We start from the raw sequence: 115,343 nt of genomic DNA on the forward strand, positions 1-115,343 counted from the left end.
CATCATACTTCATCTGCTGATTCCAGAACTTCAGCGCCTCAATATCGATTGGGAAGCTGACGGTCTGAGTTTCGCCCGGTTTCAGGGTGATTTTCTCAAAACCTTTCAGCTGCTTCACCGGACGACTCATGGAAGCCGTCACATCCTGCAGGTACATCTGAATCACCGTTGCCCCTTCGCGTTTTCCGGTGTTCGTCACCTGCACGCTGGCGGTCACTTTACCGTCACGCTTCATGGTCGGCGCAGAAAGTTTCACATCAGAGACGGTAAAAGTGGTGTAGCTCAGACCATAGCCGAACGGATAAAGCGCCCCGTTAGCTTCATCAAAATAGCGCGAAGTGTATTTGTTCGGCTTGTCGGCATTATACGGACGACCGGTATTCAGATGGCTGTAGTAAACCGGGATCTGCCCGACAGAACGCGGGAAGGACATCGGCAGCTTACCGGACGGGTTGTAATCACCAAACAACACATCGGCAATCGCATTACCCCCTTCCGTACCCGCAAACCAGGTTTCCAGAATCGCGTCGGCCTGCTGATCTTCTTTCACCAACGCCAGCGGGCGACCGTTCATCAGCACCAGCACCAGCGGTTTTCCGGTGGCTTTCAGCGCCGCAATCAAATCGCGCTGGCTTTGCGGAATAGTGATATCGGTCCGGCTGGAGGCTTCGTGCGCCATCCCTTGGGCTTCACCGACCACAGCCACTACCACATCAGATTGTTTCGCCGTCTGCACCGCTTCATCAATCATCTCTTGCGGTGAGCGCGGATCGACTTTGACTGCTTCTTCATACTGATTCAGGAAATCGATAATACCTTTGTCACTGGTGACGTTCGCCCCTTTGGCATACAGCACCTTGCCGTTTTCCCCGACGGCATTTTTAATCCCGGTGAGTACAGTCACGGATTGATCGGCAACACCAGCTGCGGACCAACTGCCCATCACGTCACGTTTGCTGTCCGCCAGTGGACCAACCACCGCAATGGTTGCCGACTTTTTCAGCGGCAGGGTTTCAAGGCGGTTTTTCAGCAACACCAGGCTTTCGCGCGCTACTTCACGTGCTTCTTTGCGGTGCAGGCGGCTTTCGGCATTGGTATCAACCGGGTCAGACTCTTTCGGACCAAGATGGCTGTATGGGTCGTTAAATAACCCCATATCATATTTAACGTTCAGTACATGGCGGGCAGCGTCGTCCAGCTCTTCCATCGTCACTTTGCCGGACTTGATCAACCCAGGCAGATACTTCGAGTAATACTCGTCACTCATGCTCATGTTGATCCCGGACTTAAGCGCCACGCGCACCGCATCTTCCGGGTCTGCCGCCGTGCCATGTTTAATCAGCTCTTTGATTGCACCGTGATCGGAAACCGTGATGCCTTTAAAGCCCCACTGGTCGCGCAGAACATCTTTCAGCAGCCAGGAATCAGAAGTTGCAGGCGTGCCGTTGAGTGAGTTCAGCGCCACCATCACCGCGCCGCTGCCTGCGTCCAGCCCCGCTTTGTACGGCGGCATATAGTCATTAAACAGGCGCTGCGGGCTCATATCGACGGTGTTGTACTCTTTACCGCCTTCAACCGCACCGTAAGCAGCAAAGTGTTTGACGCTGGTCATCACCGAGTAGCGATCTGCCGGGCTTTTACCCTGCATCGCTTCAACCATGGTTTTACCCATAATTGAGGTGAGATACGTATCTTCACCAAAACCTTCGGAAGCGCGACCCCAGCGAGGATCGCGCGAGACATCGACCATCGGCGCCCAGGTCATGTTCAGGCCATCGTCCGCCGCTTCATAAGCTGAAACGCGCCCGACGGTTTTCACTGCGTCGAGGTTAAAAGAGGACGCCAGACCGAGGCTAATCGGGAAAACTGTGCGCTGACCGTGCAGCACGTCGTAGGCAAAGAAGAGAGGAATTTTCAGGCGGCTCAGTTCCATCACTTGATCCTGCATGGCGCGGATATCCTGACGTGTTACGGTATTAAAAATCGCTCCCACCTGCCCGTCTTTGATCATCTCGCGGATCGCCTCTTTCGGGTTATCCGGGCCGACGCTGATTAGGCGCAGCTGACCAATTTTCTCATCAACCGTCATTTTCTTGAGCAGCTCGGTGACGAACGCATCCCGCGCTTCGGGCGTTAATGGATGGTTGCCGAATAAATCATCCGCCAGTGCTGGCTGTAGGGCCAGACTCACCGCGATACCTACTGAACATAGCCATTTCATGTGGATTATTCTTCCTCTGTTGCCCGACGTGGCAGCGAAAATGGTGCAAAAGCGGTAGTTTGCCATAACCCTGATAGAGAGAGAAAAAGAAAGCTCAGTTTATTGTCTGAATTTTCAAAATATTCACTCGCTGAATTGTCATACAAGGCGCTATTCTAGTTTGTGATGTTTTTTCGCCACCACAAGGAGTGGAAAATGTCTTCCATGACAACAACTGATAATAAAACCTTTTTGAATGAACTTGCCCGTCTGGTCGGTTCTTCATACCTGCTCACCGATCCCGCAAAAACGGCCCGCTATCGCAAGGGCTTCCGCTCCGGTCAGGGTGACGCGCTGGCCGTTGTTCTTCCAGGCTCGCTACTGGAATTGTGGCGAGTACTGAAAGCCTGCGTCACCGCCGACAAAATTATTCTGATGCAGGCCGCCAATACCGGTCTGACCGAAGGCTCGACACCAAATGGTAACGACTATGATCGCGATATTGTGATCATCAGCACCCTACGCCTCGACAAACTGCACGTTCTCGGCAAGGGCGAACAGGTGCTGGCGTATCCTGGCACTACGCTCTATTCGCTGGAAAAAGCCCTCAAACCATTAGGCCGTGAACCGCACTCGGTGATTGGTTCGTCGTGTATAGGCGCATCGGTCATCGGCGGTATCTGTAACAACTCCGGCGGCTCACTGGTGCAGCGTGGTCCGGCGTATACCGAAATGTCGTTGTTTGCACGCATTGATGAAAACGGCAAACTGACGCTGGTCAACCATCTGGGGATTGATCTGGGCGAAACGCCGGAGCAGATCCTCAGCAGGCTGGATGACGATCGCATCAAAGAGGATGATGTGCACCACGATGGTCGCCACGCCCACGATTATGACTATGTTCATCGCGTGCGTGATATCGAAGCCGACACACCTGCACGTTATAACGCCGATCCGGATCGCCTGTTTGAATCCTCCGGTTGCGCCGGAAAACTGGCCGTCTTCGCCGTGCGTCTCGACACCTTTGCAGCGGAAAAAAATCAGCAGGTGTTTTATATCGGCACCAACCAGCCGGACGTGCTGACCGAAATCCGCCGCCATATTCTGGCTAATTTCGAAAATCTGCCGGTTGCCGGCGAATATATGCATCGGGATATCTACGATATCGCGGAAAAATACGGCAAAGATACCTTCCTGATGATCGACAAGCTAGGCACCGACAAGATGCCGTTATTCTTTAATCTCAAGGGACGTACCGATGCGATGCTGGAGAAGGTGAAGTTCTTCCGCCCACACTTTACCGATCTCGCAATGCAGAAATTCAGTCATTTGTTCCCCAGTCATTTGCCACCGCGCATGAAAAGCTGGCGCGATAAATATGAACATCATCTGCTGTTAAAAATGGCGGGCGATGGCGTGGGCGAAGCCAAATCCTGGCTGGTAGATTTTTTCAAACAGGCCGAAGGCGATTTCTTTGTCTGTACGCCGGAAGAAGGCAGTAAAGCGTTTTTACACCGTTTCGCGGCGGCAGGCGCAGCGATACGTTATCAGGCCGTGCATTCCGATGAAGTCGAAGACATTCTGGCGCTGGATATTGCTCTGCGGCGTAATGACACCGAGTGGTATGAACATCTGCCGCCAGAAATCGACAGCCAGCTGGTGCATAAGCTCTATTACGGGCATTTTATGTGCTACGTCTTCCACCAGGATTACATCGTTAAGAAAGGCGTGGATGTGCATGCGCTGAAGGAACAGATGCTGGAATTGTTACGCCAGCGCGGCGCGCAATATCCTGCCGAGCATAACGTCGGTCATTTGTATAAAGCACCGGAGACGCTGCAAAAGTTTTATCGTGAAAACGATCCGACTAACAGTATGAATCCAGGGATCGGTAAAACCAGTAAGCGGAAAAACTGGCAAGAAGTGGAGTAAATACGGCTGGATGCCTGATACGCAAGCACCGTATCAGGCATGGGCATCGAATGCCGGATGCGGCGTAAACGCCTTCTCCAGCCTACGGGCGCGTCTCGTTTGTAGGCCTGATAAGATGCGCAAGCATCGCATCAGGCACTGCACAATCGAATGCCGGATGCGGCGTAAACGCCTTATCCGGCCTACGGGCGCGTCACATTTGTAGGACTGATAAGATGCGCAAGCATCGCATCAGGCACTGCACAATCGAATGCCGGATGCGGCGTGAACGCCTTCTCCGGCCTACGGGCAAGCAAACTTAATCGTTCTGTGCCGTCTGCCCTGCCGCCGCCATCTGGGCGGCTTTTTGTTTTTTATAACTCAACGCCGCTGCCGGAACGGGCATCACTTTGCCGGTTTCAATCCATGTTCGCAGGCGGCTGGCATCGGCAAAATGGGTATATTTGCCAAACGCATCCATCACCACCAGCGCCACTGGTTTATTATTGAAAACCGTGCGCATCACCAGGCAATGCCCTGCGGCATTGGTAAAGCCCGTTTTGGTTAGCTGGATATTCCAGTTATCGCGATACACCAGATGGTTAGTATTGCGGAATGGCAGCGTATACGACGGATTAGAGAAGGTCGCCATATCTTCACGGGTGGTACTTAACTGACCGATCAACGGATATTGTTTGGTAGCAATCAACAATTTGGTCAGATCACGGGCAGTCGAAACGTTATGCACTGATAGCCCGGTCGGTTCAACGAAGCGCGTGTTATTCATCCCGAGAGCTTTTGCTTTCGCATTCATTGCTTTAATAAATGCGTTATAACCGCCAGGATAATGATGTGCCAGGCTCGCCGCCGCGCGGTTTTCCGAAGACATCAACGCCAGCAGCAGCATATCTTTACGGCTGATTTCACTGTTCAGTCGTACGCGCGAATAGACCCCTTTCATCTCCGGCGTCTGGCTGATGTCTACTTTTAGTTTCTCATCCAGCGGCAGTCGTGCATCCAGCACAACCATCGCAGTCATTAATTTGGTGATTGAGGCAATCGGACGCACCAGATCCGGGTGGTTCGAATAGATCACTTTGTTGGTATTAAGATCAACAATCATCGCACTACCGGAAGCAATTTCCGGCTGCGAAGCGGTGGTAGCGGCTGCCGTTTTCGCAGCGGCCTGCGGTGCAAAAGGCACAGCCAGCATCAGGGCCAGGCTAAATAAAGAAACTCGAAATTTCGGCATGATGAGCATTCAAATAGTGGTTCACGCGCACGGGTTGCGCACCGCCGGAGTAAGGATTTACTGAGGCTAGCGAAGCCATCATAACGAGCAAAAAGTGCGGTCGTCAAAGGAGAATCGTGAGGAAATGCTGCATTGCTGACATTTACGCCAGCAATGCAACGCAAAAGAACTTTCTAGAACAGACGATAACCGTACCCCCAAAGTATGACGGTAAGGGCGAGCAGGACTTCCAGTACCAGCACACCAATCGCCAGTGTCGAACTGGAGAAGCTAAGACCTTCCTCTTTGTTGATATTCAGGAAGCTTGGAATACCGAGATAAAGCAGATACCCCGTGTAAAACAGCGCCACCGTGCCAACCAGAGCACACAGCCAGACCAGCGGGTAAAGCGCTACCAGACCGCTGAGAAACAGCGGCGTCGCGACGTATCCCGCGAAGACCATACAGTGCGCAAGCGACGGGCGCTGTGGGTAATTGCGCGCCATCCACCAAATGACCCGCCCCATCACCGCGACCCCAGCCAGCATCACGCCATAAAACAAGACAGCCAACGCCAGTCCGGTAAACCAGGATAACTTCAGGATAGTGCCATCGCCAAAATTCCAGCCGATTTGCGTGGTGCCAATGAAGGCGCAAATCACCGGAATCGCCGCCATCAGCAAAACGTGGTGGGTGTAGTGGTGAGAAATCGTTTCGTTTTCACGATTAATTACCTGCATTTCACGATCGGGATGGGAAAACAGTCCCCAGACATGGCTCATACCGCCCCCTTGTTGTGAGTTCTTGAACCTGACAGTTCAAGTATAAGTCAGCTTGTGATTATTTTTTGCGCGATCACTAAATTAGTGCACTGCCCTGCGGGGCTTTTTCTGCATGAATGATTTACTGGGTGTATGCTTACAGGCAACCAAAGGGAGACAGACTGACCTATGGATATTAATACGCTTATTTCACAATATGGTTATGCCGCGCTGGTACTTGGCAGTCTGGCTGAAGGTGAAACCGTCACCTTGCTCGGTGGTGTTGCCGCGCATCAGGGGCTGCTGAAATTCCCGTTGGTGGTACTTTCCGTAGCACTTGGCGGCATGATTGGCGACCAGGCGCTTTATCTGTGTGGACGGCGGTTTGGCGGCAAGCTGTTACGACGTTTATCAAAACATCAGGACAAAATTGAACGGGCGCAGAAGCTGATCCAACGTCATCCGTATTTGTTTGTTATTGGTACACGTTTTATGTATGGCTTTCGGGTGATTGGTCCGACGCTGATTGGCGCTAGTCAGCTACCGCCGAAAATATTTCTACCGCTGAATATTCTCGGCGCATTTGCCTGGGCGCTGATTTTTACCACCATTGGCTACGCAGGTGGCCAGGTGATTGCGCCGTGGTTGCACGAACTTGACCAACATTTGAAGCACTGGGTTTGGTTGATTCTGGTTGTGGCTCTGGTGGTTGGTGTTCGCTGGTGGCTGAAACGGTGCGGGAAATGAAACGCCGGTGAGGTCCAACGTTTCTCTGCTTAATACTTGATAAATGAGACATCAACCGCGTTTATAGCCCCCGCCCAGCGCACTGGTGAGTTGAATGGAGGCATCCAGCCATTGCCCTTGCAAAAGCAGGCCGTTGGCTCGTTCGCGAAGCGCCGGAATTCTGGCTTCACTGACGCGGGAACCCGCAATGATGCCCGCGTTAAATCGCGCCTGTGCCAGCCCCACCACTCGCATGGCATCGCGCTCAATTTGTGCCTGATGCTGGTTTTTCTCTGCCAGTATCTGCACCTGACTCGCCGCCCGCGCCACATCGTTCACCGCCTCGACCACTGCTTTGTTGTAGTTGGCAATCGACAAGTTGCTTTCGGCTTTCGCAATATCAAGATTGGCATTAAGTCTGCCGCTGTCGAATATTGGCAATGTCAGCCCCGCCGTGACGCCCATCTGTTGGGCGGAACTACGAAAAAGATCGCTTAAATGCAAGGCATCCTGTTGCAGGAAGGCCATCAGATTGATGTCGGGATAAAATGCCGCTTTTGCTGCGTCGATGGTACTTAACGACGACTCGACATACCAATGCGCCGCCTGCAAATCTGCCCGCCGGGCCAGCAAGGAATATCCCAGTTCATCAGGAAGCTGGCTTGCCACTTTCGGCAACGTGACCGGATGCAGCTTCAATGCGCTTTTCTGATGGTTGGTGAGCGCACTTAATCGCGCCTCGATAATTTTCATTTTACCCGCGACATCGTTGAGCTGTTGCTGGGTTTTACTGGCATTAATATCGGTTTCCACACCTTCAACCGAAGAGGTAATTCCACGCTGATAGAGCTGGCGATCGGTCGCAATAATGGTGTTCTGCTCTTTTTCGATTTGCAGCAAAACCGTGTTCAACGCCGCCTGAGTTTGCCAATCCCAGTACAAACGGGCCACGCTGCCAGCCAGCAATTGCCGGGTCTGCTCACGTTCAGCCGCCCGTGCTTTAACATTCCCCAGGCGAGCAGTAACTTCCGCCCGATTCTTTCCCCAAATATCAAGATGCCAGCCCGCCGTTAAACCAAAAGTACCGTTGGTATACCACGGCCCCGTGGTACCGGCAGCAGGATCGTTCAGGGCAAACGGTCCCATTAAACCTTCAGCCGACATTTTTTGCCGTTGCATATCCGCAGAAAAATCTACCTGCGGGCCATCCTGGGTCGCTGCTGCTTTCGCCTGCGCTTCAGCCAGTTGAATGCGCTGTTCAGCCACCTGCATATCCGGCGCGTTCTGTATTGCATTATTAATTAAGGAAGTGAGTTGATTATCGTGGTATTCCAGCCACCACTGGCTGTCTGGCCAACCGTTTTTCAATGCCGCAGGTAACGCAGTGTCCACTTGCGTGGCAGGCGTTTGCAGGTTTAACGCCTGACGAGTTTCGTGCACAGGCGCACACCCAGCCAACAAAATTAAAAGCGGAAAACAGAAGCTTGCTGCATTAAATGAATCACGATTCATGGGGAATAATCAGGTAAGCAACGGTGCGCGGAGATTACCGTGTGCGGCGAAATATTTTTTAGTTTCACGTGGCAATACATCAGCGGAAATAAAACGACATATCCAGAAAAATATACAATAAGTGAATGATATCCTCTGATTTATCTTAATCGTTTATGAATGACGGCAAAGAGTTTCATTTTTTCCTATACTTATTCAGCACTCACAAATAAAGGAACGCCAATGAAAATTATACTCTGGGCAGTATTGATTATTTTCCTGATTGGGCTACTGGTGGTGACTGGCGTATTTAAGATGATATTTTAAAATTAATTAATGTCATCAGATTCGAAAATAACGAGAATATTTCAGTCTCTCATCCTGTTGCGCTCCTGTCATGTGCATTGCTTCATATAATCACTGGCGCAAGGAGCGCGCAAGGGGCGGCCAATCGCCGCCGCCCCCTGCACCCCCGGGCTCTGGCGAACAAAATCGCCGCTGCGCGGTGCCCTCGGCTTATCCCTTACGGCTACCGGGTCGGGCGCGAGGTAACATCCCTGTAAGACGCGCCCTCAGCCCACATCCATGTGGGCTGCCCCGGCCTTCAGGGAACGCCTCGGCGATTTTGACGCCACCAAACAACCGTGCGGCCTATTGATAAAGAGCTAACACATTGTCAAAAAAACATCACTATAGTTTTTTAGAGTTTCTCGATATCAATTGCCTGAATAGCCCTTGCAATATCAGGGGAATTATTCAACACCCGCACATGCTGAAATAATCCCGTTGCTTCATCATATTCTTTACGTAAATAACTCAACCACTGCTTGATCCGCGCGACGTGATATAACCCGGTATCCCCCTGTTTCTCCAGACGGGTATACTTTTGCAGCAATGCAACGACCTCCGGCCATGGCATTCGCGGTTCGTTATATTTCACCACCCGACTCAGGTTGGGAATATTGAGCGCCCCGCGCCCAATCATCACCGCGTCGCAGCCGCTGATAGCCATGCATTGCTGCGCACTCTGCCAGTCCCAGATTTCACCATTGGCAATTACCGGAATATTCAGCCGCTGGCGAATCTCGCCAATCGCCCGCCAGTCAATATGCTCCGCGCGGTACCCCTGCTCTTTTGTCCGCCCATGCACCACCAGCTCCGTAGCGCCAGCCTGTTGAACAGCATCGGCAATTTCAAATTTTTTCTCGCCACTGTCCCAGCCCAAACGCACTTTCACGCTGACGGGCAAATGCGCCGGTACGGCTTCGCGCATCGCTTTCGCGCCCTGGTAGATGAGTTCGGGATCTTTCAGTAACGTTGCCCCACCACCGCTGCCGTTAACCGTTTTCGACGGGCAGCCGCAGTTAAGATCCACGCCCCAGGAACCTAATTCCACCGCACGGGCGGCGTTCTCTGCCAGCCATTGCGGGAACTGCCCCAGCAACTGTATGCGCACCAGCGTACCTGAAGGAGTACGGCTGGCGTTTTGTAGCTCAGGACAAATGCGATGAAAAACTTTTACCGGCAGCAGTTGATCCACCACGCGAACAAACTCAGTGATGCACAGATCGTAGTCGTTAACTTCGGTCAGCAATTCGCGCACCAGAGAGTCAAGTACCCCCTCCATTGGCGCCAGTAACACACGCATATCATCACCCGCAAAAAAATGAGGCGCTATGTTAGCGCCTCCGGTCAGCGGATTAAAGGTCTGCCGAGTGAGATTGCTGCAAAGCTGCAATCCCTCTCTATGCTTGATCTATGACAAGCACGCTTTCTGTTGCAAAAAAGCAGATTTGCCTGAGTTCGCTGCTCACATCGTCATACCCAGGCGCGAAAAATAGCGATGAATTCTTAATGTGATCTGTAGCACATTTTATGAATTAATTGTATGATGAATCCATCTCATCTGGGGTGTTGATTATGAGTAAGACACTGAACATTATCTGGCAATATTTACGCGCTTTCGTCCTGATTTATGCCTGCCTGTATGCAGGCATTTTCATTGCATCCCTGCTACCGGTAACCATTCCGGGCAGCATTATCGGGATGCTGATCCTGTTTGTCCTGCTGGCCTTGCAAATTCTTCCGGCGAAGTGGGTCAATCCGGGGTGTTACGTTTTAATTCGCTATATGGCGCTATTGTTTGTGCCGATTGGCGTAGGCGTAATGCAATATTTTGATTTACTACGCGCGCAGTTTGGCCCAGTAGTGGTTTCCTGTGCAGTCAGTACGCTGGTGGTTTTTCTGGTGGTGAGCTGGAGTTCTCAACTGGTGCACGGTGAACGTAAAGTCGTAGGTCAGAAAGGATCAGAAGAATGATGGCAAATATCTGGTGGTCATTACCGCTGACGTTGATTGTCTTTTTTGCCGCCCGCAAGCTGGCGGCGCGGTATAAGTTTCCCTTGCTTAACCCGTTGCTGGTGGCAATGGTGGTGATCATTCCTTTTTTAATGCTAACCGGCATCTCTTACGACAGCTACTTTAAAGGTAGCGAAGTGCTAAACGATCTGCTGCAACCGGCGGTCGTCGCACTGGCCTATCCTTTATATGAACAGTTGCATCAGATCCGCGCACGCTGGAAATCAATCATCACCATCTGTTTTATCGGCAGCGTGGTAGCGATGGTGACTGGGACTTGCGTGGCATTGTTGATGGGGGCTTCACCGGAAATTGCTGCGTCAATATTACCGAAATCGGTCACTACGCCAATTGCGATGGCTGTCGGCGGCAGTATTGGCGGTATTCCGGCAATCAGCGCAGTTTGTGTCATTTTCGTCGGGATCCTCGGCGCGGTCTTTGGTCATACGTTACTTAATGCGATGCGTATTCGTACCAAAGCGGCGCGCGGTCTGGCGATGGGGACAGCTTCCCATGCCCTCGGTACGGCGCGCTGCGCCGAGCTGGATTATCAGGAAGGCGCATTTAGTTCGCTGGCGCTGGTGTTATGCGGGATTATTACTTCGCTGATCGCGCCGTTCCTTTTCCCAATTATTCTGGCAGTAATGGGCTAAAATTTGCGATGCGTCGCGCATTTTTGATGTACGTTTCACTTGTTGCATAATTAATGAGATTCAGATCACATATAAAGCCATAGCAGGTTCGTAAACTGTTATCCCATTACATGATTATGAGGCAACGCCATGCATCCACGTTTTCAAACTGCTTTTGCCCAACTTGCGGATAACTTGCAATCTGCGCTGGAACCTATTCTGGCAGACAAGTACTTCCCCGCTTTGTTGACCGGGGAGCAAGTCTCTTCGCTTAAGAGCGCAACCGGGCTGGACGAAGACGCGCTGGCTTTCGCACTGCTACCGCTGGCTGCGGCCTGTGCGCGTACGCCATTGTCGAATTTTAACGTTGGCGCTATTGCACGCGGCGTGAGTGGTACATGGTATTTCGGTGCCAATATGGAATTTATTGGTGCAACAATGCAGCAAACTGTTCATGCCGAACAAAGTGCTATCAGCCACGCCTGGTTAAGCGGTGAGAAAGCTCTCGCGGCCATCACCGTTAACTACACGCCTTGTGGTCACTGCCGTCAGTTTATGAATGAACTGAACAGCGGTCTGGATCTGCGTATTCATCTGCCGGGTCGCGAAGCGCACGCACTGCGTGACTATCTGCCGGATGCCTTTGGGCCAAAAGATCTGGAGATAAAAACGCTGCTGATGGACGAGCAGGATCACGGCTTTACGCTCACTGGTGATGCGCTTTCTCAGGCAGCGATTGCCGCGGCAAACCGTTCGCACATGCCTTACAGTAAGTCACCAAGCGGTGTAGCGCTGGAATGCAAAGACGGTCGTATTTTCAGCGGCAGCTACGCTGAAAACGCCGCATTCAACCCGACTCTGCCGCCGTTGCAGGGTGCGTTAATTCTGTTGAATCTCAAGGGTTATGATTACCCGGATATCCAGCGCGCGGTTCTGGCAGAAAAAGCCGATGCGCCGTTGATTCAGTGGGATGCAACCTCAGCAACGCTGAAAGCTCTCGGTTGTCACAGTATCGACCGCGTTCTTCTCGCTTAAGCCTGGTGCCGGATGTGGCGTGAACGCCTTGTCCGGCCTACAGGTCTGGCACGCTGATAAGCGTTGCCTCAGGCTTGTCAGTGCTCTCCTGATGTCGAAAATCCCGGCAAACAGTTTACCGTTTCTTGCGCAAAAGCAGCGGGTAAAGTAGCCTGATAAAAATTTCCCGAGATCGAGTCTTCTGCATGTTAAAGCGTCTGTTCTACAGCCTGTTAGTCATGATCGGCTTGCTGCTGTTGACTGTGCTCGGCCTCGATCGCTGGATGAGCTGGAAAACCGCGCCTTATATCTACGACGAGTTGCAGGATCTCCCCTACCGTCAGGTCGGCGTGGTGCTTGGCACAGCAAAGTATTATCGCACCGGAGTCATTAATCAGTATTACCGCTACCGTATTCAGGGAGCGATTAATGCCTATAACAGCGGTAAGGTGAACTATCTATTACTTAGCGGCGATAACGCGTTGCAAAGTTATAACGAGCCGATGACCATGCGCAAAGATTTAATAGCCGCTGGCGTCGACCCCTCTGATATTGTTCTCGATTACGCGGGCTTCCGAACACTGGATTCCATCGTACGCACGCGCAAAGTGTTCGATACTAACGATTTCATTATTATCACCCAGCGTTTTCACTGTGAACGGGCATTATTTATCGCTTTACATATGGGTATTCAGGCCCAGTGTTATGCCGTACCATCGCCAAAAGATATGTGGTCTGTCCGTATTCGCGAATTTGCCGCCCGTTTCGGCGCGCTGGCTGACCTTTATATTTTTAAACGTGAGCCGCGCTTTTTAGGTCCATTGGTCCCTATTCCGGCAATGCATCAAGTGCCGGAAGATGCGCAGGGCTATCCCGCCGTCACGCCCGAGCAGTTACTTGAATTACAAAAGAAACAAGGAAAGTAGTTATGGATGTACAGCAGTTTTTTGTCGTTGCCGTTTTTTTCCTAATCCCTGTATTTTGTTTTCGCGAAGCGTGGAAAGGCTGGCGTGCTGGCGCGATTGATAAACGGGTTAAAAATTCGCCGGAACCGGTGTATGTCTGGCGCGAAAAAAATCCGGGACTCTTCTTTGCTTATATGGTGGCGTATTGCGGTTTCGGAATTTTATCTATTGGCATGATTATTTATCTTATTTTCTATCGTTAATATTTCCCTCTCCAGATAATTATTGAGAATAATTATTACTTCGCCTGATAAGCTGCGGATATCACATTCTTAACCGCGGCTATTTGTGAATCCTTTCACAGTTTAAATTTCCCCGCACGCTTAGCCTTAATATCAATACATTATTATTCACTAAACGCTCGCCTTAATTACCTATAGCATTAAGGAAGATCACATGCCGCAACAAAATTATCTGGATGAACTCACTCCGGCTTTTACGCCTTTACTGGCGATTAAAGAAGCCTCTCGCTGTTTATTATGTCACGACGCGCCCTGTAGTCAGGCTTGCCCGGCGCAAACCGATCCGGGAAAATTTATTCGCTCAATTTATTTTCGTAATTTTAAAGGTGCTGCCGAGACAATTCGCGAAAATAACGCGCTCGGTGCCGTTTGCGCCAGAGTATGCCCGACGGAAAAATTATGCCAGCGCGGTTGTACACGAGCCGGTGTCGACGACCCAATTGATATTGGCCGCTTACAGCGTTTTGTTACTGATTTCGAACAGCAAACCGGAATGGAGATTTATCAGCCCGGTAGTAAAACACTCGGCAAAGTGGCGATTATTGGTGCAGGCCCTGCCGGGCTACAAGCGAGTGTGACACTGACCAACCGGGGATACGACGTCACGATTTATGAAAAAGAAGCACAGCCAGGTGGTTGGCTGCGTAATGGCATTCCGCAATTTCGTTTGCCGCAATCGGTGCTGGATGCAGAAATCGCCCGTATCGAAAAAATAGGCGTGACCATTAAGTGCAATTGCGAGATTGGTAAAACACTCCCCCTGGAGCAACTTAAAGCGGAAAACCGAGCGGTACTGGTGACTGTTGGTTTATCGCGCGGGGCCACCCTGCCGCTGTTTGAGCATAGCGATGTTGAGATCGCCGTCGATTTCCTGCAACGCGCACGCCAGGCACAAGGCGATATCAGCGTCCCGCAGAACGCATTAATTATTGGTGGCGGCGATGTCGCAATGGACGTTGCCAGCACGCTGAAAGTTCTTGGTTGCCAGGCGGTGACCTGCGTTGCGCGTGAAGAGTTAGATGAGTTTCCGGCAAGCAAGAAAGAGTTCACCAACGCTCAAAAATTGGGTGTATCGATTATCGATGGCTTTACGCCAGTGGCTGTAGACGGCAATAAAGTGACGTTTAAACATGTTCGTTTACCGGGCGAACTGACGATGGCTGCGGACAAAATTATTCTCGCTGTAGGTCAACATGCCGAACTTGCCGCTTTTTCCGCACTGGAACCACAGCGCAACACCATCGAAACGCAAAATTACCAGACCCGCGACCCGCAACTGTTTGCCGCTGGCGATATTGTTGAGGGTGACAAAACCGTGGTTTATGCAGTGAAAACCGGGAAAGAAGCCGCCGAGGCGATTCATCATTATTTAGAGGGAGCTTGCTCATGTTAACGAAAGATCTTTCTATTACCTTTTGCGGCGTGAAGTTTCCCAACCCGTTCTGCCTCTCTTCTTCGCCGGTTGGCAATTGCTACGAGATGTGCGCCAAAGCCTACGACACCGGCTGGGGGGGCGTGGTGTTCAAAACGATCGGCTTTTTTATCGCTAATGAAGTCTCACCGCGTTTTGATCATCTGGTGAAAGAAGATACCGGTTTTATCGGCTTCAAAAATATGGAGCAGATTGCTGAACATCCGTTGGAAGAGAATCTGGCCGCCCTGCGTCGGCTGAAAGAAGATTACCCGGACAAAGTATTGATCGCCTCGATCATGGGGGAAAATGAGCAGCAGTGGGAAGAGCTGGCGCGTCTGGTACAAGAAGCTGGCGCGGATATGATCGAGTGTAACTTCTCCTGTCCGCAGATGACCTCCCATGCGATGGGTAGCGATGTCGGGCAAAGCCCGGAGCTGGTAGAAAAATATTGTCGGGCAGTGAAACGTGGTTCCACGCTGCCAATGCTGGCGAAGATGACGCCGAATATCGGTGATATGTGCGAAGTGGCGCTGGCGGCAAAACGCGGCGGCGCAGATGGCATTGCAGCGATTAACACCGTCAAATCCATCACCAATATCGATCTTAATCAGAAAATCGGTATGCCGATCGTCAACGGTAAATCGAGTATTTCCGGTTATTCCGGTAAAGCAGTGAAACCGATCGCCCTGCGCTTTATTCAGCAAATGCGCACGCATCCAGAGCTGCGCGATTTCCCGATCAGTGGTATCGGCGGTATTGAAACCTGGGAAGATGCGGCGGAGTTTTTATTGCTCGGCGCGGCAACCTTGCAGGTGACCACCGGCATTATGCAGTACGGTTATCGCATTGTGGAGGATATGACGAGCGGGTTGTCGCATTACCTTGCCGATCAGGGATTTGATTCGTTGCAAGAGATGGTAGGTCTGGCGAATCACAATATTGTCCCGGCGGAAGATTTAGACCGCAGTTATATCGTTTATCCCCATATCAATCTTGATAAATGTGTTGGCTGTGGACGCTGTTACATTTCCTGTTATGACGGCGGTCATCAGGCGATGGAATGGAACGAGAAAACGCGCACGCCGCATTGTAATACCGAAAAATGCGTTGGTTGTTTGCTTTGCGGTCATGTTTGCCCGGTGGGTTGTATCGATCTCGGGGAAGTGAAGTTTAAGAAGGGAGAGAAAGAACACCCGGTAACGTTGTAAAACCAGCATTTGGCACCGATTGCCGGATGCGGCGCATCCGGCAATACCCACATTCATATCACTTCTTACGCGCGTACTTCAGTGAATCCAGCGCCACGGCGAAGATAATAATCGCCCCTTTGATGATGTACTGCCAGTACGGGTTTACGCCGATGTACGTCAGGCCATAGTTAATGACCGTAAAGATAATTACCCCGGTCACTACACCAATGACCGTCCCCACACCGCCGCTGAACGATACGCCGCCCACCACGCACGCCGCGATAGCATCCAGCTCATACATGAAGCCGAGGTTGTTGGTGGCAGAGCCGATACGTCCGGCTTCTAACATCCCGCCGAAGGCATAGAACACGCCAGACAATGCGTAGATCATCAGCAGGTTCAGGCCAACGTTGACACCAGAAACTTTCGCCGCTTCCGGGTTACCGCCAATGGCAAAAATGTTCTTACCGAAACGGGTTTTGTTCCACAGCACCCAGACGAAGGCCACCGCAATCAGGGCGTAGAAGGTGATGTAAGAGAGACGGAAGCTCCCCAGCGCAATAAAGCCCTGGGCAAAAGTGGAGAAACCACTGTCAAAACCAGAAATAGGCGACGCACCAACAAAGTCGTAATAGAGCGAGTTAATGCCATAAACGATGATCATCGTACCGAGAGTGGTTATGAACGGCGTTACGTTGAGATAGGCGATAATCAGCCCGTTGATCAAACCGATAACCGCGCCAATAGCACAGACAATCAGAATAACCAGCGCAATCGGCATCGTCGCCATTTCCGGGAACACTTTGTTGGCGTTATCCATGGACTGCAATAACGTCGCCGCTACAACTGCCGCCAACCCCACCTGACGACCAGCGGAAAGGTCAGTCCCCTGGGTGACAATTAACCCTGCAACGCCGAGCGCAATAATAATACGCACCGATGACTGGGTGAGAATATTACTTAAGTTCAACAGACTTAAAAATGTTGGGTCCTGGAAAATAATAATCGCCAGCAAAACTAAAAGAACGACGTAAATACCGCCCTCTTTCAGGTAAGTAAGAAAACTTTTCTTATTTAACGCACTCATGGGAAGCCCCTAATCTTAAAGGTGCAAAGACGCAAGACGCAGAATTTCGTTTTGCGTTGTTGTTTTTGTATCGACAATTCCGGAAACGAGGCCATTGCTCATAACCAGAATACGGTCTGTTATCCCTAACAACTCTGGCATTTCAGAGGAGATAATAATAATCCCCTTGCCTTTCTTCGCCAGTTCGGCAATTAACTGATAAATTTCAAACTTCGCCCCAACATCAATACCGCGCGTTGGTTCGTCGAGCATTAATATTTCCGGTTGCGTCAGTAACCAACGACCAATAATCACCTTTTGCTGATTACCACCTGAGAGCGAACCAATTTGCGTCCGATGACCTGGCGTTTTTACCCGCATCGAATCAATCACCCACTGGGTATCGCTTTTCATCCGCGAGTTATCCAACAAGCCCACTTTATTTTTGTAGTTGCGAATATTGGAAATTAATGAGTTAAAGCCAATATCCAGATAGGCATAAATTCCCGTTGAACGGCGTTCTTCAGTTACTAGTGCAAATCCGTGGTTAATGGCTTCGTTGGCATTATGGTTATTGATCTTTTTGCCATGCAACGTAATGGTGCCAGCAGATTTCTCGCGAATGCCAAATAATGTCTCAACAATATCGGTACGTTTCGCCCCCACCAGCCCGGCAATACCGAGGATCTCCCCTTTATGCAGGTCAAACGAGACATCGCGAATCGATGGCTGGCGTAGTGACGTCAGGTTACGCACTTCGAGGATCACTTCGCCCGGCTTGTTTTCTTTATCCGGGAAACGCTGGTTAAGAGAACGACCAACCATCATGGCGATGATCTTGTCCATCGTCAGCCCTTCCAGCGGTTCGGTAGCGATCCACTGACCGTCGCGCAATACGGTGACTTCATCACATAACTGGAAAATCTCTTCCATTTTATGCGAGATATAGACAATACCGCAGCCGCGTTCTTTTAATTTACGAATAATAGTAAACAGATGATTGACCTCTTTTTCGGTTAACGAAGAAGTCGGTTCATCCATAATCACAATTTTCGCGTTATAGGAAAACGCTTTAGCAATTTCGATCATCTGCATTTGCGAAACGGATAATGTGCCGACGCGCGCACGCGGATCGATATCAATATCCAGTTCATCAAAAATCGCTTTAGTTTCGCGGTACATTTTGTCCTGATCAACAAACATGCCTTTGGTGGGATATCGCCCCAGCCACATGTTGTCCATCACCGAACGTTGTAATACCAGGTTTAACTCCTGGTGTACCATCGAAATACCATTTTCCAGTGCTTCTTTGGCAGAATGAAAATCGATCTCTTTACCCTGGAATAAAATGGTGCCGGCATCTTTTTGATAAATACCAAACAGGCATTTTAATAATGTTGATTTTCCCGCGCCGTTTTCCCCCATTAATGCATGGATAGAATGTGGCCGGACATTTAAATTAACGTTATCAAGTGCCTTAACACCGGGAAAGGACTTGTTGATACCGCTCATTTCCAACAAGTATTCACCTGATGACGGAGTCGTTGAGCTGACCATATAATTTTACCTTGTTGGTCATACAATAAGGGCGCAATAAACTATTGCGCCCGTTCAGTCTTATTTCTTGCTGAATTCAGCCAGGTTATCTTTGTCTACGCCAACATAAGGTACGCGAACCACTTTGTTGTCGATTTTCCAGTTGGTGCCGTCAGCGGCGCCCTTGCCATCGGCCAGGTTTTTCGCCAGATCAAAAGTCGCTTTCGCTTGGTTGTTGGCATCATTCAGTACGGTACCCGCCAGCGCACCGGATTTCACCAGCGCCAGAGCTTCTGGCAGCGCATCGACGCCAAACACCGGAATGCTGGACTTGTTGTGTGCTTTCAGCGCTTCAACCGCACCCATTGCCATCGCATCGTTGTTAGCAATAACCACTTCGATTTTGTTGGCGTTCGGGCCAGACAGCCAGGCGTCCATCTTATCTTTCGCCTGAGCAGTGTCCCACATAGCGGTATCTAACTGTAACTGTTCAGTTTTGATGCCTTTGTCGTTCAGTTCTTTAATCACGTAAGTGGTGCGTGCTTCTGCGTCCGGATGGCCCGGCTCGCCTTTCAGCAGTACGAACTGAATCTGACCGTCTTTGTTCAGATCCCACCCCTGATTCGCCGCCCAGTGTTTAGCAATCAGATCGCCCTGGATAATGCCGGACTCTTTGGAGTCAGTACCAACGTAGTAGGCTTTGTCGTAGCTATCCAGTGCCTTACGGGAAGGTTCTTTGTTGAAGAAAACCACCGGCACGTTTTGCCCGCGCGCTTTCTCAATCACCGTACCCGCAGCTGCCGGGTCAACCAGGTTGATTGCCAGCGCCTTCACCCCTTTCGCCAACAGCACGTCAATCTGATCGTTCTGCTTGGACTGGTCATTCTGTGAATCATTCATCAGCAACTGGACGTCTGGTGCTGCTTTCGCATCCTGTTCGATAGCCTTACGCACAACAGACATAAAGTTATCGTCATATTTATAAATCGTCACACCAATACGGGTATCAGCAGCGTGTGCAGCGGCGCCGAATAACATGCTGGCCATCACAGCAGACAGGGTTAACACCTTCTTATTCATGGTATCTCCGGTTTTTCTTATGCAGGGTAGTGCTTGAGATAAATGCTCGGCGGGCCAGTATGGTTAATGAAGTGTTACTGAACGCCGAAGCTCATTTTTAAAAATCCGTTCGTCCATGCCCGGTAACGCTCCATAAAACGGCTCTAATTGTTGTTATGACGCCATAACCTCGATAAAAGCGATTATTCGCTGTTACATACAAGTTACAACGTTAAAACGGTGCAATCATAGCTACCACATTGTTAACATACTGTGAAATCACTCACAAATTGAAAGCGGTTACATCCCCTGATTTGCTCAGTTAGTGATCGCCGCCGCATTCTGGCGTATTGCGACAGAATGGCGGCGCACTAACGTCGGCATAAAACAGTGGCTGGCACGCGGATCAATGTTGCCTGCTGCCCCCTGCAAGGCCAGTTCCGTGGCTAATTTTGCCATCGAAGCAATGGGGTAACGCACGGTCGTTAATTGCGGGTCGGTGTAACGAGCAATGGGGATATCATCGAAACCGATGATTGAGAGATGTAACGGAATCGCAATGCCATTATCTTTTAATGCCGTCAGAGCGCCAGCGGCCATATTGTCGTTATAGGCAAATACAGCGGTAAGTTGTAGATTGCGCCCGAGTAGTTCAACCATCGCCGCCTCGCCGCCTGGCATATCCGGCGTCCCCGTGCCAATCCAGCTTTCCGGCGGAACAATATCCTGCTCTTTCAGCGCGCTTATCCAGCCCGCTTTACGCATTGCGTCATCTTCAATGCTGTGGCTGGAAGAGAGATAACCGATACGTTGATGGCCGTTGTTCAGCAACATGCGCGTCGCCATTCTGGCACCGCTGATATTATCCAGACAAACACAGCGATGGGCATAGCCTGGCACAACCCGATTGATGAGCACCATGCCGGGAATGTTGTCCATAAATTGCGCCAGCTCGTCGTCACTTAACGCCTTTGAATGAACAATCAATGCGTTACAACGCTGGCGGATTAGCACTTCGATGGCGTGACGCTCTTTTTCCGCTTCATGATAGCTATTGCCAATCAACACATATTTCTGATGTTGCTGGGCAACGAGATCGACAGCTTTAACCAATGCGCCGAAAAATGCATCTGAAACATCCATGACCACCACACCGATGGTATCGCTCACCTGAGTTGCCAGCGCCTGTGCATTGGCATTTGGCCGATAATCCAACTCACTCACCGCTTTCATAACTGCTTCACGCGTGTCGGCACTTACCAGCGTGCTGTTATTGAGCACCCGGGAAACCGTTGCCACAGAGACGCCAGCCTGACGCGCTACATCACGAATGGTGATCATATTCACTACCTGTTATGAGATTGCAGTAGGTTACTGCTTGCTGGCGGCTATTTTGTCAGCACTGAATACAGGACTTCGTGAATCGAGTCACAGCAATGGAAACGGTTACAGCCGTTTTGTTAATGAATGTGATCCAGATCGTTATCTGGATGTTTTAGATAATGCAGGTCCGGCAGCGCGCAAGGTTAACTGACGCCAGAGCCATTCCACCGGCCCCTGACGGAAGTAACGCAGCCAGATAACAGAGAAAAGCAGGTTCGCCAGCCATACCGGAACGACAAACGCCAGCAACTCCAGGCGGTCAAACTGCATAAACAAACCGAGGTGGTAAAACAGCGTGGTACAAATCAGCGTTTGCAGTAGATAATTGGTTAGCGCCATCCGTCCGACGCAGGCGATTGCCAGCACCAGCCTGAAGCGGCTTAATTGCGGCCAAAAGCCATAAAACAGCGACGCATAGCCAATTGCCTGAAACGGCGCGCTAAGTTCACGCGGCATTTGAAGTAAGAAGGCACACCAGCGATACGCCCAGTCCAGCCGCCATTGCAGTGCGATAGCAGGAAGGTTAATCAGCACACCAATTGCTACCAGCACAAAACCGGTACGACGATAGTGACGTAAGCTGAACTGCCCTTTCAGCCAGCCGCTGCGCATCAGCGCCGCGCCAATTAACATCATCCCCGCCAGTTGCCAGCCATACTGCGCGCCCAGTGCCAGTAAACTGTTGCCTACGCCATCGGCACGGTTACTGATCGCTTCGACGCCGCCATGAAGTTTCCAGTATTTTTCATACAAAATGGCCGATGCATCTGGCGTCCAGGCGCGGCTGGTCTGGCTGTCAGAAATCAACCCCAGCAACAGCAAAACGCCAATCCCCACCAGATACAGCATCACGCCAGTATTAAATAAACTTTTTACCGATGGCGCATCGCGCACCAGTCGCCAACTGATTAAGCCCACCAACCCGTAAGCCAGCAGGATATCGCCGTCCCAGAACAATAAACCGTGAATAAAGCCCAGCAAGACTAACAGTGTTAACCGCGACTGAATCCAGCGTCTGCCGCGCGGCAGCAACATTTGTAGGCCCGCGCCAAACAGCAGCGCAAAAAGCGTGAGGAATTTTACCTGACCGATGAGATCCAAAAACGCCCAAGTCCAGGCGTCGGACGGGGTAATAGTGCCATACCAGGCGGGATTGAGATAAGCCGCCTTTGGTAAACCAAAGGCGCTGATGTTTAATAGCAGGATCCCCAGAATGGCGACGCCGCGAACAAAATCGAGCGTGACGTTGCGCTCCATGGTTCCTGCCTTTTAATCAGTTGTGATGACGCACAGCGCGCAGAAACTCGTGCCGCGTATTCTGACTGGATTTGAACAAACCACCGAGGGAGGTCGTTGTCGTGGCGCTGGTTGCATCGCGGATGCCACGCGCTTTCACGCAGTAATGCACTGCGTCGATGGAGACAGCCACGTTATTGGTGCCCAGCAGCGTTTGCAGCGCAATGAGGATTTGCTGAGTCAGACGTTCCTGCACCTGCGGGCGCTGGGCAAAGAACTGCACGATGCGGTTAATTTTCGACAGGCCGATCACCGAATCTTTCGGGATATAGGCTACCGTCGCTTTGCCATCGATAGTGACAAAATGGTGCTCGCAGGTGCTGGTCAGGGTGATATCGCGCACGGTGACCATTTCATCGACCTTCATTTTGTTTTCAATGAGGGTGATTTTCGGGAAATTGGCGTAATCCAGACCGGAGAAAATTTCATCGACATACATTTTAGCGATGCGATGCGGCGTTTCCATCAAACTGTCATCAGCGAGGTCGAGATTCAATAGCTGCATGATTTCAGTCATATGACCGGCGATAAGGCTTTTGCGCGTTTCGTTATCCATTTCATGCACGGGCGGGCGCAGCGGTGTTTCCAGTCCTCGCGCAACTAACGCTTCATGAACCAGGGCCGCTTCTTTACTGAGTGATGGCATTTATGTTTTCTCCTGCAGGTGTGACGCCTCCGCCCTGCGTGGGGGCAAAGTTATTAAGCTGATTAGCAGCCCGATTATTGTGCGTGAGGTGGCGCACATAATCCAGTATTCACAGCGATAATTATTGTAATTGCCGCTGCCTTTCAGCGTTAGATGTTAAAACATCGTTATGCATATGCGGAAGTGAAAGTTACTCACAGCGCATTGAATAAACGGTATGATGACTAAAATGCAAACAACACAACAAGGAGCCACGCATGGAAATGCTCGAAGAGCACCGCTGTTTTGAAGGCTGGCAGCAACGCTGGCGGCACGACTCCAGTACCTTAAATTGCCCGATGACGTTCAGCATCTTTCTCCCACCGCCCCGCGACAACGCCTCTCCGCCTGTGCTGTACTGGCTTTCAGGTTTAACCTGCAATGACGAGAACTTCACCACCAAAGCAGGCGCTCAGCGCGTAGCGGCAGAACTGGGGATTGTGCTGGTGATGCCAGACACCAGCCCGCGCGGCGAACAGGTTGCCAACGATGATGGCTACGATTTAGGCCAGGGTGCAGGGTTTTATCTCAACGCCACGCAACCACCGTGGGCGACGCATTACCGGATGTATGATTATCTGCGCGATGAATTACCGATGCTGATTCAATCGCAATTTAACGTCAGCGATCGCTGTGCTATTAGCGGTCATTCGATGGGGGGTCATGGCGCATTGATTATGGCGCTGAAAAATCCGGGCAAATACACCAGCGTTTCGGCCTTTGCGCCGATTGTGAATCCGTGCAGCGTCCCGTGGGGAATCAAAGCATTTAGCGCCTATTTAGGTGAGGACAAAAATGCATGGCTGGAATGGGACAGTTGCGCGCTGATGTACGCCAGCAATGCGCAAGATGTGATTCCGACGCTTATCGATCAGGGTGATAACGATCAGTTTCTTGCCGACCAGCTTCAACCCGCGGTACTGGCAGAAGCTGCGCGCCAGAAAGCGTGGCCGATGACGCTACGTATTCAACCTGGTTATGATCACAGTTATTACTTCATTGCTTCTTTTATAGAGGATCATCTGCGCTTCCATGCGCAGTATTTACTGAAGTGAAAGTTCGCCCGGTTCGCCGGGCATCTCCTCATCAGAAGCGATAATCCACTGCCATAAAGTAACGACGTCCGTCTTCGTTATAGCTGTAGTCATCACGACTCAGATCTTTGTCGCCCAGGTTCAGCACGCCTGCGCGCAGTTTGACGTCTTTGGTCACCTGCCAGGCCGCGCCGGTATTCCAGATGGTATAACCGCCCGGTGTTTTAGCGGTATCGCTGTCGGCACGTTTCTGACCGGTGTAGTGACCAGAAACATAGAACGACCAGTCTTCCAGCGCCAGCGGTTTCCAGTCCAGCGTACCGTTAGCGGTATGGAACGGCAGATCGGATAGCGGTTTGTTTTCACCGTTGCTGACATCGCGTCCATCGTTGTAGGTGTAGTTGAGTGACAGCTTCCATTCATCGTTGAACGGGATTTTCAACTCAGTTTCCACACCCTGGATACGTGCTTTATTGACGTTGTAGTAACTGAACACAGGTATACGTCGACCGTTTGCCCCCGTTTCAAAACCAACAAAGTTTTGGTAACCCGGCGCAGCATTGACGTCAGATGTACGGCTGATGCTAATACGATCTTTCACATCATTGCGGAAGACGGTCACACTGGATTCAACGCCTTCCAACCAACCTTCTTCGCCCATGTAGTAAAGCCCCAGCTCCCAACTTTCGCTGGTTTCTGGTTTCAGGTCCGGGCTACCAATAATCTTGCATGCGCCACGGCAGGAGTTGGTCGTCCAGTCGGGGCTAAGTTGTAATAACGAAGGTGCTTTAAAAGCCGTCGCCCAGCCGCCTTTTACTGTTACGGTATCGGTGGCGTTATAGACCAGATAGGCACGCGGGCTCCAGTGTTCGCCGTAGGTTTCGTGATCGTCCATACGCACGCCGGTCGTCAGCGCCAGCGGCTCGAAGATCCGCCATTCATCTTCCACAAACAGCGCGTACTGACTGGCGGACGTTTTAGTGCTAGTGCCACCGGTCAGGTTCACCGCATCGCTAAGTTTGTCGTGGCGCCATTCACCACCCACCGTGACAAACTGATTGATAGCCGTCAGCGGCAGCGTGTATTTACCATCGACCGTGTTACTTTCGGAAGTAATCGGGCTACTGTTGCCAGGGTTTTTGTTCTCGACTTTCTCACCATAATATTTCAGTTCGCTGGTGCCGTAATCCCAGCGCCCATTATGGCTTACGGAGTAGTTCTGGCGTTCGAGGCGGTTTTTGTCCAGCGAGTCAGAATCGCGATCCTGGCGGTCGAAACCGTAACCAGCGGTAAAATCGTGATTTTGATTCGGCGTCCAGGCAAATTCGACATTGCCGTCGCGGCTGGAGAATCCTTCAATACGCGGCGTTTCTCCCGTGTCGGTAGTAGAGGAACTCTGCGGGTCATCCTTTTCACGTTTTGCCAGGCTGCCGTAAGCTTTCATTCCCAGCACGCCGTCAATCAGCGGTCCACTCGTGAAGAACTGGCCGTTGTAGGTGTCACCGCGATCGCGATGTTCCTGAATGGTGGTATCTACCGTTACCGTACCTGACCATTTCTGGCCGATTTTTTTAGTGATGATGTTCACCACGCCGCCGAGCGCATCGGAACCATACAGTGAAGACATCGGGCCACGTACCACTTCGATACGTTCGATAGAATCGACCGGGATCCAGTTCAGGTCAAAGTCATTATGGCGGAAGACGGCATTGCGCGAGTTAACACGTTTACCATCGACAAGAATCAGGGTGTAGCTGCTATCCAGACCACGAATACTGACGCCCTTACGGTTGTCCCCTTCGTTAGTCAGTTGTACGCCCGGCACTTCTTTGAGGACATCCTTCAAATTTTGCACTGGTTTACGTTGCAAATCTTGCTGGGTAATGACACTGATACTGGCGGGCGCATCTTTGAGGTTTTGTTCAACGGAAGATGCCGTGACTACCATCGTTTCGCCATCATCATCAACCGCTAACACAGGCCATGCACATGAAACTGCGGACAAACACAGCCCGACCCGTACGAAAGGGTTCAACCTAAACATTCCATATCTCCATGAGGTAACTACGAAAATAAAATGGGTTATCGCTCACATCTTCTTCATGTCCCCTTGCGTACGGCAGCATCGCGGTAGACTTTTTTGTATGCAGGTGATCATCCCAAAAGCCTGAACAGCCTCTGATTTGTCAGCCTTTTTTGATTTCTGCGTAACGATAATGCAAACGATAACAATTATCAATCCAAATGTTAAATTTTATATCCGTATGAATACTAAGGAAAAGAAAAAGCCCTCTCGGTTGAGAGGGCTTTATTAAGGAAGGGGTAAAACTTATTTCTTATCGTTCTGCGGGAACTTCATTTCGCTGTAGCGTACGAAGTGGGTTCCTTTAATCAACTTATAGCCAAACCAGATCATAAGGAACAGCGGGATGCCAATATAGGTTGCCGCTACGCCACCCCAGTCGATAGTGTCTTTCAGGAACGCTTCGTAGTTCTGGCCCAGAGTGATAATCAGGCACAGCACAAAAGCGAAGATCGGTCCCAGCGGGAAGAAGCCTGAACGGTACGGCAGATCGTTAATATCATGCCCCTGCAGCACATAACCGCGACGGAAACGATAATGGCTGATCGCAATTCCCAGCCAGGCGATAAAGCCTGTCATACCGGAGGTGTTCAGCAACCACAGGTATACCGTCTGGTTACCAAACATGGAGGTCAGGAAGCACAGACCTGCAATTACCGTGGTCGCATACAGTGCGTTACGCGGTACGCCGCCACGCGACAATTTAGCGAAAATGCGCGGTGCTTTACCGTCACACGCCAGGGTGTACAGCATACGAGTAGACGCATACATACCGGAGTTACCCGCTGACAGCACCGCCGTCAGAATAACTGCGTTCATCACCGCCGCCGCAGAGAGCAGACCCGCATGCTGGAACACCAGGGTGAACGGGCTGACGCTGATGTCTTTAACATCATTACGCAGCAGGCTCGGATCGGTGTATGGAATGATCAGGCTGATGATCAGGATTGCGAACACATAGAACAGCAGGATTCGCCAGAACACCTGACGTACCGCGCGTGGAATGTTTTTCGCCGGTTCTTCGGACTCGCCTGCAGCAATACCGATCAGCTCGGTTCCCTGGAAAGAGAAGCCGACAATCATTGCCACACCGATCATCGCCGCAAAACCACCAGCAAATGGTGCTTCGCCAATCGTCCAGTTGCTCCAGCCCGCAGGCTGTGCGCCTTTGAAGATGCCGATAATCATCATCACGCCGACGATGATAAAGACAATGACCGTGGTGACTTTGATCAGTGAGAACCAGTATTCCGCCTCGCCAAAGCCACGAACTGAAATGTAGTTCAGGAGGAAGATAACGCCGAGGAACAGCGCACTCCAGATCCAACCCGGGGTGTCCGGGAACCACCAGCTCATGACCAACTGAGCGGCCACCAGGTCAACGGCGATAGTTACCGCCCAGTTGTACCAGTAGTTCCAGCCCAGCGCGAAGCCAAAGCCTTCTTCAACATAGTTCTGACCGTAAGTGGCAAAGGAACCAGAAACCGGCATATATGCCGCCAGTTCACCAAGACTGGTCATCAGGAAGTAAACCATCAGGCCGATCAGAATATACGAGAGCAGCGCCCCACCTGGACCTGCCTGAGAGATCGTTGCGCCAGAGGCAACAAAAAGACCCGTACCGATGGAACCGCCAATGGCAATCATCGTCAGGTGACGCGCCTTTAATTCACGGCGTAAGCCCGGCGCTTCTGTGGTTTTAGTTTCGGAAACCATACGAAAATGCTATCCATCTTAAAAATGAGGCGCGATTGTAGCAGACGATTTGCAATCCTTCCGGTAGAAATACGCTTTTATAAGACACCTTCATGATCGTCCAAGGATTATAAGTAAAGCAACCAATCTCTTTTCTGGCGAATGTATACCGGTGGTGCTGCGTCGCGAAATCGACACAGCCCCCGTAGGTTTCTGTACAACAGATTAACGCGGCAAAGTGGAGGAATCGCAGTACTCCAGAAAGCGCCGTAACGCGTTGGAAAGGTGTTTCTGCCGATGATGTATACGCCACAACGTACGCATCAGGCGCGGCAGAGGGACAGCAACTTCACTTAATGTGCCAGCCTGCAATTGATCTTCAATGACCCTTCGCGACAGGCAACTAATTCCCAACCCATGACGCACCGCATGTTTGATTGCCTCGGAGTTACCTAATTCCATCGCCATCTCAAACTTCGGTAAATGCGACAGTAACAGATAATCGACAATCTCCCGCGTGCCGGAACCGCGTTCACGCAGGATCCACGGCGCAGCGGCCAGCTGTTCTAAAGTGACCGGACCACGAGCCAGCGGCGAAGTCGGCGCGGCGAAAACCACCAGCTCGTCTTCCAGCCACGGTTCAGAAATGATTTCAGTGCTGTGGCACGGTCCTTCAATAAAGCCAATATCAACGCGGAAATCCAGCACCGCTTGCATCACGTCCTGGCTGTTCCCAACGCTCAGTTCAATCGGCAACTGCGGATAATCATGGCGATAACGGGCGATGACTGCAGGCAGAATGTAGTTACCGATGGTACTACTGGCATAGACACGAATCGCGCCGTTGTCTTCGCGAAACAGTTGTTCGATTTCAATCGCCTGTTCAAGCAGTGCCAACGCACGCGGATAGAGCAGCCGCCCGTGTTCATTAACAACCAGTCTTTTACCCACGCGATCAAACAGTTGCACGCCAAGCTGCCCTTCCAGGTCGGTCAAGGCTGCGCTCACTGCTGATTGCGACAACGCCAGCATCACCGACGCCTGGGTGGTTGATCCACTTTTCAATACTTCTGCAAAAACTTCCAACTGCCGGAGGGTGATGTGCATAGTCGCTTACCACTTATAAAGATTAATTATAAATATATAATCAATTTTATTTTTAAACCAGTTAGTCGTAACCTTATGCCCGGTTAAAGGAGAGGGTTATGACGAATATCACCTTACAGAAACAACATCGTACACTGTGGCATTTTATTCCGGGGTTAGCCCTGAGTGCAGTTATCACCGGGGTCGCCCTGTGGGGTGGTTCCATTCCCGCGATTGCGGGTGCCGGGTTTAGTGCCCTCACTCTCGCAATCTTGTTGGGGATGGTTTTAGGCAACACCATCTATCCGCACATCTGGAAAAGCTGTGACGGTGGCGTGCTGTTTGCCAAGCAATATTTATTACGTCTGGGTATCATTCTTTATGGCTTCCGTCTGACGTTCTCACAAATTGCCGATGTCGGTATCAGTGGGATCATCATTGACGTGCTGACGCTGTCCAGTACCTTCCTGCTGGCTTGCTTCCTGGGGCAGAAAGTGTTTGGTCTGGATAAGCACACCAGCTGGTTGATCGGTGCCGGTAGCAGTATCTGTGGTGCTGCAGCGGTACTGGCGACTGAGCCGGTAGTGAAAGCGGAAGCCAGTAAAGTAACCGTGGCTGTTGCAACCGTTGTTATCTTCGGGACCGTCGCGATTTTCCTCTACCCGGCGATATATCCGCTGATGTCTCAATGGTTTAGCCCGGAAACTTTCGGTATCTACATTGGTTCTACTGTGCACGAAGTGGCGCAGGTGGTGGCGGCAGGTCATGCCATCAGCCCGGATGCAGAAAACGCAGCAGTTATTTCCAAAATGCTGCGCGTGATGATGCTGGCCCCGTTCCTCATCCTGCTGGCGGCACGTGTTAAACAGCTGTCTGGGGCGAACAGCGGCGAGAAAAGCAAAATCACTATTCCGTGGTTTGCCATCTTGTTCATCGTAGTTGCCATCTTTAACTCGTTCCACCTGTTACCACAGAGCGTGGTGAACATGCTGGTAACGCTGGATACCTTCCTGCTGGCAATGGCGATGGCGGCGCTGGGTCTGACCACTCACGTCAGCGCGCTGAAAAAAGCCGGGGCGAAACCTCTGCTGATGGCACTGGTACTGTTTGCCTGGCTGATTGTTGGTGGTGGTGCAATTAACTATGTGATTCAAAGCGTCATCGCATAAACCACTACATCTTGCTCCTGTTAACCCGCTATCATTACCGTTTTCCTCCAGCGGGTTTAACAGGAGTCCTCGCATGAAATACATTGGAGCGCACGTTAGTGCTGCTGGCGGTCTGGCAAATGCCGCAATTCGCGCCGCCGAAATCGACGCAACCGCGTTTGCCTTGTTCACCAAAAACCAACGTCAGTGGCGTGCCGCACCGCTCACGACGCAAACCATCGATGAATTCAAAGCCGTCTGTGAAAAATATCACTACACATCGGCGCAAATTCTTCCCCACGACAGTTATCTGATTAACCTCGGACATCCGGTCGCTGAAGCCCTGGAAAAATCGCGCGATGCCTTTATAGATGAAATGCAGCGTTGCGAACAACTGGGACTTTCTTTGCTCAACTTCCACCCTGGCAGCCATCTGATGCAGATTTCAGAAGAGGATTGCCTTGCGCGTATTGCCGAATCCATCAACATTGCACTGGATAAAACACAAGGTGTGACCGCGGTGATTGAAAATACCGCCGGTCAGGGCAGCAACCTTGGATTTAAATTCGAACATCTCGCGGCGATTATCGACGGTGTGGAAGATAAATCCCGCGTCGGCGTCTGCATTGATACCTGCCATGCTTTCGCTGCCGGGTATGATTTGCGTACTCCAGCCGAATGCGAGAAAACGTTCGCTGATTTTGCTCGTATTGTTGGCTTTAAGTATCTGCGCGGGATGCACCTCAACGATGCGAAAAGTACCTTTGGCAGCCGCGTTGACCGCCATCATAGCCTTGGTGAAGGCAATATCGGTCATGATGCGTTCCGCTGGATCATGCAGGACGACCGCTTCGACGGCATTCCGCTGATCCTCGAAACCATCAACCCGGATATCTGGGCAGAAGAGATCGCCTGGCTGAAAGCGCAACAAACTGAAAAAGCGGTAGCCTGAAAATGAACAACCGGGAGAAGGAAATCCTTGCAATTTTACGGCGTAACCCGCTGATTCAGCAGAATGAAATTGCGGATATGCTGCAAATTAGCCGTTCGCGCGTAGCGGCGCATATTATGGATTTAATGCGCAAAGGGCGGATTAAAGGCAAAGGTTACATTCTCACCGAGCAGGAATATTGCGTGGTGGTGGGAACAATCAATATGGATATTCGCGGGATGGCGGATATCCGTTATCCGCAAGCGGCCTCTAATCCCGGTACGATTCATTGCTCGGCGGGCGGCGTTGGGCGCAACATTGCCCACAATCTGGCGCTGTTAGGCCGCGACGTCCATTTACTCTCGGTGATTGGCGATGACTTTTATGGCGAAATGCTCCTGGAAGAGACGCGCCGCGCCGGAGTGAATGTCTCCGGCTGTGTTCGTTTACACGGCCAAAGCACATCGACGTATCTGGCAATTGCCAATCGAGACGATGAAACCGTGCTGGCGATTAACGATACCCATCTGCTGGAACAGTTGACACCGCAACTACTGAACGGGTCGCGCGATTTACTTCATCATGCGGGCGTGGTGCTGGCAGATTGTAACCTGACTGCCGAGGCGCTGGAGTGGGTCTTCACCCTTGCCGATGAAATCCCGGTGTTTGTCGATACCGTTTCAGAATTTAAAGCGGGCAAAATCAAACACTGGCTGGCGCATATTCACACTCTGAAACCCACTTTGCCAGAGCTGGAAATTTTATGGGGCCAGCCGATAACCAGCGATGCTGATCGTAATGCCGCAGTGAATGCGTTGCATCAGCAAGGTGTTCAGCATCTGTTTGTTTATTTGCCCGATGAGTCAGTTTATTGCAGCGAAAAGGATGGTGAACAATTTTTGCTGACTCCGCCAGCACATACGACGGTAGACAGTTTTGGTGCTGACGATGGTTTTATGGCGGGCCTGGTGTATAGCTTTCTGGAAGGAAGCAGTTTCCGTGATAGCGCCCATTTTGCGATGGCCTGCGCGGCAATTTCGCGCGCCAGCGGCAGCTTAAACAACCCTACCCTGTCTGCCGATAACGCGCTTTCATTAGTGCCAATGGTGTAACAATGTTGCCGGATGCGACGCTTAACGCGTCTTATCCGGCTCATAAATCGCGCACTACGCTAAACCAATAAAGAACCCGGCAATGGTCGCACTCATCAGGTTGGAAAGCGTCGCCGCCGCCAGCGCCCGTAAACCAAGCTGGGCGATTTCCGGCGCACGGTGTGGCGCAACCGCAGAAAATGCCCCAACCACTACCCCGATAGAACCAAAGTTAGCGAAACCGCACAGCGCAAAAGAAATAATCGCCACGGTTTTAGCATCCAGAGAGCCACCCGTTTGCAGATATGGCGAGAAATTGAGATAAGCAACAAATTCATTGATCGCCAGCTTCTGCCCAATCAAACTCCCGGCAAGATTTGCATCACTCCAGTCAACACCCATCACCCACGCCAGCGGGGCCAGCAGATAACCTAAAATGGACTCCAGCGAGGCTCGCTCAAAACCAAACCAGCCGCCAACGCCGCCGATAATACCGTTAATTAACGCAATGATGGCAACAAATGCCATGACTACTGTTGCCACACCCGCAGCGATTTTCAGCCCGGTCATTGCCCCTGTAGCAGCGGCCTCAATAATGCTTTTTGGCGGTGTTTCGGTGAAAGAGAGGTTATTAAAGGAAACCTGCGAAGATTCCGTAGCCGGGCTTAACAGGCGGGCAAACAAGATCCCACCGGGGATCGCCATTAACGATGCCGCCAGCAAATATTCCACAGGCACGCCCAGTGCAGCGTAACCAATCATCGTCGAACCGGCAATTGAGGCCATACCGCTGCAAATAGCTGTAAACAGCTCATTGCGATTCAGACGATCGATAAAGGGCTTCACGATCGCCGGAATTTCGTTTTGCCCAAGGAAAATGGTAGTGACCGCGACGAATGACTCAATCTTGCTGATATTTAACGCTTTCTGGAAGATACCGCCAAGAATGCGAATTAAGATCCCCATCACGCCGATGTAGTAGAGAATACTCACCAGTGCTGTAACGAAGATAATTGCCGGTAATACCCTGAAACCAAAGATAAATCCTGCGCCATCAAATAAGGTATCCATTTTCGGTCCGACCAGAGAACCGAAGATAAATGCGCTACCCGCGTCGCTGTACGCCATCACTTTATGGACGCCAAAAGCGACTTTTTCAGCGAGCCAACGCCCTGGCGGTAACCACAGCATTATGCCGCCAATCACGATCTGTAACACTAACGCCGCGCCAACGGTACGCAGGCTGATCTTCTTCTTGTTTACTGACAGTAAAAACGCAATCGTCAGCAATACCACCATTCCCAGAACACTTCTCATGACATCCATAGTTATTATCTCTTCATGTCATTTTGGGCGACGGCTTTCTGCCCATCAGAAATAGCCGGGCCTGCATCTTGCGATACTGACCCGGCTTGTTATCAACATTTAATGGGTTTTGATGTAGCCGCGAACGCACTCTTCGACTAAGCCCCAGAACCAGTCGGTATCAATAGTGATGCCGACTTTGGTATTAGCGGGCTTGCCAAGAACGCCCAACTCGTCGCAGACGGTACGCCCGTAGCAAGGGCCGCTATTAACGTCCACTTCGACGTACATATCCTGGGTTTTAATGCCATTCGGGTTAATCAGATAACCGATGCAGGTGGCGTCGTGCACCGGGCCGCCAGCCAGACCGTAGTTTTCGAACTGCGTTTTGAGAGTGAAGTTCATGATGTCGCTGAACAGCTCCCCGGCAGGGCCGCCTGCCCTTTCCATCCGTGCAATCACGTCCGGGGTGCAAACGGTCTGGTTGGTGAGATCGAGGCCCATCATCACCAACGGAACGCCGGAGGTGAACACCACGCGTGCGGCTTCCGGGTCAGCAAAGATGTTGAACTCGGCAGACGGCGTGAAGTTACCTGTACCGTAAGCGCCGCCCATCAGTACAATTTCACGGATTTTGGGCAAGATTGCGGGTTGCATGCGCATTGCCACCGCGATGTTTGACAATGGACCAACCGGCACCAGAGTGATATCGCCATCGCTTGCCATCAGGGTATCGATGATGTATTTCACCGCATGAGTGTTTTCTGCCTGGCGGGTCAACGGCTCGAATACCGGGCCATCCAGTCCGGTTTCACCGTGAATATTATCGGCAACAATTTGTTGACGCATAATGGGCTGCGGCATCCCCGCATAAACCGGAACATTAATCTCCAGTTTCTGGCAAACATTCAGGCCATTAATTAATGTTTTATCAAGCGTCTGATTACCCGCCACAATAGTGATACCTAATAAATCAATCGCCGGATGTTTCGCAGCCATCATTATGGCAATAGCATCATCATGACCCGGATCACAATCCAGAATAATTTTTCTCTTTTCCATTGTTTATTTCCTCTGTTTCCAGTTGCGTTATTTTTTTTACAGCAAAGAAAATTCGACCGGGTCGATGATTGAATCTTAACAACAGCGTACGTATGCTAAATATGAGAAATCTCATAGCGGATAAACATCGTGAAAGAAATCCACAATAATGAATTGAAGCAACAACTGATTAACGAATCCGCATTTAAGGATTGCTTTTCAACGGATGTTTCAGCCGATACGCGGCTGTTTCATTTTTTAGCGCGTGACTACATTGTGCAGGAAGGGCAACAGCCGTCCTGGCTGTTTTACCTGACGCGAGGCCGTGCCAGGCTTTACGCCACGCTGGCCAATGGTCGCGTGTCGCTGATCGATTTCTTTGCCGCGCCCTGTTTTATTGGCGAGATTGAGTTAATCGATAAAGATCATGAACCGCGTGCGGTACAGGCTATTGAAGAGTGTTGGTGTATTGCGCTCCCCATGAAACATTACCGTCCGCTGTTATTAAACGACACGCTATTTTTACGAAAACTCTGCGTCACCTTAAGTCATAAAAATTATCGCAATATTGTTTCTTTAACTCAGAACCAATCATTTCCGTTAGTGAATCGCCTGGCAGCATTTATATTACTCTCGCAGGAAAGTGATCTTTATCACGAAAAGCACACGCAAGCCGCAGAGTATTTGGGCGTTTCTTATCGACATCTTTTATATGTTCTCGCGCAATTCATTCACGACGGTTTATTAATTAAAAACAAGAAAGGGTATCTAATTAAAAACAGAAAGCAGTTGTCAGGACTGGCGCTGGAGATGGACCCGGAGAATAAATTCTCCGGGATGATGCAGTAAAAATTATTTGCAATAGCGCGATTGCCGGATACGTCTTATCCGGACTACAAATCGAGCATTACGCCAACCCAAGAAAGAACCCGGCAATAGTCGCACTCATCAGGTTGGAAAGCGTCGCTGCTGCCAGCGCCCGTAAACCAAGCTGGGCGATTTCCGGAGCACGTTTTGGCGAAATAGCCGAAAACGCCCCAACGACAACGCCGATAGAACCAAAGTTAGCAAAACCACACAGCGCAAAGGAGATAATTGCCACGGTTTTCACTTCCAGCGTGCCACCCGTTTGCAGATACGGTGAGAAACTCAGGTAAGCAACAAATTCGTTTATCGCCAGTTTCTGCCCAATCAGACTACCCGCAAGGTTAGCATCGCTCCAGTCTACCCCCATGATCCACGCCAGTGGCGCCAGCACATAGCCAAAAATACTTTCCAGAGAAGCATTGGCGAAACCAAACCAGCCGCCAATTCCGCCGATAATGCCGTTGATCAGCGCAATAATTGCGACAAACGCCATTACCACCGTCGCCACACCGGCGGCGATTTTCAGCCCGGTCATCGCACCGCTCGCCGCCGCTTCGATAAAGCTTTTTGGCGGCGTTTCGCTGAATGACAGGTTTTCAAATGTCACCTGCGAAGGCTCGGTTGCCGGGCTAAGAATACGCGCAAACAAAATACCGCCGGGGATAGCCATCAGCGATGCCGCTAACAGGTAGTCAATCGGCACGCCCATTCCGGCATAACCAATCATCATCGAACCAGCAATGGACGCCATCCCGCTACAAATTGCGGTAAACAACTCGTTGCGATTCATGCGATCGATAAACGGTTTTACGATCGCCGGGATCTCGTTTTGCCCGAGGAAAATAGTGGTAACCGCAACAAAAGATTCAATTTTGCTGATGTTGAGGGCTTTCTGGAAAATACTGCCAAGAATACGAATCAGCAGTCCCATTACGCCAATGTAATACAGTAGGCTGATAAGCGCAGTGACGAAGATAATCGCCGGGAGTACGCGAAAGGCGAAGATAAAGCCCGCGCCATCAAAGAGAACATCCATTTTCGGCCCAACCAGCGAACCAAAAATGAAGGCGCTACCGGCATCACTGTAAGACATCACTTTATGAACGCCTAATGCCGCCTGTTCTACTGCCCATTTTCCCGGCGGAAAATAGAGCATGATGCCTCCAATGGCGATTTGCAGCAGCAGCGCGGCCCCAACAGTGCGCAAACTGATGCCCTTTTTATTCACCGACAACACAAACGCAATTGCCAGCAATACCACCATACCCACCAAACTTCTCATTATATCCATAATGATTTTCCCTTTATGCCAGTAAACCCGGCGCCAGCGCCAGGTTTCGGTATGTATGATCAGTACGGGCGACGGCTTTCTGCCCGTCGGAAATTAACCCGCGAGACGCTGGTATTCTTTGGCAATTTCACTCGCCAGAATGGCGTTGTTGAACACCAGCTGGATGTTGGATTTCAGGCTGTCACCGCCGGTCAGTTCAGCAACGCGCGCCAGCAAGAACGGCGTACTTTCTTTACCAATAACACCCTGCGCTTCAGCTTCAGCTACCGCCTGATCGATCGCCGCATTGATAGTGTGTTTCGGCATAGCAAACTGTTCCGGGATCGGGTTCGCTACCACGAGGCCACCGTTCAGCCCGCTTTGCCATTTCACCGCCATCGCGCGGGCAATTTCTGTGGCACTGTCGAGACGAATGCTGACGTCAAACGGGCTGGTCCGGCAGAAAAACGCAGGCAGCGCTTTGGTCTGATAGCCAATTAGCGGTACACCGAAAGTTTCTAAATATTCGGTAGTTAAGCCTAAATCGAGAATAGATTTCGCCCCGGCACAAACTACGGTGACATTAGTGTGCGCCAGTTCCTGCAAATCGGCAGAAATATCGAAGGTATGTTCCGCCCCGCGATGTACACCACCAATTCCCCCGGTGGCAAATACTTTAATTCCGGCAAGCGCCGCAATAATCATCGTTGAAGCAACGGTGGTTGCACCATTTTTTCCGGCGGCAACAACAAAAGGTAAATCGCGACGGCTAACTTTGGTTACGTTATGTCCTTCACGACCCAGCAATTCAATTTCTTCTTTGCTTAAGCCCACTTTCATGACGCCACCAATAATGGCGATAGTGGCAGGTACAGCGCCCTGTTTACGAATAGTTTCTTCTACTTCAATTGCCGTCTGGGCATTTTGTGGAAACGGCATACCGTGAGAGATAATGGTCGATTCCAGCGCAACTACTGGTTTTTTGCTTTTTAAAGCATCCTGAACTTCCGGGGAAATTTGTAATAATTCAGGGGAAATGTTTAATTCAGACATTCTGCGTTCTCCACTAACGATATAACGTTGGCAATCGATAAATTGGGGTTATTGGTGTATTCACAGGAGAGCGCCATTGACGAACATCCCTGTGCAAAACGAACAGATTCGGCAAACGGCATTCCGTCGACCCAACACGAAGCAAGACCTGCCATCATGGCATCGCCCGCTCCGGTAACATTAATGACATTGGTTTTAATCGGTGCAGACCAGCCGTTTTCACTGCCTATTTCACTGTAGTAAACGCCGTCGCCGCCCATACTCAGTACCAGGCGGTTCAGGCCATGTTGATGGAACCAGGCGGCAACTTTTGCGACATCTTCACGCCCTGACAACGCAATCCCGCTCAGGGTTTCTGCTTCAAGGCGGTTTGGCTTCAGGGTGTGGATCTGACTTAGACGGTCGCGCACTTTGACACATTTCCATGCCGAAACTGGATCGACAAATACAGGTACGTCGGCGGCATTATCCAGAATCCAGACCAACGCCTCTTCACTGATATTACAGTCAGCGACAATGACCTTTGCTCCCTGGATAAATTCACGGTGCTGTGCGAGATATTCCGCAGAAATACAGTTACTAATATTCATGTCATTTATAGCAACCAACATTTCACCGGTATTATCGAGCAATGATAAATAGCTCGACGTATTTTCCCCTGGCACAATCAGGCATTTCTCGACATAAACACCGGATTGATTGGTTTGCGTCAGGAGCGATTGACCATAAAAATCACTACCTACAGCGCTAAGTAGCCAGACTTTGTTCCCCAGCAATGCCAGATTTTGCGCGATATTGCGCCCTACTCCACCAGGTGTAAATTTTATTTTCCCTGGATTTGAATCCGCATAATTCAATGATTCATGTGAATATCCGGCGACATCAATATTCGCCGAACCTATAATTACGACATATTCCTTTTCGCGCATAGCACGTCCCCTGGTAAAAAATTACCAACTCTGTCAATCCACAAGAATATAGGTACTGCAAATAACGTTTAAACATGTGTTCGTATTTAAACATGTGCTCATAGTATGCATGTTTTACTTAAAGTAAATTGCCGCCAGATGAGCAAAATGGGCAGATTTGAACAGGCTCACAAAACGCTATTAAATGCATGGATTAAAAAAACGGAGAATTTGTGACGGGATGCACAGAACGGAAGCAATAAAAAAGGGCAGAAATTAATCTGCCCTTGAGGAAATAAGGTTAATGTTTGATGAAGATTCCAGGTTTCAACTTAAAGATAAAATAGATAAATTCATAGAGTTACCCTCAAGAACGGGTCAATCACCTTGCGATCTTCACATGATACAGGGCAGGAAATTTCTGCCCTGTAACACACCTTTTATTACGCTGCTTTCGCTACCGCGTCCACTTCCGGACGTTTCAGGAAAGCATAAGCCAAACCCGCCACCAGCGTACCGGCAATAATTGCCACCAGGTAACCCAGTACCGGCGTAATTGCGCCCGGGATCAGCAGAACAAACAGACCACCGTGCGGTGCCATCAGTTTCGCACCAATCGCCATAGAGATTGCACCAGTCAACGCCCCACCAACGATACAGCACGGCAGCACACGCATCGGATCACGGGCAGCAAACGGAATTGCACCTTCGGAAATAAAGCACAGTCCCAGAACCAGAGCTGCTTTGCCGCCTTCCTGCTGCGCTTTGTCGAATTTGCGACGCGCCACCATCGTTGCCAGCCCCATTGCCAGCGGTGGCACCATACCTGCCGCCATAATCGCTGCCATTGGGCCATAGGTTTGGGTACTCAGCAGACCCACACCGAACGCGTATGCCGCTTTGTTAACCGGGCCACCCATGTCAGTACACATCATGCCGCCAAGGATCGCGCCCAGCAGAACCGCATTCGCAGTCCCCATCGTTTGTAGCCAGTGAGTCAGAGCTTCGAGGATGCCAGCAACCGGTTTACCGATCAGGTAGATCATCGCCAGACCAACCACCAGACTGGAAATCAGCGGAATGATCAAAATAGGTTTCAGCGCCTCCATACTCTGTGGCAGTTTTAGCTGCGTGCTGATTAACTTCGCGATGTAACCGGCCAGGAAGCCCGCAATAATACCGCCAATGAAACCAGAACCGGTGCTGACCGCCAGCATACCGCCAATCAGGCCAGGCGTGAGGCCCGGACGGTCGGCAATAGAGAAGGCAATATAACCTGCCAGTACCGGCACCATCAGCGCAAAGGCTGAACCGCCACCAATCTGCATCAGCGCCGCTGCCAACGTACCCGGCTCTTTAAACGCTTCGATACCAAAAGCAAAAGAAAGCGCGATACACAGACCACCTGCAACCACCATCGGCAGCATGTAAGAGACGCCCGTCAGCAAGTGACGATACGCGCCTGTACTCTCTTTCTTGCCTTCAGTCGCCGCCGTTTGAGCTTTGCCTGCTGGTTCGTAAGGCGTCGCTTCAGCAACGGCTTTATCCAGTTCCTGCGCGGTTTTCTTCAGCGCCAGACCGGTAGAGGTGCGATACATCGGTTTACCAGCAAATTTTGCCAGATCGACTTCAATATCTGCCGCCACAATGACCAGATCCGCCGCCGCCACTTCTTCAGGGGTGATGGCATTACCCGCGCCTACAGAGCCACGAGTTTCAACTTTCACCCACCAGCCACGTTTTTTCGCTTCGGTTTCAATGGCTTCTGCCGCCATAAAAGTGTGCGCCACCCCGGTCGGGCAAGCAGTCACCGCAACTACGCGTTTCGGACCACTGGCAGCAACCGGTGCTGTCGCAGCGACCGGCGCAGTGTAAGGTTTCGCATGGCCTTTGGCTTCACTCAGGAACAGCTCAGGGTGCGCAACTGCCCGGGAAATATCGCCCAGCCAGACATTTTTACCGTTCAGCGCGCTGTCGTTCGGGATGGAATCACCGAGAACAATCGCCATTTCAGCGTCGTTCGGATTGTCGATGATTTCCAGTTTTGCTTTTCGCGCCGCCGCGCCCAGCAGGGTCTTCGCCATATAGGCGCGTGCCTGACCGAGATTAGCGTCAATAATCAGCAGCGTTTTCATTATGCCTCTCCTGCTGTCAGTTAAAAGGTTGTAAGTCGACGCGCGCCATCATTGCGGCCAACTGCGGACGATCGGTAATACCCACATTGCTTTGACTTACCGCCAGGGCAGCAACAGCTGTCGCCAGACGCAGAGTGTGTTCACTGGATTCACGCATCAGCAAGCCATAAATCAGGCCACCAACCATAGAATCCCCTGCGCCAACGGTGCTTACGACATCGACTGACGGTGGTTTGGCGATCCATTCGCCGGAGGCATTAACCCAAAGCGCGCCTTCGGCACCCAGTGAAATAACGACATGCGCGATACCTTGTTCACGCAGCGCATGCGCAGCTTCAATCACATCTTTCATTTCAGGCAGTTTACGGCCAGCCCAGATTTCCAGCTCGCGGCGGTTAGGTTTCACCAGCCACGGTGCCGCTTTCAAACCTGCCACTAACGCTTCACGACTACTATCAAAGATAATGCAAGGACACTGACTACGCAGGCGAGTCATCCAGTCGGTGAAGGCTTCCGGGCTGACGCCTGATGGTAAACTGCCGCTGACACAGACCATATCGAACTGACCAAGCCAACTCAGAGAATCCGTCACAAAGCGTTCCCAGTCGGCTGGAGTGACTTCAAAACCAGAGAAGTTGAGGTCGGTCACTTCGCCGTCTTTTTCCGTCAACTTGACATTAATACGGGTGCGCCCCTGTACAACCTGGAAACGGTTGGCAATGCCCAGCTCGCTGAACAATTGCTGAAACCCATCCTGGTTATCTTTACCGAGGAAGCCGCCAACAGTGACATCAATACCCAGATCTTTCAGAACTTTGGCAACGTTGATACCTTTACCCGCCGCATGCAGACCGGTGGTTTTTACCAGGTTCACTTCGCCGCGTTCAATTTCCGGGCAGAAACCAACAAGGTCATAAGCCGGATTAAGGGTGATCGTAGCAACACGTCTGCTCATTACGCGCCCTCCCCAAGACCTGCGGCGATGGCGTCGCCAATGGCGTTCAGCGCCTGTTCAGCATCTGGTCCCTGGGCGGTAAAGCGTAGGCGATGACCTTTCTTAACGCCAAGTGCTACAACTTTCATCAGACTACGTCCGTTTGCCGGTTTGCCGGTGCCATCAAGGTTTGTCACGGTAATATCACTGTTAAATTGTTTAATGGTATTGACCAACATGGTGCCTGGACGGGCATGCAGGCCGTGTTCATTGCGCACCACAAACTCCGCGCTTAACACGTCGTCGGTCGGCGCATCATCGCTGGTCAGCAGTGCCAGCAGCGTTGCCGCATCTGCTTTCAGCAAGCGGTCAGCTTTATTGTCGAGCAGCAAATCGGCGAGACGCTTAAGAACCGCGACGGGCTGATCGTCATTCATCGCCACACTCACCAGCATGGCAGCCGTTTCGCCGTCCACATCAAAAGCATTTGCCGCACGGCTTACCGCAATCGCGCTACGCAGATTACCTTCGGCGCTATCGCTCAGCCAGATGCCTTGCCCGAGATTTAATGGCTGCTCGTTGATGGCTTTGGTGACGAAGGTAGCGTCAACTGCGCCCGCTTCTTTCAGACGAGCGGCGTTTAACGCTTGCAGGGTCAGCAAATCACTGGCAACGATATCCAGTGTCAGCATTTCGTTATCAAGCTTCAGCTGCTCACTCTGCTTTTCGCCCATCAGCAATGCGCGAAGTTCTTCTGCTGTTGTTGCTGACTTCAGTTGTTCAGCAACGGAATCATCGCTCAGTACATGGGTTAGTTGGCGCAGCAAGCCCAGATGTTCATCGGAGCTGGCGGCAATACCGATAGCCACGTACGCGACTTGACCTTCACCCCATGTCACACCTTCCGGGAACTGAAATACCTGAACGCCGGTTTTCAGTACCTGATCGCGGGTGTCGGTAGTACCGTGTGGAATAGCAATCCCGTTGCCGAGAAAGGTTGAGGTTTGCTGTTCGCGCGCCAGCATGCCATTGACGTAGCCTTCCGCTACATTACCGGCTTGCACCAGCGCCGCGGCGACCTTGCGAATAGCCTCTTCTTTGTCTCCGGCCTTCTCGCCCGGATGGATGTCCTGTACGGATAACTGGAACATAGTTCTCCTCTCTTGCTGAATTGAAACGATTCAGCTTCTATGAGAAAAAAAGCGCCAACCTGGCTTAGGATTAAAGACAAGATCGCGCTGAAACGTTTCAATCAAGAATAATACTTCTTCTTCAGCACGCAAGGGAAGCCGCTAAATTATGTCCAAAAGTTTGATGTGCTGCACATTTTTTTGCCAAAAATCTGAAATGCTGACAGTGAAATTAGCCATCAGCATTAGCATTTCGGCGGCGTCAGCTGAGGATCAGCAAGAGTGAAATGCCATTTTGATTATTCGTAGCGAGTTTGATTTCACTGACTGTTTATTTTCTGACAGGCAGCGTAAACTCCGCGTCTTCATCTTTCACTGATCGACCAGCATGCATAACTCCCCCGCAGTTTCCAGCGCGAAATCGTTTGACCTGACGTCAGCGGCGTTTTTAATTGTTGCCTTTCTCACCGGTATTGCAGGTGCCCTGCAAACCCCGACGCTAAGTATTTTCCTCACTGATGAAGTGCACGCGCGCCCGGCGATGGTGGGATTCTTCTTTACCGGCAGCGCCGTTATCGGAATTCTGGTCAGTCAGTTTCTCGCCGGACGCTCTGATAAACGCGGCGATCGTAAATCGCTGATTGTCTTTTGCTGCCTGTTAGGCATGCTGGCCTGTACCCTTTTTGCCTGGAATCGCAACTACTTTGTTTTGTTATTCGTCGGCGTTTTTTTAAGCAGCTTTGGTTCTACCGCCAACCCGCAAATGTTTGCTCTTGCTCGTGAACATGCCGACAAAACCGGGCGTGAAGCAGTGATGTTCAGCTCTTTTTTACGCGCCCAGGTATCGTTAGCGTGGGTCATTGGCCCGCCGCTGGCGTATGCCTTAGCGATGGGATTCAGCTTTACGGTAATGTATCTCAGCGCGGCGGTGGCGTTTATTGTCTGCGGCGTGATGGTGTGGTTGTTTTTACCGTCGATGCAAAAAGAGGTGCCGCAAGCAACTGGCACGGTTGAAGCGCCTCGCCGTAATCGTCGCGATACACTGCTGTTGTTTGTGATTTGTACATTGATGTGGGGCTCGAACAGTCTGTATATCATCAACATGCCACTGTTTATTATCAACGAACTGCATCTTCCTGAGAAACTGGCGGGCGTGATGATGGGGACCGCAGCCGGGCTGGAAATTCCGACCATGTTGATTGCCGGATATTTTGCCAAACGTCTGGGTAAGCGCTTCTTAATGCGCGTTGCCGCCGTAGGTGGCATCTGTTTTTACGCAGGAATGCTGATGGCGCATTCACCTGCCATTCTGTTGGGCTTGCAGCTGCTGAATGCTATTTTTATCGGCATTCTGGGCGGTATCGGGATGCTCTATTTCCAGGACCTGATGCCCGGTCAGGCAGGTTCAGCCACCACGCTCTATACCAATACGTCGCGCGTGGGCTGGATCATCGCTGGTTCAGTGGCGGGCATCGTCGCCGAGATCTGGAATTATCACGCGGTGTTCTGGTTTGCGATGGTGATGGTTATCGCCACCCTGTTTTGCTTGCTGCGGATTAAAGATGTTTAAGGCGCGGTCAACATTTCCAGATCGATAAGCCAGGTCATGGCCTGCTGACGCGTGTTACCGCACATTTCAGCACTGGCCTGCAAGCCTGCGCAAACTTTCGGCCGTAGTGGAGATGTGAAAATTTTACAGCGTTGCTGTTCATCAAGCTGAATGCAGGGCGTATTGGCGGGCTTGCCATCTGGCATACCGGGAATAGGACTGGAGATTGAGGGGGCGGTGCAACACGCCCCGCAACCCGGACGGCATTCCATACGTTGTTCTCTTAAGGTTAACCACCGGATTGAGGAGCGCGCACATTACCACCTTTTTGGCACCAGCAAAAGTGCGAATACCACTTGCCTGAAAGGCCCGTCGCGAGTAGTTTGTCGCGATATTTTTGACATTTTCGACAACAGGAATTTTTCGATGCCAAGAGCGAACGAAATTAAAAAAGGTATGGTACTGAATTACAACGGCAAACTGCTGCTGGTTAAGGACATTGATATTCAGTCGCCTACCGCCCGCGGTGCCGCTACGCTGTACAAAATGCGTTTTTCAGACGTCCGTACCGGACTGAAAGTGGAAGAACGCTTTAAAGGCGATGATATCGTTGATACCGTGACGCTGACCCGCCGCTACGTTGACTTCTCCTACGTCGATGGCAACGAATATGTCTTTATGGATAAAGAAGACTATACCCCGTATACCTTCACCAAAGATCAGATTGAAGAAGAACTGCTGTTTATGCCGGAAGGCGGCATGCCAGACATGCAGGTTCTGACCTGGGACGGTCAACTGCTGGCGCTTGAACTGCCGCAGACCGTTGATCTGGAAATCGTTGAAACCGCTCCTGGCATCAAAGGCGCTTCTGCCAGCGCCCGTAACAAACCGGCGACCTTGAGCACCGGTCTGGTGATTCAGGTACCAGAATACTTAAGCCCGGGCGAAAAAATTCGTATCCATATCGAAGAACGCCGTTATATGGGGCGTGCTGACTAACTTCAGCCACATTCAGCAAAGGGACAGCTCAGACTGTCCCTTTTTAATTTATTATACCAATCCTTCATTTTGCGCCTCCTGAACACCTTTCGCCTGCAATATTCACTTGTAAATTGATCGTCCTCACACTTCATCGCATTAACAATCCAGACCAATTTCAATTGCTGTCATATAACTTTACACTAGCGTTGTTAATCAATCGTTACTAAGACGTGACTTCTATGAACACAATTGCCTCCACTACGTTCCCGCCTCACATTCACACTCCACGTTACGATCGCCAGCAATTGAAATCCCGTATCGTTCATTTTGGCTTTGGAGCCTTTCACCGCGCACATCAGGCGTTACTGACCGACCGTGTGCTGAATGCCCAAAGCAGCGATTGGGGGATCTGTGAAATCAGTTTGTTCAGCGGCGATCGGCTAATGAGCCAACTTCGCGAACAGGATCATTTATATACCGTGTTGGAGAAAGGCGCAGACGGCAATCAGGCGATTATTGTCGGGGCCGTTCATGAATGCCTGAATGCAAAACTGGATTCCTTAGCGGCGATTATTGAGAAGTTTTGCGAACCGCAGGTGGCAATTGTGTCCCTGACCATTACCGAAAAAGGTTATTGTATCGACCCGGCCACCGGTGCACTTGATACCAATAATTCGCGGATTATTCATGACTTACAAAGCCCGGAAGAACCTCACTCCGCGCCAGGCATTCTTGTCGAAGCGCTGAAACGCCGTCGTGAACGTGGCCTTGCGCCGTTTACCGTACTTTCCTGCGATAATATTCCCGACAATGGTCATGTGGTGAAAAATGCGGTGCTGGGGATGGCTGAAAAACGCTCTCCAGAACTTGCCGAGTGGATAAAAGAACACGTCAGCTTTCCGGGAACCATGGTCGACCGCATTGTCCCGGCAGCAACGGAAGAATCACTGGCAGAAATTAGCCAATATCTGGGCGTGAATGATCCCTGTGCAATTAGCTGCGAGCCGTTTATCCAATGGGTGGTAGAAGATAACTTCGTCGCAGGGCGCCCAGCCTGGGAAATCGCAGGTGTACAAATGGTGGATGATGTCCTGCCGTGGGAAGAGATGAAACTGCGCATGCTTAATGGCAGCCACTCTTTTCTCGCTTATCTGGGCTACCTGGCTGGATTCGCCCATATTAGTGATTGCATGCAGGACCGCGCATTTCGCCATGCCGCCAGAACATTAATGCTGGAGGAGCAAGCGCCAACGCTACGGATTAAAGATGTCGATTTAACATACTATGCGGATACGTTAATTGAACGTTTTGCCAATCCAGCGCTGAAACATAAGACCTGGCAAATCGCGATGGATGGCAGTCAAAAATTACCGCAACGCATGTTGGCAGGGATTCGCATCCATCTGGCTCGCGAAACAAACTGGCCGTTACTGGCATTAGGCGTCGCAGGTTGGATGCGCTATGTGAGCGGCGTAGATGATGCCGGAAAAGCTATCGATGTCCGCGATCCGCTTTACGATAAAATTCACAACCTCGTTGCGGGCAGTAGCAGTGAACAACGCGTCACCGCCCTGCTTTCTTTGCGTGAAGTATTCGGTGATGACCTACCAGATAACCCGCATTTTGTGCAGGCCATCGAACAAGCCTGGCAACAAATCGCGCAGTTCGGCGCGCATCAGGCGCTATTAAACACCCTCAAAATTTAACGATTTCTGCGGTTAAAGCGGATGGAGCATCGCTTCGTCCGCCCTCTCTCTTCTCTTTTCCGCCTTTTTTAGCCAGGATTAACGCACAGTTAACTCATCTGATTATTGCGGAGCCGTTGTGACCAGGACCAACCTCATCACCGGTTTTCTCGGCAGCGGGAAAACAACCTCTATTCTTCATCTGCTAGCCCACAAAGATCCCAACGAAAAATGGGCGGTTCTGGTTAATGAATTTGGGGAAGTCGGAATTGATGGTGCTTTGCTCGCCGATAGCGGCGCATTGCTGAAAGAGATCCCCGGCGGCTGCATGTGCTGCGTTAATGGTTTACCCATGCAGGTAGGGTTGAATACCTTACTGCGCCAGGGAAAACCAGACCGCTTGCTGATAGAGCCGACCGGACTGGGTCATCCGAAACAAATCCTCGATCTGTTAACCGCGCCGGTCTATGAACCGTGGATCGATCTGCGCGCCACGTTGTGCATTCTCGATCCGCGCCTCCTGCTGGACGAAAAAAGCGTCGGTAATGAAAACTTCCGTGATCAACTGGCTGCCGCAGACATCATTGTCGCCAATAAATCCGACCGTGCTACGCCAGAAAGCGAGCAAGCGTTACAACACTGGTGGCAACAAAACGGTGGCGAACGGCAATTAATTCACAGCGATCATGGGCAAATTGAAGGTCATCTTCTGGATTTACCTCGTCGAAATTTAACTGAGTTACCCGCCAGCGCTGCCCATTCGCATCAACATAACGAGAAAAAAGGATTAGCGGCATTAAGCCTGCCAGAGCATCAACGCTGGCGTCGCAGTCTGAATAGCGGACAAGGACACCAGGCCTGCGGTTGGATATTCGACGCTGATACCGTGTTCGACACCATTGGCATTCTGGAATGGGCGCGACTTGCGCCGGTCGGACGCGTAAAAGGCGTGATGCGGATACCAGAAGGTCTTGTGCGCATCAACCGTCAGGGCGATGACCTGCACATTGAAACGCAAAACGTTGCACCACCAGATAGCCGCATTGAGCTGATTTCCAGCAGCGAAACTGACTGGAACGCCTTACAGAGCGCGCTGTTGAAGCTTCGTTTAGCGACCAACGCGTAAGGTTGCCTGCGTTTTTCAGTAAGATAATTAGAGAAAATATGATCAAAAATTTGCCGCAAATAGTGCTGTTAAATATTGTCGGCCTCGCGCTGTTTCTTTCCTGGTACATTCCCGTCAATCATGGATTCTGGTTGCCAATTGACGCGGATATTTTTTATTTTTTTAATCAGAAACTGGTCGAAAGCAAGACTCTTTTATGGCTGGTTGCGTTGACTAATAATCGCGCCTTCGACGGTTGTTCACTGCTGGCGATGGGAATACTGATGCTGAGTTTCTGGCTGAAAGAAAACGCACCCGGCAGACGGCGTATTGTGATTATTGGTCTGGTCATGCTGTTAACCGCAGTGGTATTAAACCAGTTGGGCCAGGCATTTATTCCGGTAAAACGGGCCAGTCCGACATTGACCTTTACAGATATTAACCGCGTCAGCGAACTGCTATCTGTTCCAACGAAAGATGCCTCACGAGATAGTTTTCCCGGCGATCATGGCATGATGCTGCTTATTTTTTCCGCTTTTATGTGGCGATATTTCGGAAAAGTCGCAGGAGTAATCGCCCTTATTATATTTGTGGTTTTTGCATTTCCCAGAGTGATGATTGGCGCACATTGGTTTACCGATATCATTGTCGGTTCCATGACGGTGATATTGATTGGGTTGCCCTGGTGGCTAATGACACCTTTAAGTGATCAATTAATCGCCTTTTTTGACAAATCACTGCCTGGAAAAAATAAACATTCATAAAACAAATAACTCACAGTAATTAACATCATCAGGTTTATTTTCATAGTAGGGATAATCCTGATGATGTGCGACTTTGCTCTCGTTCATTAAGTGAAATGATCATTCTCTAAGCAAATGAATGGATTGCGCATCTTTTAGACAGCAGTGCTTTAATTGACCAATCCCGTTTATTAACTTTCTGTATCACTTTTTCTTATAAAAAATCATGTAAAACCGCTCGCCAAGACCGCGTCAATCGGGTAATCTCGAACACGTTTTGCCTCGGCGGTAGATTATCCTCACAGCATATAATTTTGTGCGTTAGTCCACAGATTTGGCCTTAAGGAATTGTTTCAACGTGCCCAGGTAATTAGTCTCGTGTCGCTTGGCATTTTTTTATAACGATATTTGTCGTTAAGGACTTCAAGGGAAAACAAACAACATGGTCAAATCTCAACCGATTTTGAGATATATCTTGCGCGGGATTCCCGCGATTGCAGTAGCGGTTCTGCTTTCTGCATGTAGTGCAAATAACACCGCAAAGAATATGCATCCTGAGACACGTGCAGTGGGTAGTGAAACATCATCACTGCAAGCTTCTCAGGATGAATTTGAAAATCTGGTTCGTAATGTCGACGTAAAATCGCGAATTATGGATCAGTATGCTGACTGGAAAGGCGTACGTTATCGTCTGGGTGGCAGCACTAAAAAAGGTATCGATTGTTCTGGTTTCGTACAGCGTACATTCCGCGAACAATTTGGCTTAGAACTTCCTCGTTCAACTTATGAACAGCAGGAAATGGGCAAGTCAGTTTCCCGCAGTAATTTGCGTACAGGTGACTTAGTTCTGTTCCGTGCCGGTTCAACTGGACGCCATGTCGGTATTTATATCGGCAACAATCAGTTCGTTCATGCTTCCACCAGCAGTGGTGTTATTATTTCCAGCATGAATGAGCCGTACTGGAAAAAGCGTTACAACGAAGCACGTCGGGTTCTTAGCCGCAGCTAATAAACCGTTTGGATGCAATCCCTTGGCTATCCTGACGAGTTAACTGAAGGCACTGCTTAAGCAGTGCTTTTTTGTTTTCATTCATCATAGAAAATGATGTTTCCGTGCCTTGAACCAGGCTATAGTCCCGTCATTCTCTTCCACTTCAGCGTTGTCGTAATCTCGGGAATATTAACGGAACCATGTTCATACGCGCTCCCTCTTCCGGACGTAAGATCCTGCTTACCTGCATTATTGCGGGCGTGATGATTGCAATACTGGTCAGCTGTCTTCAGTTTTTGGTTGCCTGGCATAAACACGAAGTCAAATACGACACACTGATTACCGACGTACAAAAGTATCTCGATACCTACTTCGCCGACCTGAAATTAACCACTGACCGCCTACAGCCGCTCACCTTAGATACCTGTCAGCAGGCTAACCCTGAACTAACTGCCCGCGCGGCGTTTAGCATGAATGTTCGCACATTTGTGCTGGTGAAGGATAAAAAGAGCTTTTGTTCATCAGCGACGGGGGAAATGGATATACCGCTCAATGAGTTGATCCCGGCGCTCGATATTAACAAAGACGTCGATATGGCGATGTTGCCAGGCACGCCAATGGTGCCCAACAAACCCGCTATCGTCATCTGGTATCGCAACCCTTTATTGAAAAATAGCGGCGTTTTTGCAGCATTAAACCTGCACCTGACGCCATATCTTCTCTATAGCTCTCGTCAGCAAGATTTCGACGGGATCGCACTCATTATTGGCGATACCGTGCTTTCGACATTTTCGTCGCATTTGATGAACGTCCGTGAGTTATCCGGCAAACCCGTACGCGAAACCAAAATAACAGGCATTCCGCTGACTGTGCGTCTTTATGCTGATGACTGGACATGGAACGATGTGTGGTATGCGTTTTTACTGGGCGGTATGAGTGGAACTGTCGTTGGCCTGCTCTGCTATTACCTGATGAGTGTGCGTATGCGCCCTGGCAGAGAAATTATGGCTGCTATCAAACGTGAGCAATTTTACCTGGTGTATCAACCGGTGGTTGATACGCCAACGCTGCGGGTCACGGGCCTGGAAGTGCTGCTACGCTGGCGTCATCCTGTTGCAGGTGAAATCCCGCCGGATGCCTTCATTCAATATGCCGAATCGCAAAAGATGATCGTGCCGCTGACCCAGCATCTGTTTGAGCTTATAGCCCGTGATGCGGCTGAATTACAAAACGTACTGCCGGTGGGCATAAAGTTTGGCATTAATATCGCACCGGAACATCTGCACAGCGAGAGCTTTAAAGCGGATATACATCGGCTGCTCGCCTCCCTACCCGCGCACCATTTCCAGATTGTACTGGAGATAACCGAGCGCGATATGCTGAAAGAGCATGAGGCCACAAAACTGTTCGCCTGGCTGCACTCTGTCGGCGTGGAAATTGCTATTGATGACTTCGGCACCGGACACAGTGCGCTTATCTATCTGGAACGCTTCACGCTCGAGTATCTGAAAATTGACCGTGGGTTTATCAATGCTATAGGTACGGAAACGGTCACATCTCCGGTGCTTGACGCGGTGCTCACGCTGGCGAAACGTCTCAATATGCTGACGGTTGCTGAAGGTGTCGAAACACCGGAACAGGCGCGCTGGCTACGTGAGCGTGGTGTTAATTTCCTGCAAGGCTATTGGATTAGCCGTCCCTTACCGATAGATGATTTTGTCCGCTGGCTGGAGAAACCGCATACGCCGCAGTGGTAAGGTGTGCTTGTGTCCCTTATTATTCATAGTTGAAGCATGCCGGATTGCGGCTAATGATGAGTAAAAGGAAATCCGTTGCAGATGATTGTGCGCATACTGCTGCTGTTTATCACCCTGTTCACCTTCGGTGCGCAGGCGCAAGCTATCAAGGAAAGCTATGCCTTTGCGGTGCTGGGAGAACCCCGGTATGCTTTTAATTTCAACCATTTTGATTATGTGAATCCTGCTGCGCCGAAGGGCGGGCAAATAACGTTATCCTCCATTGGTACCTTCGATAATTTTAACCGCTATGCACTACGCGGAAACCCCGGCGCACGCACCGAGCAACTGTACGACACGCTATTTACCACTTCCGATGACGAACCCGGCAGTTATTACCCGCTGATTGCCGAAAGCGCACGCTATGCTGACGATTATTCCTGGGTAGAAGTCGCTATCAATCCGCGCGCCCGTTTTCATGATGGTTCGCCGATTACCGCGCGCGACGTTGAGTTTACTTTTCAAAAATTTATGACCGAGGGCGTGCCGCAGTTTCGCCTGGTATACAAAGGCACAACGGTCAAAGCCATAGCGCCATTAACCGTGCGTATTGAATTAGCCAAACCAGGCAAAGAAGATATGCTGAGTCTGTTTTCGCTGCCGGTATTTCCAGAAAAGTACTGGAAGGATCATAAACTTAGCGACCCGCTCTCTACGCCTCCGCTTGCCAGTGGTCCGTACCGCATTACATCCTGGAAAATGGGCCAGAATATTGTTTATTCTCGCGTTAAAGATTACTGGGCGGCCGATTTACCGGTAAATCGTGGTCGCTGGAATTTCGATACCATTCGCTATGATTATTACCTCGATGATAATGTCGCCTTTGAAGCGTTTAAAGCCGGTGCCTTTGATTTGCGTATGGAAAACGACGCCAAAAACTGGGCTACGCGCTATACCGGTAAGAATTTCGATAAAAAATACATTATCAAAGATGAGCAAAAGAACGAATCAGCCCAGGATACGCGCTGGCTGGCGTTTAATATTCAACGACCGGTATTCAGCGATCGCCGGGTCCGGGAAGCCATCACCCTCGCCTTTGACTTTGAATGGATGAATAAGGCGTTGTTTTACAATGCCTGGAGTCGCACGAACAGTTATTTTCAGAATACCGAATACGCGGCCAGAAATTACCCCGACGCCGCTGAGCTGGTGCTTCTGGCACCAATGAAAAAAGATCTACCGCCTGAAGTGTTCACGCAAATCTACCAGCCACCAGTGTCCAAAGGCGATGGCTACGACCGTGACAACCTGTTAAAAGCCGACAAACTTCTCAACGATGCAGGCTGGGTGCTGAAAGGTCAGCAACGCGTTAATGCCACCACAGGCCAGCCACTCAGCTTTGAATTATTGCTTCCTGCAAGCAGCAATAGTCAGTGGGTATTGCCGTTCCAACATAGCCTGCAACGGCTGGGTATCAACATGGACATTCGCAAGGTGGATAACTCGCAAATCACCAACCGAATGCGCAGCCGCGACTATGACATGATGCCGCGCGTGTGGCGGGCGATGCCGTGGCCCAGTTCCGATTTACAGATTTCCTGGTCATCGGAATATATCAACTCCACTTATAATGCCCCCGGCGTGCAAAGCCCGGTTATCGACTCGCTAATTAACCAAATTATTGCCGCCCAGGGAAATAAAGAAAAATTACTGCCTCTGGGGCGCGCCCTGGATCGCGTATTAACGTGGAATTATTACATGTTGCCGATGTGGTACATGGCGGAAGACCGTCTCGCCTGGTGGGATAAATTCTCCCAGCCAGCCGTGCGCCCCATCTATAGCCTCGGTATCGATACCTGGTGGTATGACGTCAATAAAGCGGCCAAACTGCCGTCCGCCAGCAAACAGGGAGAGTAGATGGGCGCTTACCTGATTCGCCGTCTGTTGCTGGTGATCCCAACATTATGGGCGATTATCACCATCAACTTTTTCATCGTGCAAATTGCGCCTGGCGGCCCCGTCGACCAGGCCATCGCCGCCATTGAGTTTGGTAATGCCGGAGTATTACCCGGCGCAGGCGGCGAAGGCGTTCGTGCCAGCCATGCGCAAACGGGCGTCGGCAATATCAGCGACAGTAATTACCGTGGCGGACGCGGGTTAGATCCCGAAGTGATCGCCGAGATCACGCATCGCTACGGTTTCGATAAGCCGATCCACGAACGTTACTTCAAAATGCTTTGGGACTACATTCGCTTTGATTTTGGCGACAGCCTGTTTCGCAGCGCCTCGGTGCTGACGCTGATTAAAGACAGTCTGCCTGTTTCCATCACCCTCGGATTGTGGAGCACGCTGATTATCTATCTGGTGTCGATTCCGCTGGGTATTCGCAAAGCCGTTTATAACGGCAGCCGCTTTGATGTCTGGAGCAGCGCATTTATCATCATCGGCTACGCCATTCCAGCCTTTTTGTTCGCCATCCTGCTGATTGTCTTCTTCGCGGGCGGCAGCTATTTCGACCTGTTCCCTCTACGCGGCCTGGTTTCCGCTAACTTTGATTCGCTGCCGTGGTATCAGAAAATCACGGATTATCTGTGGCATATCACGCTGCCGGTGCTGGCTACGGTGATTGGCGGCTTTGCGGCGCTGACCATGCTGACAAAAAACTCATTCCTTGATGAAGTGCGTAAGCAATACGTGGTGACCGCGCGTGCGAAAGGGGTAAGTGAAAAAAATATTCTCTGGAAACATGTGTTCCGCAACGCCATGCTGCTGGTGATTGCCGGTTTTCCGGCAACGTTTATCAGCATGTTTTTCACCGGCTCGCTGCTGATTGAGGTGATGTTTTCGCTCAATGGCCTCGGTTTACTGGGCTACGAAGCGACCGTCTCGCGCGATTATCCGGTGATGTTTGGCACCCTGTACATTTTCACCCTGATTGGCCTGCTGCTGAATATTGTCAGTGATATCAGCTATACGCTGGTCGATCCTCGTATTGATTTTGAGGGACGCTAATGTCGCGACTCAGCCCCATCAATCAGGCCCGTTGGGCGCGTTTTCGTCATAATCGCCGCGGCTACTGGTCGTTATGGATTTTCCTCATCTTGTTTGGTTTGAGTTTGTGTTCTGAACTGATCGCCAACGATAAGCCATTGCTGGTACGTTATGACGGCAGCTGGTATTTCCCGTTGCTGAAAAACTACAGTGAGAGTGATTTTGGCGGCCCGCTGGCAAGTCAGGCTGATTATCAGGACCCGTGGCTGAAACAACGGCTGGAAGATAAAGGCTGGGTACTGTGGGCACCGATTTGCTTTGGCGCTACCAGTATCAACTTTTCCACCGACAAGCCCTTCCCCTCCCCACCTTCCCGGCAAAACTGGCTGGGAACGGATGCCAACGGTGGCGATGTGCTGGCGCGCATTCTGTATGGCACGCGGATCTCTGTCCTGTTTGGTCTGATGTTGACACTCTGCTCCAGTGTAATGGGCGTGCTGGCGGGGGCGCTGCAAGGTTATTACGGCGGTAAAGTCGATCTCTGGGGGCAACGCTTTATTGAAGTATGGTCGGGGATGCCGACGCTGTTTTTGATTATTTTACTTTCCAGCGTCGTACAGCCTAACTTCTGGTGGCTGCTGGCAATTACTGTCTTATTTGGCTGGATGAGTCTGGTCGGCGTGGTGCGGGCTGAGTTTTTACGTACCCGTAATTTCGACTACATCCGCGCAGCGCAGGCGCTTGGCGTCAGCGATCGCAGTATCATCCTGCGTCATATGTTGCCGAATGCCATGGTCGCTACTCTCACCTTTTTACCGTTTATTTTATGTAGTTCGATAACCACCCTGACCTCGCTCGATTTCCTCGGCTTCGGTCTGCCGCTCGGTTCACCATCACTCGGCGAACTGCTGCTACAAGGGAAAAATAACCTTCAGGCTCCGTGGCTTGGGATCACTGCCTTCTTGTCGGTGGCGATATTGTTGTCTTTGCTGATCTTTATTGGTGAAGCAGTCCGCGACGCATTTGATCCTAATAAGGCGGTGTAACATGACGCAAACTCTGTTAGCGATTGAAAATTTGTCGGTGGGTTTTCGCCATCAGCAAACTGTTCGTACCGTAGTGAATGATGTTTCACTACACATTGAGGCTGGCGAAACGCTGGCGCTGGTGGGTGAGTCAGGTTCTGGCAAAAGCGTTACCGCGCTGTCAATTTTACGTCTGCTCCCTTCCCCACCGGTTGAATATCTCTCTGGCGATATCCGTTTTCATGGAGAATCGCTGCTTCATGCCAGCGAGCAAACATTGCGTGGCGTACGCGGTAATAAGATTGCCATGATTTTCCAGGAACCGATGGTGTCGTTAAACCCATTGCATACCCTTGAAAAACAGCTTTATGAAGTGCTTTCACTCCACCGCGGAATGCGTCGGGAAGCGGCTCGTGGCGAAATTCTTAACTGCCTTGATCGCGTCGGTATCCGCCAAGCGGCAAAGCGGCTGACAGATTACCCGCATCAGCTCTCCGGCGGTGAACGCCAGCGGGTGATGATTGCGATGGCGCTGTTAACGCGACCAGAATTATTAATTGCCGATGAACCAACCACCGCACTGGACGTCTCTGTCCAGGCGCAGATTTTGCAGCTGTTGCGCGAACTGCAAGGCGAGCTGAATATGGGGATGCTGTTTATTACTCATAACCTCAGTATTGTCAGAAAACTGGCCCACCGCGTGGCGGTAATGCAAAATGGTCGCTGTGTGGAGCAAAATAACGCCGTTACGCTCTTTGCCTCCCCTGAACATCCTTACACGCAAAAACTACTCAACAGTGAACCGTCAGGCGACCCGGTGCCGTTGCCAGAACCGGCCTCAACGTTGCTTGATGTTGAACAGCTTCAGGTCGCCTTCCCCATTCGCAAAGGGCTACTGAAACGTGTCGTCGATCATAACGTGGTCGTCAAAAACATCAGTTTTACGCTGCGGGCGGGTGAAACGCTGGGCTTAGTAGGCGAGTCTGGTTCCGGTAAAAGCACAACGGGGCTGGCGCTACTGCGGTTGATTAACTCTCAGGGCAACATCGTTTTTGACGGTCAGCCATTACAAAATTTAACTCGTCGCCAGCTATTGCCCATTCGCCATCGCATTCAGGTGGTATTTCAGGATCCAAACTCCTCGCTCAACCCACGACTCAACGTGTTGCAAATTATTGAGGAAGGGTTACGGGTTCACCAGCCGACGCTCTCTGCCGTGCAACGCGAAGAACAAGTGATAGCCGTGATGCATGAAGTGGGGTTAGATCCTGAAACGCGCCACCGTTATCCGGCGGAATTCTCGGGTGGTCAGCGGCAACGTATTGCGATTGCCAGGGCATTGATTCTTAAGCCTTCGCTGATCATTCTTGATGAACCGACATCATCGCTCGACAAAACGGTACAAGCGCAAATATTGACGCTATTGAAATCATTGCAACAAAAGCATCAACTGGCCTATTTGTTTATCAGCCATGATTTGCACGTTGTCCGCGCGTTGTGTCATCAGGTTATCGTGCTGCGACAGGGAGAAGTGGTGGAACAAGGACCGTGCGCGCGCGTGTTTGCCGCACCGCAGCAGGAGTATACGCGTCAGCTACTGGCGTTGAGCTGACGCTTAAAATGGATTGTAGTTTGAGAAAGGTTCGGCAATGGCCACACCAAAATTTTTCAGTCGACACGTCGCCGCAAACTCGTCCTGACGATTCACAAACAGACATGGCTCACCTTCGCACTCGAGAACAGAGCACGGAACTTCAATATCGCTTAATGCCTGGCTGAGTTTGTACATCACCGACCATGCGTTATCGCCATCAGGGCTAAGTAATTTAAGCGCCACCAGGCTGTTGTCGCCGCACTGTCCATTTTGCGGAATCGGTTCAACTTTCGAACCTGCGAAACCTGCAGACCAACGATAGTTCTGCGGCAGTCGATGGACGATTGAGAGTTGTAATGAAGTCACTTATTTTCCCCGGAAGCACATTTACTTCACAATTTATTTACATTAATTTTAACACACCATCAACAATCTGTCCTTCAACAGATCGTAAAGATTGATGCCTCGCCTGCGTGGCCGCTATTGTTCTGATTTAAATGATATCTGCGGGCGTGGTCACGTTTGCGGGGCTATATGTACCCGTTTCTGCGATCTAACTCAACCTTTTTAACTACAATGATGTGACTTTTTACATAAATTGAGTTTACATAAAATAAACATATATCGGGGGAATGATAGATTTGCGGTTGACATGCATCAACAAAGGAAGCCTTTTAGCTTCCCCGTTGTGCAATAGATCACCGTTTTTTCGGTCGACTGGCGTAAAGACAGAAGAGAATGGAACTGGTCGCACAGAAAGCAATGGACCAGATCATTGGCCATGCAGAGTTAAACGTCGCCAGCGAAAGCAGTGCGCCAACAATGGCGCCAATACCAAAACGGAAGGTTCCTGCCAGCGACGACGCAGTTCCCGCCATATGGGGGAACTCATCCAAAATGACCGCCATCGCGTTAGAAGACACCATCGATACGCAGCCCACAAACACCGCAACGCCAACCACCAGCGACCAGAATCCCAGCCCCAGTAGCGCGCTGATAACCATCCACACCGCCATAATAAATTGTATCCACAACCCCGAGCGGAACATATTTAACGCACCAATACGGCGAACGAAGCGGCTGTTAAAGATGGTCATCACGAACAGGAAAACAATGTTTAGCGCAAAGTAATAACCAAAGTTTTCCGGCGCAACGTGGTTGATTTCAATGTAGACAAACGGTCCGGCGCTTAAGAACGAGAACATCCCGGCAAAGCTGAAACCACTGGCCAGCATATAACTCAGGACACGCTTATGGCGGAACAGCGCAGCAAAGTTACCGATAGTGGTACGAATGTGGAACGGTTGGCGACGCTCCGGCGGTAACGTTTCTTTGATCAGGAAGAAAATCATTGCCGAAGCCAGAATTGCCGCCACAGCGAGGATCCAGAAGATGTAATGCCAGCTCAACCACACCAGCACCCAACCGCCAACAATCGGTGCCATCAACGGTGCAATGGTGGTCACCAGCATGACAAACGACATCATCCGCGAGAACTCTTCTTTCGGGTAGATATCGCGCATCAAAGCGTTGATAACCACGCTGGCCGCAGCCGCCGCCAGACCGTGGAAGAAACGCATCACAATCAGCTGATCGATGGTTTGCGCCAGCGCGCACGCCACCGCCGCCGCGGCAAACACCAGCGTACCACCGAGGACAACCGGCTTGCGCCCGAAGCTATCCGCCATCGGCCCGTAGATTAACTGCCCCAACGCAAAACCCAGAATATAAGTACTCAGGGTCATCTGCGTACTGCCCGCCGGTACACCAAACTGCGCTGAAATCACTGGTAGCGCAGGCAGATACATATCAATCGACAGCGGCATTAACATGGCCAAAAGGCCAAGGATAAAGACAATAGCAAACGACGAATGCTGTCGAGTGGTCACAACGGGCTCCTGAATAAAATGAAAGTGTTAACCGACGCTGGCAATTTCTTCTGCAGTTAATGGACGATATTCACCTGGGGCTAAATCTTCATCCAGAGTAATACCGCCAATGCGTTCACGATGCAGCTCAACCACGTGGTTACCCACGGCGGCGAACATGCGTTTCACCTGATGATAACGCCCTTCACTGATGGTCAGACGGACCTGCGTAGGGGTAATCACTTCCAGCACCGCTGGCTTAGTGAGATCTTTTTCGTTATGCAGCTGTACGCCTTTAGCAAATTGCTCTGCCGTATCGTCAGCTACGGGTGATTCGAGCGTCACCAGATAGGTCTTCTCGCAATGATGACGCGGAGAAGTAATGCGATGCGACCACTGACCGTCGTCAGTCATCAGCACCAGACCGGTGGTATCAATATCCAACCGCCCCGCCGCGTGCAGTTTCCACGCCACAGGTTCATCCAGAAAATAGAGCACCGTTGGGTGATCCGGGTCATCAGTTGAGCAAACATAGCCCTGGGGCTTGTTGAGCATGAAATAACGCGGGCCGTGTTGCTGCGCCAGCGGATTGCCGTCATAAGCTACATCGTGCTCAGGGAGCAGTTTGAACGCTGCATTGCGGACGATTTCGCCATCGACGGTGACACGATTGCCGCGGATTTCACGCCCGGCAATAGCACGGCTAACACCGAGTTGCTGTGCGATAAATTTATCAAGTCGCATGTGTGTGATTTTGCCTGTAAAAAACGGAGGTCGGGCATAGACCCGAAAATCAGAACTGTTGTCTGCCCAGTATAGCGGTCTAATAACTTCCCTCAAGGGAAAAAGATCCGTGGCATACTATTAGCAGATTAATCTACCTACGCTAAACCATGATTTTTACACTTCGTCCATACCAGCAAGAAGCCGTGGATGCCACGCTCAACCATTTTCGTCGTCATAAAACCCCTGCCGTTATCGTGCTGCCTACCGGAGCAGGTAAAAGCCTGGTGATTGCCGAACTGGCACGGCTGGCGCGTGGTCGAGTTCTGGTGCTGGCACACGTCAAAGAACTGGTGGCGCAGAACCATGCTAAATACCAGGCGTTGGGGCTGGAAGCCGATATTTTTGCCGCCGGGCTAAAACGCAAGGAGAGCCACGGTAAAGTGGTATTTGGCAGCGTGCAATCGGTCGCCCGTAATCTTGATGCCTTTCAGGGTGAATTTTCGCTGTTGATTGTCGATGAATGCCACCGTATTGGTGACGACGAAGAGAGCCAGTATCAGCAAATCCTCACTCACCTGACAAAAGTGAATCCCCACTTACGCCTGCTGGGGCTGACTGCCACGCCCTTTCGGCTGGGCAAAGGCTGGATTTACCAGTTTCATTATCACGGCATGGTACGCGGCGATGAGAAAGCCCTTTTCCGTGACTGCATTTATGAGCTACCGCTGCGTTATATGATTAAACACGGCTATCTGACGCCACCAGAACGGCTGGATATGCCGGTAGTGCAATACGATTTCAGCCGCTTGCAGGCACAGAGTAACGGGCTGTTCAGCGAAGCTGATCTCAACCGCGAGCTGAAAAAACAGCAACGCATTACACCGCACATCATCAGCCAGATTATGGAGTTCGCCGAAAAGCGTAAAGGGGTGATGATTTTCGCCGCGACGGTTGAACACGCAAAAGAGATTGTCGGTTTGCTACCCGCAGAAGATGCTGCACTGATTACTGGCGACACGCCCGGCGCTGAACGCGATGTATTAATTGAAGATTTTAAAGCCCAACGTTTTCGCTATCTGGTCAATGTTGCGGTGCTGACCACCGGATTTGACGCCCCGCACGTCGATCTTATCGCCATTCTGCGCCCTACCGAATCAGTGAGTCTTTACCAACAAATTGTCGGGCGCGGTCTGCGTCTGGCTCCTGGCAAGACTGATTGCTTAATTCTTGATTATGCGGGTAATCCTCACGATCTCTACGCGCCGGAGGTCGGTACACCGAAAGGCAAAAGTGACAACGTCCCGGTGCAGGTTTTCTGCCCTGCCTGTGGCTTTGCCAACACCTTTTGGGGCAAAACTACCGCCGATGGGACATTGATTGAACACTTTGGTCGCCGCTGTCAGGGATGGTTTGAAGATGACGACGGCCATCGCGAACAGTGTGACTTCCGTTTCCGTTTTAAAAATTGTCCGCAATGTAACGCGGAAAACGATATTGCCGCCCGCCGTTGCCGCGAATGTGACACCATTCTGGTTGACCCGGATGATATGTTAAAAGCGGCGCTACGACTGAAAGACGCGCTGGTATTACGCTGTAGCGGCATGTCTTTGCAGCATGGGCACGACGAGAAAGGCGAATGGTTGAAAATCACCTATTACGATGAAGACGGCGCTGATGTGAGTGAGCGTTTCCGTCTGCAAACGCCCGCCCAGCGTACTGCCTTCGAGCAGCTTTTTATCCGCCCACATACGCGTACACCGGGCATCCCTTTACGCTGGATCACCGCTGCCGATATCCTCGCCCAACAAGCCTTATTGCGCCATCCGGATTTTGTCGTCGCACGAATGAAAGGCCAGTACTGGCAGGTGCGTGAAAAAATATTCGATTACGAAGGTCGTTTTCGGCGGGCGCACGAATTACGCGGTTAATGGTAGTTTTGATTGATGTATAAGGCGATTGAGTATAGAATCTCGCCCGCTTTTGCATACGCAAAGCAGATCACTTACCTGTTGCTGGGTCGCCTGTAGCAGGAATCATTTAAGAGAGAAAGAAATGTTTACTATCAACGCAGAAGTACGTAAAGAGCAGGGTAAGGGTGCGAGCCGCCGCCTGCGTGCCGCTAACAAGTTCCCGGCAATCATCTACGGTGGCAAAGAAGCACCGCTGGCTATCGAGCTGGATCACGACAAAGTCATGAACATGCAAGCTAAAGCTGAATTCTACAGCGAAGTTCTGACCATCGTTGTTGACGGTAAAGAAATCAAAGTTAAAGCTCAGGACGTACAGCGTCATCCGTACAAACCGAAGCTGCAGCACATCGACTTCGTTCGCGCTTAATCGCTGAATAAGTTGTAAAAAACCCCGCTCCGGCGGGGTTTTTTGTATCTGCAGATTAGCTTCTTTGCAATGCCTGATTACGGCATTGCTATTTTGGGTAGGCCAGATAAGGCGTTCACGCCGCATCTGACATTCATAACACAACCCCGATTAATTGCCGCCAGAGGTCCGACGCTGCAATTGATCACGCAGGTTTGGCGGCGTACCTTTAATGGTCAGCGTATCGGTCGCTGGATCCCAGAAGATGCGTTCACCTAACAGCATCGCATCAAAGTTAATGGTCAAGCCACCGCCGCTACCGGCAAACTTCGTCAATTGACGCAGCGTGCTGCGGTCTGCCGGGAAGCTCTCTTCCAGTTCATACCCTTTTTCAGCAGCAAACTCAGTGAAGCTCACTTCGCTGACGCCCGCCAACTCTTTTGACAGCGACTCCAGTTCAATCTCCTCGCCCGCCTGCAATTGCTCATTACAATAGCTATAAACTTGCTGGCGAACGTTCTGCCGTTCTGCTTTATCCAGTTGCGCTTCTGCGGTGAAGTCGTCGACCGCTTGCAACAGACCGCGGTTTTGCGCTTTGGCGTTCAACCCTTCGCTGGCACCGAGGAAATCCATAAAGAAATCGGCGACTTTGCGTCCGACTCGCCCTTTCAGGAAAGTCAGGTAGCGTGTCGATTCCGGATTGGTTTCCCACTCAGTTAAATCAATACGCGCCACAATATCCGCATGATTGATATCAAGATAATGGGTCGGGTTGATGTCGAGATTTTCGTTGACGCGCATACTGCTTAAATTGCTCAGCACGCAAATCAGCAAATACTCAACTGCCAGATAACGATAGTGGCAAAACAGGACGAAACCGCCATCAGCAAATGGATATTTTGCCAATTCGTCACGCAGGCGACCGGTTGCCGCGCGGCTAAATGCCAGAAAGTCCTCTTCGCCCTGACGTTGCAAGCGCAGCGTCTGCGCCAGTTCACTCTCTTCGCTGAACAATCCGTAGGCTTTGTTCTTGGCGCTATAGACCCGATGCAGCTCTGCCACCATCTCAACGACGGTTTCCGTCGGTTCCAGCAATGAATCGCGCAACACCAGCTCAAGGTTCTGCTCATCACGCTTGATAAGCTGGTGCAGAGCAATCTGGTTGATATCCAGACTCATGATAAACTCTCCTTTAAGACCGGGCGGTATTCAACCACCACCGGTAAAGCGACGCAATAAAAGTTGGCGGCCATTTTACAGAAGACTGCGTAAGGAGAATGATTGAAAGCATAAAAAAGCAGAAAAAAAACCGTTGCTACGGTAATATATTGCCCTTTCATCAACTAACTGATTTCGATTTATGCCACAAATTTCCCGCTACAGTGATGAACAGGTTGAACAATTGCTCGCAGAGCTGCTCAACGTACTGGAAAAACATAAGGCTCCGACCGACCTTTCCCTGATGGTGTTAGGCAACATGGTCACTAACCTTATCAATACCAGCATTGCCCCGGCTCAACGCCAGGCAATTGCCAACTCTTTTGCCCGCGCTTTGCAGTCCTCGATCAACGAAGACAAAGCGCACTAAGGGAAACAGATAACAGGTTATGGTAACTCATCGTCAGCGCTACCGTGAAAAAGTCTCCCAGATGGTCAGCTGGGGGCACTGGTTTGCACTGTTCAACATTCTGCTCTCACTTGTCATTGGCAGTCGTTACCTGTTTATCGCCGACTGGCCGACAACGCTTGCGGGTCGTATTTATTCCTATGTAAGCATTATCGGCCACTTCAGCTTTCTGGTGTTCGCCACCTACTTGCTGATCCTCTTCCCGCTGACCTTTATCGTCGGCTCACAGAGGCTAATGAGGTTTTTGTCCGTCATTCTGGCCACTGTGGGAATGACGCTGTTACTGATCGACAGCGAAGTCTTTACCCGTTTCCATCTCCATCTTAATCCCATCGTCTGGCAACTGGTTATTAACCCAGACGAAAATGAGATGGCGCGCGACTGGCAGCTGATGTTCATCAGCGTGCCGGTTATTTTATTGCTTGAACTGGTGTTTGCGACGTGGAGCTGGCAAAAGCTGCGCAGCCTGACGCGTCGTCGACGCTTCGCCCGCCCGCTGGCTGCATTCTTATTTATCGCCTTTATCGCCTCACACATGGTGTATATCTGGGCCGATGCTAACTTCTATCGCCCTATCACCATGCAGCGCGCTAACCTGCCGCTTTCGTACCCGATGACGGCGCGACGTTTTCTTGAGAAGCATGGTCTGCTTGATGCGCAGGAGTATCAACGCCGTCTAATCGAGCAAGGCAATCCAGACGCTGTTTCCGTACAGTATCCGTTAAGCGAATTGCGCTACCGCGATATGGGCACCGGGCAAAATGTGTTGTTGATTACTGTCGATGGCCTGAACTACTCACGCTACGAGAAGCAGATGCCCGCACTGGCGGGTTTTGCCGAACAAAATATTTCGTTCACGCGCCATATGAGTTCAGGCAACGCCACCGACAACGGTATCTTTGGCTTGTTCTATGGCATCTCGCCAAGCTATATGGACGGTATTCTGTCGACCCGTACGCCTGCGGCGTTAATTACCGCGCTCAACCAGCAAGGCTATCAGTTAGGCTTATTCTCGTCAGATGGCTTTACCAGTCCACTGTATCGCCAGGCATTGTTGTCAGACTTCTCGATGCCGAGCGTACATACACAATCCGATGAGCAGACCGCCACGCAGTGGATCAACTGGCTTGGCCGTTACGCGCAAGAAGATAACCGCTGGTTCTCGTGGGTATCTTTCAATGGCACCAATATTGACGACAGCAATCAGCAAGCATTTGCCCGGAAATATAGCCGCGCAGCTGGTAATGTCGATGACCAGATCAATCGCGTCCTGAATGCGTTACGTGAATCCGGGAAACTGGACAACACGGTGGTGATTATCACTGCTGGTCGCGGCATTCCGCTGAGCGAAGATGAAGAAACCTTTGACTGGTCACGTGGCCATCTTCAGGTGCCATTAGTCATTCACTGGCCAGGCACACCGGCACAGCGTATTAATGCCCTGACCGATCATACTGATCTTATGACCACGCTGATGCAACGCCTGCTACACGTCAGCACGCCTGCCAGCGAATACTCACAAGGTCAGGACTTGTTCAACCCTGAGCGCCGTCATTACTGGGTAACAGCCGCGGATAACGATACGCTGGCAATTACCACACCGAAAATGACGCTAGTACTGAACAATAACGGTAAATACCGCACTTACAACTTACGTGGTGAAAGAGTGAGAGACGAAAAACCACAGTTGAGTTTGTTATTGCAGGTGCTGACAGACGAGAAGCGTTTTATCGCTAACTGATTAATTATAAATCAGTTAGCAAAATATCTTACTTGCAATCGGTGTGGAAAACGGTAGTATAAGCAGCCACGAGTCGGCACGTAGCGCAGCCTGGTAGCGCACCGTCATGGGGTGTCGGGGGTCGGAGGTTCAAATCCTCTCGTGCCGACCAAAAATCCCAAGAAAACCAACCACAAAGGTTGGTTTTTTTATATCTACGTCAATCCCCCTCTACCCACACTTACAGTTTTCACTACATGCCCATACATAAAATGGGGTAACATTCACGCGCCTGGTAGCGTTACCAACGCTACGCTCAAACATAATGATTCTAATAAAACCTCAGGAGACTACTATGCCTGAAGCAACGCCTTTTCAGGTGCTGATTGTGGATGATCATCCACTTATGCGACGCGGTGTTCGTCAGTTACTGGAGCTTGACCCTGGCTTTGAAGTGGTCGCCGAAGCAGGCGACGGCGCTAGTGCTATCGATCTGGCGAATAGACTGGATATCGACGTGATCTTGCTGGATCTCAATATGAAAGGTATGAGTGGCCTGGATACCCTCAATGCCTTGCGCAGGGATGGCGTTACCGCGCAAATTATTATCCTGACTGTTTCAGATGCCTCCAGCGATATCTTTGCATTGATAGACGCAGGCGCTGACGGTTATCTGTTGAAAGATAGCGATCCGGAAGTGTTGCTGGAAGCGATTCGCGCCGGAGCAAAAGGTAGCAAAGTCTTTAGTGAACGCGTCAGTCAGTACTTACGCGAGCGTGAAATGTTTGGCGCTGAAGAAGACCCCTTCAGCGTGCTAACGGAGCGTGAATTAGATGTTCTGCACGAACTGGCACAGGGACTGTCCAATAAGCAGATCGCTTCGGTACTGAATATTTCTGAGCAGACGGTAAAAGTCCATATCCGCAATCTGCTGCGTAAACTCAACGTCCGCTCACGCGTGGCGGCAACCATTCTGTTCCTGCAACAACGCGGGGCGCAATAAAAAAATAGCCCGATGGATTTACCATCGGGCTGATATTGATGACAAACGCAACACTGCCTGATGCGCTACGCTTATCAGGCCTACACGGATCGAGCAATGTATTGAATTCGCACGATTTTGTAGACTGGATAAGGCGTTTACCCCGCATCCGGAATAAACAAAGCGCACTTTGTCATCAGTCTGGCCCCGATGGCATCACCATCGGGCTTCTTCTTATTTACTTTCGTGTGGTGATAAATGCTGCATCGCCTGCGCGATACTGCGTTCAATAACCGCACGGCGTGTATCGTTAGAAGGCAGCATTTTTAACATCATCTCCCACGCGGCAACGGCTTCGCCAAATCGCTGCTGCTCAAAGGCATTAAACGCATACATACTTAACACACGAATATTGCTGTGGTCCGTTCTCACCAACTGGCGTAGCAGTTCGCCGCCGAGGCGGTTGTCGTTGGGATCAGATGAACGTGTCAACGCTTCCGCGTAACCCAGTGCGGCATCGCTGTTTTTCGGATCGAGGCGATACGCAGTAGCGTATGCATCGGTCGCGATACTGGCGTTACCCAGCGCCATCCCAACGCGGCCCAACATAATCCAGCCTTCTATATCTCCCGGATTTTTTTGCAGTTGAGTACGCATTCCAAGTGCAAGGCGCGACATCTCTTCTTCATTGAGCGGATCGGCTTTCGGATCCAGTGCCCTGTCCAGCAATGCCGGAGCCTGCGCAGTGGCCTGCTGCCAGATTTTTACCTGCTGATAATTGCCAGTCTGGTAGTAGCCGACACCTGCCACAATCAATGCCACCACAATACCCGGCAGGTAAACAGCAAATCCGGCGCGCTTACCTTCCGGCACGCTTTGTTCAGGAAACTCCTCCACCGCCAGCCGTACACGCCGCCGCGAGCGGGCATAAATAACCCAACCGCCGATACCAATAGCCACCACTGGCAGCACCCACAGCAAGATGGTCAGCGGCGTTAACGGCGGATCGTAAGTGACGAAGTTGCCGTAACGCGCCACCATATAATCGACAATCTCTTTCTTACTTTTGCCTTCCTGCATCAGATCATACACTTTCTGACGCAGGTCGGTGGCAATCATCGAGTTGGAATCGGCAATGCTGTTGTTCTGGCATTTCGGGCAGCGCAGTTCTTCAGTGAGCTGACGGAACTGTTGTTCCTGTGCTTCATCTTTAAACTGCAACACGTCGATGGTCGCCAGCGCTGAGCCGGAGATCATTAGCATCAGCACGCCCAATAAAAACCTCATTGTGCGGCCTCCGTACTGTATTTCTCCCACAGCGGCTTGATCTCTTCTTCCCAGACGCGAGGGTTGAGATCGCCTGCATGGCGATAGCGAATGATGCCGTTGCCATCGATGAGGAACGTTTCTGGCGCGCCATAAACACCGAGATCCAGACCTAACATGCCGTCGCCATCAAACAGGCTTAGCGCGTAAGGATTGCCCAACTCTTTCAGCCAGTTGATTGCCTTCTGGCGATCGTCTTTATAGTTCATGCCGACCACGCGGATGCCCTGCGCAGAAAGCTGATTCAGGTATTGATGTTCCGCACGACAGGTCGGACACCAGGTCGCCCAGACGTTAAGCAGCACTGGTTTACCCTGAGTCAGCACATCCGCCTGATAAAACTGGCCCGGATTGTCCAGTGATTCGAGGCGAAATTTCGGCACAGGCTTGCCAATCAGCGCCGATTCCAGATTGGTCGGATCATCCCCTTCGGCATTACGCGCCAGCTGCCACAGCAGCGCCGCGGCAATCGCCAGGAAGATAATCAAAGGAAGTAACAATACTTTGCGCTTCATACAGCCTCCGGCGCAGTTTTTTGCGGACTTACGCGCTTACGATAGCGAGGATCAAACAGGCACAGCAGCCCGCCCAACGCCATCATCAGCCCGCCCGCCCAAATCCAGCGAACAAACGGTTTGTAGTAAAGGCGCACAGCCCACGCGCCGTTTTCCAGCTCTTCACCGAGCGCCGCGTACAGGTCACGCGTGATGCCGCCGTCAATCGCCGCTTCGGTCATCATCGACCCGGCAGTGTTGTAATAACGTTTTTCCGCATACAGCACCGTCTCCGGCTTGCCATCTCGCGTTACGCCGATAGTCGCCACACCGCCACGCCAGTTCGGGCCAGTCACCTCTTTGACATCACGGAAGGTGAAGCGATATTCATGAATATCGACGCTATCGCCGGACTTCATGCGCACATCACGCTCAACGCTATAGTTCTGGCTAAAAGCAATGCCAACAATTGTCACTGCCAGCCCCAGGTGAGCCGCCACCATCCCCCAATAACTGAAGGTGGTTTTCGTGCCGCGTGAAATACGCAGCGCAGCTTCGGCAATTGCCAGCACCGCAATCCAGCAGGCCATTGCCAGGCCGAGCACCGTCATCGCCACAACTTTGCTTTCAAACAGCCACGGCAACAGCAGAGACAGCACCAGCGTAGAGATGAAGGCGATAATCAATAAATTGCGGATTTTACGTGGGCGATCGCGTCCCCAGCGCACCAGAGGACCAATACCCAGCACCAGTGCAAATGGCACCATCAGCCAGGTAAACATGCTGTTGAAGAACGGTTCGCCAATAGAAATACTGCCTAATCCCAGTTGTTTATGTACCAGTGGTAACAACGTCCCAAGAAGCACCACCAGCATCGCGGCGACCAGCAAAACGTTGTTCGCTAACAGCAGAGATTCCCGCGACCACAGCGCATTGTTCACCCGTGAACGGACTTTGTGTCCACGGGCAGCAAACAGCAGCAGCGAACCGCCAATCACCAGTACCATAAAGGCGAGAATGAACATGCCGCGCGCCGGATCCGAGGCAAACGCGTGTACCGATACCAGCACGCCGGAGCGCACCAGGAAAGTCCCCAGCAGACACAGCGAGAAAGCACTGATTGCCAGCAATAATGTCCACGCTTTGAAACTGGCGCGTTGTTCAGTGACCGCCAGCGAGTGCATCAGCGCAGTCCCCACCAGCCACGGCATAAACGAGGCATTTTCTACCGGATCCCAGAACCACCAGCCGCCCCAGCCGAGTTCGTAATAGGCCCACGCGGAACCGAGTACGATGCCGAGCGTCAGGAAGATCCACGCCGCCAACGTCCACGGACGAGTATAACGCGCATAAGTGCTGTCCAGACGCCCGCTCAACAAAGAAGCGATGGCAAAAGCAAACGCCACCGAGAAACCAACGTAGCCCATATAAAGCAGAGGCGGATGGAAGATCAGCCCCGGATCCTGCAACAACGGGTTAAGATCGCGCCCTTCAATCGGGAAGTTCGGCAATGTGCGAGAGAACGGGTTAGAGGTAAAGAGAATGAACAGCAAAAAGCCGACGCTGACCATACCCATTACCGCCAGTACACGGGCCACAATATCCAGCGGAATACGCTGACTAAAAATCGCCACCGCAAAGGTCCAGCCGCTCATCAGCAGCACCCACAGCAGTAGCGAGCCTTCATGCGCGCCCCAGGTAGCCGCCACGCGATACCACACCGGAAGCTGGGTATTGGAATTACTGGCAACATAGGTGACGGTAAAATCGTTGACCACGAAGGCGTTAACCAGCACCAGAAACGCGCCAGCCACGCACATAAACAGCAGCCAGGCAAACAGTCGGGAGGAGGCCATCATCCGTGCATCACCACGCGCCACACCCCATAGCGGATAAACAGACAGCAAAAGTGCAATCCCTAACGCCAGGCACAGCAGTCCGTTACCAATTTCTGGCATCATGATGCGGGATCCTTATAAGCACTTGCCGGGCGACGGTGGTTAGCCTCCATCGCTTTCTCAACTTCTGGCGGCGTGTAGTTTTCGTCGTGTTTCGCCAGCACTTCTTTCGCGAGGATATGATTGCCTTTTTCCAGCTCGCCCTGAACCACAACGCCCTGCCCTTCACGGAACAGATCCGGCAAAATGCCTTCGTAAGAGACATCTACTGAACCTTCAGCGTCGTAAATGGTGAAAGTTACTTTTAGCGAATTGGGATCGCGCTGCACACTCCCCGGCATCACCATCCCGCCAACGCGCAGACGCTGACCGACTTCCGGCATCTGCTGAGTTTCACGCTTGCCGTAGAGAATCTCCCCCGGCGTATAAAAGAGATCGATATTAGAGCGCAGCGCATACAGCACCAGACCGATGGTCAGCGCCAAACCTGCCAACACGGCGCAGGCAATCCACAAACGATTTTTACGGCGAATATTCATGCAGCCTCCTGCTGTTGCGCAGCACGTAAACGCGCCTCACGCGCCCGCTGTTGCGCCACGCCACACAGAATTGCGCGATGCTGCATCACCGAGTGCACGACCAAAACCACCAGCGGAATCACGGTCATCACCACCGCCAACCAGACAAAAAAGGCGTAACCGCCCATTGCGAAAAATTCATTCCAGGAAGCAAATGCAGGGGTCATTTACGGCCTCTTTTCAGTATCAGTTCACTCACCCACGGACGGCGTTTTTCCATCAGCAAAATCAAATTGCGCATCCGCATTAGCGTCAGCGTGGCAGACAGCAGCAGGAAGCCAAAAATCGACCAGCGCAGCGGCGAGCGCATTGCCGGATCGATACTTTGCTGCATCCGCGTTGATCCCTGATGTAGGGTGTTCCACCACTCCACGGAATAATGAATAATCGGCAGGTTCACCACGCCAATTAGCACCAGAATACCTGCCGCACGGCCCGCCAGACGGCGGTCGTCGAAAGCGTGCCACAGGGCAATCACACCAACATACAAAAACAGCAGCACCAGTTCGGAAGTCAGACGCGCGTCCCATACCCACCAGGTACCCCACATCGGTTTTCCCCATGCGGAGCCAGTAACCAGGGCAATAAAAGTAAATACCGCGCCAATAGGCGCCATCGCCGCGACCGCCAGGTTAGCCATTTTCATCTGCCAGACAAGACCGATGAACGCAGCCACCGCCATCGAGGCATAAATGCCCATCGACCAGATTGCCGCTGGCACATGTAGATAAATAATGCGATAGCTATTTCCTTGCTGATAATCCGCCGGAGCAAAGCCGAATCCCCAGATCCAGCCAACGGTGAGCACGACCACACTGGCGATTGCCAGCCACGGTATAAACCAACCACAGATTTGATATAACCGTGGAGGGATCGCCAGTTGATGTAGTGTTTTCCACATAATTTCGATACCAGACTCGAACAAAAATCAGTAATCCAGCGTTATTGAATGCTGATTCGTAACGCTGCCGCCGTCGCAAAAGGACTTAATGTCGCGGTGCCAGCCAGCAACGCGCCTAAAATTGCCAGATACCCGTCCACGGGCAAATGCATCGAAGCCGCGTCCATCGCAGCGGTGGCAAAGATGAGTAAGGGGATGGTGAGTGGTAACACGAGAATGCTGAGTAGCACTCCACCGCGCTTAAGTCCGACCGTCAGCGCCACGCCTGGTGCACCAAGAAAGCCAAGCGTGGGGGTTCCCAACAACAGCGTTAGCGCCATCACTTGCCAACCGTACACGTCCATTCCCAGTAGCAATGCCACCAGTGGTGAGAGAATGAGCAGAGGCAAACCTGTCACCATCCAGTGCGCCATCACCTTCGCCAGCACAACGGCGGGCAAGGGTAATGGCAACAACATCAGTTGTTCAAGACTGCCGTCCTGCAAATCGTCACGAAACAGTCGCTCCAGCGCCAGCAAAGAGGAAAGCAGCGCCGCCACCCAGATAATGCCCGGTGCAATCCTCGCCAACAATTGCGGCTCCGGACCGATACTAAGTGGAAAAAGGGTAATAACAATCAGGAAGAACCACAGCGGGTTAGCGATTTCGGCGCTATGGCGAAACGCCACGCGCAGCTCAAGACGGAAAATGCGCCAGAACATCATGCGCCCCTTGTATGCGTCAGAGAAATGCGGCGGATTTTACTTTCAGCAACGTTGAGCGGCTGGTGGGTGGTCAGAATCACAATTCCCCCCTGCTCCGTATGCTGCGCCATGCGCTGGGTCAGACGATCGACGCCGTTGACGTCAATCGCGGTAAAAGGTTCGTCGAGGATCCACAACGTAGCGCGGGTCAGCCATAATCGCGCCAGCGCGACGCGGCGTTGTTGCCCGGCAGAGAGCTGGTTTACGGGAATATCTTCGAATCCGGCAAGCCCGGCCTGCGCCAGGGCGTCCAGACATTGTGCGGTATCACCGTCACGGTGATAGAAATGCAGATTTTCTAACGCCGTCAGCCGGGTTTTGATCCCCGGCTGATGGCCTATCCATAACAGGTTTTGATGGTAGCTATCGCGTACCTGATGCAAGGGCTGCCCTTGCCAGAGAACCTCACCGGCGTCAGGGCGAGACAACCCGGTCAGCAGACGAAGAAGCGTTGTCTTCCCCGCGCCGTTGCTGCCGGTGATTTGTACCCACTCTCCTGCGTTCAGCGTAAATGACAAACCACTAAACAAGGTTCGTTCATCCCGCTCGCAGAGCAATTCTCTGGCTTCAAGCATCCCCACGCAATGACATCCTGTTAAAAACCTGGTTCAACTTCGCGCATATCGGGTAGCTTGTGCGCGATCCCTTTATGGCAGTCAATACAGGTTTGCCCATCTTTCACCGCTTGATCGTGCATCTTCGCGGCAACACCTTTCTGGGCGGTTAAATCCATAAACTCGAAGTTGTGACAGTTACGGCATTCCTGCGAGTTGTTGTCCTTCATTCGCCGCCACTCATTCTGTGCCATCGTCAGGCGATGAGCTTCGAATTTCTGCGGCGTGTCAATAACGCCCAGAATTTTACCATACAGCTCTTTACTTGCTTTGAGCTTGCGTATCATTTTCGGCACAAACTCGTGCGGAACGTGACAATCCGGACAGGTCGCACGTACGCCGCTACGGTTGTTGTAATGCACGGAATCCATGTATTCCTGATACACCGTGTTGCGCATTTCGTGGCAGCTAATGCAAAACTCTTCAGTGTTAGCTTTTTCCATACCCGTGTTAAAGCCGCCCCAGAAGACGATGCCGCCAACAAAGCCGATCAACAGCAGCGTCCCCAGCGCCAGACGGCTGGGAGTACGCCACCATTTCCACAGGCGCTTAATCAGACCAGGCTTACGGTCAGAATTTCCCATAATAACCTCTTATTTCCCGTAACCTTTTGATGGGGTAAAGGTATTCCCCACGATTGGCGCGGTATCGGCCTGCGGTACGTGACATTGCAGACAGAAATAACGACGTGGAGCCACTTCCGCGCCCACTTTGCCGTCGCTGTCCATAAAGTGAGTAGGACTGATACGCGGCGCGCCAGTGGTGCGATAGCTTTCGACACCGTGGCACTGCAAGCAGCGGTTGGTATTGGTCGTTACCTGATAACCTTCAACGCTATGCGGGATCATTGGCGGCTGATTCACATAGTTCAGCGGCATCCGATCCTGCTCTTTTGGCATCCGAATGGCCCCTTCCTGCGTCCCGGATACTTCCGGCGACTGGCTAAAATCGACGCCATTTGCCGCCCAAACCGCGCCGCTCACCACCAGGGCCAGCATCGCCGTCCATTGACACAGCGCTTTCTTCAGGTCATGGCTTTTCATGATTTCGCTCCCGAACTCCATCGTGTAGTTATTGTAAATACATCCTCAGAACAGACATCCACGCAGCGACCGCATGTCATGCAATCGCGGCTGGTGACCTGCACCGGGCTTTGTTCATCCAGCACCGGGGCACGTAGCACATGCGGTTCCGGGCAAACATGAAAACAATCCATACAGCGGTTACATTTCTGTCGATCGGTGGCCGCAACGGTGACAACACCTTTGCTACCCAGCACGCCATACAGCGCGCCGACCGGACAAATATGGCCGCACCAGCCGTGTTCAACGACCAGTAGATCAAATAAAAACAGCGCGAGAATAAGCAGTGCGCCGCTGCCGAATCCCATTACCAGGCTACGCCCCATCAGAGAAACGGGGTTGATCCATTCCCAGATGAGCGTGCCAGTTAAGGCTGAGCCCACCAGAATGACCACCAACAGCACGTAGCGAATGTGGCGAGGGATCGTCGCAGACTGATTGAGGTCAAAGCGCCTGCGCAACCAGTTCGCTAAATCGGTAATCGGGTTCAGCGGGCAGACCCAGCTGCAAAATAATCGCTTTCCTGCCAGGGCGTAGAGCACGGTGATAATCACCGCACCGATCAGCGCCACCGTGGCAGGCAGATGGCCGCTGGCAAGGCTTTGCAGCGTCATCAGCGGATCGGTCAGCGGAACGGTGTCGAATAACAGGCTACTGCTGTAGTTGCCATGCAAGATCCACACACCAAACCACGGGCCGCTCAAAAACATCCCCAGCACGAAGAACTGACAAAGGCGACGCAACACCAGCCAACGGTGACTGCGCCACCAGCCTTTCTTCGCCAGTGCCTCGCGCCCGGCGTCACGTTTACGATTTGCCATTGTTCCCCTCCAGCCAGCCGAAGCGGTAATGGTGACCTAACTCCCCTTTCGCCAGTGACAGCGGTAACACCTTGATTGCCGGTTGTTCCAGCACACACACCTTTTCGCACTTACCGCAGCCGGTACAGGCGTCGCTGTGAACCGTCGGCAGAAAACGGGCGTGCTTACCGGTACGCGTGTTGCGCTCCAGCTCCAGGGTGATTGCCTCATCAATTTTCGGGCATTCGCGATAACAAACATCACAGCGCAGCCCCTGAAAGTTGAGACAGTTTTCTTGGTCCACCAGCACCGCCAGCCCCATCCGCGCGTCGTCGATCGATTCGATCTCACGATCCAGCGCACCGCTTGGGCACACTTTGGCGCACGGAATGTCCTCACACATTTCGCAAGGAATATCCCGCGCGACAAAATACGGCGTACCTGCCGACAGACCAGAGGCCAGCGTCGCCAGTTTTAATGTGTCGTAAGGGCAAGCCTGAACACACTGACCGCAACGCACACAGGCACTGGCAAAGGCGTTCTCGTTTATGGCTCCGGGCGGGCGCAACCGCACGCCAGATGCGCGTGCGGTTTGCTGTTGTAACCCCAGCGCCACACCCACGGCTGCCAGCCCGCCTGCTGTGCGAACAACATCGCGCAGAAAGCGGCGGCGACCATTTTGAGGTTTCGCTGACCGGGACATAATGGCTTACACCTTCTCCAGTTTGACCGCGCACTTCTTGAAGTCCGTCTCTTTCGAGAGCGGATCGGTCGCGTCCAGCGTCAGTTTGTTAACCAGCTGTGCGGCGTCGAAGAACGGCATGTACACCAGGCCCTGCGGCGGACGGTTACGACCGCGCGTTTCGACAATCGAGATCACTTCGCCACGGCGAGAAACCACTTTCACTTTGTCGCCACGACGCAGATCGCGCGCTTTCGCATCCAGCGGGTGAATAAACAGGACCGCTTCCGGGAAGGCACGGTGCAGTTCCGGTACACGACGAGTCATACTGCCGGTATGCCAGTGCTCCAGAACGCGTCCGGTAGAGAGCCACAGGTCGTACTCTTCATCCGGTGCTTCCGCCGCCGGTTCGAACGGCAGCGCGAAGATCACCGCTTTGCCATCCGGTTTACCGTAGAACTTATAGCCTTCGCCCGCTTTCACGTACGGGTCGTTACCTTCGCTGTAACGCCACTGCGTTTCTTTACCGTTCACCACCGGCCAGCGCAGACCGCGCGCTTTGTGGTAGTCATCGAACGGTGCCAGATCGTGACCGTGACCGCGACCAAACCATGCGTACTCTTCGAACAGCCCTTTTTGCAGATAGAAGCCCAGCTCGCGGGATTCATCGTTCAGCTGATCTTCTGCCAGTTCGGATACCGGGAATTTGCTCACTTCCGGAGTGGCATACAGAACTTCGTACAGCGTTTTGCCACGCAGTTCCGGTTTCTTCGCCAGCAGCTCTTCCGGCCATACTTCTTCAGTTTTGAAGCGGCGGGAGAACTGAACTAACTGCCAGAGATCCGATTTCGCTTCGCCCGGAGCCTGTACCTGCTGACGCCAGAATTGAGTACGGCGTTCGGCGTTACCGTAAGCCCCCTCTTTCTCTACCCACATTGCGGTCGGCAGGATCAAGTCGGCGGCCAGCGCACTGACTGTCGGATACGGATCGGAGACGATGATAAAGTTGCGCGGATCGCGCCAGCCCGGCATACGCTCTTCATTAATATTCGGCCCGGCCTGCATGTTGTTGGTACACATGGTCCAGTAAACATTCAGTTTGCCGTCTTTCAGCGCACGGTCTTGTGCCACCGCGTGCAGACCGATTTTCGCCGGAATGGTGCCGCTCGGGATATTCCACTTCTTCTCGCAGATATCACGGTGTTTCTCGTTAGTCACCACCATGTCCGCAGGCAGACGGTGAGCAAAGGTGCCCACTTCACGCGCAGTACCACACGCGGAAGGCTGCCCGGTCAGGGAGAACGGACCGCAACCCGGCTGGGAAATTTTGCCGGTCAGCAGGTGCAGGTTGTAGACCAGGTTGTTGGCCCACACACCTCGGGTATGCTGGTTGAAGCCCATCGTCCAGTAGGAGATGACTTTCTTGTTCGGATCGGCATACAGCTGAGCCAGCTGTTCCAGCTGATCTTTTGGTACGCCAGTCATTTCGGCGGTTTTTTCCAGCGTATACTCGGCAACGAAGGCTTTGTAATCTTCAAAGCTCATCGGTTCGGAGGCGTCAGACCCCGGATTCTTCGCTGCTTTTTCCAGCGGATGGGTCGGACGTAAACCGTAGCCGATGTCCGTCGCCCCTTTGCGCAGGTTAACGTGCTTGCTGAAGAAGTCCTGATTTATCGCATTGTTTTGAATGATATAGTTGGCGATGTAGTTCAGGATCACCAGGTCAGATTGCGGCGTAAAGATGATGCCGTTATCCGCCAGCTCGAAGCTACGATGCTGGTAGGTAGAAAGCACCGCCACGGTGACGTTCTGGTTAGAGAGACGACGGTTAGTGATGCGCGACCAGAGGATCGGGTGCATCTCCGCCATGTTTGCGCCCCACAGCACAAACGCGTCAGCCTGCTCGATGTCGTCATAGCAGCCCATCGGCTCATCCATACCAAAGGTACGCATAAAGCCAACTACTGCCGACGCCATACAGTGACGCGCGTTCGGGTCGATGTTGTTCGAGCGGAAGCCCGCTTTGAACAGCTTGGACGCGGCATAACCTTCCCAGATAGTCCACTGACCAGAACCGAACATACCGATCGATTCCGGCCCTTTTTCTTTCAGGGCGGTTTTGAATTTCTCTTCCATCACATCAAAGGCTTGATCCCAGGTGATTGGGGTGAACTCGCCTTCTTTGTCATATTTACCGTTTTTCATACGCAGAAGCGGCTGCGTCAAACGGTCTTTACCGTACATGATTTTGGGCAGGAAATAGCCCTTAATGCAGTTCAGGCCACGGTTAACCGGTGCGTCCGGGTCGCCCTGACAGGCCACCACACGCCCCTGCTGCGTTCCGACCAGAACGCCGCAACCAGTACCGCAGAAACGGCACGGCGCTTTATCCCATTTAATGGCTTCCTGCTGACCAACAACGGCGCGGGCAACGCCCGGCACGCTGAGACCGGCAGCCGCCGCAGCGGCCGCAACGGCGTTAGCTTTCATAAAGCTACGACGACTGAGTTTCATGGTGTTTCCTCACCTTGCTCTTCCTGCTGGTGATAAACCAGCGACACCGCCAGCACGCCCTCTACGTTGCGTACTGACTCAATGGTTTGGATCAGCGTTTCGCTGTCTTCTGCTTCCACCACCACAATCAACTGACCGCTCGGCGCGTCGCTGACAGCAACTTCACAGCCGGGAAAGGCGTTCAGTTGGGTGCTGATGTCTGAAATTCGTTCGCTTTTGGCCTGCACGACCAGGCTGCAAACTTGCCAGTTAGTGTGCATGGAGATACTCCGCAGTTATGGCTGATACCGGACAACTGGCTGCACATGCTCCACATCCGTTGCAAAGTTGGCTATTAAGTTGCGGCTGGTAGATCCCGGAGAGCGTCGGGCGAAAGATAATTGCCATTGGCTCACAGCTATCCTGACAGCGGCGACATTCAACTGACTGATACGCCAGGCACGCGTCCCCAATGGTGAACTGCAAATCCCAGGCCCTGGTGTGGCGCGGAGAAAATAGCGATTCGGGGCAAGCCTGCGCGCAGGCGTAACAGAAGCTGCACTCGTTATTTTTGAAATTAACGCTCGGATAGCCACCCGCGCCGCGTTGCAGAATGTTGTTTTCACAAGCATTAATACAGGCATCGCAGCGGGTGCAATGGGCCAGAAAATGAGATTCATCACCGGACCAGGGCGGACGGATACCGTTACTGGCTTTGCGCCAGCGACCAGTGAGTATGCCCCGACGGGATGCATCAATCTTCACATTGACCTTCCATCATTAACGTGCTCTGAAAATTGAGAGCGACCAAAGAAACCGCGTAATTAATAAGCCATTTTTATAGGCGCTAAGATATTAAAGGATGTGTCAAAGATGCATACCCCGATCGGGGTAAAACCTGTAGCAGGATCAAAAGAGTGGCGGGAAGGCTGGCAAAAATGGGCTTTTATTCACATTTCAACCGGTTATAAACAATTTTACATAGCGATAAATTCACCAAAGATATTCTTCCAGGCTTCGCCACCCATCAGCATATAACTCCAAAAGAGAAGGTAAAGTTGTCTGAATATTCTATGCATTATTCATAAAGCAAATTAATAAATCTGATGAATATGTTAACCTTCAGCGACATCATCGGTGAAAACCTATAAATGAAGAAGGAAAGCAAAAATGAAGACCATTCTACCTGCAGTATTGTTTGCCGCTTTCGCCACAACTTCAGCCTGGGCGGCAGAAAGCGTTCAGCCACTGGAAAAAATCGCCCCTTATCCGCAAGCTGAAAAAGGGATGAAGCGTCAGGTGATTCAGTTAACCCCGCAAGAAGATGAATCTACCCTGAAAGTAGAACTGTTAATCGGTCAGACGCTGGAAGTTGACTGCAATCTGCATCGTCTCGGCGGGAAACTGGAAAGCAAAACGCTGGAAGGCTGGGGCTATGATTATTATGTCTTTGATAAAGTTAGCTCCCCGGTTTCCACGATGATGGCCTGCCCGGATGGCAAGAAAGAGAAGAAATTTGTCACCGCGTATCTGGGCGATACTGGAATGCTGCGTTACAACAGCAAGCTGCCGATCGTGGTGTATACGCCAGACAATGTGGATGTGAAGTACCGCATCTGGAAGGCGGAAGAGAAGATTGACAACGCGGTAGTTCGCTAAACACAGCGTACCGCCCGTCGGTCGGATAAGGCGGTTACACCGCATCCGACATCTAACGTCCGAGCCGGTGCCTGATGCGACGCTGGCGCGTCTTATCAGCATACGCCACATCCGGCATACCATGCCGAATGTGGCACATCATTACAACGCAATATCCGCGACTTCTTTTTGAACGGGTTGCGGTTTCAACTGCGGTTTCGGCGTACTGTCTGCCGCCTGCGGTTTGTCGTATTTCAGCCCCAGCACTTCGCTGGTGTACTGCAACTCACGTTCCGTTGCTGCCACATCACCATTCAGCTTACGTCCATAAGACGGAACGATCGCTTTCAGCGTGGCCTGCCATTGCGGGCTGGAAACACGATCACCAAACACTTTTTCCAGCAGATTCAACATAATCGGTGCGGCGGTTGACGCCCCCGGCGATGCCCCCAGCAGCGCAGCAATGGTTCCTTGCTGGTCACTGACCACTTCTGTTCCCAGACGCAGTACGCCGCCTTTGTCGGCATCACGCTTGATAATCTGTACGCGCTGCCCCGCTTGCCATAAACGCCAGTCCTCTTTTTTCGCCTGTGGATAGTACTCTTTCAGCGCTGCAAAACGATCCTCTTCACTCAACATCACCTGACTAATCAGGTATTTCACCAGATCGAAATTATCCAGCCCGACGTGCATCATCGGCATCACATTAGAGGTGGTGGTGGAACTCATCAGATCCCACAACGAACCGTTTTTGAGGAATTTGGTTGAGAAGGTGGCAAATGGTCCAAACAGCACTACGCGTTTACCGTCCAGAACACGGGTATCAATATGCGGAACCGACATCGGCGGCGCACCGACAGATGCTTTACCGTAAACCTTCGCCAGATGGTGATTAACCACGTCAGGGTTTTCCGAGACGAGGAACTGACCGCCCACCGGGAAACCAGCGTACTCTTTCGCTTCCGGGATACCGGATTCTTGCAAAAGCTTCAGCGCCGCACCGCCCGCACCGATAAAGACAAATTTCGCGCGAATGTTCTGTACTGTGCCATTTTTCAGATCGGCAATGGTGACGGTCCAGGTGTTGTCGTCATTACGTTTGAGGCCGCGGACTTCGCTACTGAGTTGCAGCGAGAAGTTAGATTTTTTCTGCAAGGAAGCAATTAACTGGCGAGTGATTTCACCATAGTTCACATCGGTGCCGATTTCTGTACGTGTCGCAGCCACTTTCTGCTGCGGATCGCGTCCTTCCATCACGAGTGGCGCCCACTCTTTGATTTGCGCGTGATCTTCGGAGTAACGCATACCGCGGAACAACGAACTTTGTTGCAAGGCCGCGTAACGGGCGCGCAGGAAGTTGACGTTATCTTCGCCCCAGACAAAGCTCATGTGCGGAACGGTATTGATAAATGAACGCGGAGTACGCAGCACGCCGCGCTCGACCTGGTGCGCCCAGAACTGGCGGGAAATCTGAAATGCTTCGTTAATGGCGACTGCTTTTTCGATACTGATGCTGCCATCGGCGTTTTGCGGGGTGTAGTTCAGTTCCATCAGTGCAGAATGCCCGGTTCCGGCGTTGTTCCAGCCGTTCGAACTCTCCTGCGCGACACCCTCCAGGCGCTCCACCATGGTCATCGACCATTCAGGCTCCAGCTCGCGTAAATAGGTCCCCAACGTGGCGCTCATAATGCCGCCGCCAATCAACAGTACATCAGTTTCCTGCTCCTCGGACGCTTTCGCTTTTGCCGCCATCGAAACGGCATTAAGCCCCACGGCCATCGAGAAGAGCATGGCAGTCACTTTTTTCATCTTGTTAATGCCTTACTTTTAGTCGCTTTATTGCAGGTGAGATTTGCGCGGCATCAACGGTAACACTTAAGTAACAATATTTAAATAATGTTTATAAATTATCTCCTAATTTTATAAACATTATAATTTCGTTGATTAATTATAGGGTTATTAGATACGGGGGGATTTTTAGAATATTGACCTGGCGGCAGCGGTCCGCCAGGTCAGCGTCGTAATATTATGCCGTCCGGGCAACGGCATCACGCGAAGCAGCGTCACGCTCTTCGCCGGTCAGCTCGCTAAGTTGCCCGTTGCGCATTTCCAGCAGGCGGTCGGCGTGGATAAAGTAATGGTCATCATGACTGATGGCGAAAATAGTTTTCCCCATCTCCTGCATCAGCGGCAGCAGCACCTGATAAAACTCACGGCGGAAATGTGGATCCTGATCCGCCGCCCATTCATCCAGCAGAATAATATCGCGTTCTTCTGCCAAAGCCAGCAACAGCGCCACGCGTTTTTTCTGCCCTTTCGATAACTTCAGGTTAACAATACGCCCGTTACTTAACTCAAGCTTATGACCCATTTTCAGCTGCGCCAGCCACTTCTCAACCAGTTGCGGGTTAGCAGGTTTGCCCTCCGGCCCCAGCAGTTGATCAAATAACCAGACATCGGTAAACACCGCCGAAAACAGTTTGCGATAATCTTCCGGTTGTTCGCCGCTGACAGGTTTGCCATCCAGCAAGATTTCGCCGCTTTGTGGCTGATACAACCCCGTCAACAACATCGCCAGCGTCGATTTGCCGCTACCATTGCCACCAATCAGAAACAGCAGTTCGCCACGTTTAATGGTGAGGTTAATCGGCCCAACGGAAAACGCGTTATGCTGATAAGCAAACGTAACATTACGCAGCTCCAGCGTTTGCCAGTTGGGAAACGCCTGCGGACGCGGAAACTCCGCTTTGAAAGGTGCGAGCGCGAATTTGTTCAGCTTGTTAAACGCCACCTGCGCCGTCAGCAGCGTCGGCAATGCGCCAACCGCCGAAAGCAGTGGCGTACGCAGGAATAACAGCGTCAACGAATAGGTCGCGGCAACGTTGGTATCAGCCCAACCCAGGCTATTTGCCATCCAGAATACCAGGCCGATAGCGCCCAGCATCATAATGTTCGACCAGTTCACGGCACTAAGATGGAAGGTGTCTGCGCGGATAATATGATGGCGATACTCTTGCGCATCAGGAATGTAGAGGTTGTTAAACACATACTCGGCGCGCTCACGGTTCAGAGTCAGCTCTTTGCGCCCTTCCAGCACGGTTTGAAAATCCGAGTACAGTTTGTCTTCGGTTTCACGCAGAGTCGCCATATGCTTGTACACCCGCGCCACCAGTACAAAACCGCCCCAAATGGTGACTGCCATCCAGATAGCCGTTACCAGCAACATTTTGCCCGACAACATCCACAAATACGCCGCTGAACCGATAGTGAGAATGATCCCCTGCACCAGTTCCGGCAGACGCACAAAAGCAATGGTGATATTGCGCACATCGCTGGTTAACCCCGCCAGCAGCGAGGCGCTACCAAGTTGTTCGATACGCTCGACGTGGGTATCCAGTATCCGCTTGATAAATTCGCTACGCAGTCGGTAAACGAAGTGATGGCCCAGCGTAGTAAGTGCCAGTTGCGATCCCAGTGTTACCGCCATTAACAGCAGCAATAACCCCAGAAACTCCGGCAACACCAGCAGACTGGTATCCGCCGTTTCGATAAGGCGCTGATTGATAAAAGCAATTAAGCCAATGCCTAATGCCGCACTGGCGAGGCTTAGCGCCATCACACTGATAAATGGCCAGCGATACTGCCGCCAGACAAGTACAAGAAGTTCCATGCAGAAAACCCGGACAATGAATTACAGCCCGCAGTTTAAACATCTCCGCGTGCACAGCAATAATAATTCTTATTTTTATTCTTTTTTACCTGCCTGACGGAAGGTCAGGTTGTAGCGGCAGTCGGCGGTGAGTGGATGAAACCCTGCTTTTAGTGGTTGAATACCGTGATAAAACAGCCGTGATTCACCGCCCCACACCACCACATCGCCATGTTCCAGCAACAAACGTTTGAGCGGATCATTTCGTTTCAGGCCGCCAAATTGAAAAATCGCGGGTAAGCCCAGAGAAACAGAAACAATTGGCGCGCGCAGATCTGGTTCGTCTTTATCCTGATGCAGCGACAGTTTCGCGCCCGGGGCGTAGCGGTTAATAAGGCAAGCGTCAGGCTGGAAATCTGGATAGCCCGCTGCCGTGGCCGCGCGCCGACATAAATCATAAAAACTTTGCGGCATGGCAGGCCACGGTTGATTTGTTTGCGGATCAATGGGCGAATAGAGATAACCTTGCCGATTGGTCGTCCAGCCCAGATGCCCGCAGTTGGTCATCGCCACCGACATGGTATATCCGCCAGGAGTGACCATCTGGCGAAACGGCGACTGGCTGGCAATGCCACTGATATCGTGCATCAGTTGTTCCGCAACGTTAAAAGCAAAACGGCGCAAAATCACCGCGCCGGAAGCCAGCGATTCGTGCCACGGTTCAGCATCAGCAAACAGATCCAACATTACCTCTCCTCATGATCAGCTTCGCGGCGCAGCAAGTGCGCTTTGCGCGACACGCCCCAGCGGTAACCAGAAAGTGCGCCATCACAGCGTACTACCCGATGACAAGGGATAATAATAGCTAATCTATTGGCGGCGCAGGCACTGGCTACGGCGCGAACGGCTTTTGGTTTGCCAATCGCGTTCGCCAGTTGCTGGTAACTCACCGTTTCACCACAAGGTATAGTGCGAAGCGCCTGCCAGACTTGTTGTTGAAAAGCGGTGCCGCGAATATCCAGCGGTAACGTCAGCGGCGTATCGCGGTTATTGAGGCTGGCGATAACCTCACGTATATGTTGCTGAAATATCGGATCCGCCGGCGCGTTGTCAGCGGCAGGAAACATCTGACGGAGTTCGCTGATTAATGTCCCGTCATCGTCGCCCAGCAGAATCGCGCAAATCCCCCGCTCGCTTTCTGCCACCAGGCAGCGCCCCAGTTCACAATCGGCCAGCGCATAACGCACAGCCAGGTTTTCGCCACCGTGACGAAACTGTTTAGCCGTCATACCCAACGTTTCGTCGGCTTTGCGGTAGTAACTGCTGCCGTCGGGGAATCCTGCGTTCAGAATCGCCTGGGTGACACTCTCCCCTTTCGCCAGCGATTCGCGCAAGCGACGAGCACGCCAGGCCTGTTGCCAGGCTTTTGGCGTCATTCCGGTGGTGGCTTTAAATAAACGATGCAGATGGAATGGACTCATCGCCACCTGGTCGGCTAAGGCTTCAAGCGTTACAGGCGTTTCCTGTTCCAGTAGTCGACACGCGTGGGTGATTTTATCCAACCGGTGTTGCTGGGCATTGGCTTTATCAGGTTGGCAGCGTTTGCAGGGGCGAAATCCGGCGACGAGTGCCTCGCTGGCATTTGCGTAGAAGGAGACGTTTTCCCGCAAGGCATGTCTCGCGCGGCAAGACGGACGGCAAAAGATACCCGTGGTGCGCACGGCGAAAACGAATTCGCCGTCGGCATTCGGGTCGCGGGCTAAGACCGATTGCCAGCGTTGATCGTCAGTTAAGCGTGTGGCGTTTTTCATAATCAGCTCCCAGGTTAAGGATAGCCTTTAGTCTGCCCGGTCACCATCACGCAAAAACCAACAATCTTGCGCTTTAATTTTTTTCGCTGACAAGGAAGCTTTTAAACTGCGGCGACATCCAGGTTTTAAAACTATCACCTTCTTTGGTGATCATATAAACCGCCAGCCCTTCCCGGCGAACGACTTCTTTGGCTTTCTCTGGCCCGAGCACCATCAAACCTGTATCCCAGGCGTCAGCTTCCAGTGCCGTCGGAGCAATCACCGTCACGGACACCAGATTATGTTCGATAGGTCGTCCGGTTTGCGGATCGATAACATGGGAAAGGCGTTTGCCGTCCAGTTCGTAATAATTGCGATAGCTGCCGGAGGTACTGATACCGTGACCGTTGATATCCACTACCGCCTGAACCGCGTTTTCTTTATCGGTTGGTTTTTGAATTGCCACTCGCCACGGCTGACCTTCGCCGTTCATACCGCGGCTGTTCAGCGCTCCCCCCACCGATACCAGGTAGCGGGAAATACCTTCCTGCTCCATCAAGCGTGCCAAATGATCGGCGGCATAGCCTTCGCCGACGGTCGAAAGATCGACATATAAATCCGGAAGATCTTTTTGCAGGTACTGCTGATGATACTGATTGATGACCGTCAGGTGCTGTAAGCCGGTTTTGGCTTTCATTGCATCAATTTGTTCCTGGCTCGGAATTTGTACCGGTTGTTGTTCCGGACCAAAGCCCCACAGATTCACCAGTGGCCCGACAGTAATATCCATCGCGCCATCGGTCTTTGCGCCAATACGTAGCGAGGTGGTGATAATATCAGCCATCGCTTCACTTACCGGCCACGGTGTCAGGCTTTGCGAGTCGTTAAAGCGCATCAGCGCGGAGTCTTTTTTATAGGTCGAAAGCAGCTGATCGTCAGCGTCCAGCTGGGTCTGAATCTTCTCTTTAAGTTCAGCACTGCGTTTGGCGTCAATGCTAGGGATGCTGGCACGCCAGAAGGTTCCCATTGTTTTGCCTTCAAGAACAGTCGCTTCAGTAGCGTGGGAGTTGGCGGGTTGTGGTTTTTGATCGCAACCGACAAAGAAGAGCATGGCAGCCAGCAATGCCACGCGGGTAAAGTTTATTTCCATATGTGATTATCCTCATGCGAACGGTCGCAAGAGTACACCAAAAAAACGCGTTTGTACGCTGAAAACAATGAAAAAAGGGCCCGAAGGCCCTTTGTCGATAGAAATCGAAATTAGAACTGGTAAACCAGACCCAGAGCTACGATGTCATCAGTGTTGATGCCAGCAGCGCGGGTGAACTGGTTGTCGTCCAGCAGGTTGATTTTGTAGTCAACGTAGGTGGACATGTTTTTGTTGAAGTAGTAGGTAGCACCAACATCAACATATTTCAGGATATCTTCGTCGTCGTAGTTACGACCAGCAACGACACCCAGGTTTTTACCTTTAGACTGCAGGTATGCTACAGACGGACGCAGACCGAAGTCGAACTGGTACTGAGCAACAGCTTCGAAGTTCTGTGCTTTGTTCGCCCAACCCAGGGAACCTACGCGAGTTGCGTTGTAGGTCTGGGTGTACTGAGCAGCCAGGTAGATGTTGTTAGCGTCGTATTTCAGACCACCAGTGTAGGTTTCAGCACGGTCGCCGTTACCGATGTAAGCAATGCTGTTCTGATCATCAGTACGTTTGGAGCTGGAAACTGCAGCACCGATACCGAAGCCTTCGTAATCATAAGTGATAGAACCGCCGACACCGTCGCCGTTCTGACGCAGAGCGCCACGACCGTTGTTGGTCATGCCTTCGCCGCTTACGCTACCGTTTTTGCCCTGGTACTGAACTGCAAAGTTCAGGCCGTCAACCAGACCGAAGAAGTCGGTGTTACGGTAGGTCGCGAAGCCGTTACCACGCTGCTGCATGAAGTTGTCAGAACCGTAAGTATCGCCACCGAATTCTGGCAGTACGTCGGTCCAGGAAGTTACGTCGTAAACAACGCCGTAGTTACGACCGTAGTCGAAAGAACCGATGTCCTGGAATTTCAGACCAGCAAATGCCACACGGGTCCAGGAGTTGTTTTCGCTTTCCGGAGCGTTGCCCTGGATCTGATATTCCCACTGGCCGTAACCGGTCAGCTGGTCAGTAACCTGAGTTTCACCTTTGAAGCCAAGACGCATGTAGGTCTGGTCGCCATCTACAGACTTGTCGTCAGAGAAATAGTGCAGGCCGTCTACTTTACCGTACAGATCTAATTTGTTGCCGTCTTTGTTGTAAACTTCAGCAGCATTTGCTGCGCCTGCTACCAGCAGAGCTGGGACCAGGAGGGACAGTACTTTAACTTTCATGTTATTAACCCTCTGTTATATGCCTTTATTTGCTTTTTTATGCCACTGCATACTGATTAACCCTCATTAATCAGTCGGCAGGTCCATTCTCCCCAAAAATGCAGAATAATCCAACACGAATATGATACTAAAACTTTTAAGATGTTTCAAATATCCACATAGGTATTTCAAAATGTAAATGTGATGGAACTTTTTCAAATTCTAATGGTTGAGCAAATAACGCACTAAACATCAAGTAAGATTATTTCGACCTTTAAAACAATAACTTAATCTTAAGTCTTTGACCGCACTGAATGTTAAAACAAATTCTTCACTCGCAACTAAAATATCTCTCGCTATCATCATTAACTTTATTTATTACCGTCATTCATTTCTGAATGTCTGTTTACCCCTATTTCGGCCGGATGCATCGCATCCGGTTTTTTTTACCCTTCTTTACACATCTTTTATTTTCCTGTGCTACCGTAGCAAAATTATAACAATCGTTAACTATTTCGTAAAAAACGACAACAATTACCGACAAAATCTATCTGCGCTATTTTCCTGATAATTTTCTTCATGCCTGTGGGTTATTTGTACATTAACAACGCATTTGTACATTTATTTACCGCAGCGCAAAATGTGAAATATCGTCGGCTAATGCCTTAACATCAATCAGGTAAGAGTCTGGAATTTCACACTGTACCCTTTATACTGCCCTATCACTTTGCGAAGTTTTAACAGGTCATAAACACGAATGCGTCAGAAAGAGACAACGGCCACGACCCGCTTTTCACTCCTACCGGGGAGCATTACCCGCTTCTTTTTACTGCTGATCATCGTGTTACTGGTGACGATGGGTGTAATGGTACAAAGCGCCGTTAACGCCTGGCTGAAAGATAAAAGCTACCAGATCGTTGATATTACCCATGCCATACAAAAGCGCGTCGATACATGGCGTTATGTGACCTGGCAAATCTACGACAACATTGCCGCGACGGCCTCTACCTCCTCCAGCGAAGGGTTGCAGGAGACGCGCCTGAAACAGGATGTCTATTATCTGGAAAAACCGCGCCGCAAAACGGAAGCCCTGATCTTTGGTTCCCACGACAACTCAACGCTTGAGATGACCCAAAGAATGTCCACTTATCTGGACACATTATGGGGCGCAGAGAATGTACCCTGGTCGATGTACTATCTGAACGGCCAGGATAACAGCCTGGTTTTGATCTCCACCCTACCGCTCAAAGATCTCACCTCGGGATTTAAAGAGTCGACCGTCAGTGACATTGTTGATTCTCGTCGCGCAGAGATGTTGCAACAGGCCAACGCCCTGGATGAACGCGAAAGTTTTTCTAACCTGCGCCGCCTGGCCTGGCAGAACGGACATTATTTTACCCTGCGCACCACCTTTAACCAGCCGGGGCATCTGGCGACGGTAGTCGCTTTTGATCTGCCTATTAATGATTTGATCCCGCCGGGGATGCCGCTGGATAGTTTCCGTCTGGAGCCAGACGCGACAGCTGCGGGAACCAATAATAATGAGAAAGAAGCGACGGATAGCGTCAGTATCCACTTTAATAGTTCGAAGATTGAAATCTCTTCGGCGCTAAACTCCACGGATATGCGTCTGGTCTGGCAGGTTCCTTATGGCACATTGCTGCTGGATACGTTGCAAAACATTCTCCTGCCGCTGCTGCTGAACATCGGTTTGCTGGCGCTGGCGCTGTTTGGCTATACCACCTTCCGCCATTTCTCTGGCCGCACCACCGAAAGCGTACCCAGCACGGCAGTGAACAATGAACTGCGCGTTTTGCGGGCCATCAATGAAGAGATCGTGTCACTGCTGCCGCTCGGCCTGCTGGTTCACGATCAGGAATCGAATCGCACAGTAATAAGTAACAAAATTGCCGATCACCTGCTGCCGCATTTGAATCTGCAAAACATCACCACTATGGCAGAACAGCATCAGGGCATCATTCAGGCGACGATCAATAACGAACTGTATGAGATCCGTATGTTCCGCAGCCAGGTCGCGCCGCGTACACAAATCTTCATTATTCGCGATCAAGATCGCGAAGTACTGGTGAACAAGAAACTCAAGCAGGCGCAGCGTCTGTACGAGAAAAATCAGCAAGGCCGGATGGCCTTTATGAAAAATATTGGCGATGCACTAAAAGAACCAGCACGCTCCCTGGCGGAAAGCGCAGCCAAACTCAACACACCGGAAAGCAAACAACTGGCGAATCAGGCTGATGTGCTGGTGCGCCTGGTCGATGAAATCCAGTTAGCAAATATGCTTGCCGACGATAGCTGGAAAAGCGAGAGCGAGCTTTTCTCCGTGCAGGATTTAATTGATGAAGTCGTGCCTTCCGTGTTGCCAGCCATCAAGCGTAAAGGTTTGCAGCTATTGATTAACAATCATCTAAAAGTACACGATATGCGCTGCGGCGATCGCGATGCCCTACGCCGTATTTTGCTGTTACTGATGCAATATGCTGTCACCTCAACGCAAATGGGGAAAATTACCCTTGAGGTTGACCAGGACGAATCTTCCGAAGAACGTCTGACTTTCCGCATTCTGGACACCGGAGATGGCATAAGTATTCATGAAATGGATAATTTGCACTTCCCGTTCATCAACCAGACCCAAAGCGATCGCTACGGCAAGGCGGATCCGTTAGCATTCTGGTTGAGCGATCAACTGGCGCGCAAGCTAGGCGGTCATTTAAACATCAAAACGCGCGACGAGCTTGGTACACGTTATTCCGTGCATATCAAAATGCCCACTGCGGAACCGGAAGTAGAAGAGGAAGAAGAGCGTTTACTGGATGATGTTAGCGTGATGATGGACATAACTTCCGCAGAAATTCGGAATATTGTCACTCGCCAGTTAGAAAATTGGGGGGCAACCTGCATCACACCGGATGAAAGATTAATTAGTCAAGATTATGATATCTTTTTAACGGATAATCCGTCTAATCTTACTGCCTCTGGCTTGCTTTTAAGCGATGATGAGTCTGGCGTACGGGAAATTGGACCTGGTCAATTGTGCGTCAACTTCAATATGAGCAACGCTATGCAGGAAGCGGTCTTACAATTGATCGAAGTGCAACTAGCGCAGGAAGAGGTGACAGAATCGCCTCTGGGCGGAGATGAAAATGCACAACTCCATGCCAGCGGCTATTATGCGCTCTTTGTAGACACAGTACCGGATGATGTTAAGAGGCTATATACTGAGGCAGCAACCAGTGACTTTGCTGCGTTAGCCCAAACGGCTCATCGTCTGAAAGGCGTGTTTGCCATGCTTAATCTGGTGCCCGGCAAGCAGTTATGTGAAACGCTGGAACATCTTATTCGCGAGAAGGATGTCCCAGGAATAGAAAAATACATCAGCGACATTGACAGCTATGTCAAGAGCTTGCTGTAGCAAGGTAGCCTATTACATGAACAATATGAACGTAATTATTGCTGATGACCATCCGATAGTCTTGTTCGGTATTCGCAAATCACTTGAGCAAATCGAGTGGGTGAATGTTGTCGGCGAATTTGAGGACTCTACAGCACTGATCAATAACCTGCCGAAGCTGGATGCGCATGTTTTGATTACCGATCTCTCCATGCCTGGCGATAAATACGGCGATGGCATTACCTTAATCAAGTACATCAAGCGCCACTTCCCAAGTCTGTCGATTATTGTTCTGACCATGAACAACAACCCGGCTATTCTTAGCGCGGTACTGGACCTGGATATCGAAGGGATCGTTCTGAAACAAGGTGCGCCGACCGACCTGCCGAAAGCGCTCGCCGCGCTACAGAAAGGTAAGAAATTTACTCCGGAAAGCGTTTCTCGGCTGTTAGAGAAAATCAGTGCTGGCGGTTACGGTGACAAGCGCCTCTCACCAAAAGAGAGTGAAGTTCTGCGCCTGTTTGCCGAAGGCTTCCTGGTTACCGAGATTGCTAAAAAGCTGAACCGAAGCATTAAAACCATCAGTAGCCAGAAAAAATCCGCAATGATGAAGCTGGGAGTCGAGAACGATATCGCTCTGTTGAATTATCTCTCTTCTGTGACGTTAAGTCCGGCGGATAAAGAGTAATTTCCCGCATTCCCGATAAACTCCGATTACCGGATGCAGCGTAAACGCCTTATCCGGCCTACAAATTCCATTATTTCAATGGATTACAATAAGGTAGGCCAGATAAGACGCGCCAGCGCCGCATCTGGCATTTGCTCCGATTGCCGGATGCGGCGTAAACGCCTTATCCGGCCTACAAATTCCATTATTTCAATGGATTTCGATAATGTAGGCCAGATAAGACGCGTCAGCGTCGCATCTGGCATTTGCACCGATTACCGGATGCGGCGTAAACGCCTTATCCGGCTTACAAATTCCATTATTTCAATGGATTTCGATAATGTAGGTCAGATAAGACGCGCCAGCGCCGCATCTGGCATTTGCTCCGATTGCCGGATGCAGCGTAAACACCTTATCCGGCCTACAAATCCCATTATTTCAATGGATTTCGATAATGTAGGCCAGATAAGACGCGTCAGCGTCGCATCTGGCATTTGCACCGATTACCGGATGCAGCGTAAACGCCTTATCCGGCCTACAAATTCCATTATTTCAATGGATTACAATAATGTAGGCCAGATAAGACGCATCAGCGTCGCATCTGGCATTTGCACCGATTGCCGGATGCGGCGTAAACGCCTTATCCGGCTTACGATTCTCGCGCTTTCCTGACCCTCTCGGCATACATCGTCAGCGTCTGTTTTATAACATCCAACGTCACTGGCTTAGACAGACAGCTATCCATACCGGACTCCAGACACCGCTGTTTCTCTTCAGCCAACGCATTGGCCGTTACCCCTATTACCGGCAACGTCAGTCCCAGCTGGCGGATACGTTGCGTTAACCGATAGCCATCCATATTCGGCATGTTGACATCACTTAACACGATATCAATGTGATTCTTACTAAGAACATTAAGCGCATCAACACCATCATTCGCCGTCTTACACTGATAGCCCAACGAGCCAAGCTGATCGGCCAACAGACGACGGTTAATTGGATGATCGTCCACGACCAGAATCATCATATCGTCGTTATTGCTGACCACTTTGTCGGTCGACGGCAGAGAGTTAGCAGGATCGTCGCTCTCCATTTCTATCAGATAGATGCGTGCCAGCAATGCCGGTAGCTCGTGCGGGGCTGCCACACTGTGTACCCATTCACCAGGCGCTTTCTCCAGAGGGATACCGATATGACGACGACAGAAAGTCACAACCGCCCTGCCCTGCCATTTTTTACTCACCACATCATCGGTGATCAACACATCTTCGGAGGCCGGTTCCTGCCCTTCGTATGTTGCAACGACTATACCGCTACGCTGCAAGCTGGTTTCGAGGAACTGACAGAGTGACGCATTGCGTACCGCCAGCCAGCAACGTTTACCCGTTAATCCTTCGACACCTTTTTTCTGCGGATACTGCGCGCCATACAGTGGAATACGCACCGTAAACTGGCTGCCCATTCCCGGTTCAGAATCCACCGAAATGTCACCGTCCATCATGCTGATCAGTTTTTCACAAATCGCCAGTCCCAGACCAGTACCCTGGAAGTTACGCTGTACGCCCGTCCCTACCTGGAAGAACGGATCAAATAACCGCACCACTTCTTTAGCTGGAATGCCCACCCCGGTATCGCGTACGCGAATAGAAAGATAATCACCATCAACGCGAACATGCAGAACAATGCAGCCGGTATCGGTAAATTTAATAGCATTACTCAACAGGTTGGAGATCACCTGCTGTAAGCGCATTGGGTCGCCATTGAGCGCCATCGGTACATCTGGCTCAATAAAGCAGTACAAACCAAGTTGCTTGCGTACCACCAGCGGCAAATAGTTGGCGGTGATGTGGTTCATGACTTCGCGCGGTGAAAACTCGCGAGGTTCGATTTTCAACTGTTCCGATTCAATCTTCGAGAAATCGAGAATGTCGCTAATAATTTTCAATAACAGGCTGGAAGAGTTATTCATTGCCGTCACCAGACGGTCGACACCTTTTGGTAACTCTTTGGTTTGTAATAGATCCAGGTTGCCGATAATGCCATAAAGCGGCGTTCGCAGTTCGTGGCTGACGGTAGCAAGGAACATCGATTTTGACTGGCTCGCCTGTTCTGCTGCCTGCGCCATTTCTTGCAGCGACTCTTCCATCTTCACACGTGAAGACACATCTACCAGTACGCAAATTGCCACGTTTTCATTACGATAGCGCGAATGAACAAAGCTGATTTGCAGGTTGGTATTGTTACTGGTAAGGACATCGACAAAATTGACCTGCTGGCCACAAATAATTTGCGTCAGCCGTTGGCGATCCTCATGCGTAAGCATGTTGAGATAGGTATGCGCCAGTTCGTTACTCAAAATATTAACGCCATCGACAGTTCGCAAAATGCAGATCCCCACAGGCGCTGAGGCGACTATCTTGCGGTTAAACTGCTCATGCTCTTCCAGTCGCTGGGCGTCACTTTCCGCCGGAATAAAAATACGTCGCTCATACATCCGTGCGAGGGTAAACAATGCAGCACCCGCAATCACGTTCAGCAAAATCGCGTTAAGTATCAACATGCGAATACGTTCCAGCACCTGATCAACAGGCACGGAATAGACAATACTTAGCGAAGACGGCGGTAGATTTTTTTTCAGCACCAGCTCACGGAAACCTGGCGTATAGCCAAACCAGGATCGCTCCTGCATCCAACGCGGTTCGGCTTTAATCTTACTTTCCGGTCCGGTCAGCGAAATCAGGGTATGGCCATTTTCATCAAGAATGGTGACGCCCATCGGCAACGTCCCCGGCAGGAAGAAGTTCTCCATCCGAATTGTCTGTTCTACGCCTAAAAGCGCTTGCAAACGGTTTGCCAGATAAACCGGCGTCAGCGCGTAGAAATATCCCACCCCAGGACGCGGCCCTTCACTGATCCAGAAAAGATTACTGCCACTGTCATCCTGTGGCGCGTTACGATATTTGTTAATGCGTTCATGCAGGGCTTTCAGAGCGGTGTCACGTTCGACGGGCATATCACGCAGGCCAAAGTTAGCCATACAGAGGTTATCGCTGCCGATTAAAAACACGCGGTTGAGATCGTAAGCCGCAGAGAAATTATCGCGCCAGTAGCGCATAAACCACGCCAGTGACTCCAGGGAGCCTCGCCAGGTGTTGCTCATTGCGGAACAATCGGAATCAGCAAACAGCGGTTCGAAAACCGGCACATCCGCTTGCGTTTCACGCCCACGCGGAGAAAGCACGCCGTTTTCCACGGATAAGCGATTTTCAGCAATGTACTTCAGCTCTTTCATGACATCAGAGGTGCGCTGAATAAACCGCTGGGCCTGATCGGAGCTCAGATTAAATTCCTGACGAATCTCAGATTCTCGTTGATGTAAAGCGTTGACGATGTAAAACACTGATGAAAAAGCAATCAACAGCCAGATCAATAACGCCAGCGCTCTGAACATGTAGCGCGAGACTTTCAGGGTTGTGCGAAAAGAAGCAAGGTATTTCAAAGGGGCGAAGCTCCGCCTCAGGTGACCGATGGAGTGTGGTTAAGGTAGCGGTAAAAGCGTGCCACCGCAATGTTCTGTCTTCTCTGGAATATGATACACCGCCGAGAAATCATTACCTTAACCCCTGATAATCGTCGTTTGCCTGAAAAACCAACCCGGATACCCAGCATGCACTCTCTGAAGTGGTTGTACCCACGTCGTCTGCGCAACCAGCTCATTATGATGGCAATCCTGATGGTCATCATTCCGACGCTATCTATTGGTTATATCGTAGAAACTGAGGGTCGGTCAGCGGTCTTATCTGAAAAAGAGAAAAAATTAGCGGCAGTTGTGCAGTTGCTGAACGCCGCACTGGAAGAACGCTTTGCGCTTTACCAACATCTGCCTCGTGAGGCACGCATCCAGGCACTGAATCATGAGTTGGCTCCCATCACTGAACGTATTACCCGAGCATTTCCCGGTGTCGGGGCTGGCTATTACCACAAAGGACTGGATGCAATTATCACTTATGCCCCGTCGGCACTCTATCAAAGCAATGTAGGTATTAGCATCACCCCGGATCATCCCGGCAATATCGTTATGCAAACCAACACGCCACAACTCTTTTCCGGCAGGCAAGTCCGCGGCGATATTATGAATTCCATGATCCCAATAGAACGCCAGGGCATCGTGCTTGGTTATATATGGGCGAATGAATTAACGGAGGATATTCGTCGTCAGGCATGGAAAATGGACGTGCGGATAATCATTGTCCTTTCTGCCGGGCTGCTGATTAGTCTGCTGTTGATTGTGCTTTTTTCCCGTCGTTTAAGCGCCAACATCGATATCATCACCGCGGGTCTGTCGACGCTAGCGCAGAATAATCCTACGCAATTGCCACCGCTACCTGGCGAACTAGGGCAAATCAGCCGTTGTGTGAATAACCTTGCCGATGCGCTTCGTGAATCGAAAACACTCAATGACCTGATTATTGAAAATGCCGCCGATGCCGTGATTGCCATTGACCGACAAGGCGATGTGATCACCATGAATCCCGCAGCGGAAGCCATTACCGGATACAAACGTCACGAGCTGGTAGGCCAGCCTTACGCCACGCTATTTGCCAACACCCATTTTTATAGCCCTGTCCTCGATACGCTGGCGCACGGCATTGAACATATGGCACTGGAAATCAGCTATCCCGGACGCGACCGAACCATTGAAATCAGCGCCACCACCAGCCGAATCCATGACGGACATGGCCAAATGATTGGCGCTTTAGTGATTTTTTCCGATCTGACGGCGCGTAAAGAGGGCCAGCGGCGACTGGCGCAGACGGAAAGACTCGCCACCCTGGGGGAACTGATGGCGGGCGTAGCCCATGAAGTGCGCAATCCTCTCACCGCCATCCGGGGTTACGTGCAAATCATTCGCCAACAGACTCCCCAGTCAGAGCACAAGGAATATCTCTCAATTGTGCTGAATGAGATTGATTCCATTAATAAAGTTATTCAGCAGCTTTTGGATTTTTCCCGTCCGCGTAAAAGCCAGTGGCAACAAGTGTATCTCAATGCCTTGATCGAAGAGACGCTGATTCTTGCCCAAACCTCCGGCGTACAGGCACGGATCGACTTTATTACAGAGCTTGATCCTTCACTCACTGCGATCGTGGCAGATCGAGAACTACTCAAGCAGGTAATCCTGAATATGTTGATCAATGCCGTGCAAGCTATCACCGCGCGCGGGGAAATCCGCATTCGCACGTGGATGTATACGGCTAACCAGCAGGCGATCACCATTGAAGACAACGGCTGCGGCATCGACCTGTCACTACAGAGAAAAATCTTTGATCCCTTCTTTACCACCAAAGCGTCCGGTACGGGACTTGGCCTCGCCCTAAGCCAACGAATTATTAATGCGCATCAGGGCGATATACGCGTCGCCAGCCTCCCCGGCTGTGGTGCCACATTTACCCTTATCTTACCGATTGATCCGCAGGAAAATTTGCCCTTATGAATGCTGTTTACCGAATCCTGATTGTCGACGACGAAGAGAATGTGCGTCGTATGTTGTCCACCGCATTTTCTTTGCAGGGTTATGACACTCACTGCGCCAGTAATGGACAAGAAGCCTTGCCTCTGTTCACCCGTGTGCAGCCGGACGTAGTGCTGATGGATATCAGGATGCCGGAAATGGATGGCATCAGCGCGTTAAAAGCGATGCGTGGTCACAACCCTCGTACGCCCGTTGTCCTGATGACCGCGTATGCGGAGGTCGAAACGGCGGTGGAAGCCTTACGCAGCGGTGCGTTTGATTACGTAATCAAACCGTTTGATCTGGATGAACTGAACCTGGTCGTGCAGCGCGCATTACAGCTGCAGTCAATGAAGAAAGAGATTCGCCAGCTACATCAAGCGCTAAGCGCCAGTTGGCAGTGGGGCCACATATTAACCAACAGCCTGGCCATGAAGGAAATCTGCAAGGATACGGCAAAAATCGCCCTCTCCCAGGCCAGCGTATTAGTCAGCGGCGAAAGTGGTACGGGTAAAGAGCTGATCGCCCGGGCGATCCATTACAACTCCCGACGCGCCAATGGGCCATTTATTAAAATTAATTGTGCCGCGCTACCAGAATCCCTGCTTGAAAGCGAACTTTTTGGTCATGAAAAGGGCGCATTTACTGGTGCACAAGCGCTACGTCAGGGGCTTTTTGAGCGTGCCGACAGCGGAACGTTATTCCTGGATGAAATAGGTGAAATGCCATTGGTATTGCAGGCCAAATTATTGCGTATTTTACAGGAAAGGGAATTTGAACGGATTGGTGGTCATCAAACCATCAAAGTCGATATTCGCATTATTGCCGCTACCAATCGTGACCTGGACGCAATGGTAAAAGAAGGGACTTTCCGTGAAGATCTCTTTTATCGCCTTAACGTAATTCATTTAATATTGCCGCCGCTTCGCGAGAGACGTGAAGACATTTCCCTGTTAGCCAACCATTTTCTGCAAAAATTCAGTAGCGAAAACCAGCGCGATATTATCGAAATAGACCCCAGCGCGATGTCGTTGCTCGCCAGCTGGTCGTGGCCAGGCAATATCCGAGAGCTTTCCAACGTCATTGAACGCGCCGTGGTAATGAACTCAGGACCGGTGATTTTTGCAGAAGATCTACCACCACAATTTCGCCAGTCTGTAAGCCTGAATAGCGATGCGAAGAGCACTCCAGTTGGCGAACGCAATCTCAAAGAAGAGATTAAGCGTGAAGAGAAACGGATCATTATTGAAGTGCTGGAGCAACAGGAGGGAAACCGTACCCGCACCGCACTGATGCTCGGTATCAGTCGCCGCGCGTTAATGTACAAACTGCAAGAATACGGTATTGATCCAGCTGGTACGTAAGACAAAAACTGCTATGCAGAAATTTGCACAGTGCGCAAATTTCTGCATAGCAGTGTATTACCTCCTTCCCTCCTTATTTTTTTAATTCCCTTTTTTTCAATACATTAGAAATCGACATCGAATAACTTCATTCTGGCACTCCCCTTGCTATGCCTTCTGTGTACCCACAACGGTGTATTCAAGAGGGATAAAAAATGAAAACAAAATTGATGAGCATAGAGGACGCCGCCAGCTTCTTTCGTGATGGCATGACCATTATGGTTGGTGGTTTTATGGGAATTGGCACGCCTCCCCGCCTCGTTGAGGCATTACTGGAGTCCGGTGTCAGGGATCTGACATTAATCGCCAATGACACGGCATTTATTGATACTGGTACTGGCCCGCTGATCGTCAACGGTCGGGTCAGCAAAGTCATCGCTTCACATATCGGCACCAACCCGGAAACCGGACGGCGTATGATTTCTGGCGAAATGGAGGTCGTTCTCGTACCGCAAGGTACGTTGATTGAGCAAATTCGCTGTGGCGGTGCCGGACTTGGTGGTTTTCTCACCCCAACCGGTGTCGGCACCGTCGTCGAAGAAGGCAAACAAACGCTCACCCTCGATGGCAAAACCTGGTTGCTTGAACGTCCATTGCGGGCAGACCTGGCGTTGATCCGCGCCCACCGTTGCGACGCACTCGGAAACCTCACCTACCAACTCAGCGCCCGCAACTTTAACCCCCTGATTGCTCTCGCAGCAGACATCACGCTGGTGGAACCCGACGAACTGGTCGACACCGGCGAATTGCAACCTGACCACATTGTCACCCCCGGTGCCGTTATCGACCACATCATCATTCCGCAGGAGAGCAAATAATGGACGCAAAACAACGTATTGCGCGCCGCGTGGCGCAGGAACTTTGTGATGGTGACATCGTTAACTTAGGGATCGGTTTACCCACAATGGTCGCCAACTATTTGCCGGAGGGTATTCATATTACTCTGCAATCGGAAAACGGCTTCCTCGGTTTAGGCCCGGTCACAACAGCGCATCCAGATCTGGTTAACGCAGGCGGACAACCGTGTGGCGTTTTACCCGGCGCAGCGATGTTCGACAGCGCGATGTCATTTGCGCTGATTCGTGGTGGTCATATTGATGCCTGTGTACTCGGTGGCTTACAGGTCGATGAACAAGGCAATCTCGCCAACTGGGTCGTGCCAGGAAAAATGGTGCCTGGTATGGGTGGTGCGATGGATCTGGTGACCGGATCGCGCAAAGTGATCATTGCCATGGAACATTGCGCCAAAGATGGTTCAGCAAAAATTTTACGTCAATGCACCATGCCACTAACCGCGCTTCACGCAGTTCATATACTGGTGACAGAACTGGCGGTGTTCCGCTTTATCGATGGCAAGATGTGGCTCACTGAAATTGCCGAAGGTTGTGATTTAGAAACTGTGCGTGCCAAAACTGAAGCGCAGTTCGCCGTCGCTGATGATCTTTTGCTCCCACAGGGGGCGCTATGATCGGTCGCATCTCGCGTTTTATGACGCGCTTTGTCAGTCGCTGGCTTCCCGATCCCCTGATCTTCGCCATGCTACTGACATTAATCACCTTTGCAGTAGCACTCTGGCTAACGCCACAAACTCCAGTCAGCATGGTGAAGCTCTGGGGCGACGGCTTCTGGAATCTGCTGGCATTCGGGATGCAGATGGCGCTCATCATCGTGACCGGACATGCACTCGCCAGTTCTGGTCCGGTGAAAAGTTTGTTACGTACTGCGGCGTCAGCAGCCAAAACGCCTACCCAAGGGGTCATGCTGGTCACCTTTTTTGGTTCCGTCGCCTGCGTAATCAACTGGGGATTCGGTCTGGTGGTTGGCGCAATGTTTGCTCGCGAAGTTGCACGTCGGGTACCAGGCTCCGACTATCCGTTGTTGATCGCTTGCGCCTACATCGGCTTTCTCACCTGGGGCGGTGGTTTTTCCGGCTCAATGCCGCTACTGGCAGCAACACCGGGGAATCCCGTTGAGCATGTCGCCGGGTTAATTCCGGTCAGCGATACCCTGTTTACTGGCTACAACATCTTTATCACCCTGGCCCTGATTGTGGTGATGCCGTTTATCACCCGCATGATGACGCCTAAGCCTTCCGACGTGGTGAGTATCGATCCGAAGCTGTTGTTGGAAGAAGCGGATTTCCAGAAGAAGCTCCCTGCAGACGCCCCACCTTCAGAGAAACTGGAAGAAAGTCGCATCCTGGCGTTGATTATTGGTGCTCTGGGCATTGCTTATCTGGTGCTGTACTTCTCCGAGAAGGGATTCAACATCACCATCAACACCGTCAACCTGATGTTTATGATTGCCGGTCTGTTGTTGCATAAAACGCCGATGGCCTATATGCGGGCGGTAAGTGCGGCTGCGCGCAGTACCGCCGGGATTCTGGTGCAATTCCCCTTCTATGCTGGGATCCAGTTAATGATGGAACACTCCGGCCTCGGTGGCCTGATCACCGAATTTTTCATCAATGTCGCCAACAAAGATACCTTCCCGCTGATGACCTTTTTTAGCTCTGCGCTAATTAACTTCGCCGTGCCTTCTGGCGGTGGACACTGGGTTATTCAGGGGCCATTCGTCCTTCCTGCCGCGCAGGCGTTAGGGGCCGATCTGGGTAAATCAGTCATGGCGATTGCTTACGGTGAACAGTGGATGAACATGGCACAACCGTTCTGGGCGCTACCTGCACTGGCAATAGCCGGGCTCGGTGTCCGAGACATCATGGGCTATTGCATCACCGCCCTGCTCTTTTCCGGCGTCATTTTCGTCATTGGTTTAACGCTGTTCTGACGGCAACTCATAAAAGGAAGAAAAATGAAAAATTGTGTCATCGTCAGTGCGGTACGTACTGCCATCGGTAGCTTTAACGGTTCTCTCGCCTCCACCAGTGCCATCGATTTGGGGGCAACGGTGATTCAAGCCGCCATTAAACGCGCGAGAATCGATTCACAACATATCGATGAAGTGATTATGGGTAACGTGTTGCAAGCCGGGCTGGGGCAAAACCCGGCGCGTCAGGCGCTGCTAAAAAGTGGACTAGCTGAAACGGTGTGCGGATTCACGGTCAACAAAGTGTGTGGTTCAGGTCTGAAAAGCGTGGCGCTTGCAGCACAAGCGATTCAGGCAGGTCAGGCGCAGAGCATCGTGGCGGGTGGAATGGAGAACATGAGTTTAGCGCCCTACTTGCTCGATGCAAAAGCACGCTCTGGTTATCGACTGGGAGACGGACAGATTTATGACGTAATCCTGCGCGATGGCCTGATGTGCGCCACCCACGGTTATCACATGGGGATTACCGCCGAGAACGTTGCCAAAGAGTATGGAATTACCCGTGAAATGCAGGATGAATTGGCGCTACATTCACAGCGTAAAGCGGCAGCCGCCATTGAGTCCGGTGCTTTTACAGCCGAAATCGTCCCGGTAAATGTTGTCACTCGGAAGAAAACCCTCGTCTTCAGTCAAGACGAATTCCCGAAAGCGGATTCTACGACTGAAGCGTTAGGCGCATTACGCCCGGCCTTCGATAAAGCAGGAACAGTCACCGCTGGGAACGCATCTGGTATTAACGACGGTGCTGCCGCTCTGGTGATTATGGAAGAATCTGCAGCACTGGCGGCTGGCCTTAAACCACTGGCACGCATTAAAAGTTATGCCAGCGGCGGCGTGGCCCCCGCGTTGATGGGAATGGGCCCCGTTCCCGCCACGCAAAAAGCGTTACAACTGGCGGAGCTACAACTGGCGGATATTGATCTCATTGAGGCTAATGAAGCGTTTGCTGCACAGTTTCTTGCTGTAGGGAAAACACTGGGCTTTGATCCTGAGAAAGTGAATGTCAACGGTGGTGCCATCGCGCTCGGGCATCCTATCGGTGCCAGTGGTGCTCGTATTCTGGTCACACTATTACATGCAATGCAGGCACGCGATAAAACGCTGGGGCTGGCAACACTGTGCATTGGTGGCGGCCAGGGAATTGCAATGGTGATTGAACGGTTGAATTAACGAACAAAAACGCCCGATAGCGAAAGTTATCGGGCGTTTTCTTGAACATCGGCAGCGAAGGTAACCCCATTAATCACCAGTCAAAACTTTTCACCAGCGTCAGCTCGCCAGCATTACGCATCGGTACAATAAAAGTTTCCTGTTTCTCATTGACCGATCCTTCATCGGTGATCAGCGTCAGTTGGGCGGTGGTTAATTCCGTTTCGCTGCGTCCGCCATAGTAGTTGATATACACCTGATAACGGCCGTGAACTGGCGCTGGCATGGCGAAAATCTCGGGTCCGTACCCCGTCGTGACATCCATATCCAGTGCACCACTGTTTTTCAGCACGGTATTACCGTACCAGGCATGCTCTCCATCGGGCGTAACAACGTGAAGGTCGAGGTCAGTATTGTCCGTATCCCAGGAGAGAACCAGCCGTAAACGCGCGCGGATCACTCCAGCGCCCGGCGTTGAGTAAAACTGCATTTTTTGTCGGCTTTGCCCATCGGGGCTGATGACCTGCACGCTGTTACTGCCTTCCGTGAAAATATAAGGGCGTGCAAATGAACCATCGGATTCAATTCTCTGCGGCATACTGGCACCGTTGACCACCAGTCGCCCCTGCTGGACTTTGCCCGCCGCAGCATAATTCTTTATTTTGCCGCGGATCTGCGCTGAGATATTTTGATCATCTGCCATGTTGACGGACGACGCCGGGTAATTGATCGATTGTGAAAAACTGGCATCTTCGCCCTCTGCCGGATGCCAGCCAGAGAGCGGAGCATCAATCTCGACTTCCTGCACACCTTCACTGTGAGCGACAGGCGAAAGCGCCACCAGTAACAACGGAAGAAAAATCTTTCGCATAGCATTAGTCCATTAATAATTGTCGGGTCAGCGTTTCGATATAGTTCTCATCAAGCCCGGTGGGATAACCATCAAAGGCCAGGTGCAGATACTCATGGGTTAAATCCAGCCGATCCTGAAGCGTAAAGAAGTTACGAATAAACAGCCGTTTCTGCTGCCGATCGGTATAGGGGAAACCTGAGACTAAACGACAGACCGCAAACACGTCTGGTTCGTTGTACCCCGTCTCGCCTTGTAATATACGCCGCCACTGCGGCATTTTTTTCGCCAGCCAGGCTTTCGCTTTGGGTAATAACTGGCAGGTTGAGCGTGGTGCTCCCCAGCGGCTAAGGCTGTTATCGGGATAAGCAAACGCGAGTATCTGGTCGTAACGCTCTCCCTGCCCCGCCTGGGCCGTGGCTTGCCGCCAGGAAAGCGTCCCTTCGGTAGCGCGACTGCCATGATAATGAACCGGATCGCCTGCATAGATGAGATCCTGCGTCCAGGCGGTCATCGTTCGCGCCCCCGTGGTAGCTGGCGAAGCAGAAACACGCTGCGTGGCGCTGCTGTCGGGAATGGTCAGGCAATCGCCTTCCCGAATGGCGTTTTGCTGTAAAAAAGTGCGAATCGCCACGGTCATGGCTTTCGCTGCCTCAGGGGGCGTACTTTTCGCCTCGCGATCCAGAACTCTGGCAACGTACTCTTCACGATCGAGATGCGACTGTAATTTCAGTTTGCCCTTCTCCGTCAGTAACGTCGTCTCACCACGGCTAACAAACGTAATGTGGTTACCATTGGCGAACGTCACACGATAGCGCCCATTGAGCACACCAGGTTTTACTGCCGTCGTGCTCTTTTCCTCAGTGACTTTCTTCAACGGATAGCGAGCAAACAGATCCACCAGTACACATTGCCCGCTGGCAACTTGCGTCGGCACAGGCAAAACCTGATTAAGTACCGTCGCATAACGGGTCAGTACTGTCTTGCTGGTGCCACCACCTGCAACCCACAGCGGCGTGCCATCAGTTAACCATCCGGCAAAACCACCCTGGCGGATTTCCTGTTTATCATCGGCAAACCAGCTCCAGGTTTTCACCCGCACACGACTACCGAGCATAGACGCAACACCGATTTTCGCCTCGTCCAGCACAACATCCAGTAAGACTTCCTGAGCTTTGTTTTGCGCGGGTAACGTCGCTAATGAATCAAGCAGCGATGTAACGGTTATCGACGTTTCTGGTTTCAGCGTAGAAAGAGATGCTAACCACGCCGGAGCCTGACGCGGTTGCCAGTATTGCCCCCATACATCCGCGCTAATGTGCAACCGCTGCGGTGCAAAATAGAGTCCGCAGGAGCGTACCAGCGCGGTATCGCGCGTTATGCTCTCCCCCGCCTGGCAACAATAAACTTCTTCCGGGGAGTTGCCGCGACACTGGTATGGCTGCTCCGGTTGATGGGTATCCTCCAGCCAGGCGTAAACATACAGTTTCCACAAACTCCCTAACGGCGTGGTGAGCGTGTCAGGTAACGTCGAGACATTTGTCACGCCTGACGACGATAACTGATACAGTTGGTCATGCTGCGCGCCCCGCAGCGCCAGTTGTAACGGCGTCTCCTGTGCAAACGTCGGCAGGGTAACCAGCGTTAATAGCCAAACGACTCTGCGCCAGTTCACTTATTTCACCTGCATTCCGGTCCATTCGCTACCTGCCGCAACGCTTTGCTGCGCAGGTGCATAGGAACGCACATAGCGAGCAGGCGGCAGAACGAATTGCCCTTTTTGTGAGAAGCGCAGCAGATGGCGGAAAGTGACCGTTCCCGTCAGCTCTTTCACCGGCACCATATAGGCCAGTTCGCCCATTTCATTACGCGCTTTTTCCAGCGATTGCCCCTGCTGTTTCGCGGCGTTGGGTTTATTGACCAAAATGCCCCACGTTGTCCGTTCAACATCGGCTCCCGGCGGCAGTGGGACTTCCACCTGACCGTAGCGCAGAACTGCATCCTGCTCGCTGGTAAGCGTGATTTCATCGAGATACAGCGCATCGCTGTTAATCTCATTGCTGGTCACCGGCTGCAACGTAAAACTCATTTCTTCATCACCGGGGATAAGCCGATACAACTGGCGTTCAACGGTCACCGGAATATTACTTTGTTGAGCCGTTTTTGCCGGTTCACGCCAGCGGACCTGCACGTTTTGCGGCGGTAATTCGTCACCAAAAGAGAGAATTTCCGGCACGCCCTGACCAACCCAACGCCAGTATTCGCCCCCTCCGGTTAACTTATGTTTGGCCCATGCACCCGCAGGCACAGGTAATACAACCGGGGACATCGTCGCCATATATTTCGCCAGCCAGTTCATGGCCAGCGCGCGCTCAATAGTGGATTGCTCAGCGGTCAAACCACTTAAAATAGCGGCCGCCTGGGTGGTGTCGCCACCGCTATTGAGCAGCACAACCGTGTGCGCCAGCGGCTGATTGCTGTTTGCCGCTTTATCCCACGCATATTGCTGAACCTGTGGCATCACAGTGGACTTCAACTGCGCTTTTTTCAGCAACGTCATGGTTAAGACGTTTGCCACCGCATCTGCCAGCGGAGATTCCGGTGTATCAAGGATCAAACTGTCATTGATATCGCTGGTGTCTTCCTCAGAGAAATCTTCTGTTTTAGTTCCGCGCCGGGCGATAGCTTCATCCAACCCTTTCAACAACGTTTTGCACGGCAGATTCATCTCCTGCGCCCACGCCAGCACCAGCGCCCGATGAAATAACGGCATGTTATCCGCCTGCTCCGCGTAGCTGTCGAGCATATGTTGCCAGTATTCCGGTTGTTGCGTCACGCCAAGGGCCTGGCTCGCTTGCCAGTCGGCGTACCATGCCCATGCCGTGAGGAATGCATCGCCATTGCCATCTTCACCCCACCAGGTAAAGCGCGCTCCTGGCCCCGCCAGTTGCATCAGCCGCAGACGGTTATCCTGAATCATCTGACGAATGTCGTTAGCGGCGGTACTTTGATGATCGGCAAGCGAACGCCAGACAAGACTGAGCGGGATCAGACGGCTACCGGTGTTGATCACACCACCCCAGGGTTCCTCTATTAACGCATCAAGATTGTTGCGGAAAATCTCCTGCGGCGTTTCGCTACTTTGCAGCCGGATATTGCTCGCCTGCTCGGGCAACATCAGCGCATTATCGCCACCGCCGAGCATGACGTTTTTCTGCTGTTCAACGGGCCAGCTGTTATCAACAAAAGACAGTTTTGTGCTAATGCTGTCCTGCACTTGCCCATTTTGTTGCAGTTCTGCGCTTAACAAGCCAGATTGCTGAATGTTCTGCGCCAGCGAAATATAGTTCGCCCCCTTATGCAGTGTCAGCGTCTGGTGCATCTCGTCGCCCGCAAATTTACTCACCAGCTCTACCGGTTCGTTATCCTGCTGACTGAAGATAAACAGCCCTGCCGCTGGTTTGTCGCCAAGGCGATAGACCGTTGGCATGCTCCACTTCATGTAGAGATTTTTTTCCGAGCGCAAATACGCACGCCCCTGCCCGACCAGTCCGTCGCCGTTCATCCCTCGAGCGGTAATGCGCCAGCGCGTTAACGAATCCGGCATCAGGAATGTGAAGTACGCTTTGCCTTGTTTATCCGTGGTTAGCGACGGTATCCATGCCGCGGTATCCACCTCTTCACGCCGTGGACGTTCAAGCATTTTTACTCGCCGCTCGCTGCGGTTAGTCGCGCCAGGCGCAACCGGCTCGCTGGAGAGCGCCTGGTCGTAGCTGATAAATGACAGACTGGAACTGGTGCGTACATTGTTACGTCCCAGCGGATAGAAAAATTTGCCGATACTCGGCGCGATTTCCGGTTGCAGCGCGTAGATCATTTCATCGACCACGCCAACCGTTAGCTGTGCAGAAACAGGTTTACCTTTCAGCGACGAGGTTAATTCGACATTGACCAGTTCACCTGGCTGGTAATGGGTTTTGTCCGTTTTCACCCGGATATCCAGCTGAGGAACGGCAACTTTGATCCCAGCGTTCTGAAAACTGTACTGACCGTTACGGGTATACAGCACCGAAAAAGTGATGTTGGGCGCAAAGGTATTGCTCACCGGAACGCGGGCTTCATACTGGGTATCGTTTAAGCGTTGTAGCGTCAGCCAGCTTGCCGGATGCGATAGCAGCGACTGCTGTTCCACGCGATCGCGTTCCAGCGTCAATAACGCTTCATCAATAGGCTCCGGGAAGGTAATCAGCATCTTCGCGGTTTCGCCTGGCTGGTACAGCGTTTTATCCGCCACGATATCTACCGTACCAGTATGCGCCGTGCTGCCCTTACCGCTGACGGCATGGCTTAACCCGGCGAGAATTAAGCCGTCTTTATCGCGTAATGTCAGATTGTAGTTGCCAGGTTTTTCGAAATTAACGGTGAAGGATTTACCGCCAGACGGTAGATCTCCGCTGTGGCTTGTTCGGTCTTCCAGACGTAACCACTCATACTTGACAGGAACCTGCTTTGAAGATTCCAGCGCGGTATAACGGAAAACAACCGACTCGCCGCTATTACTGTATTGTGCGGCGGTGCTTAGAGAGTAATGCGCCAGACCGCGTTCAATGAGGATCTCTTTGGTTGTGGTAACACGATATGCCGCGCCGTCGCTGGCGGAGACGGTCAGTAAATAGCGGCTCGGTTTATCTGCTGCGGGAAGATTTAACGCCACATGACCGCTGGCGTCTGAAACTGTTTCACTGCCTTCAAGAGACACAGGGAAGCGCCCGGCATAACGCAAATCGTTACCGACCATCGAAAGTTGTTGGGCGCGCAAACTTAACTGCACGCGGGCATTTTTTACCGGCTCGCCATCCGGGTAGAGCAGTTGCAGTTTGCCGCTGACCGCTTCGCCAGTTTTGAAATCTTTTTTGTCGAGAGCTAAACCAATTTCGAAATGTGGTTTGATGTAGTTTGCCACGCGAAAACTGCTGCTATAGACCTGCTTGCGGTAAGCCAGGCGTAACTCATAACCTCCGGCAACGGCATTTTCTGGCAGGCGGAAACTCCCCTGCCCGCCATTACGCGCATCAAGCGTGACATCGACGGTTTGCAACAGGCTGCCGTTGGCGTCCAGCACTGAAAGCTTCGCCGGTGCGCTGACGATAGGGGATGAATGCAACGGATCGTGAAACTCGCGGCCCATCACTTTAACATCGACACGATCGCCTGCGCGATACAGCGGGCGATCGGTAAAGATAAACAAGCGGGTATTGTAGATTTCGCTTTCGTAGAAGAAGTTCTCGGAGACAAAAACGCCGCCTTCAGCATCCTTACCCAGAATGTATGAACGTTCAGGCGATATATGTTGTAACTGCAAGGTGCCGCTGTCATTGGTGACGCCTCGGGTCATCACGCCAAGACCGTCAGTCCACAGGATTTCTGATCCAGGCTTCGCTTCCCCCTGCTTTTTGCCCGCGGTCCACACCAGAAGCTCGTTACCCGACACTTTACTCAACGCCACGGTATTGGAGACAAACACCACCGTCGTCGCGCGATACCCACCCACCATCGCTTCGACGAGATACAGCCCCGGCTCTTGTTTGCCGAGAGGAATATAGATGTTGCCCGGCTGCGGCGAGATGAAGTTACTGGATGCGCCTTCCAGTTTTACCCCTTGCTGCGGCTCAACCGGTTTTGCCTGCCATAGTGGATAACGGAACTGTTCCACCAGTGGATATTTCTTCAGCGGTGAAAACTGGCTGTTTTGTACATAACGGGAAGGTTTGATGATGGCATTGCCGAGCTGCAATTCCGGTAATGCCTGGGTCACATTCTGCCGTGACTGATAAGAGAAAGAACGCTGCATGACACGGCGAGATTTGCCGTACCAGTTATCCCACAGCCAGGTTAGCGTATTGTTCAGACCGTCACCCAGATACTGCGGTTGTACTACAATGCGGTGCAGGTTTTTCTGCTGACGCAGAAATGCCATCGGATCAGGAATACGATACAGGCGAACATCCACGCCGCCGTACTCTTCCATCTGATAACGTTGATAATCGCGCCCCGGCGCTTCCAGACGTACTTTCGCCTCTTCGCTGCTGCTAAAACTGCTGTCAGCGAGCAAAAAGAACGTTCCCCCGGCTGGCGGCGCATAGTTGCTGGAAGGAAGCGAATCGTCAGCATTAACAAGCCCCGCCCCCACAAGAGACAGGCACAGGCAGGCCGCTATTGCGCCAGAAAATTTAAACGATAAATGCCAATGAAATTGGGATTGGAATCGTTGGGTATCCATCGGGTGTCCTTCCATGTCATAAGTTGTTGCAGACTGACTGCGCGCATTCCGTTGTCAGTTTTCGTGGCGCTTCCGGTGTGGTAGATGACGTAACGCCCCATCCAGACCATTAAGTGCTGGGCATCGCCCTGATCGAAAAAAATCATATCGCCTGGCAGTGCCTGGTTTATATCCTGGCCAATAAACTGGCTGTTGTACTGAATCAAATTAATCGCGGTCACGTAGGGGCCGGTTTTCCCGTTCCCTTGGTTCCAGTTTTGTGCCAGTTGTCGTTGCTCAGGTGTTAGCGTCATTTCTGGCGGTAGATACTGGTTTGACAGACCGTTACTTTTAAGCCATTTGCTATCGTGAACTTTCAGCGACTCGTTCGCTGCAAAGCGCACCAGGCCTGCGCAATCCTGTTGATACCAACGTGGACTTGGCCCCTGGCGTAGCTGTTCCTGCGCAATGCGCACAAACCAGGCACGAAATAGTCCCGATTGTTCGACATTCAGCATTTCGCTATGAGCAACAAAACAACACAGCCAGCAAATCAGTGCCAGCAGTCCACGCCTCATAATGGCTGCCAGTTGATTGGCAACCATTGCCAGGCGGCGCCCGGTTTCATCTGGTCCAGCTTCATGACATAACGAGGCTGTTGCGATAAAGCGTCCAGTTTCGGCATTAATAAAGTTTGTGCGGCGTTATAAAAAACCGGTTCGAGATTCTTCGGCAGACTGGTCAGCGTTTCGTTACGCAGCAGTTTCGCCATTCCTTGTGGATTGATATATACCGGAACGACGCCATCAGTGGGTATCACATCCACCATTGCCGGGCGGGTTTTATTCAGTGTTTGCAGCGCATTATTAACCAGCGTGTCATCGAGGGAGAAAAGCAGCGTTTTGTTTTGCATCGCCAGCGACACGCGGAAAAAATAATCCGACATTAATTGATCTGGTTGCACCGCCTGCGCTTTCGGATACTGACCGTATCGGGAACTCACTTCGCGACGCCAGATTTGCGCTTCGCCCTGCTGAGTTTGAGTTACCGGTAATACGCCTTCTGGCGCTTTGCTTTCACGAGCACCAATATTTTGGGTAAACAGTTTCCCTGGCAATGGCGCCTGTTCGTCAGTGCCATCAAACTGACCAACAAACAGCGGGGTTTGCAGTTTTGAATCCTCATACCAGCACAGCCCGGCGGCACCATCTAATGCCCCATTCAACTTGTCGTTTTCCTGAGCGATTTGTGAGAGCATCTCTTCAGCAATACCGTGCGAGTAAGGCACCGCCACGCAGAAGCTTGCCCCGGCAGGCATACTGCTCCATACCGGCGTAAAATCGAAACTGGCATCCACGCTAGCGGATGCATCATTTAACGCCAGAAAGCTATGCCAGCCGTCGTTGCTCATTTCGAAGCGTACGCCAGCAAAAGAAGGCATTAATCGCTGGTAGCCAAAACCCAGCAAATTTGCACTGACCACGATGCGCTGGCGTACTGGCGTTTTTTCGGCAGCACGCTCTTCCAGACCGAAGCTGGCTTGCCAGCGTTTTTTGCCGCTCAACAAATCACTTGCGATCGCCGTGGCTTCGGTATCCTGCTGGTCATCTTTAAACAGCATATCCGTGCTGGAAAACACCAGCATCTTGTCCTGATATGTCGCGAACATCAGGGCGTTATTGCCGTTATAGCGCAACTGATAAACAGGGATGGTTTCACTATTTAGCTTAATACTACTGATTTCCGTCTTGCTTAACTGGCTGTCGCTGGTAGCAGCAAACAGCAATGGCTCCAGCAACTTGCTCAAGCCACTACGCTGGATAAGCACCATATAATGTGAAAGATGGCCTTGTTTATCGTGCCACAGTGCCGCCTGCGCGGGCTGGTCTAAGAGCGACGAAAAGAGCTTATCTTTCAGCGTGAGATCGTGTTCATAGACAATGCGGCGAATACTGCCTTCAATGCCCAGACGATCGGCATGATTCTGATAATAGAAAACGAAATCTTCACTCAGGACATCGTGGAGAAAAGGAATAGTAAGGAGATCTTTGGGAAGCTGGCTTAGAGAGTCGCTATCGAGAAAGAGGTCAGGCTCATTGAGATCGATTTGCAAATTATTGTGCACTACCAGCGGCGACAACGTTTTTTCTGGACCGCTGCCAGTGTATTGCAATGCCCAGACGCCCGCGGAAAGGAGCGCAACAACACCGACACCTACAAGGCCATAAAACTGCCAGCCTTTCGCCTTTTTTTCACCGCTCATTGCCACATTCCTTGTGTATAACCGTCATTTTTGACGAACGAACCCGCCCTTTAGCGCGCCCTAATACGACAAAAGCCCAGACTTTGCAGCCTGGACTTTTCATTTCGAAGAAGGGATGTTTACTCCCTTCGGTCATGAAGCGATGAAATTATTCTTCTTCCGGTTCGTCGTCAACGTCCACTTCCGGAGCGATTTCATCGTCCCCTTCCGCGGCACTGCCGTCGATGGTATCCAGATCTTCTTCGTCAACCGGTTCAGCAACACGCTGCAGACCCACTACGTTTTCATCTTCCGCAGTACGGATGAGGATCACGCCTTGGGTGTTACGGCCAACGATGCTGATTTCCGAAACGCGAGTACGTACCAGCGTACCGGCATCGGTGATCATCATGATCTGGTCGCAATCATCTACCTGCACCGCGCCAACCACTAAACCGTTACGTTCGGTAACCTTGATGGAGATAACCCCTTTCGTCGCACGCGACTTGGTTGGGTATTCCGCCACTGCGGTACGTTTACCATAACCGTTCTGCGTTGCGGTGAGGATGGCGCCATCGCCACGCGGCACGATCAGAGAGACGACTTTATCGCCTTCGCCTAAGCGAATACCGCGAACACCGGTGGTGTTGCAGCCCATCGCACGGACAGAAGACTCTTTAAAGCGCACCACTTTACCTTCGGCGGAGAACAGCATTACTTCATCTTCGCCACTGGTCAGGTCAACGCCGATCAGCTCATCGCCTTCAACCAGTTTGATCGCCACTTTACCGGCGGTACGCAGACGGTTGAACTCGGTGAGGACGGTTTTCTTCACAGTACCGTTAGCGGTCGCCATGAAGACTTTCACGCCTTCTTCAAACTCGGTCACCGGCAGGATCGCGGTGATACGTTCATCCTGCTCCAGCGGCAGCAGGTTGACGATCGGACGACCGCGCGCGCCACGAGAGGCTTCCGGCAACTGATAAACTTTCATCGAATAGACACGACCACGGCTGGAGAAGCACAGGATATGATCGTGAGTGTTCGCCACCAGCAGTCGGTCGATAAAGTCTTCTTCTTTAATACGTGCGGCAGATTTACCTTTCCCGCCACGACGCTGCGCTTCGTATTCAGAAAGCGGCTGATACTTCACGTAGCCCTGGTGAGAGAGCGTGACGACGACATCTTCCTGGGTGATCAGATCTTCCAGGTTGATGTCTGCGCTGTTGGCGGTGATTTCAGTACGACGTTTGTCACCGAACTGTTCACGAACCAGCTCCAGCTCTTCGCGGATCACTTCCATCAGACGATCGGCGCTGCCAAGAATACGCAGCAGTTCCGCGATCTGATCCAGCAGTTCTTTGTATTCGTCGAGCAGTTTTTCGTGCTCAAGGCCAGTCAGTTTCTGCAAACGCAGATCCAGAATCGCCTGGGCTTGCTGTTCGGTCAGATAGTACAGACCATCGCGCACGCCGAACTCTGGCTCCAGCCATTCCGGACGCGCAGCATCGTCGCCAGCACGTTCCAGCATCGCGGCAACGTTGCCCAGCTGCCACGGATTAGCAACCAGCGCGGTTTTCGCTTCTGCAGGCGTCGGCGCATGACGGATCAGTTCGATGATCGGGTCGATGTTCGCCAGCGCCACAGCTAATGCTTCAAGGATATGCGCACGGTCGCGAGCTTTACGCAGTTCGAAAATGGTACGACGGGTCACCACTTCGCGGCGGTGACGAACAAACGCCGCGATGATGTCTTTCAGGTTCATGATCTTCGGCTGACCATGGTGCAATGCCACCATGTTGATACCGAAAGAAACCTGCAACTGGGTCTGGGAGTAGAGGTTGTTGAGCACCACTTCACCGACCGCATCGCGTTTCACTTCAATCACGATGCGCATGCCGTCTTTGTCAGACTCGTCACGCAGCGCGCTGATGCCTTCCACGCGTTTTTCTTTTACCAGTTCCGCAATCTTCTCGATCAGGCGCGCTTTGTTCACCTGATACGGAATTTCGTGGACGATAATGGTTTCACGCCCGGTTTTGGCGTCAACTTCCACTTCTGCGCGAGCGCGGATATACACCTTGCCGCGACCGGTACGGTAAGCTTCTTCAATACCGCGGCGACCGTTAATGATTGCCGCCGTCGGGAAGTCCGGGCCCGGGATGTGTTCCATCAGCCCTTCAATGCTGATGTCTTCATCATCGATATACGCCAGACAACCATTGATGACTTCCGTCAGGTTGTGCGGCGGGATGTTGGTTGCCATACCTACGGCGATACCGGAAGAACCGTTCACCAGCAGGTTAGGAATTTTGGTCGGCATGACGTCAGGAATTTTTTCCGTGCCGTCATAGTTATCAACGAAATCGACCGTCTCTTTTTCGAGATCGGCCATCAGTTCATGGGCAATTTTCGCCAGACGGATTTCCGTATAACGCATTGCCGCCGCAGAGTCGCCGTCGATAGAACCGAAGTTACCCTGACCGTCTACCAGCATATAACGCAGCGAGAATGGCTGCGCCATGCGGACGATCGTGTCATAGACCGCCGAGTCACCATGGGGATGGTATTTACCGATTACGTCACCAACGACACGGGCAGATTTTTTATAGGCTTTGTTCCAGTCATTGCCTAGTACGTTCATGGCGTAAAGTACGCGACGGTGTACCGGCTTCAGGCCATCTCGGACATCTGGCAGCGCACGGCCAACAATGACCGACATCGCATAATCCAGATAGGAGCTCTTCAGCTCTTCCTCAATGTTGACCGGTGTAATTTCTCTCGCAAGGTCGCTCATCTAACCGCTATCCCTCTACTGTATCCCGGATTCAAAGGTCGCAAATTATAACACAGCCGCGCAGATTGAGGTAAACCAATACGCTTTATTCACATCCAATGCCTGATATACTCGATTGTCTTGCCAATTACGGAGTAGAAGTGCCAATGAATGCCGAAAAATCGCCGGTAAACCATAACGTAGACCACGAAGAGATCGCTAAATTTGAAGCCGTCGCCTCCCGCTGGTGGGATCTGGAAGGCGAGTTCAAACCACTGCACCGCATTAACCCGCTGCGTCTGGGCTATATTGCCGAGCGTGCTGGCGGTTTATTTGGCAAAAAGGTGCTCGATGTCGGTTGTGGCGGCGGCATTCTGGCCGAGAGTATGGCGCGCGAAGGCGCGACGGTGACCGGTCTGGATATGGGCTTTGAGCCATTGCAGGTGGCAAAGCTGCACGCGCTGGAAAGCGGTATTCAGGTAGAGTACGTACAGGAAACCGTGGAAGAACACGCGGCAAAACATGCCGGGCAGTATGATGTGGTGACCTGCATGGAGATGCTGGAACACGTTCCCGATCCGCAGTCAGTGGTCAGAGCCTGTGCACAACTGGTAAAACCGGGTGGCGATGTCTTTTTCTCCACGCTTAATCGTAATGGCAAGTCGTGGCTAATGGCGGTGGTCGGCGCTGAATATATTTTGCGCATGGT

At 51.5% G+C, this 115,343-nt stretch carries 97 protein-coding genes and 1 tRNA gene (2 of these 98 running past the window's edge); 43 read left to right on the forward strand and 55 right to left on the reverse strand.

Features of this window, described 5'->3' with window-relative positions:
- Positions 1–2,221, reverse strand: partial view of a beta-glucosidase BglX gene (gene bglX / locus D9734_RS09480; protein ID WP_130207038.1) — the 5' portion only. 77 nt of this gene lie to the left of the window's left edge; 2,221 of the gene's 2,298 nt are visible here — the first part of the coding sequence; the start codon lies at positions 2,219–2,221; its stop codon lies beyond the left edge, outside the window.
- 195 nt (positions 2,222–2,416) lie between these two features.
- Between bglX and dld the strand changes: the two genes are divergently transcribed.
- Complete coding sequence (dld, locus tag D9734_RS09485) at positions 2,417–4,132, forward strand: D-lactate dehydrogenase (protein ID WP_130207040.1); 1,716 nt, start codon at positions 2,417–2,419, stop codon at positions 4,130–4,132.
- A 298-nt stretch (positions 4,133–4,430) separates the two neighbouring features.
- Here the strand turns inward: dld and pbpG are convergent, their stop codons facing one another.
- Together pbpG and D9734_RS09495 are read right to left on the reverse strand one after the other, a co-directional pair.
- Positions 4,431–5,363, reverse strand: a complete 933-nt coding sequence (gene pbpG, locus D9734_RS09490; RefSeq protein ID WP_130207042.1) for a D-alanyl-D-alanine endopeptidase — start codon at positions 5,361–5,363, stop codon at positions 4,431–4,433.
- Positions 5,364–5,536: 173 nt separating this feature from the next.
- The gene (locus D9734_RS09495) at positions 5,537–6,124 is read right to left on the reverse strand and encodes a Yip1 family protein (RefSeq protein ID WP_001295454.1); all 588 of its coding nucleotides are present in this window, start codon (positions 6,122–6,124) and stop codon (positions 5,537–5,539) included.
- A 168-nt stretch (positions 6,125–6,292) separates the two neighbouring features.
- Here D9734_RS09495 and D9734_RS09500 point away from each other — a divergent pair, with 168 nt between their 5' ends.
- Entirely contained in the window at positions 6,293–6,850 is a 558-nt protein-coding gene (locus D9734_RS09500) for a DedA family protein (RefSeq protein ID WP_130207044.1), read from the forward strand.
- 51 nt (positions 6,851–6,901) lie between these two features.
- Here D9734_RS09500 and mdtQ read toward each other — a convergent pair whose 3' ends face one another.
- A complete protein-coding gene (gene mdtQ, locus D9734_RS09505; RefSeq protein WP_130207047.1) occupies positions 6,902–8,341 on the reverse strand; it encodes a multidrug resistance outer membrane protein MdtQ in 1,440 nt (479 codons plus the stop codon).
- A 222-nt stretch (positions 8,342–8,563) separates the two neighbouring features.
- Here mdtQ and yohP point away from each other — a divergent pair, with 222 nt between their 5' ends.
- The gene (gene yohP, locus D9734_RS23525; RefSeq protein ID WP_000691708.1) at positions 8,564–8,647 is read left to right on the forward strand and encodes a small membrane protein YohP; all 84 of its coding nucleotides are present in this window, start codon (positions 8,564–8,566) and stop codon (positions 8,645–8,647) included.
- 373 nt (positions 8,648–9,020) lie between these two features.
- On the opposite strand, the gene dusC is transcribed toward yohP, so the two are convergent.
- Positions 9,021–9,968 carry a tRNA dihydrouridine(16) synthase DusC gene (dusC, locus tag D9734_RS09515; RefSeq protein ID WP_130207049.1) on the reverse strand — a complete coding sequence of 316 codons (948 nt, stop codon included), beginning with the start codon at positions 9,966–9,968 and terminating at the stop codon, positions 9,021–9,023.
- A 272-nt stretch (positions 9,969–10,240) separates the two neighbouring features.
- On the opposite strand from dusC, the gene D9734_RS09520 reads away from it, so the two are divergent.
- From D9734_RS09520 to preA, 7 genes are all read left to right on the forward strand, one after another.
- Positions 10,241–10,639, forward strand: coding sequence for a CidA/LrgA family protein (locus D9734_RS09520; protein ID WP_001295452.1), 399 nt, complete (start codon positions 10,241–10,243; stop codon positions 10,637–10,639).
- Positions 10,636–11,331, forward strand: coding sequence for a CidB/LrgB family autolysis modulator (locus D9734_RS09525; protein WP_130207051.1), 696 nt, complete (start codon positions 10,636–10,638; stop codon positions 11,329–11,331). The genes D9734_RS09520 and D9734_RS09525 overlap by 4 nt, the downstream gene beginning before the upstream one ends.
- Positions 11,332–11,460: 129 nt before the next feature.
- On the forward strand, positions 11,461–12,345 hold the full coding sequence (gene cdd / locus D9734_RS09530) for a cytidine deaminase (RefSeq protein ID WP_130207053.1): 885 nt from the start codon (positions 11,461–11,463) through the stop codon (positions 12,343–12,345).
- A gap of 185 nt (positions 12,346–12,530) precedes the next feature.
- Positions 12,531–13,250 (forward strand): outer membrane permeability protein SanA, encoded by a 720-nt coding sequence (sanA, locus tag D9734_RS09535; protein ID WP_130207054.1) that lies wholly within the window; start codon positions 12,531–12,533, stop codon positions 13,248–13,250.
- A 2-nt stretch (positions 13,251–13,252) separates the two neighbouring features.
- A complete protein-coding gene (locus D9734_RS09540; protein WP_130207056.1) occupies positions 13,253–13,492 on the forward strand; it encodes a DUF2542 family protein in 240 nt (79 codons plus the stop codon).
- Positions 13,493–13,685: 193 nt separating this feature from the next.
- Positions 13,686–14,924, forward strand: coding sequence for an NAD(P)-dependent oxidoreductase (locus D9734_RS09545; protein ID WP_130207058.1), 1,239 nt, complete (start codon positions 13,686–13,688; stop codon positions 14,922–14,924).
- On the forward strand, positions 14,918–16,153 hold the full coding sequence (preA, locus tag D9734_RS09550; RefSeq protein WP_130207060.1) for an NAD-dependent dihydropyrimidine dehydrogenase subunit PreA: 1,236 nt from the start codon (positions 14,918–14,920) through the stop codon (positions 16,151–16,153). The genes D9734_RS09545 and preA overlap by 7 nt, the downstream gene beginning before the upstream one ends.
- Positions 16,154–16,211: 58 nt before the next feature.
- Here the strand turns inward: preA and mglC are convergent, their stop codons facing one another.
- From mglC to folE, 6 genes are all read right to left on the reverse strand, one after another.
- Positions 16,212–17,222 carry a galactose/methyl galactoside ABC transporter permease MglC gene (gene mglC / locus D9734_RS09555; RefSeq protein WP_001275110.1) on the reverse strand — a complete coding sequence of 337 codons (1,011 nt, stop codon included), beginning with the start codon at positions 17,220–17,222 and terminating at the stop codon, positions 16,212–16,214.
- 15 nt (positions 17,223–17,237) lie between these two features.
- Positions 17,238–18,758, reverse strand: a complete 1,521-nt coding sequence (gene mglA / locus D9734_RS09560; RefSeq protein WP_130207062.1) for a galactose/methyl galactoside ABC transporter ATP-binding protein MglA — start codon at positions 18,756–18,758, stop codon at positions 17,238–17,240.
- Between the two features lie 60 nt (positions 18,759–18,818).
- Positions 18,819–19,817, reverse strand: coding sequence for a galactose/glucose ABC transporter substrate-binding protein MglB (gene mglB, locus D9734_RS09565; protein ID WP_001036964.1), 999 nt, complete (start codon positions 19,815–19,817; stop codon positions 18,819–18,821).
- Between the two features lie 297 nt (positions 19,818–20,114).
- Positions 20,115–21,137 (reverse strand): HTH-type transcriptional regulator GalS, encoded by a 1,023-nt coding sequence (gene galS, locus D9734_RS09570; protein ID WP_130207064.1) that lies wholly within the window; start codon positions 21,135–21,137, stop codon positions 20,115–20,117.
- 141 nt (positions 21,138–21,278) lie between these two features.
- Positions 21,279–22,436 carry a DUF418 domain-containing protein YeiB gene (gene yeiB, locus D9734_RS09575; protein WP_130207066.1) on the reverse strand — a complete coding sequence of 386 codons (1,158 nt, stop codon included), beginning with the start codon at positions 22,434–22,436 and terminating at the stop codon, positions 21,279–21,281.
- Between the two features lie 16 nt (positions 22,437–22,452).
- Entirely contained in the window at positions 22,453–23,121 is a 669-nt protein-coding gene (gene folE / locus D9734_RS09580; RefSeq protein ID WP_001139613.1) for a GTP cyclohydrolase I FolE, read from the reverse strand.
- 257 nt (positions 23,122–23,378) lie between these two features.
- On the opposite strand from folE, the gene yeiG reads away from it, so the two are divergent.
- A complete protein-coding gene (gene yeiG, locus D9734_RS09585) occupies positions 23,379–24,215 on the forward strand; it encodes an S-formylglutathione hydrolase (RefSeq protein ID WP_130207068.1) in 837 nt (278 codons plus the stop codon).
- 31 nt (positions 24,216–24,246) lie between these two features.
- Here the strand turns inward: yeiG and cirA are convergent, their stop codons facing one another.
- The 3 genes from cirA to yieE form a co-directional block, all read right to left on the reverse strand.
- The gene (gene cirA / locus D9734_RS09590; RefSeq protein ID WP_130207070.1) at positions 24,247–26,238 is read right to left on the reverse strand and encodes a catecholate siderophore receptor CirA; all 1,992 of its coding nucleotides are present in this window, start codon (positions 26,236–26,238) and stop codon (positions 24,247–24,249) included.
- Positions 26,239–26,523: 285 nt separating this feature from the next.
- Complete coding sequence (gene lysP, locus D9734_RS09600) at positions 26,524–27,993, reverse strand: lysine-specific permease (RefSeq protein ID WP_130207072.1); 1,470 nt, start codon at positions 27,991–27,993, stop codon at positions 26,524–26,526.
- A gap of 204 nt (positions 27,994–28,197) precedes the next feature.
- Complete coding sequence (gene yieE / locus D9734_RS09605; protein WP_130207074.1) at positions 28,198–29,079, reverse strand: DNA-binding transcriptional regulator YeiE; 882 nt, start codon at positions 29,077–29,079, stop codon at positions 28,198–28,200.
- A gap of 98 nt (positions 29,080–29,177) precedes the next feature.
- Between yieE and D9734_RS09610 the strand changes: the two genes are divergently transcribed.
- The 3 genes from D9734_RS09610 to D9734_RS09620 all read left to right on the forward strand — a co-directional run bounded on the left by D9734_RS09610 (position 29,178) and on the right by D9734_RS09620 (position 32,249).
- Positions 29,178–30,227: a YeiH family protein gene (locus tag D9734_RS09610; RefSeq protein WP_000182044.1), complete on the forward strand. Its 1,050-nt coding sequence runs from the start codon at positions 29,178–29,180 to the stop codon at positions 30,225–30,227.
- Between the two features lie 73 nt (positions 30,228–30,300).
- Complete coding sequence (nfo, locus tag D9734_RS09615; RefSeq protein WP_130207076.1) at positions 30,301–31,158, forward strand: deoxyribonuclease IV; 858 nt, start codon at positions 30,301–30,303, stop codon at positions 31,156–31,158.
- A 2-nt stretch (positions 31,159–31,160) separates the two neighbouring features.
- Positions 31,161–32,249 carry a sugar kinase gene (locus D9734_RS09620; protein WP_130207078.1) on the forward strand — a complete coding sequence of 363 codons (1,089 nt, stop codon included), beginning with the start codon at positions 31,161–31,163 and terminating at the stop codon, positions 32,247–32,249.
- Positions 32,250–32,303: 54 nt separating this feature from the next.
- Here the strand turns inward: D9734_RS09620 and D9734_RS09625 are convergent, their stop codons facing one another.
- Positions 32,304–33,554: a NupC/NupG family nucleoside CNT transporter gene (locus tag D9734_RS09625; RefSeq protein ID WP_130207080.1), complete on the reverse strand. Its 1,251-nt coding sequence runs from the start codon at positions 33,552–33,554 to the stop codon at positions 32,304–32,306.
- Between the two features lie 99 nt (positions 33,555–33,653).
- A complete protein-coding gene (gene rihB, locus D9734_RS09630) occupies positions 33,654–34,595 on the reverse strand; it encodes a ribosylpyrimidine nucleosidase (RefSeq protein ID WP_130207082.1) in 942 nt (313 codons plus the stop codon).
- Between the two features lie 129 nt (positions 34,596–34,724).
- Between rihB and D9734_RS09635 the strand changes: the two genes are divergently transcribed.
- Positions 34,725–35,423, forward strand: coding sequence for a transcriptional regulator YeiL (locus tag D9734_RS09635; protein ID WP_130207084.1), 699 nt, complete (start codon positions 34,725–34,727; stop codon positions 35,421–35,423).
- Positions 35,424–35,481: 58 nt separating this feature from the next.
- On the opposite strand, the gene D9734_RS09640 is transcribed toward D9734_RS09635, so the two are convergent.
- The 6 genes from D9734_RS09640 to fruB all read right to left on the reverse strand — a co-directional run bounded on the left by D9734_RS09640 (position 35,482) and on the right by fruB (position 42,892).
- The gene (locus D9734_RS09640; protein WP_130207086.1) at positions 35,482–36,732 is read right to left on the reverse strand and encodes a NupC/NupG family nucleoside CNT transporter; all 1,251 of its coding nucleotides are present in this window, start codon (positions 36,730–36,732) and stop codon (positions 35,482–35,484) included.
- Between the two features lie 93 nt (positions 36,733–36,825).
- Complete coding sequence (gene psuG, locus D9734_RS09645) at positions 36,826–37,764, reverse strand: pseudouridine-5'-phosphate glycosidase (protein WP_130207088.1); 939 nt, start codon at positions 37,762–37,764, stop codon at positions 36,826–36,828.
- On the reverse strand, positions 37,752–38,693 hold the full coding sequence (locus D9734_RS09650; RefSeq protein WP_130207090.1) for a pseudouridine kinase: 942 nt from the start codon (positions 38,691–38,693) through the stop codon (positions 37,752–37,754). Before D9734_RS09650 ends, psuG begins: the two co-directional genes overlap by 13 nt.
- Before the next feature lie 422 nt (positions 38,694–39,115).
- Complete coding sequence (gene fruA, locus D9734_RS09655) at positions 39,116–40,807, reverse strand: PTS fructose transporter subunit IIBC (protein WP_130207092.1); 1,692 nt, start codon at positions 40,805–40,807, stop codon at positions 39,116–39,118.
- Between the two features lie 16 nt (positions 40,808–40,823).
- On the reverse strand, positions 40,824–41,762 hold the full coding sequence (fruK, locus tag D9734_RS09660) for a 1-phosphofructokinase (RefSeq protein WP_000091270.1): 939 nt from the start codon (positions 41,760–41,762) through the stop codon (positions 40,824–40,826).
- The gene (fruB, locus tag D9734_RS09665; RefSeq protein WP_130207094.1) at positions 41,762–42,892 is read right to left on the reverse strand and encodes a fused PTS fructose transporter subunit IIA/HPr protein; all 1,131 of its coding nucleotides are present in this window, start codon (positions 42,890–42,892) and stop codon (positions 41,762–41,764) included. Before fruB ends, fruK begins: the two co-directional genes overlap by 1 nt.
- A 367-nt stretch (positions 42,893–43,259) precedes the next feature.
- Here fruB and setB point away from each other — a divergent pair, with 367 nt between their 5' ends.
- Entirely contained in the window at positions 43,260–44,441 is a 1,182-nt protein-coding gene (gene setB, locus D9734_RS09670; protein WP_130207096.1) for a sugar efflux transporter SetB, read from the forward strand.
- Here setB and D9734_RS09675 read toward each other — a convergent pair.
- On the reverse strand, positions 44,438–44,692 hold the full coding sequence (locus D9734_RS09675) for a YkgJ family cysteine cluster protein (RefSeq protein ID WP_064526801.1): 255 nt from the start codon (positions 44,690–44,692) through the stop codon (positions 44,438–44,440). The two genes, setB and D9734_RS09675, sit on opposite strands and share 4 nt — an antisense overlap.
- 154 nt (positions 44,693–44,846) lie before the next feature.
- Between D9734_RS09675 and yeiP the strand changes: the two genes are divergently transcribed.
- The 10 genes from yeiP to yejF all read left to right on the forward strand — a co-directional run bounded on the left by yeiP (position 44,847) and on the right by yejF (position 57,289).
- Positions 44,847–45,419 carry an elongation factor P-like protein YeiP gene (gene yeiP / locus D9734_RS09680; RefSeq protein ID WP_001136827.1) on the forward strand — a complete coding sequence of 191 codons (573 nt, stop codon included), beginning with the start codon at positions 44,847–44,849 and terminating at the stop codon, positions 45,417–45,419.
- A 221-nt stretch (positions 45,420–45,640) separates the two neighbouring features.
- The gene (locus D9734_RS09685; RefSeq protein ID WP_130207098.1) at positions 45,641–47,107 is read left to right on the forward strand and encodes a mannitol dehydrogenase family protein; all 1,467 of its coding nucleotides are present in this window, start codon (positions 45,641–45,643) and stop codon (positions 47,105–47,107) included.
- Between the two features lie 118 nt (positions 47,108–47,225).
- Positions 47,226–48,212, forward strand: coding sequence for a zinc-binding GTPase YeiR (gene yeiR, locus D9734_RS09690; RefSeq protein WP_130207100.1), 987 nt, complete (start codon positions 47,226–47,228; stop codon positions 48,210–48,212).
- Between the two features lie 38 nt (positions 48,213–48,250).
- The gene (gene lpxT, locus D9734_RS09695; RefSeq protein ID WP_130207102.1) at positions 48,251–48,955 is read left to right on the forward strand and encodes a Kdo(2)-lipid A phosphotransferase; all 705 of its coding nucleotides are present in this window, start codon (positions 48,251–48,253) and stop codon (positions 48,953–48,955) included.
- Between the two features lie 421 nt (positions 48,956–49,376).
- Positions 49,377–49,943 carry a bifunctional murein DD-endopeptidase/murein LD-carboxypeptidase gene (mepS, locus tag D9734_RS09700; RefSeq protein ID WP_000241011.1) on the forward strand — a complete coding sequence of 189 codons (567 nt, stop codon included), beginning with the start codon at positions 49,377–49,379 and terminating at the stop codon, positions 49,941–49,943.
- Positions 49,944–50,125: 182 nt separating this feature from the next.
- Positions 50,126–51,682 (forward strand): cyclic di-GMP phosphodiesterase, encoded by a 1,557-nt coding sequence (locus tag D9734_RS09705; RefSeq protein ID WP_130207104.1) that lies wholly within the window; start codon positions 50,126–50,128, stop codon positions 51,680–51,682.
- Positions 51,683–51,763: 81 nt separating this feature from the next.
- Positions 51,764–53,578 carry an extracellular solute-binding protein gene (locus tag D9734_RS09710; RefSeq protein WP_130207106.1) on the forward strand — a complete coding sequence of 605 codons (1,815 nt, stop codon included), beginning with the start codon at positions 51,764–51,766 and terminating at the stop codon, positions 53,576–53,578.
- Positions 53,579–54,673, forward strand: coding sequence for a microcin C ABC transporter permease YejB (locus D9734_RS09715; protein WP_000501604.1), 1,095 nt, complete (start codon positions 53,579–53,581; stop codon positions 54,671–54,673). It abuts the gene before it with no gap.
- Positions 54,673–55,698, forward strand: a complete 1,026-nt coding sequence (locus D9734_RS09720; RefSeq protein ID WP_130207108.1) for an ABC transporter permease — start codon at positions 54,673–54,675, stop codon at positions 55,696–55,698. Before D9734_RS09715 ends, D9734_RS09720 begins: the two co-directional genes overlap by 1 nt.
- Before the next feature lies 1 nt (position 55,699).
- Positions 55,700–57,289: a microcin C ABC transporter ATP-binding protein YejF gene (gene yejF / locus D9734_RS09725; RefSeq protein ID WP_130207110.1), complete on the forward strand. Its 1,590-nt coding sequence runs from the start codon at positions 55,700–55,702 to the stop codon at positions 57,287–57,289.
- Between the two features lie 3 nt (positions 57,290–57,292).
- Here yejF and D9734_RS09730 read toward each other — a convergent pair whose 3' ends face one another.
- The 3 genes from D9734_RS09730 to rsuA form a co-directional block, all read right to left on the reverse strand.
- On the reverse strand, positions 57,293–57,637 hold the full coding sequence (locus D9734_RS09730) for a YejG family protein (protein WP_064526789.1): 345 nt from the start codon (positions 57,635–57,637) through the stop codon (positions 57,293–57,295).
- Positions 57,638–57,969: 332 nt separating this feature from the next.
- Positions 57,970–59,160 (reverse strand): multidrug efflux MFS transporter Bcr, encoded by a 1,191-nt coding sequence (gene bcr / locus D9734_RS09740; RefSeq protein ID WP_130207112.1) that lies wholly within the window; start codon positions 59,158–59,160, stop codon positions 57,970–57,972.
- A 27-nt stretch (positions 59,161–59,187) separates the two neighbouring features.
- Positions 59,188–59,883, reverse strand: coding sequence for a 16S rRNA pseudouridine(516) synthase RsuA (gene rsuA / locus D9734_RS09745; protein ID WP_130207114.1), 696 nt, complete (start codon positions 59,881–59,883; stop codon positions 59,188–59,190).
- 149 nt (positions 59,884–60,032) lie between these two features.
- On the opposite strand from rsuA, the gene D9734_RS09750 reads away from it, so the two are divergent.
- Positions 60,033–61,793, forward strand: a complete 1,761-nt coding sequence (locus D9734_RS09750) for a DEAD/DEAH box helicase (protein WP_130207116.1) — start codon at positions 60,033–60,035, stop codon at positions 61,791–61,793.
- 124 nt (positions 61,794–61,917) lie between these two features.
- Positions 61,918–62,202: a 50S ribosomal protein L25 gene (rplY, locus tag D9734_RS09755; RefSeq protein WP_000494183.1), complete on the forward strand. Its 285-nt coding sequence runs from the start codon at positions 61,918–61,920 to the stop codon at positions 62,200–62,202.
- A 150-nt stretch (positions 62,203–62,352) separates the two neighbouring features.
- Here rplY and yejK read toward each other — a convergent pair whose 3' ends face one another.
- Positions 62,353–63,360, reverse strand: coding sequence for a nucleoid-associated protein YejK (gene yejK / locus D9734_RS09760; protein WP_130207118.1), 1,008 nt, complete (start codon positions 63,358–63,360; stop codon positions 62,353–62,355).
- A 181-nt stretch (positions 63,361–63,541) separates the two neighbouring features.
- Between yejK and D9734_RS09765 the strand changes: the two genes are divergently transcribed.
- From D9734_RS09765 to narP, 4 genes are all read left to right on the forward strand, one after another.
- The gene (locus D9734_RS09765) at positions 63,542–63,769 is read left to right on the forward strand and encodes a YejL family protein (protein WP_001135667.1); all 228 of its coding nucleotides are present in this window, start codon (positions 63,542–63,544) and stop codon (positions 63,767–63,769) included.
- Between the two features lie 19 nt (positions 63,770–63,788).
- A complete protein-coding gene (gene yejM / locus D9734_RS09770; protein ID WP_130207120.1) occupies positions 63,789–65,549 on the forward strand; it encodes an LPS biosynthesis-modulating metalloenzyme YejM in 1,761 nt (586 codons plus the stop codon).
- Positions 65,550–65,623: 74 nt separating this feature from the next.
- Positions 65,624–65,700: transfer RNA gene (locus D9734_RS09775), tRNA-Pro, on the forward strand.
- 183 nt (positions 65,701–65,883) lie between these two features.
- Positions 65,884–66,531 carry a nitrate/nitrite response regulator protein NarP gene (gene narP, locus D9734_RS09780; protein WP_064526779.1) on the forward strand — a complete coding sequence of 216 codons (648 nt, stop codon included), beginning with the start codon at positions 65,884–65,886 and terminating at the stop codon, positions 66,529–66,531.
- Between the two features lie 213 nt (positions 66,532–66,744).
- On the opposite strand, the gene ccmH is transcribed toward narP, so the two are convergent.
- From ccmH to napF, 15 genes are read right to left on the reverse strand one after another with little or no spacing between them, the layout of a single operon-like run.
- A complete protein-coding gene (ccmH, locus tag D9734_RS09790; RefSeq protein ID WP_130207122.1) occupies positions 66,745–67,797 on the reverse strand; it encodes a cytochrome c-type biogenesis thiol:disulfide oxidoreductase CcmH in 1,053 nt (350 codons plus the stop codon).
- Entirely contained in the window at positions 67,794–68,351 is a 558-nt protein-coding gene (gene dsbE, locus D9734_RS09795) for a thiol:disulfide interchange protein DsbE (RefSeq protein WP_130207124.1), read from the reverse strand. The genes ccmH and dsbE overlap by 4 nt, the downstream gene beginning before the upstream one ends.
- Positions 68,348–70,291, reverse strand: a complete 1,944-nt coding sequence (gene ccmF, locus D9734_RS09800) for a cytochrome c-type biogenesis heme lyase CcmF (RefSeq protein ID WP_130207126.1) — start codon at positions 70,289–70,291, stop codon at positions 68,348–68,350. The genes dsbE and ccmF overlap by 4 nt, the downstream gene beginning before the upstream one ends.
- Positions 70,288–70,767 (reverse strand): cytochrome c maturation protein CcmE, encoded by a 480-nt coding sequence (gene ccmE / locus D9734_RS09805; protein ID WP_001026416.1) that lies wholly within the window; start codon positions 70,765–70,767, stop codon positions 70,288–70,290. The genes ccmF and ccmE overlap by 4 nt, the downstream gene beginning before the upstream one ends.
- Complete coding sequence (gene ccmD / locus D9734_RS09810) at positions 70,764–70,973, reverse strand: heme exporter protein CcmD (protein WP_000186537.1); 210 nt, start codon at positions 70,971–70,973, stop codon at positions 70,764–70,766. The genes ccmE and ccmD overlap by 4 nt, the downstream gene beginning before the upstream one ends.
- A complete protein-coding gene (gene ccmC, locus D9734_RS09815; RefSeq protein WP_001295447.1) occupies positions 70,970–71,707 on the reverse strand; it encodes a heme exporter protein CcmC in 738 nt (245 codons plus the stop codon). The genes ccmD and ccmC overlap by 4 nt, the downstream gene beginning before the upstream one ends.
- A gap of 41 nt (positions 71,708–71,748) precedes the next feature.
- Positions 71,749–72,411, reverse strand: coding sequence for a heme exporter protein CcmB (gene ccmB, locus D9734_RS09820; protein WP_000971724.1), 663 nt, complete (start codon positions 72,409–72,411; stop codon positions 71,749–71,751).
- Entirely contained in the window at positions 72,408–73,031 is a 624-nt protein-coding gene (gene ccmA / locus D9734_RS09825; protein ID WP_214678548.1) for a cytochrome c biogenesis heme-transporting ATPase CcmA, read from the reverse strand. The genes ccmB and ccmA overlap by 4 nt, the downstream gene beginning before the upstream one ends.
- Positions 73,032–73,045: 14 nt before the next feature.
- A complete protein-coding gene (gene napC, locus D9734_RS09830) occupies positions 73,046–73,648 on the reverse strand; it encodes a cytochrome c-type protein NapC (protein WP_130207128.1) in 603 nt (200 codons plus the stop codon).
- Between the two features lie 9 nt (positions 73,649–73,657).
- Complete coding sequence (gene napB, locus D9734_RS09835) at positions 73,658–74,107, reverse strand: nitrate reductase cytochrome c-type subunit (protein WP_000835174.1); 450 nt, start codon at positions 74,105–74,107, stop codon at positions 73,658–73,660.
- Positions 74,104–74,967 (reverse strand): quinol dehydrogenase ferredoxin subunit NapH, encoded by an 864-nt coding sequence (gene napH, locus D9734_RS09840; RefSeq protein WP_130207130.1) that lies wholly within the window; start codon positions 74,965–74,967, stop codon positions 74,104–74,106. The genes napB and napH overlap by 4 nt, the downstream gene beginning before the upstream one ends.
- Entirely contained in the window at positions 74,954–75,649 is a 696-nt protein-coding gene (gene napG, locus D9734_RS09845; RefSeq protein WP_000091291.1) for a ferredoxin-type protein NapG, read from the reverse strand. Before napG ends, napH begins: the two co-directional genes overlap by 14 nt.
- Positions 75,650–75,655: 6 nt before the next feature.
- Positions 75,656–78,142 carry a periplasmic nitrate reductase subunit alpha gene (gene napA, locus D9734_RS09850; RefSeq protein ID WP_000778067.1) on the reverse strand — a complete coding sequence of 829 codons (2,487 nt, stop codon included), beginning with the start codon at positions 78,140–78,142 and terminating at the stop codon, positions 75,656–75,658.
- Positions 78,139–78,402: a chaperone NapD gene (napD, locus tag D9734_RS09855; RefSeq protein WP_000557378.1), complete on the reverse strand. Its 264-nt coding sequence runs from the start codon at positions 78,400–78,402 to the stop codon at positions 78,139–78,141. Before napD ends, napA begins: the two co-directional genes overlap by 4 nt.
- On the reverse strand, positions 78,392–78,886 hold the full coding sequence (gene napF, locus D9734_RS09860) for a ferredoxin-type protein NapF (RefSeq protein WP_130207132.1): 495 nt from the start codon (positions 78,884–78,886) through the stop codon (positions 78,392–78,394). Before napF ends, napD begins: the two co-directional genes overlap by 11 nt.
- A 108-nt stretch (positions 78,887–78,994) precedes the next feature.
- Between napF and D9734_RS23710 the strand changes: the two genes are divergently transcribed.
- Together D9734_RS23710 and eco are read left to right on the forward strand one after the other, a co-directional pair.
- Complete coding sequence (locus tag D9734_RS23710) at positions 78,995–79,159, forward strand: hypothetical protein (protein ID WP_276320415.1); 165 nt, start codon at positions 78,995–78,997, stop codon at positions 79,157–79,159.
- Between the two features lie 132 nt (positions 79,160–79,291).
- The gene (eco, locus tag D9734_RS09865) at positions 79,292–79,780 is read left to right on the forward strand and encodes a serine protease inhibitor ecotin (protein ID WP_130207134.1); all 489 of its coding nucleotides are present in this window, start codon (positions 79,292–79,294) and stop codon (positions 79,778–79,780) included.
- Between the two features lie 141 nt (positions 79,781–79,921).
- Here eco and mqo read toward each other — a convergent pair whose 3' ends face one another.
- From mqo to ompC, 6 genes are all read right to left on the reverse strand, one after another.
- Entirely contained in the window at positions 79,922–81,568 is a 1,647-nt protein-coding gene (gene mqo / locus D9734_RS09870) for a malate dehydrogenase (quinone) (RefSeq protein WP_130207136.1), read from the reverse strand.
- Between the two features lie 217 nt (positions 81,569–81,785).
- Complete coding sequence (gene yojI / locus D9734_RS09875) at positions 81,786–83,429, reverse strand: microcin J25 efflux ABC transporter YojI (RefSeq protein WP_130207138.1); 1,644 nt, start codon at positions 83,427–83,429, stop codon at positions 81,786–81,788.
- 75 nt (positions 83,430–83,504) lie between these two features.
- Positions 83,505–84,155, reverse strand: coding sequence for a DNA oxidative demethylase AlkB (gene alkB, locus D9734_RS09880; RefSeq protein ID WP_130207140.1), 651 nt, complete (start codon positions 84,153–84,155; stop codon positions 83,505–83,507).
- Entirely contained in the window at positions 84,155–85,219 is a 1,065-nt protein-coding gene (gene ada, locus D9734_RS09885) for a bifunctional DNA-binding transcriptional regulator/O6-methylguanine-DNA methyltransferase Ada (RefSeq protein WP_130207142.1), read from the reverse strand. Before ada ends, alkB begins: the two co-directional genes overlap by 1 nt.
- Before the next feature lie 73 nt (positions 85,220–85,292).
- Complete coding sequence (gene apbE, locus D9734_RS09890; protein ID WP_130207144.1) at positions 85,293–86,348, reverse strand: FAD:protein FMN transferase ApbE; 1,056 nt, start codon at positions 86,346–86,348, stop codon at positions 85,293–85,295.
- Between the two features lie 110 nt (positions 86,349–86,458).
- Positions 86,459–87,562 carry a porin OmpC gene (gene ompC, locus D9734_RS09895; protein ID WP_130207146.1) on the reverse strand — a complete coding sequence of 368 codons (1,104 nt, stop codon included), beginning with the start codon at positions 87,560–87,562 and terminating at the stop codon, positions 86,459–86,461.
- Between the two features lie 736 nt (positions 87,563–88,298).
- Here ompC and rcsD point away from each other — a divergent pair.
- Positions 88,299–90,971 (forward strand): phosphotransferase RcsD, encoded by a 2,673-nt coding sequence (rcsD, locus tag D9734_RS09900; protein WP_130207147.1) that lies wholly within the window; start codon positions 88,299–88,301, stop codon positions 90,969–90,971.
- Between the two features lie 16 nt (positions 90,972–90,987).
- Positions 90,988–91,638: a response regulator transcription factor RcsB gene (rcsB, locus tag D9734_RS09905; RefSeq protein WP_042290573.1), complete on the forward strand. Its 651-nt coding sequence runs from the start codon at positions 90,988–90,990 to the stop codon at positions 91,636–91,638.
- Positions 91,639–92,266: 628 nt separating this feature from the next.
- On the opposite strand, the gene rcsC is transcribed toward rcsB, so the two are convergent.
- Complete coding sequence (rcsC, locus tag D9734_RS09910) at positions 92,267–95,116, reverse strand: two-component system sensor histidine kinase RcsC (protein WP_130207148.1); 2,850 nt, start codon at positions 95,114–95,116, stop codon at positions 92,267–92,269.
- Between the two features lie 168 nt (positions 95,117–95,284).
- Between rcsC and atoS the strand changes: the two genes are divergently transcribed.
- The 6 genes from atoS (at position 95,285) to atoB (ending at position 102,528) form a co-directional block, all read left to right on the forward strand.
- Complete coding sequence (gene atoS, locus D9734_RS09915) at positions 95,285–97,111, forward strand: two-component system sensor histidine kinase AtoS (protein ID WP_130207149.1); 1,827 nt, start codon at positions 95,285–95,287, stop codon at positions 97,109–97,111.
- The gene (gene atoC, locus D9734_RS09920; protein ID WP_130207150.1) at positions 97,108–98,493 is read left to right on the forward strand and encodes an acetoacetate metabolism transcriptional regulator AtoC; all 1,386 of its coding nucleotides are present in this window, start codon (positions 97,108–97,110) and stop codon (positions 98,491–98,493) included. Before atoS ends, atoC begins: the two co-directional genes overlap by 4 nt.
- Before the next feature lie 194 nt (positions 98,494–98,687).
- Positions 98,688–99,350, forward strand: a complete 663-nt coding sequence (gene atoD, locus D9734_RS09925; protein WP_000850521.1) for an acetate CoA-transferase subunit alpha — start codon at positions 98,688–98,690, stop codon at positions 99,348–99,350.
- Positions 99,350–100,000: a 3-oxoacid CoA-transferase subunit B gene (locus tag D9734_RS09930; protein ID WP_130207151.1), complete on the forward strand. Its 651-nt coding sequence runs from the start codon at positions 99,350–99,352 to the stop codon at positions 99,998–100,000. Before atoD ends, D9734_RS09930 begins: the two co-directional genes overlap by 1 nt.
- The gene (locus D9734_RS09935) at positions 99,997–101,319 is read left to right on the forward strand and encodes a TIGR00366 family protein (protein WP_130207152.1); all 1,323 of its coding nucleotides are present in this window, start codon (positions 99,997–99,999) and stop codon (positions 101,317–101,319) included. Before D9734_RS09930 ends, D9734_RS09935 begins: the two co-directional genes overlap by 4 nt.
- Before the next feature lie 24 nt (positions 101,320–101,343).
- Positions 101,344–102,528 (forward strand): acetyl-CoA acetyltransferase, encoded by a 1,185-nt coding sequence (gene atoB / locus D9734_RS09940; protein ID WP_130207153.1) that lies wholly within the window; start codon positions 101,344–101,346, stop codon positions 102,526–102,528.
- Between the two features lie 73 nt (positions 102,529–102,601).
- On the opposite strand, the gene D9734_RS09945 is transcribed toward atoB, so the two are convergent.
- The 6 genes from D9734_RS09945 to gyrA form a co-directional block, all read right to left on the reverse strand.
- A complete protein-coding gene (locus D9734_RS09945) occupies positions 102,602–103,378 on the reverse strand; it encodes a YfaP family protein (protein WP_001225849.1) in 777 nt (258 codons plus the stop codon).
- A gap of 4 nt (positions 103,379–103,382) precedes the next feature.
- Positions 103,383–105,032, reverse strand: a complete 1,650-nt coding sequence (locus D9734_RS09950; protein WP_130207154.1) for a YfaQ family protein — start codon at positions 105,030–105,032, stop codon at positions 103,383–103,385.
- Entirely contained in the window at positions 105,033–109,547 is a 4,515-nt protein-coding gene (locus tag D9734_RS09955) for an alpha-2-macroglobulin (RefSeq protein ID WP_205712817.1), read from the reverse strand. It abuts the gene before it with no gap.
- Positions 109,548–109,570: 23 nt separating this feature from the next.
- A complete protein-coding gene (locus D9734_RS09960) occupies positions 109,571–110,194 on the reverse strand; it encodes a DUF1175 domain-containing protein (protein ID WP_130207155.1) in 624 nt (207 codons plus the stop codon).
- Positions 110,191–111,879 carry a DUF2138 domain-containing protein gene (locus D9734_RS09965; protein WP_130207156.1) on the reverse strand — a complete coding sequence of 563 codons (1,689 nt, stop codon included), beginning with the start codon at positions 111,877–111,879 and terminating at the stop codon, positions 110,191–110,193. Before D9734_RS09965 ends, D9734_RS09960 begins: the two co-directional genes overlap by 4 nt.
- Positions 111,880–112,027: 148 nt before the next feature.
- Positions 112,028–114,655, reverse strand: a complete 2,628-nt coding sequence (gene gyrA / locus D9734_RS09970; protein WP_001281237.1) for a DNA topoisomerase (ATP-hydrolyzing) subunit A — start codon at positions 114,653–114,655, stop codon at positions 112,028–112,030.
- A 146-nt stretch (positions 114,656–114,801) separates the two neighbouring features.
- On the opposite strand from gyrA, the gene ubiG reads away from it, so the two are divergent.
- Positions 114,802–115,343, forward strand: the 5' portion of a protein-coding gene (ubiG, locus tag D9734_RS09975) for a bifunctional 2-polyprenyl-6-hydroxyphenol methylase/3-demethylubiquinol 3-O-methyltransferase UbiG (RefSeq protein ID WP_130207157.1). 181 nt of this gene lie beyond the right edge of the window; 542 of the gene's 723 nt are visible here — the first part of the coding sequence; its start codon is at positions 114,802–114,804; the stop codon falls past the right edge of the window.

The sequence above is a fragment of the Escherichia sp. E14S1 genome, assembly GCF_004211995.1.
Classification (GTDB): Bacteria; Pseudomonadota; Gammaproteobacteria; order Enterobacterales; family Enterobacteriaceae; genus Escherichia.

Bases quoted from the DNA above. Each gene is read 5' to 3' on its own strand.
- D9734_RS09710 (WP_130207106.1), top strand. From the start codon at position 51,764: ATGATTGTGCGCATACTGCTGCTGTTTATCACCCTGTTCACCTTCGGT.
- mdtQ (WP_130207047.1), bottom strand. From the start codon at position 8,341: ATGAATCGTGATTCATTTAATGCAGCAAGCTTCTGTTTTCCGCTTTTA.
- ccmE (WP_001026416.1), bottom strand. From the start codon at position 70,767: ATGAATATTCGCCGTAAAAATCGTTTGTGGATTGCCTGCGCCGTGTTG.
- D9734_RS09960 (WP_130207155.1), bottom strand. From the start codon at position 110,194: ATGAGGCGTGGACTGCTGGCACTGATTTGCTGGCTGTGTTGTTTTGTT.
- yohP (WP_000691708.1), top strand. From the start codon at position 8,564: ATGAAAATTATACTCTGGGCAGTATTGATTATTTTCCTGATTGGGCTA.
- yojI (WP_130207138.1), bottom strand. From the start codon at position 83,429: ATGGAACTTCTTGTACTTGTCTGGCGGCAGTATCGCTGGCCATTTATC.
- lpxT (WP_130207102.1), top strand. From the start codon at position 48,251: ATGATCAAAAATTTGCCGCAAATAGTGCTGTTAAATATTGTCGGCCTC.
- sanA (WP_130207054.1), top strand. From the start codon at position 12,531: ATGTTAAAGCGTCTGTTCTACAGCCTGTTAGTCATGATCGGCTTGCTG.
- D9734_RS09650 (WP_130207090.1), bottom strand. From the start codon at position 38,693: ATGCGCGAAAAGGAATATGTCGTAATTATAGGTTCGGCGAATATTGAT.
- D9734_RS09750 (WP_130207116.1), top strand. From the start codon at position 60,033: ATGATTTTTACACTTCGTCCATACCAGCAAGAAGCCGTGGATGCCACG.
- napD (WP_000557378.1), bottom strand. From the start codon at position 78,402: ATGCACACTAACTGGCAAGTTTGCAGCCTGGTCGTGCAGGCCAAAAGC.
- fruK (WP_000091270.1), bottom strand. From the start codon at position 41,762: ATGAGCAGACGTGTTGCTACGATCACCCTTAATCCGGCTTATGACCTT.
- mglB (WP_001036964.1), bottom strand. From the start codon at position 19,817: ATGAATAAGAAGGTGTTAACCCTGTCTGCTGTGATGGCCAGCATGTTA.
- D9734_RS09675 (WP_064526801.1), bottom strand. From the start codon at position 44,692: ATGGAATGCCGTCCGGGTTGCGGGGCGTGTTGCACCGCCCCCTCAATC.
- gyrA (WP_001281237.1), bottom strand. From the start codon at position 114,655: ATGAGCGACCTTGCGAGAGAAATTACACCGGTCAACATTGAGGAAGAG.
- cirA (WP_130207070.1), bottom strand. From the start codon at position 26,238: ATGTTTAGGTTGAACCCTTTCGTACGGGTCGGGCTGTGTTTGTCCGCA.
- D9734_RS09945 (WP_001225849.1), bottom strand. From the start codon at position 103,378: ATGCGAAAGATTTTTCTTCCGTTGTTACTGGTGGCGCTTTCGCCTGTC.
- D9734_RS09545 (WP_130207058.1), top strand. From the start codon at position 13,686: ATGCCGCAACAAAATTATCTGGATGAACTCACTCCGGCTTTTACGCCT.
- mqo (WP_130207136.1), bottom strand. From the start codon at position 81,568: ATGAAAAAAGTGACTGCCATGCTCTTCTCGATGGCCGTGGGGCTTAAT.
- fruB (WP_130207094.1), bottom strand. From the start codon at position 42,892: ATGTTCCAGTTATCCGTACAGGACATCCATCCGGGCGAGAAGGCCGGA.
- dsbE (WP_130207124.1), bottom strand. From the start codon at position 68,351: ATGAAGCGCAAAGTATTGTTACTTCCTTTGATTATCTTCCTGGCGATT.
- folE (WP_001139613.1), bottom strand. From the start codon at position 23,121: ATGCCATCACTCAGTAAAGAAGCGGCCCTGGTTCATGAAGCGTTAGTT.
- D9734_RS09540 (WP_130207056.1), top strand. From the start codon at position 13,253: ATGGATGTACAGCAGTTTTTTGTCGTTGCCGTTTTTTTCCTAATCCCT.
- D9734_RS09640 (WP_130207086.1), bottom strand. From the start codon at position 36,732: ATGGATATAATGAGAAGTTTGGTGGGTATGGTGGTATTGCTGGCAATT.
- preA (WP_130207060.1), top strand. From the start codon at position 14,918: ATGTTAACGAAAGATCTTTCTATTACCTTTTGCGGCGTGAAGTTTCCC.
- D9734_RS09720 (WP_130207108.1), top strand. From the start codon at position 54,673: ATGTCGCGACTCAGCCCCATCAATCAGGCCCGTTGGGCGCGTTTTCGT.
- mepS (WP_000241011.1), top strand. From the start codon at position 49,377: ATGGTCAAATCTCAACCGATTTTGAGATATATCTTGCGCGGGATTCCC.
- napC (WP_130207128.1), bottom strand. From the start codon at position 73,648: ATGGGAAATTCTGACCGTAAGCCTGGTCTGATTAAGCGCCTGTGGAAA.
- D9734_RS09685 (WP_130207098.1), top strand. From the start codon at position 45,641: ATGAACACAATTGCCTCCACTACGTTCCCGCCTCACATTCACACTCCA.
- napG (WP_000091291.1), bottom strand. From the start codon at position 75,649: ATGTCCCGGTCAGCGAAACCTCAAAATGGTCGCCGCCGCTTTCTGCGC.
- yeiP (WP_001136827.1), top strand. From the start codon at position 44,847: ATGCCAAGAGCGAACGAAATTAAAAAAGGTATGGTACTGAATTACAAC.
- fruA (WP_130207092.1), bottom strand. From the start codon at position 40,807: ATGAAAACGCTGCTGATTATTGACGCTAATCTCGGTCAGGCACGCGCC.
- dusC (WP_130207049.1), bottom strand. From the start codon at position 9,968: ATGCGTGTGTTACTGGCGCCAATGGAGGGGGTACTTGACTCTCTGGTG.
- galS (WP_130207064.1), bottom strand. From the start codon at position 21,137: ATGATCACCATTCGTGATGTAGCGCGTCAGGCTGGCGTCTCTGTGGCA.
- D9734_RS09765 (WP_001135667.1), top strand. From the start codon at position 63,542: ATGCCACAAATTTCCCGCTACAGTGATGAACAGGTTGAACAATTGCTC.
- psuG (WP_130207088.1), bottom strand. From the start codon at position 37,764: ATGTCTGAATTAAACATTTCCCCTGAATTATTACAAATTTCCCCGGAA.
- D9734_RS09705 (WP_130207104.1), top strand. From the start codon at position 50,126: ATGTTCATACGCGCTCCCTCTTCCGGACGTAAGATCCTGCTTACCTGC.
- nfo (WP_130207076.1), top strand. From the start codon at position 30,301: ATGAAATACATTGGAGCGCACGTTAGTGCTGCTGGCGGTCTGGCAAAT.
- dld (WP_130207040.1), top strand. From the start codon at position 2,417: ATGTCTTCCATGACAACAACTGATAATAAAACCTTTTTGAATGAACTT.
- D9734_RS09930 (WP_130207151.1), top strand. From the start codon at position 99,350: ATGGACGCAAAACAACGTATTGCGCGCCGCGTGGCGCAGGAACTTTGT.
- yejM (WP_130207120.1), top strand. From the start codon at position 63,789: ATGGTAACTCATCGTCAGCGCTACCGTGAAAAAGTCTCCCAGATGGTC.
- napH (WP_130207130.1), bottom strand. From the start codon at position 74,967: ATGGCAAATCGTAAACGTGACGCCGGGCGCGAGGCACTGGCGAAGAAA.
- ompC (WP_130207146.1), bottom strand. From the start codon at position 87,562: ATGAAAGTTAAAGTACTGTCCCTCCTGGTCCCAGCTCTGCTGGTAGCA.
- yejK (WP_130207118.1), bottom strand. From the start codon at position 63,360: ATGAGTCTGGATATCAACCAGATTGCTCTGCACCAGCTTATCAAGCGT.
- D9734_RS09500 (WP_130207044.1), top strand. From the start codon at position 6,293: ATGGATATTAATACGCTTATTTCACAATATGGTTATGCCGCGCTGGTA.
- ccmF (WP_130207126.1), bottom strand. From the start codon at position 70,291: ATGATGCCAGAAATTGGTAACGGACTGCTGTGCCTGGCGTTAGGGATT.
- ccmD (WP_000186537.1), bottom strand. From the start codon at position 70,973: ATGACCCCTGCATTTGCTTCCTGGAATGAATTTTTCGCAATGGGCGGT.
- D9734_RS23710 (WP_276320415.1), top strand. From the start codon at position 78,995: ATGCATACCCCGATCGGGGTAAAACCTGTAGCAGGATCAAAAGAGTGG.
- D9734_RS09715 (WP_000501604.1), top strand. From the start codon at position 53,579: ATGGGCGCTTACCTGATTCGCCGTCTGTTGCTGGTGATCCCAACATTA.
- apbE (WP_130207144.1), bottom strand. From the start codon at position 86,348: ATGGAAATAAACTTTACCCGCGTGGCATTGCTGGCTGCCATGCTCTTC.
- ada (WP_130207142.1), bottom strand. From the start codon at position 85,219: ATGAAAAACGCCACACGCTTAACTGACGATCAACGCTGGCAATCGGTC.
- setB (WP_130207096.1), top strand. From the start codon at position 43,260: ATGCATAACTCCCCCGCAGTTTCCAGCGCGAAATCGTTTGACCTGACG.
- D9734_RS09625 (WP_130207080.1), bottom strand. From the start codon at position 33,554: ATGGATGTCATGAGAAGTGTTCTGGGAATGGTGGTATTGCTGACGATT.
- alkB (WP_130207140.1), bottom strand. From the start codon at position 84,155: ATGTTGGATCTGTTTGCTGATGCTGAACCGTGGCACGAATCGCTGGCT.
- D9734_RS09965 (WP_130207156.1), bottom strand. From the start codon at position 111,879: ATGAGCGGTGAAAAAAAGGCGAAAGGCTGGCAGTTTTATGGCCTTGTA.
- lysP (WP_130207072.1), bottom strand. From the start codon at position 27,993: ATGGTTTCCGAAACTAAAACCACAGAAGCGCCGGGCTTACGCCGTGAA.
- rplY (WP_000494183.1), top strand. From the start codon at position 61,918: ATGTTTACTATCAACGCAGAAGTACGTAAAGAGCAGGGTAAGGGTGCG.
- cdd (WP_130207053.1), top strand. From the start codon at position 11,461: ATGCATCCACGTTTTCAAACTGCTTTTGCCCAACTTGCGGATAACTTG.
- mglA (WP_130207062.1), bottom strand. From the start codon at position 18,758: ATGGTCAGCTCAACGACTCCGTCATCAGGTGAATACTTGTTGGAAATG.
- yeiG (WP_130207068.1), top strand. From the start codon at position 23,379: ATGGAAATGCTCGAAGAGCACCGCTGTTTTGAAGGCTGGCAGCAACGC.
- D9734_RS09620 (WP_130207078.1), top strand. From the start codon at position 31,161: ATGAACAACCGGGAGAAGGAAATCCTTGCAATTTTACGGCGTAACCCG.
- ccmC (WP_001295447.1), bottom strand. From the start codon at position 71,707: ATGTGGAAAACACTACATCAACTGGCGATCCCTCCACGGTTATATCAA.
- atoS (WP_130207149.1), top strand. From the start codon at position 95,285: ATGCACTCTCTGAAGTGGTTGTACCCACGTCGTCTGCGCAACCAGCTC.
- eco (WP_130207134.1), top strand. From the start codon at position 79,292: ATGAAGACCATTCTACCTGCAGTATTGTTTGCCGCTTTCGCCACAACT.
- rcsB (WP_042290573.1), top strand. From the start codon at position 90,988: ATGAACAATATGAACGTAATTATTGCTGATGACCATCCGATAGTCTTG.
- atoD (WP_000850521.1), top strand. From the start codon at position 98,688: ATGAAAACAAAATTGATGAGCATAGAGGACGCCGCCAGCTTCTTTCGT.
- narP (WP_064526779.1), top strand. From the start codon at position 65,884: ATGCCTGAAGCAACGCCTTTTCAGGTGCTGATTGTGGATGATCATCCA.
- rihB (WP_130207082.1), bottom strand. From the start codon at position 34,595: ATGGAAAAGAGAAAAATTATTCTGGATTGTGATCCGGGTCATGATGAT.
- ccmH (WP_130207122.1), bottom strand. From the start codon at position 67,797: ATGAGGTTTTTATTGGGCGTGCTGATGCTAATGATCTCCGGCTCAGCG.
- D9734_RS09610 (WP_000182044.1), top strand. From the start codon at position 29,178: ATGACGAATATCACCTTACAGAAACAACATCGTACACTGTGGCATTTT.
- D9734_RS09520 (WP_001295452.1), top strand. From the start codon at position 10,241: ATGAGTAAGACACTGAACATTATCTGGCAATATTTACGCGCTTTCGTC.
- yejF (WP_130207110.1), top strand. From the start codon at position 55,700: ATGACGCAAACTCTGTTAGCGATTGAAAATTTGTCGGTGGGTTTTCGC.
- napB (WP_000835174.1), bottom strand. From the start codon at position 74,107: ATGAAAAGCCATGACCTGAAGAAAGCGCTGTGTCAATGGACGGCGATG.
- mglC (WP_001275110.1), bottom strand. From the start codon at position 17,222: ATGAGTGCGTTAAATAAGAAAAGTTTTCTTACTTACCTGAAAGAGGGC.
- yeiB (WP_130207066.1), bottom strand. From the start codon at position 22,436: ATGGAGCGCAACGTCACGCTCGATTTTGTTCGCGGCGTCGCCATTCTG.
- atoC (WP_130207150.1), top strand. From the start codon at position 97,108: ATGAATGCTGTTTACCGAATCCTGATTGTCGACGACGAAGAGAATGTG.
- napA (WP_000778067.1), bottom strand. From the start codon at position 78,142: ATGAAACTCAGTCGTCGTAGCTTTATGAAAGCTAACGCCGTTGCGGCC.
- D9734_RS09525 (WP_130207051.1), top strand. From the start codon at position 10,636: ATGATGGCAAATATCTGGTGGTCATTACCGCTGACGTTGATTGTCTTT.
- pbpG (WP_130207042.1), bottom strand. From the start codon at position 5,363: ATGCCGAAATTTCGAGTTTCTTTATTTAGCCTGGCCCTGATGCTGGCT.
- rcsD (WP_130207147.1), top strand. From the start codon at position 88,299: ATGCGTCAGAAAGAGACAACGGCCACGACCCGCTTTTCACTCCTACCG.
- D9734_RS09935 (WP_130207152.1), top strand. From the start codon at position 99,997: ATGATCGGTCGCATCTCGCGTTTTATGACGCGCTTTGTCAGTCGCTGG.
- ccmB (WP_000971724.1), bottom strand. From the start codon at position 72,411: ATGATGTTCTGGCGCATTTTCCGTCTTGAGCTGCGCGTGGCGTTTCGC.
- yieE (WP_130207074.1), bottom strand. From the start codon at position 29,079: ATGCACATCACCCTCCGGCAGTTGGAAGTTTTTGCAGAAGTATTGAAA.
- rsuA (WP_130207114.1), bottom strand. From the start codon at position 59,883: ATGCGACTTGATAAATTTATCGCACAGCAACTCGGTGTTAGCCGTGCT.
- atoB (WP_130207153.1), top strand. From the start codon at position 101,344: ATGAAAAATTGTGTCATCGTCAGTGCGGTACGTACTGCCATCGGTAGC.
- D9734_RS09495 (WP_001295454.1), bottom strand. From the start codon at position 6,124: ATGAGCCATGTCTGGGGACTGTTTTCCCATCCCGATCGTGAAATGCAG.